This is a genomic window from Acinetobacter sp. ANC_7553 (assembly GCF_056779895.1).
Genome location: NZ_JBWYIV010000010.1, coordinates 1 through 115,343, shown reverse-complemented (window position 1 = coordinate 115,343; position 115,343 = coordinate 1). Strand labels below are relative to the sequence as shown.

Here is a 115,343-nt window from a genome sequence, read left to right as displayed (position 1 = left end):
GTCAGCTCAATCAGCTACTACGATACAAGCAATCTATGATCTTGCAGCAGACCTGATTAAGTACAAGAGTGTTATTAATTTCACTGGTCAAACATTTATGTCTGGCACTACCATTTCCGGCGAAGATCCAACTAAACCAGATGAGTATGTCGAACTGAATGTCGATGGTGGCAGCCTGTCCTTACAAGCTGGTTTCAAAATCAAAAATATTAAAAACTTAACTATTAACGTTAAGAAAGACAAAGATGGTAAAGGTGGAAATGTCTATATAGATTGTTTAATTGATGCCTGTGGTACAAGAAATGGGGCTGTAATTAACATCAATGCTGAGGGCTATGTTCACATTATTAACGGCGGAAATTTTGGCAATATTTCTTCTGGTGAGTGGGTTAAACTGTTAACCAATGTCAAAGCAGAAAATATTAAAGCAATTGGTAATGTCACACTTTCTCTTGGTTCTAAAGCTCAAAATATTTCCACTGACGGAAATATTAGTCTTACAGAAGGTGGCTATGCTGCAAACTTACATACCAATAAAGATGTAACACTACGCACGAATGTTGAAGTGTCTTCTATCACCACACACCAAGGGAATGTCAATCTTTCCGTTTCTAGTAAAGTCAACGGAAATGTCATGGCAGGTGGCAACGTAACAATGATCGGAACTAGTGTTGTTACGGGTGATATTACATCAGGCGGTAAAGTTAATATTTCTAGTAGTGACGTTAAGGGCAGTGTAAGAGCCAAAGAATTTATTGACCTTGATACCTTCTCCAAAATTGAACAATCGGCCTATGCTCACAATCAGTCGAAACAAGGGATTGGCGTGTACAAGGCTGGAGTCCGCTTAAGTACAAGTTGGATTGGTGGAAATGTGTATTCTAACGGTCCATTACGCTTATTAGATGGTCTTATTATTGAAGACGTAAAAGGTGATGTCTATCTTGCCAACTTTAGTACTTCAAACCAGAATGGTGTAGTTGAAGGATTTAAGAATGCAATTAGTGGAAAAATTTATGAAAAACTCACAAGCATCCCTCAGCTCAGTACTTTTCCAGATATTCCTAAATACGACGTTTCTGAAACCATAGCCAGTATTCAAGAAGCAATTCAAAATATGACGTTTGAAACCAGAGTCGATGTTCGTCAATATCGAAACGATGCAAACTATATTTTCGTACGTGAATATGGCGCTGCTCGCGTATATTTAAATCATCTTCGCAATGAGAGCTCTAAAATCACTTACATGTATGAGTATGACGCTACTAATAATATTCACAAACAGTTTGCTGTAGATGCTTCAGGAAATAAAACTCAAATCATGAAAATTGACCCTGATAACTCAAACTCAGGCTCACGAGGTTTCTATTTAGGGAAATACACCTTGAATAGCAAAGATTATGTCGGTGCTATTTGTGAAACTATTCATGAAGAACAGGTCATGACCAATAGTTTAGGGCTACGTACTGAGCATAAGAGCGGTTATTGTACGAGTCAAATTATTGGATATCTTCCACGGGTCAGCTTAGACTTCAATGGTCTTAATGGTAAAGATCGTTATATATTTGGCTGGCCTAAAGATTATGACTATACATTACCAGACACTTGGTATATTCGTTCAATGGATACATCTACATTCGATAACGCAAGTTTTGCTCCAGGTATTCTGTATTTCGAAGGTAAATTAATTATTTCTGGTAAAGCGAATCTTGCGGCGGATAGTACTGATTCTGTATTCACCAATACTTTCCTTGCTGAAGGTGATATTGATGCGATTGCGATGTCTCCTCGCATTTATTCGCCTCGTAATATTACGCGAAATCCAAATGCAACAGATGCCTTAATTTGTTCACGTAACTTAGGCACTACGTCTAATACTAAGTTTAGTGTTAGTCCACCTGCAACAACACCTGCAACTTTATCGAACAAATTCTTGACGCCAGTGAATTTGTGCCAAGATGCGAATACGATGTATAAAAATACCAATAGATTACCTAACGGTACGCTTGATACAGTGACTATTGATAATAAAGAAATAACAAAGTTAGAACTTGGTTTAGTTGCCTTGATGTCTAATCAAGTTGTGCGTATTGGTGCATGTGCACAAATTTATGGTGACGTATTAGCAAGAAGTAATGTTGAAGGTAGTGCAGCATGTGGTATCGGTGAAAAAAATGGAATCTTTGGTAATATCAGCTCTCAAGGTGTCCCACCGTATACTAGTGTTCAACAACACAATACAATGGGTGCTGGTACAAATATTTATATTCCCAAAAATGAATATAAAAATTTAAATAAAGTTGATGATGTGAATGCCAATGATTTCATCGCCATTAAAAATGCAGACCTACAATGGGCTAAATATCAATAATTGGAAGCGAAAAGCCCAAACATAAGTTTGGGCTTTTTTTTGTGTGAAATTTCTGACTAGACAAGCTATACAAAACACCGTATAACACCGTTTTTCCCATATTCAGGTGACCAAGTGAAACTCGTTTTAGCACCCATGGAAGGTTTAACTGATCCCATCATGCGTGATGTTCTCACACATGTCGGCAGCTTCGACTGGTGTGTAACTGAGTTTATCCGTGTCACTGATTCTGTCCTTCCAGATCACATCTATCATTCTTACTGTCCCGAATTATTGAACGATGGCAAAACAGCAGCAGGAACACCCGTTCATGTTCAATTTTTAGGGAATAATCCAACCATGTTGGCTGCAAATGCCGTTCGAGCGGTGGAGTTAGGTGCACCTGCAATTGATATGAATTTTGGCTGTCCAGCTAAAACAGTAAACAGGCATCGAGGTGGTTCTGTATTATTGGATGAACCTGAAACAGTGTATCAACTGGTTAAAGCTGTACGTGATGCAGTGCCTGCTGAAATACCAGTTTCAGCAAAAATGCGTTTAGGTTATATGGATCGTAATTTCACCCTAGAAAATGCACATGCGATAGAAGATGCTGGTGCCGCTTGGGTTACCGTTCATGCACGAACAAAAGCAGATGGCTACACCCCACCCGCCTTTTGGGATCAACTTCAACCCATTCGTCATGCGCTTAGCATTAATGTGATAGCCAATGGTGAAATCTGGAATAACCAAGATGCGCGCCAGTGTTTACTAGAGTCAGGTTGTGAAGATCTAATGATTGGTCGTGCAGCAGTGACAACACCCGATGTCACACAATGCATCCGACAAAATAAAGACGAAGCGATATTACAATGGAGCGATTTAATTACACTCCAAATTCGCTTCTTAAATGGTTCTTATAAAAAAGAAATGAATATGGTCGGACGTTATAAGCAATGGCTAGGTATGATGTCTAAACATTATCCTGAAGCAAAACTGTTATGGGATGAGGTGAAACGTCTGAAACAAGTAGATGAAATCATTGCTAAGCTCAATCATTTTCAAAACATTATGCAAACTGTCTAATTTCTAAATTCTAGAATGAATAACTCCGAACTTCACCTTGAAAATTCAGACAGTCTTGAACGCGAGTGCGTTGAACTTCAGACAGTTGCTCTGGACTAAACCATGCATATTCCGTATGTTCCTCAGAGAGTTGAATTTGGGCGTTATTTTCAATCATGCATCTAAAGATAAAGGTATGTGAGTTTACATGTGCGTGATAGTAGACCCCTGATAAATATTGGATGCTTACATCACAACCTATTTCTTCTTTACATTCTCTGAGCAAAGCTTGATGTATGGTTTCACCTTGATCTAAACCACCACCTGGCAACCCCCAACTGTAATTGGCATAGTTTGCTTTCAGTAATAAGACTTGTCCCTCTGGGTTGGTGATCACCGCATGAGAACTCAAACGATAAAAATCATAAAATCCCATGACACGTCTCCAGAATTTAACTCATTCATGAAAGATAACACTGTTTAAGCCCATCTAAATGCTCAAGATAAGCTAAACCACAAGCCTTAATTTTGATTTATCCTTCAAGATGATAGCCTTTCCCGTTGCTAAGTCTACAGGCATAGAAATATGTTGGTGTACCATCACCCATTGTTCATTGGTTTTTTGTAGACATAATGTTGTACGACACCAAGGCATTTGCAACTGACCTTTTAAGGCTTTATGTTCCACTTTAGAGTGACAATGTAATACAACCAAATGATCACTCGCATGCACTTTTATATCACGGCGAGTGATTTGCATTCCATCGAAGAAATAGGGACTAAATTTTTGCCATTCTTTTCGATAAGCTTCAGCTCCCTCAAGTTGGGTGCTGACATCAAACATACTTACATTTTGCGCACATTGTTCGATTAACGCATCAACATTATTACCTACTAATGCTGAATCCCATTCTTTTAATTGCGCTAATACTTCATGAGCAGCAACAACATTACCCTCAATCTGAATAGACATGATGTGACCTTATTGTTATTAGTGTGATGAAGTTAACACTTTTAAAGAAAAACTGTAATGTTATTTTGTGCCAAGCAAAGAAATTTTTATTCTAATTTGTATCTAAAATTCAATTTAAATTGATAAAAAACAACCATTATTTATTAAAACTTATCATTATGATCAAATTAAAACCAACGACGAGTTATTATCACATAAAAAAATTGGCCCCAGTTTCACTGAAGCCATTATAAGAGCTTATGCTTTCTTTACATATTCGGACTTAAGTTTCATTGCGCCAAAACCATCTACTTTACAATCAATATCATGACCATCCGTTGCATCTGGCAACAAACGAATACTTTTTGCTTTAGTACCGACTTTGATTACGGATGATGAACCTTTAATTTTTAAATCTTTGATAACCGTTACGGTATCGCCATCTGCAAGAAGATTGCCATTTGCATCTTTGATCTGAACCACTTCTTCGAGTGTCTCTCCTTCTTTCCATTCATGTGAACATTCTGGGCAGATCAAGAGGTCCCCATCTTCATAAGTATATTCAGAGGAACATTTTGGGCAATTTGGCAAAGACATAAAAAATCCAAAAAATAAAAAATTTTGCTCAATATACCACTTTCATCTAGCGAATAGAAAAAAACCTTAAATTTTATAAGGTTTAAATAAAAAAAACCTAAGTTCAATCACTTAGGTTCTTTTATTGGCTCTAGCCTTGTTTAGCTTTGAAACTCATCTTCTATATCTTCATCATCATATACATATGCCATACATCCCCATCCATCGTACTCACCGTCATAGTCATTGGCTATTTTGGTAAACCACTCTTCTAAATCCACAATATCTGAGTATTCTGGCTCCATATACACATAAATCGTGATAATCCATTCTGCGGATTCAGACTCTTCATCAATAAATAAACTGATCTTTTGTTCTTCCTGAAGCAAGAACAAGGCACATTTTTCAGCTTTGTCTTTAGAGCTAAAAGCAATTGAGTACTCAATCTCATGCGGCTCGCTTAAATCATCTCCATCCTGGAACATTTGCCACAGTACATCGCCATTATCATCATTTGGAAATTGTTCTAAATCACGGCTCATACGTTCATCCTTATTGTGGTTATTGCGTATACAATATCCTAGAGTAGCCTATATTTATTTCATTTTGGAGAAGAATTCATTAGAAATTGTTCTTAACTTTATATGATCGTAATTGTTAAATTTTAGTTAGGCACTCACAATACGTATTTTGCTTGAAGCGTTTCATTCAAAATGGAACTTCACTCACAATTTTAATTTCAATACCACTCAACGGTTGTTGAAACTCTAAATAACTCGCATGCAAAGCCATACGCCCTAAATCACTGAGTTTAGGGTTTGGATGATAGAGTTTATCACCTGTGATCGGATGACCTATGGCTTGCATATGTACGCGTAATTGATGTGAACGCCCCGTAATTGGCGTCAACAAGACACGACTAACATCTAAATGCGCATCATAAGCGACCAATTCAAACAGTGTTAAGGCTGATTTTCCAAGTTCAAAATGAACGATTTGTCTCGGTCTGTTTTCCCAGTCCGTAATTAAAGGCAAGTCTACTTGTCCCTGTTGTGCAATTTTACCTTGCACCAGTGCCACATAATTTTTTTTCACGGTGCGCGCTTGGAACATTTTGCTCACAGCCACTTCAGCATCGCGATGTTTTGCAAACATCAAAATTCCAGAGGTTGCCATATCTAAACGATGGGTAATTTTTGCATTTGGATATTGAGCTATCACTCTTAAATACGCACTGTCATGATGCTCAGGCAAGCGTCCTGGCACAGACAATAATCCTGCTGGTTTATCAATGACCACCAAATCATCATCTTCATAGACGATGTTAAGCGGACCTTGAGGTGGCATATATACAAAATTATCGTCTAAAGGCATGTGAACAGAGCATTTCTTTGGGATGCGGAAAAATAGCAACTGATCAACTCAGTGTCAATTTATAAGATGAGCGATTTGAGAATTGAGAATTGAGAATTGAGAATTGAGAATTGAGAATTGAGAATTGAGAATTGAGAATTGAGAATTGAGAATTGAGAATTATAATTTTTTTTAAGAGAATTTTGAGGGTGTCAGGGAAAACATGTTGTTTACTTCAACTATTATAACTTTGTAAGTTATAACCCTATTGCCTATAAACTTCTGGTTTATAGCGTCCTAAGCCGAATCAAGACCTTTTGGGTAAGTACTACACGCACGCCGTACGCAACTGGTAGCAATCTACTCTTTTCGATCCCGTCACACCCTTGAGATATATAATAGCGAGACTGCGTCGGGATTAATTTCCTAAGATTAACGAATTTTAGCATCGAATAAAAAAATATTTCATATCACCTTATAAATATAATATTTTTTCCCAAATAGGTTCATTGATACACTTTTTTTAGCGATTTTTAGCTAAATATTGCAATTAAAATTCAAGTTGACCTTCCATTTTAGAGACTGGCTTGAATCCAAGATGCAATGCTCCACCACAACATCATGGCAAACATGCCACACATAAGATTAGCTATTACTTTTTGTAGTTGAGATAATTCAGATTTATAAATTTTGAGGTTAATTGTATAAGCAATTGCACCGAGTGAACCACCCACAGCACCACCAATAATCAGTAGTAACAACGGCCAGCCTGCCATCATGTGGACTTTAAAAGGAAGTTTTGCGCGGGATTTTTCTTGTACTGTATTCACAGGGTGATCCTATAAGTTTATTTCAGTCTTCAATGAGCTTAAGTGCTATAAATCTAAAGCAAGCTTTAGACCAATGCTGAGCTAAAATAGCTGTAAAATTGATCGTGGTTTTTAAATATTTAAACAATCTCACTTAAAAATCAAAGATATAGTTTATTCAGAAGTCTGTAAATTCAATTCATCCACTGAATAATTTAGATATTTGCTTGAACAAACGTCAGAATGATAAACAATATTACAGCTAAACCCATTAAAGGCTGTTTAGGCGCAATACTGTTAATTAATCTGGCAATTCTCTGAGCACTCAGCATAAATAATAGAAAAATCAGTAGTGTTGGTAGCGAAATCACCCACATTATTATGTAATAGATGACAAATAAGCTTGTCAAAATAAGACTACCTACAAGCCCCATAATAATTGGATGATGCATCCCGCTCGGTTCCAAATGCAGTGTCTGTGCGAGCGTGTTGTATATCTGAACAAATATTGCTGTAAAATTTAATGAAAAAAGATAGTCCATTATTCCTGCAATAAAAGGCGTTACACTTAAAAAAGCAACTTGCTTTGCCATCGAAAGGATCATGTTTTTATGATCAATTGTCCAGGTCAAAGACAACCAAACAAATATACAAGCAACAAATGCAGCGGACAGAAGATGAAGCAAATAAATTTGTGAAGGCCATAATTTTTGGATAACGAGAAATATAATGATAAAAATTATAGATAAGTAACCATGAATCTTCTTCAACAAAAATAAGCCTGATTTTGCATTTGAATCTTTGAGCTTGTGATTCCAATTTGAAAAATTTTTTTCAGTATTTTGTAAAAAACCATCAATCTTTGGATTCTGTCTAATCAGATCACCCAAAAAGTAAAGCCCAATTAAAACTTGAAATAATGCCAATATATTTTTCATTCTTTATCCGAGATTTTTAATACTTCTTTTATAAATTTACTGAGCATCAGCTTGACGCTGCTTTTTCTTTTTGAACCAACGTACTGTCCAAACCACACCAATTAGTAAAACGATTACTACCAATACTGGTATAAAGAATGACAATACGGAAATCACCAATGCGCTGACCCACTCACCTGTAGAAACCACAGGATTTGCCACGCCACCCGTGGTTGCGGTCGATACACCCCGTGCTGCAACTGTCCCAAGTTGCACTGCTCCTGCTGTTCCACCACCGACGATGATTGCAGCAGCCCAACTTGCAAATTGCGACATTTCGCCAGAGCTGACCGCCATCGTGGTCAGTGTACCCGCCACCAATGCCGCAGGCGTCGCAATAGTATCCAGTAAGTTATCAATCCAAGGAATGTAATACGCCCCGATTTCAAAAATGGTGGCAACACCCAATGCAATACAAACCGATGGCATCGCAAGCCATTCAAAGCCTTTCATCGGTTCAAACCATCCCATGAGGGAGGCAATACTCATCACCAATAAGGGAACAAATACGCGGAAGCCACATGCAGCACTCAATCCTATACCAAGACATAAACCGAGTATTGTTTCCATAGCAAACCTTTTTATTTATATGTTTTTAATTTTCTTAAGGTAACAAAAAAGCCCTATGGTGTAATAGGGCTTTTGTTTAAAACAGTGGTGTCTGTTTTAGTGTGTTTGCTTGAGCGAATTATTTTTTAAATTGATTGCTTAAGCATTTGGTACACGGTGGTAAACGATCAGTACCAATTTCTAAGTAAGCACGATGCCCACATTGAACGCAAAAATAGAAACCTGTTCCCGGTTTAGAGCCAGCTGTAACCATTTTTGTTCTCCGTATATTTTTAGAAATGGTGAGATCACTATAACGGAGTGTGAATGACTTTTTATTGTCCATTTCGACAGATGATGGTGGCGATTGGGCGAAGTTATATTGAGCTTATTACTACTCATCCGCCACACTCGCCGATGCCTTAGGAATAGCATTTACAACAATGACCTCTAAATTATTAAGTTTTTTGTTTTGAACTAGGTCATTAAATTTCTTCCATCGTGATTTTGTTATTCCTTCATTATAGAGAACTAAATATATTCCTCTTTGAGACTTTTCAGCCTTTTGATAAATTGGAAGCTGCTTTTCGTATCCATGTGTTAATTGATTGTTTGACGTTAGTTTCACTTCAACTAAGACTTTTATAGATGCGCCCATACTTATTTTAAAATCAACTGGACCTCTACCTGCATCAGCTTCAGGAGATAAATCTAAATTATTTGCGTAACAATACGCACAAGCTATACCAAAAAACAGTAATTGTGCAGCTGACTCATGCTTTCTTTTATCCTTATCGTCATAAAGTAATTTACTTAAACCATTATTTTCAATTAATTCCTTAAAATGTAGGCAAATTTTTTCGACAATCTTGTATACATCATCTAAAGATGGCTCTTTATTTAAAGCTAATTCTAAAGGTTTATCTGCTAATACTTTTTGAGCAGTCCTATACCAAATTACTTCACCTGTTTTATCTTCATTAAAATTATAGTAATTAGGTTTAGATTTTGAATATGCATCTAGTAAATCTTTTAACAAATCAGGATGAGATATAAAAACATTTTTTACATGTGTTTTCTTTTCCTTTAGCGTGACTGTTTTATATGCATTTCCTAATAAATCGTTAAAAAATTCTCTTAGCTCCTCATTGTGAGATTTTATCCAATTCAGATCAGCAAATTCATGTGCAATAGGTAAATCTCTGAGGAACTCTTTAGGAACTAATATAATTGGTTCATTATTATAGGGATTCTCAGGCAACATGGCTGGCTTATAATGTTTAGAAAACTTCAATTCTTTTAATTCAATTCCAACCTCAATTGATACTCTTTGAGTATAAGCAATTAACTCTTCAATCAAGATATTTGTTGTCATATCACTGATCAGATCAGGCCCAACACCATCTTCAAAAGCTCCAATTAATTCAAAAATTGCTGGGTCATCATTTCCTGCATCAACTATTGCTTTTATATTCGCCAAAATCTGTGCTTTTTTCTTATCTCCAATGCCACTTCCTTGCGTACTTGTGGAATATCCTATACTAAAGCCTTTAATTTCATTGGTTTTAAAAAAATTTAGAGCATTTTTCCAAAAAAGATCTGATTTAGAAGTATTTTTGGCTTTTTTTAATATTCGAATGATATTTTCAAAAAATTTTTGAATTTTTAAATATGCCTTTTGAAATTCTGGAATTTTACAATCTCTTATTAAACTTGGATCAATAAAAAGTCTTGTATCAACTCCTAAAATTGGATCAAAAGCCCCCGTAGCTTCAAATTTCAATTTATCAACTTTAAAAGCATCTACTAAACTTATAATCATTCTTCTAGCTCAATAAGTAAATAATCCTACACTAATGTAGGATTATTTTTAAGCAATTTCAATTACATTACACTTAAAGTCTAAGCCACATTCCCTTCTAAGAAATCCTGTGCAAAGCGTTGTAATACCCCGCCCGCTTCATACACAGACACTTCTTCTTCGGTATCCAAACGACACGTTACAGGCACTTCTATGGTTTGATTTTTACCATCCGCCGTTGAGCGCTCAATAACTAAAGTCAAAGTCGAACGAGGTGCAATATTCCCAATCACGCTATACAGCTCTGTACCATCCAAACCTAAAGTTTTACGGTCAGTCCCTGCTTTAAACTCAAGCGGTAACACGCCCATACCGACTAAGTTGGTACGGTGAATACGCTCGAAACCTTCAGCTACAATGGCTTCAACACCTGCAAGGCGTACACCTTTCGCAGCCCAGTCACGGCTTGAACCTTGTCCGTAATCTTTCCCTGCAATAATAATTAAAGGCTGTTTACGGTTCATGTAGGTTTCAATGGCTTCCCACATACGCATCACTTCGCCTTCAGGCTCTACACGCGCTTTTGAACCTTGCTTAATCGTACCGTCCGAACGTACCACCATTTCGTTATACAATTTCGGATTGGCAAAGGTCGCACGTTGTGCCGTTAAATGGTCACCACGGTGCGTTGCGTATGAGTTAAAGTCTTCCTCAGGCACGCCCATTTTATGTAGATATTCACCTGCTGCCGAATCCATCATAATCGCATTCGATGGTGATAAATGGTCTGTGGTGATGTTATCGCCTAAAATCGCAAGCGGACGCATATTGGCTAAAGTACGTGGTGCTGCAAGTGCGCCTTCCCAATATGGCGGACGGCGGATATAAGTACTTTGCGGACGCCAATCATACAATGGGCTTGCAGCTTGAACTTTCTCACCCAAATCAAACATTGGGATATACACTTTCTTAAATTGCTCAGGTTTTACCGCAACTTTTACCAGTGCATCAATTTCTTCATCAGATGGCCAAATGTCTTTGAGGTAAATTGGGTTACCGTCTTTATCGTACCCTAGCGCATCAGTTTCGATGTCAAACCGAATCGTCCCTGCAATCGCATACGCCACAACTAAAGGTGGAGATGCCAAGAATGCTTGTTTTGCATACGGGTGGATACGACCATCGAAGTTACGGTTACCTGATAAAACAGCCGTTGCGTAGAGGTCACGGTCGATAATTTCTTGTTGGATTTTTGGATCTAACGCACCTGACATCCCGTTACATGTGGTACATGCATACGCCACGATACCAAAACCGAGTTTTTCTAAATCACCGAGTACACCTGCTTCTTCTAAATACAATGCTGCGGCTTTAGAACCCGGTGCAAAAGATGATTTCACCCACGGCTTACGCACTAAGCCGAGTTCATTCGCTTTACGAGCAAGCAAGCCAGCTGCAACCGTATTACGTGGGTTAGAGGTATTGGTACAAGAGGTAATCGCAGCGATGATGATTGCACCATCAGGCATTAAGCCTTCTGCTTCCTGAGCACGTGCTGCATCTAAATTACCCGCAATGCCTTTGGCTTTTAAATCACTTGTCGATACACGGGCATGTGGGTTTGATGGCCCTGCAATATTACGAGTCACTGTAGATAGGTCAAAACGAAGTACACGTGGGTACTCAGCTTTGGTCATATCACTTGCCCAAAGACCAATTTCTTTGGCGTAGGTTTCTACAAGCTTCACTTGCTCAGGCTCACGACCTGTCAGCGTTAAATAATCAATGGTGTTTTGGTCGATATAGAACATCGCCGCCGTTGCACCATATTCAGGGGTCATATTCGAGATCGTTGCACGGTCACCAATCGACATGGTGTCCGCACCTTCGCCAAAGAACTCTAAATAAGCACCGACGACTCGCTCTTTACGCAAGAACTCAGTTAAAGCCAATACGATATCAGTTGCGGTAATACCCGGCTTACGCTGACCAATCAGTTCTACGCCGATAATGTCAGGGAGACGCATCCAAGATGCACGGCCAAGCATCACGTTTTCAGCTTCTAAGCCACCGACACCAATTGAAATGACACCTAAAGCATCGGTATGTGGGGTATGTGAATCAGTACCCACACACGTATCAGGGAAAGCTACGCCACCACGGTTTTGAATCACAGGTGACATCTTTTCCAAATTGATTTGGTGCATGATGCCGTTACCCGCAGGGATTACATCTACATTTTCAAATGCTGTTTTTGTCCACTCAATAAAATGGAAACGGTCTTCATTACGGCGATCTTCAATCGCACGGTTTTTCTCAAATGCATCAGGATCAAAACCACCGTACTCGACTGCGAGTGAGTGATCGACAATCAGCTGAGTTGGTACCACTGGATTGACTTTAGATGGGTCTCCACCTTGATCGGCAATCGCATCACGCAAACCTGCAAGGTCCACCAATGCTGTTTGACCTAAAATATCGTGGCAAACCACACGTGCTGGATACCAAGGGAAATCGTGGTCTTGTTTATTAAAGATTAATTCTTTAAGAGACTGCTCTAAAATTGCAGGATCGCAACGGCGTACCAATTGCTCTGCAAGCACTTTAGAAGTATATGGGAGTTTTGCGTATGCGCCTGGCTGAATATCTTCAACGGCTTGACGCACATCATAATATTCGAGCTGGGTACCTTGCAGTGGTTTACGGTAGTTGTTATTCATCGCGTTCCTGCCTTGCCTTGAGCATCTTTTTTCTAAACTTTCTAAACATTTTGTTGTTGATGAGACTTCATCATTTGTGTTGGCATAGTACACTGCTGAAAGTCCATTTCCCAAATCTTATATATTTCATACACTTAGGTATAAAAAACAGGGTTTTTGAAATATTTTGTTTCAAATAACGCAGATAAATAAGCAGTTATGTGCTTTTTTTTGAAAAATAGTGGAAAATTGGGATAATTCTTTAGTATTAGATTCAGATTCGAGCATAGAAAATGAACAATTTATCTTTCTCCTCATTTACGCTTAATGGCGTGGATGCTCAAAAATTTTTACAAGGTCAAGTGACGTTGCATGTTGAACGCCTTGAGGAAAATATCACGCGCTACACAGCAATTTGTGATTTAAAAGGTCGAATTCACTTTGGTTTATGGTTAACAAAGCTGAATCCTGAAAGCTTTGTCATTGTCACCACTCAAGATCAAGCTGAAGAATTTTCCAAACACATTAAAAAATTCGGTGCTTTTTCCAAAATGAAACTTGAAGAAGCTAGTCAGGTCTATCCTACGCTTCAAGGTGACACCACAAAGTTCTCAGCAGAAGTAACAGATATTGCCGCTTGGCAAGTTCAGGCCATTCAACAGGGTCAAGCTTACATTGATCAAGCCATTGAACACGTGTTCCAACCCCAAGAACTTCGTTTACATCAACGTGAAGGCGTTCACTATGACAAGGGTTGTTACTTGGGTCAGGAAGTGATTGCACGTTTATGGTTTAAAGCTAAACCGAAAGCGTGGTTACATTTAATTCAGGGTACAGGTGCTGTACCTGCAGAAGCTGAACAACTCGATAAAAGTGTACAAGTCGTCAATAGTGCGCCATTCGAAAACGGTTATATCGCTTTGGTGGTAGCACGTCCTGAAGCATTAGCAGAGTTAGACGTGACTGTTTTAGATTTGCCTGAGTATTTAAATGGTGATGTGGCTAGACCACAGTAAAATAATCTAAAAAAACCTCCATTTAGGAGGTTTTTTTATTAACTAATAGGCTGAGGATTTGGAACATATTTCCGGTAAATGATCAGGTTTAATATGACCAATACCGCACAACACCAGTACATAAATTCAAAGCTCCATTGTGCAATAACCAATCCCATTACAACTGAACCAACTGCCAGACCAATATCAAAACAAATAAAGAATGTTGATATTGCATGCCCCATCCGATGTTTATCTACGGTTTGAATGGTGAGCGTTTGCAAACAAGGAAATACTGAACCATATCCAATTCCAATAAAAATTGCAGATAACCACAACATCCACTGATTATTGACTAGTGTTACGACCACAAGTCCAATCGCAAAAAATATAAAAGAAGGAACGATAACAGCACGCGGACCTTGACGATCATAAATTTTACCAACCCAAGGTCTTACAATTAACATCGAAACCGCAAACAATATAAAAAATACACTGGTATACGCCAGCAGCTGTTTGCTCTCACTGTAAACCGTAATAAAACTGGTAATACTCGAGTAAGCAAAAGCTGTAAGTAAAGCAACACCACTTACAGCAAAAACTTTAGGCTCAAGAAAATCGTCTAGCTTAAAACCTTTTTTATTCATTTTATTTTGCTGAGGTATCTGATTCGCTGGAATATTTAATAGCCAGCTAAAAATTAGACCTACACTGATGAGCACCGCGAGAGCACCGAATAAAATTTGGAAGCTATAAAATTGAATCATGGTAAGCGCAATTAACGGTCCAAATACCACACCTAGGTTAGTTGACATCACATAATAGCCCATGCCTTCACCTTTACGATGCTCAGGAATAAAGTCATTCGCGACTGGAACAGCCACAGTGGTCAGCACACTAAACCATATCCCATGTAAAAATCGTATAAGCAACAATGACCACATGTTATCAATGAATAAATAAGCAAATGCAAAGACCGCAAAAAACGTGCTCGATCCACGCATAGTGAGTCGCTTACCCATTTTTTGAATGATCATGCCTGAAAATGGTCGTACTGCTATTGATGAGGCGAGAAAAAGCGTTAACGCTAATCCTGCTTCTTCAACTGATCCCGCTAAATCCTTCACAATGTAAATCGGAAGGACAGCCAACATGGCAAAGTAGTAAATAAAAACAAATAAATTATTTAATACACACAAGATAAATGAACGATTCCAAAATCGTTCGGTGGTTACACTCATGAAAATCTACTCTTGTCGCATTAATGTTTAGGCGTGAGGACGTAATGGATCTAAACTCAGTTTGACCAATTGACGGATATAGTGCTCATCAGGCAAATGATTAAAAAAAATAATTTGGTAATGAATAGGACCATACAGTCGATCAAGTACCAAATCATAGTGATCATGTTCAATCAGCTCCCCCGCCTCAATCGCCTGTTGGATCAGTTGATGCAGTTGAACTCGTTTAGGTAATAAATATTGCTTGAAGAATGTTGCAGCCAATTCACGATGATTCGCCATAACCACCAACATCGCTCGTCCCACTGGATGATCTAAAGCCTTAGCCAAACGAAGCAATTGTTGATTAAGATTTTGTTCAAGGTCGAGCTCTGGCTCAAACTCAAAAATTGAGAGTGTGAGCTCTTTAAAGGTGTCCAGAACCAATTCAGATTTATGTGACCACCATCGATAAATAGTCGACTTTCCCACCCCAGCACGTGAAGCAATGTCTTCTACTGTCAGTTGGTGATATTCCACTTCATTCAAAGCCTGTTTGACTGAAGCTAAAATACATGATCGGCGTCGTGCACTTTTGTCTTCGCTTGCCATGAAATCCCCGAAATAAAACGATACGTTTCGTATCGTTTTATAATAAAGAGTTTTTATTGATAAAGATATGAAAATAAGACCAAGGCATTAGATAGAATAGATTTTAACTCTCAATCGATTGAGAGATGACTCATAAAAAAAACCTCCTATATCGCTAGGAGGTTTATTCTAAAAGCCATGAAATAGTTTATTCATATCCTTCACCACATAATCTTTAAAATGAAATGCTCTCGCGTGTTTAGCATCAAACTTTACGGTTAAATCACCTTTTTGGAATACATACACTCGATTCTCCTGACTCACCAAATACTGCTCCCCAAGTTTCAATAAGAGCGCATCTATCTTTTGTTCATCTGGGATTGAATCATCTTGAAAAACTTTATCGTAATTACGTTTAATGCCTTTTATAAACATCGTTGACCACCTCATTGCACAATGCGTATTTAAGCAAAAACATCGAAGAACTACTAGTGGATTAAAATTTTGGTTAAATCCATATATTCAAGGCTGAACAACATAAATCCAGTGTCGTTTATATGCTTATACTGCAATACACACACTTTATTCACAAAGCGAAGATAAATTTGAAGGATGTATACATATTCTATATTTACATTCACATAATTCGGACTATGATGAAATGGTATAAAACTCTATTTACATCAAATAAATAGGGTTGCTTTTTAAGATAGGTATAAAACAATTATGAAAAAAATATTATGTGGTGCTTTACTCGCTGTTGCCACCTCATTTAGCTTCGCTGCCGCACCAGTCGATCCTGCATTCAGCAAAGTACAGGAACTGATTCAAGCAAAGAATTACAATGCGGCCTACCAAGAACTTGAACGCTTATCAAAAGCAGGGAATCCTCAAGCGACTTATAACTTGGCATATCTCACTCAAGCTGGTCAAGGAACCAAACAAGACAACAAAAAAGCAGTACAACTCTATGAACAAGCTGGCACTGCAGGCTATCCTTTAGCCAATTATGTATTGGCGCAAAACTATGCCACTGGCGGCTTGGGTCTGACCAAAAATGAAAAAAAATCTCGTGAATACTTAGATAAAGCTGCAGCTCAAGGTTTTGAAGATGCGATTGTTGAATCTGCTGTTCTACTGTTCTCTGAAGGTAAAGAACAATCTGATAAGCTCGCTTTGCAAAAACTTGATCCTTTAATTAAGAAAGGAAGTTATCCAGCCATTCATGCTCGTGCTTTATACGATATTTCATTAGGCTTCAAAACCAAAACTGAAGCGCCTGTGAAAAAAGGTTTAGCGAGCATTCAAGATTTAGGTAAAAAAGGATACATCCCTGCGCTTATGGCCATTGGTAACATGTTCGTAAACGGAAATATCGTTCCGCAAAACCTACCTGAGGCAAAAAAAATATTTAGTGCTTTAGCAGATGAAAATATTCCTCAAGCCAAAGAAAATCTAGCGATCGTGAACAAACTGATTGCTGAGAATGCAAAAAAACCTGCAGCAAATACGAAAGCTAAATCTTAAGCATTAATTTAAATATTAAACCGATGCTCAAATACAAAAACCCTATCGCAAGATAGGGTTTTCTTATATGAAAAGGAGATTTATGATTAAATTCTAAGTTTTATTCAATTACCACCATAAAATAATTAATCCAGCAGTCACAATAAATCCAATGACTGTACTCATCAATAAAGGTGTAATTGCACGATCATTGAGTCCATATGCTTGTCCCAGCATTCCAAATAATGCAGGTGTAGGTAAAGCTGCAATCAATGTCCCTACATACACGATATCCATCGGTGCTTGAGCAATAAATCGTAGAGTCAAATACATGAGTATTGGAAAAATAAAGTTGGATGATAGAACAATATAAAGACTCTGCTGGTTGACATATTTTAAGGTTAAACCTACGACGCTCCCGCCAATCACAAATAACGCCAAAGGAGATGCCGTCTGACCAATCATTAAGAAAACTTGATCTATATAATGCGGCAGTTTAACCTGAAAAACCGCGCACAAAATTCCGATTACCACACCAATAAACAATGGATTTTTACATAAGTTTATAAAGTTATTTTTTAATGTATTGAGTACTGCTTGCTGATTTTGAGCTTGCAACCCCGCAATAAATAAAGCTGCTGGAACAAGAAAAACACTTTCGATAATTACAATTAAAGAAGTAAAAGCAAGCGCAATATGACCAATCAATAGACTTAAAATGGCCGTACCAAGTAGTCCAGTATTAGACATTGACGCTCCAATCGAGAGGATGGCAGCATCACTTAAATTGTTTTTAAAATGCTTTACCAAAATCCCTAAAGCGATTGCAAATACAAAGGCGGTCACCACAATATAACTGTAAAAAAGTTCAGGTTGCCATATTGCACCAAGATCTTTTGATGAAAGCGCTTGTAAAAATAGAGCAGGTAAAGCGACTCGAATGACGAATGTACCAACAATAGAGACTTGTTCCTTGCTAAGTAAATTCAGTTTAACCGAGGCATATCCCGAAAAAAGCAGTAAAAAAATCGGAATAATGACCGATAAAACCATGACTTAGCATCCCTAGCTATTGTATGAGTTAGTCAAATTATCATACAACAGCCGTAATTACCCAAGATGACTTTTTAAGTATACCTTTATGCCTATTTTATCTATCAGCATATGGCTTAAATAATGATTTCACATCATGCGGTTGGCATCGTAAATATTGCGGACTAATTTCAACCTCTGCTTTTAATTGAGCAGCAGCATGCCATGGCCATCTTGGATTAAATAGTATTGCCCTTGCGAGCCCGATTGCATCAGCTTTGCCTTGTTGTAAGACATCTTCCGCCTGTTGAGGTTCAGTGATCAGCCCAACAGCAATCACTGGAATGTCTACGTGTTTCTTGATTGCTTCCGCAAATGGAACTTGGTAATTAGGACCAATCTGAATATTTTGATCGACATGTAATCCACCAGATGATGCATGGATATAAACTGCACCAAGTTTTTCTAATGCCTTTGATAACCCAATTGAGTCATCAATATTCCATCCCTTTTCTTGCTCCATCCAGTCTGTTGCAGACAAACGAACACCGATTGGATAGTTGTCTGGAACAGCATTTTTGATCGCCTGAAAAACCTCTAAAGTTAGACGAATGCGATTCTCAAAACTTCCACCATATTCATCTGTTCTTCGATTAGATAAAGGGGACATAAATTGATGTAATAGATAACCATGAGCCGCGTGGACTTCGATGAGATCAAAACCTGCATCTACAGATCTGACTGCTGCAGTTGCAAAGTCATCGATAATTTTTTTGATTTCCTCGATACTTAATTCATGAGGAGCCTGATCATCTGGATTAAATGGTAAATCACTTGCAGATACCGTTTGCCAGCCATGTTCATGATTCGATGAGAATTGACCACGTCCCAACCATGGTTTATCAGTTGAAGCTTTACGTCCCGCGTGCGCTAACTGAATGGCGATTGGCGTTGGAGCAATCGATTTTACCTTATCAATCAATGCTTTTAATTGTGCACGTTGTAAATCATTCCATAACCCTAAATCTGCAAAACTGATACGACCTACAGCTTGTACCGCAGTTGCTTCAATAATATATAATCCAGCTCCCGACAATGCATAACTCGCCCATTGTTGTTCATGCCAAAAACTATGCTCCCCTGCTTCATTCGCAGAATACTGACACATGGGAGCAATAATAATTCTATTTTTGAGTGATAAATTTCCGAATTGAATTGGCTCAAATAATTTTGCCACACTGAATCTCCCTGATTTTAAATTGATTTATTTGTAGCAGTGTACAACGCATTTACGTGATAAATCATCTAAGTTCATTTCATCATTGAATGCTTTAAAAAACATTTTAAAACTTAACCATGAAGGCACTAGATGGATTGTGTATCATATTCTGTTCAAGCGTAATATCTTGTAGTTCACTCGATGCTGCTTGCAATATCCTCATTTAACCCAATATTTTTCTACTCGCCCATTTAACAGAGTTTCCATGCCTGAATTACCTGAAGTTGAAACCACGAAAACCAGCTTGCTCCCTTTGCTGAATCAAAAAGTACTTTCTGTTCAAGTCAATAATTCAAGTCTGAGATGGCCTATACCAAATGATGTAAATCAATTGGTCGGTCAACGACTGATAGGGCTAACACGTCGATCCAAATATATTTTGGCACAATTTGAAAATGTGACCATGTTATGGCACTTGGGAATGTCTGGAAGCTTTCGTTTGAGTGATTCACGTGATGCGTTGAGAAAGCATGATCATTTCATCATTCAATTCGATGATATCCAATTACGCTACCACGATCCTCGTCGTTTTGGTTGCATTTTATGGCTGGATGATCATGCTCAATCCAAACTTTTAGATACGCTTGGACCTGAACCTTTAAGTGAATCTTTCAATGCTGACTATCTAGAGCAGAAATTTAAAAATAAGAGTGTTGCAGTCAAAGTTGCAATTATGGATAACCACATTGTTGTGGGTGTTGGAAATATTTACGCAACTGAAAGTCTGTTTAATTTGGGCATTCATCCTGCACAACCCGCCTCTAGTCTTACACGGCCACAAATTGAAAAATTTGTCATTGAAATAAAACGAATCCTTAAACAAGCAATTGATTTAGGCGGATCTACTTTACGTGATTACACCAATGCCATGGGCGAAAATGGCTACTTTCAACAAACGCTATTGGCTTATGGGCGCGCTGGTGAAATGTGCATCAACTGTGAAACAACTTTAGAAAATATTAAACTCGGGCAACGTGCTTCTGTTTTTTGCCCTGAGTGTCAACCGCTTAAGCGACCTCAAGCCTCAAAGAATCCTGTATCAAAGGTAAAATCCAAATGAAATCAGCAATTGTTCGGCATATTTTAGTCAAAGATAAAGACCTGTGTATCCAACTTAAACAAAAGCTTAAAGACGGTGCTGATTTTGCTAAAATTGCTAAACAACATTCAACTTGCCCCTCAGGAAAAAAAGGAGGGGAATTAGGTGAGGTGAAGAAAGGACAATTGGTTGGTCCTATCGATAAGGCAGTTTTTAGTTTGGCTGAACGTGAATTACATGGACCAATTAAGAGTCAATTCGGCTGGCATTTACTCGAAATTAAATTTCGTATGGATCTTTAAACTTCCTGGATTTCCCTCTCCTTTTAGGAGATGAGAATCATCGCTTCGCAAGAAAGAGCTAAGAATCAATCCCTCCCAGCTTCCCTTTGACAAAGGGGGATTTCGGGCGATTTAAAAAAATGATGAGATATAAAAAACGGCGCATTTAGCGCCGTTTTCATTGTAAAAGCATTAACCTTTACGTTTTAATTCGTCACGAATTTCACGAAGTAATTCGATATCTTCTGGAGTAGCTTCAGGTGCTGGAGCTTCCTCCTCTTGCTTACGACGCATTTTATTCATCAATTTCACTAACCAGAATACCACCCATGCAAGCAGGATGAAGTTAATGAGAATCGTCAAGAAATTACCGTAAGCCAAAACATTTAAACCTGCTTCTTGAGCAGCAGCAAGCGTTGTAAGGTTATTTGGATTATCGCCCAATACAACAAACCAGTTTGAATAATCTACATCACCGCCTAAGATCCAACTGATAATTGGCATGATGACATCTTTAACCATTGAATCGATGATTTTACCAAACGCCCCACCTATGATCACACCGACCGCCAGATCCATTACATTGCCTTTTACGGCAAATTCTTTAAACTCTTTAATAATGCTCATTTTTTCTCCAAAATTTTTCTATGCATTAATGTGACATAATATACATTATTCTTAATGATATTTCCGTCTATACTCGTTGGTTTTCCACCAAAATCATAAGTATCTCTGTTTAAATAAACAAGATCTTGTCCAAATCAACTACAACAATTCAACAACTTTTATTTCATATCTTAAATGATGTAGTCAAAATATAAAAAAACCGCTCTTTTGAGCGGTTTTTTTATTTAAATCAATTAAGATTTATTACGTTTACGTTCGTTTTCAGTCAACCAACGCTTACGAATACGAATTGATTTAGGTGTAACTTCAACAAGCTCATCATCTTGAATAAATTCAAGTGCTTGTTCTAACGTATATTCAATCGCAGGAACAAGTGTTAATGCATCATCAGTACCTGATGCACGAACGTTTGTTAATTGTTTCGCTTTAGTTGGGTTTACAACCATATCGTCAGAACGAGAGTTAATACCAATAATCATACCTTCGTAAACTTCTAACTGAGGTTTAGCAAATAGACGACCACGGTCTTGTAAACTGAACAATGCATAGCCCAAGCATGTACCTTGAACCATAGAAATCAACACACCGTTTTGACGTTTTGCAACAGAACCTTGTTTCATTGGTCCATAGTGCGAGAAACTTGAGGTCATGATACCAGTACCTGAAGTCATGGTCATGAATTCTGAACGGAAACCAATCAAGCCACGTGAAGGTACAGTTGCTTCAATACGAATACGACCTTTACCGTCGACTTCCATATTGGTCATTTCACCTTTACGGTTACCCATTTGTTCCATTACAGCACCTTGATGCTGTTCTTCTACGTCAAATGTTACGTTTTCGTATGGCTCTTGCATTTCGCCGTCAATCTCTTTCAAGATTACTTGCGGACGAGATACACCCATCTCGAAGCCTTCACGACGCATGTTTTCGATCAATACCGAAAGGTGAAGTTCACCACGGCCCGACACTTTAAAACGGTCAGGACTGTCAGTATCTTCTACACGAAGTGCTACGTTGTGAATTAATTCGCGGTCAAGACGTTCACGGATGTTACGTGAGGTCACAAACTTACCTTCTTTACCGGCGAATGGTGAGTTGTTAACTTGGAATGTCATCGATACTGTAGGCTCATCTACAGAAAGCGGTGGCAATGCTTCAACATGTTTAGGATCACAAATCGTGTCAGAGATATGAAGTTCGTCCATACCTGTTACACATACGATGTCACCTGCAGAAGCAGATTCAACGTCGATACGCTCTAAACCATGGTAACCCATAATTTTTAAGATACGACCGTTACGTGTTTTACCATCTTTATCGATTACCGTTACAGGTGTGTTCAATTTTACTGAACCACGTTGGATACGACCAACACCGATAACACCAACGAAGCTGTTATAGTCAAGTGAAGACACTTGCATTTGGAATGGACCATCAACATCCACTGCTGGCGGCTCAACGATGTCTACGATTGTTTGGAACAACGGAGTCATGTCTTCTGCCAATTCTTCTGGTGAAGGACCTGCTACACCACGAAGACCAGAAGCATAAACCACAGGGAAGTCTAACTGTTCGTCAGTACCACCAAGGTTATCGAATAAATCGAATACTTGATCGATTACCCAGTCAGGACGCGCATTAGGCTTGTCAACTTTGTTGATAATTACGATTGGTTTCAAACCACGTGCGAACGCTTTTTGCGTTACGAAACGAGTTTGTGGCATTGGACCTTCTTGTGAGTCTACCAAAAGAAGTACACAATCAACCATCGACATTACACGTTCAACTTCACCACCGAAGTCGGCGTGTCCCGGGGTATCCACGATGTTGATACGGTATTCAGTATCAGTACGTTTATCTAACCATTTGATTGCAGTATTTTTTGCAAGAATGGTAATACCACGTTCACTTTCAATAGCGCCTGAATCCATGACACGCTCGATCTCACCCGCGCGTTCACCCAAAGCACCTGATTGTTGTAAAAGTTTGTCGACAAGAGTCGTTTTACCATGGTCGACGTGTGCGATGATGGCAATATTACGGAGAGTTTTAATATCTGACATGTAAATTCGATACGCTTTAAATTTGAGGGCAAATTATACAGAAAAATCCTAAACTTTTATAGTGACTGTTTCTTTACAATTTCATTTTTTTTGACGAATGGTTATGTTTCGGTTTTGTAAACCCATGTAACTCGATTAGAATGTCGGCACTTTCGCTTAATCTAGATGGTATAGACCATGTCTGCTCCCGACCAATCTCAAGAACCGAAACTCGATCTTGTTTATGGTTTAGACGATAAACCAAAACCGTTCATCGCTTTCCTCGCTGCCATTCAGCATTTACTTGCCATTATTGTTCCGATTGTTACTCCTGGTCTATTGATCTGTTTGGCTTTAGGTGTTTCTAAAGAAGATACAAACATGATCCTCTCCATGTCATTGGTGATTTCAGGTATTGCCACATTCTTACAAAGTAAAAAGGTTGGTCCTTTCGGTGCAGGCTTACTGATTGTTCAAGGTACAAGTTTTAACTTTATCGGTCCTATTATTGGGATTGGCTCAGCAATGGTTGCTGCGGGAACTCCAGTTGAAACTGTTATGGGTTCAATTTTTGGTGTCGTGATTGCAGGCTCATTCATTGAAATGGGCGTTTCACGCATATTACCATGGGTGAAAAAACTCATTACTCCACTTGTGACTGGTATTGTTGTACTTCTCATTGGCTTAACCTTGATTAAAGAAGGTTTAATCTCAATGGGTGGTGGTTACCAAGCGATGGGGAATAATACTTTTGCCAATACAGACAATCTCATTATGTCTTGTACTGTTTTGGCATTAATCATTCTCTTAAACCGCTTAAATGTTACATGGGTCAAGAGTAGTGCGATATTAATTGCGCTGATCGTAGGTTATGCGTTAGCAGGCTTCATGGGCCATTTAGATTTTTCTGGCTTAGAAAATGCACCTTTGGTTCAAATCCCTACACCAATGCACTTTGGCTTAGACTTCTCTTGGAGTTTATTTATACCAATGGCATTTATTTATCTGGTTACTTCATTAGAAGCGATTGGTGATATCACCGCGACCTCTAAGTTGTCTAATCAGCCTGTTGATGGTCCGAAGTGGATGGAGCGCATTAAAGGTGGTGTACTTGTCAACGGTGCAAATTCCTTACTCGCAGGCTTATTTAATACTTTCCCGAGTTCTGTTTTTGCTCAAAACAACGGAGTAATCCAATTAACTGGTGTCGCTAGTCGCCATGTGGGTATATGGATCGCCGCGCTATTAGTTATTTTGGGTTTACTACCAGCAGTGGCTGCCATCATCCAAGCTGTTCCTCAAGCTGTACTGGGGGGCGCTGTCATGGTGATGTTTGGGGCTGTTGCAGCATCAGGGATTAATATCCTTTCTGGTATTCAGCTTGACCGCCGTGCATTGCTTATTATTGCAATTTCACTTGCTCTTGGATTAGGTGTTGCTCAAGTTCCACAGATTCTTGAACATATGCCTGAACTCATTCGTAATATATTTAGCTCTGGTGTAGCAACTGGCGGCATTGCAGCCTTGATCTTGAACTTCGTTCTACCTGAAGCAAAGAAATAATTTAGATTGAATCAAAGACTGCCCAGCATTGTCTGGGCTCTTTTATTCTGTGGAGAAATATATGGTTCCTCAAAGTGAAGTTGTTATTCGTCAACATAACTTTCTGAAAGGTCGAATATTATTAGTCAATGCGCCAACTGATGACTTAAGCACTCAGCTCGATAAAAATATTCAGGCTTCAGTATGGACATGGAATTATAACGACTTTCTATTTTTCCAAAATCAAAATATTCCTGTTCATTTTGGGACGGATATCCCTGAAGCAGAATATGATCAAGTCATTGTTTTTGTGCCTAAAGCCAAAGAGCTTTTGAATTACTTACTACACAGTGTGGTATTAAAACTCGGTCTTGGTGGATCAATTTTTCTTGTGGGTGAAAAGAAAGGTGGCGTTGAACGAGCAGCAAAACAACTCGTTCCATTTGGAAAATGTGTCAAACTAGATAGCGCTCGTCATTGTCAAATGTGGCAATTAATTATCGATCAGACTCCTACGCCTCGAGCTTTAGAAAATTGGGCTCAACAATATACAATTCAAACACCGAATGGCGAATTACAGATTTATGCTTTACCTGGTGTATTTAGTCAAAATAAACTTGATATTGGTACAGCTGTATTTCTCCCCTACCTCAATCGAGTGAGTTCAGGTAAAATCGCTGACTTCGGTTGTGGTGCTGGCATTATCAGTGCATATTTAGCCAAATTGAATCCCAAAAATCGTATTTTTGCGCTTGATGTGGATGCTTTTGCGCTCGCCTCCACCCGCCTAACATTTGAAAAAAATAATTTGTCACCAGAACAGCTCGAAATCAAAGCTGTGACTGGCATTGAAGATGCGCCACTATTTTTACATGCCATCGTCAGTAACCCTCCTTTCCATCAGGGTATATACACTGATTACAATGCGAGTGAGAATCTTTGTAAGACATCACGTCGCCATCTAAAATCTGGTGGTGAACTTTGGATCGTGGCAAATCGTTTTTTAAACTACCCAACTCTCATTGAGCAAAATTTTGGTCAATGTGAAACTTTGACTGATCAACAAGGCTTTAAAGTACTGTTTGCAAGTACTCAAAAGAAATCATAAGGAACTTTCGATGAGCGAAACCGGTCAACTTAAGCGAAAGCTTGGAGCACGCCATCTTAATATGATCGCCATTGGTGGTTCTATCGGTACAGGACTATTCCTAGCTTCGGGTGCAACAATTGCCAATGCTGGCCCTGGTGGTGCATTACTTGCCTATTGTTTAATTGGCGTAATGATTTACTTCCTCATGACCAGCTTAGGCGAACTCGCAACACACAATCCAACATCAGGTGCTTTCTTCACTTATGGCACCAAATATGTCGAAGGTGGATTTGGATTCGCGCTAGGCTGGAATTATTGGTACAACTGGGCGATAACCGTCGCATTTGAACTCGTTGCAGTTCAATTCATCATGAAATTTTGGTTTCCTGATATCCCAGGTTTCTATTGGAGTGCCATTTTTCTTGCTATCGTTTTTGGTATTAATGCCTTAACAGTCAAAGGTTTTGGTGAGTCTGAGTTCTTTTTCTCACTCATTAAAGTTCTTGCCATAATTGCATTTATCATCATTGGTATTTTCATGATTGCCAAAATCATGATGACACCCAATGTTGCAACTTTCGCAAATTGGTCAAAGGGAGAAGCGCCATTTGTAGGTGGTTTGTCGGCATTAATTGGTGTTGCGATGATCGCAGGATTCTCATTTCAAGGTACTGAAATGGTTGGTGTTGCCGCTGGCGAGTCGAAAGATCCGAAGAAAACCATTCCTATTGCGATTAAACAGATCTTCTGGCGTATTCTCTTATTCTATATCGTATGTATTTTTATTATCGGCACATTGATTGCGTATGATGATCCTCGTTTAATGCAAGCCGCATCAGATGAAAATATTGCATTATCACCTTTTACTTTACTGTATGAACAAGCAGGCTTCGCTTTCGCTGCAAGTGTCATGAATGCGGTCATTCTTACCGCTATCCTTTCTGCTGGAAATTCAGGAATGTACTCTTCCACGCGAATGCTGTTTGATATGGCAAAAAATGGAAGTGCACCTAAAGTGTTCTCTAAACTTGATGGTCGCGGTGTTCCAATGAATGCACTTTATGCTACGACAGCAATTGCAGCACTATGCTTCTTGACGACATTTATTGGTGAAGAGGAAGTATTTAATTGGCTTCTAAATATGTCTGGTATGTGTGGCTTTATCGTATGGCTTGGTATCGCAATCTCTCATTACCGATTTAGAAAAGGCTATTTGGCTCAAGGGTATAAGTTAGAAGATCTAGCATATCGTGCAAAGTTCTTCCCTTTTGCACCATGGTTCGCTTTTGTTTTGTGTGCAATCGTGGTGTTAGGTCAAAATTATCAAGCCGTACTAGATGGTGAATGGATTGCCGTTATCTCTACTTATATTGGGATCTTCTTATTCTTAGCAATATGGCTAGTGTATAAGTTTAAGTACAAAACCAAGTTGATTCGATATCAAGATATGGATGTGAAACCGATTCAAGTCGAACAAGACTAATAAAAAAACAGCTCAAATTGAGCTGTTTTTTTATTATTAGATTCTGATCTTATTGTATTTTTAAGGTTAAATTCACTCGACGATTCAATGCTCGACTCTCTTCTGTCGTGTTATCAGCGATTGGCTGATTTGGGCCATAACCTTGAGTCGAAATTTGTTTAGGATCAACATTATATTGCATCACCAATTCATTACGGACAGCATTTGCTCGCTCAAGAGATACTTTTTGATTCGCTGATACTGACCCTCGATTATCTGTATGTCCATCCACTTGAAGTATAAAACTTTTATTCTGCGCCAAAACTTTTGAAGCTACTGTTAAATAAGGTTGATACCGAACATCAATTTGACGGGAATTGTGATTAAAGTAGAGCGGTAAACCTTGTTTTAATTCATTTAATATTTTTTGATCCAAGTCTTGTACACCAGTAGTTGATTGCATCTTTGTCGTTGTACAAGCCGTCAAAGTTAAAGCAATGCATAAGCTTGCTATTAAACTATATTTCATCTTTATTCTCATTGTGTTGTTGATTATATTTTGTGAAATATATCACATTTATAAAAAATGGGTAAAAAAAACAGCTCCGAAGAGCTGTCTTTTATAATCTATTAAAGATTATTGAGCTGCTGCTTCAGGTTGAGCAACTACTGTACGGCTACCAGAAATCGTAGCGAATACACGACGGTTCATCGCACGACCTTCTTTAGTTGCGTTGTCAGCAATTGGTTGATCCCAAGCGAAACCTTGAGTCGCTAAACGAGAAGCGTCAATGTTGTATTCACTTACAAGAGCAGATTTCACAGAGTTAGCACGAGCTAAAGATAAACGTTCGTTCAACGCACGCGGACCAGTATTATCAGTGTGACCTTCAATACGAGCAGTTGCATTTGGATATTCGTTTAATTTTTCAGCTACTTTAGCAATTTCAGGCTTGTACTGATCTTTGATGTTAGACTTGTTCGTATCGAAGAATACGCGAAGTTCCATGTTAAGATCTTCAGTCAACTCTTGTGGAGCTGGTTGAACTGGAGCTGGAGCTGGTTGAACTGGAGCAACTTCTACTACTTCAGCAGCTGGCTTCAAGTGACCGCCTAAAACTACGTTAAGACCAGCAAGTGCTGTGTAGTTCCAGAAATCTTCGTCGATGTTATAAGTTGCACGAGCTTCTGTACGAACAGATAGAGCATCGTTCAAGCGCCAGAAAGCACCCACACCCGCATTACCTAAAGTACCTTCATCATCTTTAAGATTTACACCATCGTATTCATATTTGTAGTGACCAGCACCTAAAAGAACGTACGGCTTAATTTTGCTGTCATAGTTCTTAGTGATTAAATCAGAAGTAACATAGAAGTTACCATTGATTTGAGTTTGCTTGTACTCGCCAACATCAGTACCAGTAATTGTGCCTTCGATATCACCTTTTACTTGGTTATATTCAGCTTCAAAACCTAACCATGGAGTAAGCTCAATACCTAACGCAGCACCAACGAATAAATCGTCTTGTAATTCGATATTGCTGTCAGATAAATGATCAGCAGCACCGTTATTATGTTGAGTGTCTTGGAATGTGTAACCCACTAATAGTGGAGTAACAGTTACACCAGCATTAGCAGCAGCGAATGGAGCAGCAACAAGCATAGCAAGTGCGATACGACTCAATTTCATGGATATCCTCCAGAGATAACAATTGTTTTTCAAGCTCAGCCTAAAATAATTATGGCTTCCTGAGATAGGCTTTTTTATACCCCAGTATTTTTTTTAAGCTACTCATGTTGAATCATACAAACACTTAAAGTGAATTCCAAGTGTTTGATTACTTTAATCAAGTAAATTATTGACAAAATTACTTACAATTTCCGTTGTAATTCGGTAATTTTTTACTCAATTTATCAGCATGAATAACTTATCTTTTCATTTTTGGTATATTAACAGCATTCAAAGGTGATAGTAATCATTTTTTAGCACTTCAGCTTATAATATAACTTCACCAAGATTATCTATAAATTCAAATAATTAACAAATACTAGAAGCTTTAAAATGTATTCCTATTGTAAATCTCTTGCTTTTACCCTTTTAGAACTCATTTTCACGATCGTCATTATTAGTATTCTTGTGATGATAGCACTCCCTCATTATCATGAATTTCGTGAAAATCAAGAAAGGGCGCAAATTCTTAGCACGGTACGGCAGGCCATCAGCCAAGCTAAAGCCAATGCTGTAAGTTACCGAAGCCCTGTGATTATCTGTGCTTCTCAAGATTTAAAATCGTGTACGAACAGTCAATGGCATAAAGGGTTTATCATCTTTCTAGATCAGAATCACAATCAAGAATTCGATCCTCACGAAAAGCTTATTCAAGCAACTTCGACAGATTACCAATATGGTGATTTCAGTTGGAAAGGTGGAGTTACCAGCAAGAATACGATCACCTTCCAACCAGACTCTGGTTTACCACGTGGATCAATGGGACATTTCAAATACTGTGCACATTCAAATAAATCAAATCTAATCGTTAGACTTTCAATGATGGGACAGACTCGTCTTGAAGAAACTAAGACATGTGAATGACAACTTATCAGTCACATTTTACACACTATAGCCAATATTAATTGGCTTGATATTACATATACTCAAGCTGTAAAACAAAGCTAAGTAAATTGGAGAGAATAATGACTGATATCGTCATCCTTAATGGTGCACGTACAGCAATGGGCGGCTTTCAGGGAAGTTTATCAAGTGTGACTGCACCAGAACTGGGTGCAGTGACCATTAAAGAGGCTATCTCACGCTCAGGCTTGCAACCAGCAGACATTGAAGAAGTCATTATGGGTTGCGTTTTGCCTGCAGGTTTAAAACAAGGCCCTGCTCGCCAAGCCATGCGCAAAGCTGGACTACCTGACTCGACAGGTGCAGTGACAATCAATAAATTATGTGGGTCAGGCATGAAAGCTGTGATGCAAGCAGCTGATATGATTAAAGCTGGTTCAGCAAATTTTGTGGTTGCAGGCGGTATGGAGTCTATGACCAACGCTCCTTACATCTTACCTAAAGCACGTGGTGGTTACCGCATGGGTCATGGTGAAATCAAAGATCATATGTTCTTCGATGGTTTAGAAGATGCTGAAACTGGTCGTTTGATGGGCTCATTTGCTCAAGATATGGCCAACACTAAAGGCTATACGCGTGAGCAAATGGATGACTTTGCAATACGTTCATTAAGACGCGCTCAAACTGCGATTACTGAAGGTTACTTCAATGATGAAATCGTCCCTGTTACTGTGTCAGCTCGTAAAGGAGATGTCATTGTAGATAAAGATGAGCAACCTTTTAACGCAAACATCGATAAAATCCCAACTCTACGTCCTGCTTTTGCTAAAGATGGTACGATCACTGCTGCCAATGCCAGTTCGATTTCTGATGGTGCTTCAGCCTTGGTTATCAGCTCATCTGAGCAAGCACATGCAAAGGGTTTAAATCCTTTAGCAAAAATTGTGGCATATGCCTCTAATTCACAACATCCCTCTGAGTTTACGATTGCACCAGTCGGTGCAATCCAAAAGGTTCTCGATAAAACAGGTTGGAATGTTGAAGAAGTCGACCTTTGGGAAATCAACGAAGCTTTTGCAATGGTCACGATGTGTCCTATTGACGAGTTCAAACTTGACCCTGAAAAAGTAAATATCAACGGCGGAGCATGTGCTTTAGGACATCCAGTAGGATCTACAGGTTCACGGATTATTTTAACGCTAATCCATGCACTTAAACGCACAGGTGGTAAACGTGGTATTGCTGCGCTTTGTATCGGTGGTGGTGAAGCAACTGCAGTGGCGATTGAGTTAATCTAAAGCGTCTAAAGCCCCTATTTTTCAAAGAGGGGCTTGAGGGAGATTTAAATCATCAATCCTCCCCTAAACCCTCCTTGACTAAAGGAGGGTAAATAAAAAAGCCTCTACTTAGCTAGAGGCTTTTTTATAATCTCAATTCAAAGCATAACTTTGAATTATTAGACTTAAAGAATTTCTTTACGTAGTTGCTCTGGAGATTTCATTGACAATAAGCCTGGTGCAACGTCAAATGCAGTTTTCGCGCCATATTGACCCATTTGATTCATGCGGTAGCATGCACGTGCATAAGCCACAAGTACACTTGCAGTAAACTCAGGATTGCTATCTAATTTCAACGAAAACTCCATTACTTGAGTCTGCTCTGCACTACTATTACCACTGCGAATGACAAATCCACCATGGGGCATACGATTATGCTCGTTACGAAGCGTTTCTTCATCAATGAAGTTCACAGTCGTGTTGTACTCTGCAAAATAGTCTGGCATGGTCACAATCGCCTGCTTTACGGCTTCAGCGTCAGCACCATTTTCAAGCACAACATAACATTCACGAGTATGCTTTTCTTTAGTGGTTAATACAGGACGTGAACCACTACGAACTTTATCAATCGCATCTTGTGATGGAATAGTATATTGCACACCTGCTTTAACACCCGCCACACGGCGAATCGCATCTGAGTGACCTTGACTCAAACCCTTACCCCAGAAAGTATAGGTTTCACCATCTGGTAATAATGCCTCACCAAATAAACGATTAATTGAGAACATGCCTGGATCCCATCCAATCGAAATCATTGCCGTTTTTTTGTTAGCAAGTGCAGGCTCATTCACTGCTTCAAAAAACTCAGGAATACGTGCATGCGTATCAAAACTATCTACTGTGTTGAATTTACTTGCCAATTCTGGTGTTTGTTTTGGAAGATCATCTTTAGATCCACCACATAAGATCAACACATCAATTTTGTCTTGGAGGTCATTTAAGTCATCCATATGAAAAACTTTCGTGTCACTAAAGCAAGGAGACACTGATTCAGGTGCACGGCGTGTAAAAATTCCCACAAGCTCTAAATCTGGGTTCTTTTGAATTGACGTTTCAACGCCACGACCGAGGTTGCCATAACCGACAATACCAATACGAATCAAATTTTGCATAACAACTGCTTCACTATTTAAATGATGGCAAGATCACTAGACTGAATACTAAACATATACCGCAAAACAGTCTGATTGAATGGAGAAAAACCCGCACCAAAAATGATCAAATGAATACTAACATACTACAATAAACTGCACTTTTTTGGAGCAAATTTATCATTTAAATCAGTGTTAATCGATCAATTGAATCATATAAAAAACCGCTACACTAAAGGCTTTGTCGCTATATATTTCTGAATGAATTAAAAATTCTGCTCTAAATAGGCTTATGATTAAAATTTGACCTTCTATGTGTCATTTTGAATAGCGCTTAGGCTGAACTATGAATACCTAAATCTTGTTTCCATCAAATAAAAAAAGCTGAACCTAAGTTCAGCTTTTTTATCACTTAATAAAATTAAGCACCCGTTTGATAATTTGGTTTTGGTACAGCAGTCGACGCTTGGTAAGGTTGAGTAAAGTCGTTTAAACCTGCCGCTGCTTCTGCAATGTCTTTACCTTCTTTAATCACGAAAGTATCGAAACCAGCACGCTTCATGTAGTTCAACACGTCTTTGAATATATCACCTGTTGCACGAAGTTCGCCTTGGAAGCCTTGGCGACGTAACAATGCGGCAAATGAATACCCACGACCATCGTTAAAACCTGCAAACTCAATAAAAATTGCATCTAACTGATCAAGCGGGAACTCATTGGTTTCAGGAGAGGCATCAACCGTTAAGTAGAGCGCTTTTTTGCCTGAAACATTTTCAATTTGATCCAACTGTTCAACGCTTAGAACTACATCACCTTGTGGTAAAACGCCATCTTCACCGATCAATTGATAGGTGTTGTCTGCAATCGTGCCATCTTTAGAGAGCACTTGTAGTGCGGTATTAAGCATATGCACGCTCCTTAAATGGTTGGATACCGACACGGCGATAAGTATCAATGAACTCTTCACCTTCTTGACGTAAATCAAGATAAGTGTTCAAAATTTCTTCCACCACATCTGGTACTTTTTCAGCAGCAAATGATGGTCCTAAGATGTCACCGATTGAGGCATCATGGTCTGCATTACCACCCAATGTAATTTGGTAAAATTCTGCGCCTTTCTTATCGACACCTAAAATACCAATATTACCCACATGGTGATGACCACAGGCATTCATACAACCTGAGATATTCAAGTCCAATTTACCTAAGTTGTAAATCGTATCTAAATCATCAAAGCGGCGTGAAATTGCTTCAGAAATTGGAATCGATTTCGCATTTGCCAAAGAACAGAAATCACCACCTGGACAGCAGATAATATCGGTTAAGAAACCAATGTGCGCTCGAGCCAGGTTATTCTTTTCAAGAATCGTCCAAAGCTCAAATAAATCTTTTTGCGGTACATCAACAAGGGCAATATTTTGCTCATGCGTGGTACGCAATTCACCAAAAGTGTACTTATCTGCAAGATCAGCAATCAAGTTCATTTCTTCAGTGGTCACGTCACCTGGTGCAACGCCTGCACGTTTCAATGAAATTGTTACGATGCGGTAACCTTTCACTTTGTGTGCATTGGTATTGATGTTAAACCATTGTTTGAATTTCGGATGTGCAGCAAACAGTTCTGAGAAATCTTCATCTGCATAATCTTGGTACGCAAATGGTGTAAAGTTCTGGTCCATTTTCGCCAGAGTATCTGCATCAACTTTTAAAGTTTTAATTGTATGTGCAAATTCAGCTTCAACTTTTTCAGCAAAAACTTCAGGTGTTAAAGCTTTTACCAAGATTTTGATACGAGCTTTATATTTGTTATCACGACGACCATGTAAGTTATACACACGAAGTACTGCTTCTAAGTAAGCAATAAGGTCTTCACGTGGTAACCACTCTTTGATCACAGCACCAATGATCGGTGTACGACCTAAACCACCGCCAACCATGATTTTATAACCCATTTCACCCGCTTCATTGCGAACGATATACACTCCGATATCATGAAATGCTGTTGCAGCACGGTCGATTTCAGCAAGTGCAGAAACTGCGATCTTGAACTTACGTGGCAAGAATGCAAATTCTGGATGGAAAGTTGACCACTGACGAATCAACTCACATGTCGGTCTTGGATCTTCAATTTCACCAGCAACAACACCTGCATATTGGTCTGTCGTTGTATTACGAATACAGTTACCAGATGTTTGAATCGCATGCATTTGGACTGATGCCAACTCTTGCAACATGTCTGGCACATTTTCTAATGCTGGCCAGTTAAATTGAAAGTTTTGACGAGTAGAAACGTGTGCATAACCACGGTCATACGCTTTAGCGAGTTCAGCAATTTTACGAAGCTGTTTAGAGTTCATCAAACCATAAGGTACAGCGACGCGAAGCATCGGCGCATAACGCTGAACATATAATCCATTTTGTAAACGTAATGGACGATACTCATCTTCAGTAAGCTTTCCAGCTAAATAACGTTCCGTTTGATCACGGAATTGTGCAACACGTTCATTGATCAGTTGCTGATCGAAATCAGTATATAAATACATGGCGTACAGCTAGTAGTTTAATTTTAACGAAGCACAGCATAGCTTTTATTCATCTATCAATAAAATGCGTTTTTTACATATTTAATAGCGGTTTTATTGATATGTAATCACTCGAATCACTGATATATAGACAAGCTCTGGATTCCAGCACTTATTCCACATAAAGATTTTATTTAGCTATTCTTAGCACATAAATTCATATAGATAGTAAATTTGTTCTTTATTAAAAATTATCCGATCGTGATGTATGTATTTTCCCAGTAACCTTCTTTAAATTGACCCTCAATCAATTGCACATAACGACCATGCACATGATCAATGGCAATACAGTCATCCACATCTAGCACGCGGTCCGTATGTTGTTTATGCCAATCTTTTCCAAAGAATGATTTTCCACGCTCTTTAGCCGATGCAGTATTTAAAGCTGGTACTAATACATAACGATGTAACTCTCCGAACTCATTAACGTGGTACCCACCTAAATTAATCAACCAGAGTTTCATTTCGTTTTCATTAGGAGCTGCATCTGTAAAATGGATTTGGAATTGCTGCTCATTATATTCCACTCCATTTACCTTCGCCCAAGCATCAATATGTAAGCCTTTCTGCTCACCAAACCAAGCATTTTTGAGTTGAGGATAGACTTCTTCCAGTGATTCCCCAACAGCCAAGACCACATCATGCACTTCAGTATTGGCATGTGCATGACGACCACCGAGCATTACAAGAAATAGGCTTGGCATGGTTGATTTCCTTTGGCTTTGACAAGACCATTAATCATACCTGAATTTGGATTTGCCACTACTGAAAAGAATGGATTGGCTGTGTTACTGATTTTTATACAGGGTTTAAAGATTAACCTGACTAATTCAACGATATTGGATACGTGGTGGCGACATGGATGCCCCCCGTTGAGCAGTATTACAAGAATGTAATATCTGCTCAACAGAAAGCCTTCGGTTACTTTGGGCTTTTCCAAAGTAACGTAAAAGTAAGTCCACGAAATACGTCTTCAAACCTGAATCTCAAATAGATTCACCCTCCAAAATGCCTTACTTTTTTCGGTAAAAGTAACAAAACCATTTTGTATTTCTGATGATACTTCCCTGTATCACAGAAATACAGGCTACATCCATGTCGCCGATCCAAAAATCAAATTTTAGGAAAATGTTTTAGCTTTTCTAGAGCGCATAAAAAAAATCGCATCCAATGGCTTAAATGCGATTTTCTAAATAGCACCTCTCCCCTTACGAAGCAGTGCTTCTCATTCCAAAGGGAGAGACTTAAAGGGTGAATTACATTTCTACCATTTCCACGCCATCAATGCGTGCAACTGTCATTAAGTCTTTATCACCACGACCTGAAACCGTCGCAATAATAATTTGATCTTTAGACATCGTTGGAGCCAACTTAGTCACATATGCCATCGCATGCGAACTTTCAAGTGCAGGAATAATACCTTCAATCTTAGTTAAGTCACGGAAGCCTTGTAATGCTTCATTGTCATTAATTGGAACATACTCAACACGCTTCATATCTTTTAAGAAGCTATGCTCTGGGCCTACGCCAGGATAGTCCAAACCTGCTGAAATTGAGTGTGTTTCAATAATCTGACCTTGTGCATCCGACATCAGATAAGTACGGTTACCATGCAGCACACCAACATGACCAGCATTTAATGGAGCAGAGTGTTTACCAGTTTCAATACCGTAACCAGCTGCTTCAACACCGTACATTTTCACATCTTGATCATTCAGGAATGGATAGAACAAGCCCATCGCATTTGAACCACCACCGACACACGCCACGAGGGCATCAGGTAAGCGACCGGCTTGTTCCTGAATTTGACGACGTGCTTCACGACCAATGATCGATTGGAAATCACGTACCAATTGAGGATATGGATGTGGACCTGCAACTGTACCAATCACGTAATAAGTAGAATCGACATTTGTTACCCAATCACGCATGGCTTCGTTCATGGCATCTTTTAATGTTTTAGAGCCACTTTCGACAGGAACAACAGTCGCGCCCAATAAACGCATGCGATATACATTCATCGCTTGGCGTTTCACATCATCTGCACCCATGTATACGACACATTCAAGCCCTAATCGCGCTGCGATGGTCGCTGTTGCCACACCATGTTGACCTGCACCAGTCTCAGCAATGATACGTTTTTTGCCTGATAACTTCGCCAGCAAAGCCTGACCAATCGTGTTATTTACTTTATGGGAGCCAGTATGGTTCAAGTCTTCTCGTTTTAAATAGATTTGTGCACCACCCAACTCCTTTGACCATCGCTCAGCATAATAAAGCGGACTTGGACGACCTACATAAAAAGCGAGGTCACGGTCGAATTCTGCCAAAAACTGTTCGTCATTTTTCATTCGGAAATACAGTTGCTCTAGATCTTCTAGTGCAGCCATTAGAGTTTCTGACACAAAACGTCCGCCATGGATACCGAAATGCCCTTTTGCATCAGGGTATTGGGTATAGTCAATCACTTGATCTTGTTGATTAACGGTTTGCTGATCCACGATGGACTCCTTGCATAAAGCGTTCTACGAGTTGTTGGTCTTTTATACCTTTTGCGGACTCTACACCGCCGCTCACATCCACAGCATATGCTTGTGTTGTAAGAATTGCTTGCTCGATATTGTCAGGGTTTAGTCCTCCTGCCAAGATCAATGGAATATTTAATTTTGGAAATGTTGTCCAATCAAAGCTGTGGCCTGTTCCGCCCTTTAAATCTGGATGCCATGCATCCAACAACACAGCACTCGCACCAAACTTTTGATATTTATTGATTTCCTCAACGATATCTAGTTCTGGTTTTACTTGAATTGCTTTATACCAGCGGCGACCCACTGCTTGAGCAATTTGTTTACACTGTTCTGGACTTTCATCGCCATGAAACTGCAAAATATCTAAAGGGACTTTTTTAAGTATGTTTTGGATCTCTTCGGCTGAACTATTAACAAATAATCCAACTGATTGAATATAAGCAGGAATCGCTTGAACCAACAGTGCTGCTTGCTCAACATCTACGTGTCTTGGACTTGGTGGAAAAAACACAAGTCCTATTGCATCCGCACCAGCTTGCACAACAGCTTGGACATCTTCTAATCGGGTAATCCCACATATTTTTGCACGAGTTCGCATCTATTCTAGCTCTAATCGACCCTCATCATAGCCGATCTATCATTTTTGGGCGCTTCATTGTAAAGCAATTTTTTCATCTTGCGTAAAGTTCACTCAAGAATATTCGGTGTGAAGATTGTTTAAATGAGAAGCGCTCTTTATACTGCGCTCAAATTGCAACAAGTCAAAGCAATCGCTTTAGGGAAGTTGGTGAAAATCCAACACTGCCCCCGCAACGGTAAAAAATGAAAAGCATTTCTCAATAGATTTCTGATTTTTAGAGATTTACACCACTGCATGTCATATGTGGGAAGGTGGAAATGTAAGTAATCCAGTTACTACATTTGAGTCCGGATACCTGCTTGTTGTGTTCTTCCACTCAATCATTCACGGGGAAGTGAATGTATGGAGCATGTTATGTCTATTCAATGTCAACCAACAGCTTTGGTTGGTGCAATCGCTATTGCGATGGGTTTTTCAACGTCTGTAACAGCAACGACTGAAGCTCAAACTTCTGCAAAATCTTCTTTAAGCACGATTGTGGTTACAGCTTCTCGTAGTGAACAAAATATTGAAAATGTGCCTGCGCGGATTTCAATTATTGAGCCTAAAGTTCTAGATCAATCCCCTATTGTATCTTTACCTCACTTATTAATTAATGATGCATCAATCAATATGGTTCAGACTGGCGGATATGGACAGCAAGCTTCTATTTTTTTACGTGGAACTGAGTCTGACCATACTTTAGTCATGCGTGATGGTGTTCGTTTAAATACACCCTCTCAGGGTTCAGCATCAATTCAATTTATTGACACAACAGACCTGAAGCAAATTGAAGTTCTTAAAGGACCGGCATCTGTACTTTATGGTACTGATGCTATTGGTGGTGTCATACAACTTGTATCTAAAACACCGGTAAAAACAGGTGCATTTGTTACAGGCGAAATTGGTGAAAACAAAACTTATAAATCAATTGTAGGTGCCGACTTTGCTGAAAATGGTTTGTATACACAAATTCGCGGTCAACGTTTAGAATCTGATGGCACTGAAGTATTAAGCAACAGTAATCAAAAATATGCATATGATCAAAAAGGATACAGCGCAAAATTTGGTGTCGACAAAGAAGCTTTTTCTGCATCTTTAGATTACAGCCAAAATGAAGGAAATGGTGCTTACAACTTAAACGGCAATTTAGTTTCACAAGATTTTCAAAATGAAATTGTGAACTTAAAGGGTAAGGTTAAAATCACATCAGATCTTGAATTAAATGCCCGTTTATCACAGTTTAAAGATGATTTAGACCAAATGGACAAGCCTGACTTTGTTCACAATACCTCTAAAGAAACTGAAGTTTATGGAAAATGGCAATTCACACCTTCTCAAAATATTCTAATGGGGGTAACTCATAAAAATATTGAAGCAGATATTTTATCTAAAAGTGATTGGGATCCTATGTATGATGTTGAATATAGTCGTAAAAACAACAGCACAGGCTATTTTGCTCAACATCAATACCAAGCAAATAATATCGATGCGCAATTTGGCATTCGCTTAGAAGATGATGAACGTTTCGGCTCACATACCGTTGGTCAAGGGGCTGTAAGATATCACTTTAGCCCATCTACAAGTATCTATACCAATATTGGTAGCTCATTTAGAGCACCAAGTATGAATGATTTATATGCAAAAAATTGGGGTAGCAACCCAAACCTAAAACCTGAAGAAGGCTTTTCATATGAAGTTGGTTTAGATCAGAAAGTTACAGAAAACTCTTTAATTTCTTTATCTGTATATCGTAATGAAGTAGACAATCTGATTACTTCAAAAAATAGCACCCTCATAAATGTAAATAAGTCTAAATTTACAGGTGGTGAAGTTTCTTATAAATGGAATACAGATGATTTATTCTTAAATGCTTCTTACGCTTATGTGCAAGCAAAAAACTTAGAAACAGATGAAGATTTGCAAAAGCGCCCTCGTCAAAAAGCAACACTATCAGCAGGCTTACAAAATGAGGTTTACGGAATTAGCACTTCTATAGTTGGTAGCTCTAAGTCTAAAAGTTACAGCACTCAATACAATAATCCTGGTTATGCAACCATCGATGTAAATGCTTACTGGAATATAAACCCCAATATTAAACTATTCACTAATATTGAAAATATTGGTGATGTTCAATATGAAACTGAATACTCTAGTGGGAATGGTATTTATTACATCAATGGTGGTCGCCAAGCTTCCGTTGGTGTTACGTTCAAGTACTAATTTCATCAACCTATAGCTAAATACTTTTTGAGGATAATGTCACAGCTGTGGCATTATCCTTTTTAAATTGCGATATCTAAATATTAAGGAAATAACATGGGACACCGTTTAAGTAAAATTTACACACGCACAGGTGACTGCGGAACGACTGGACTAGGAGATGGTTCACGTGTACCTAAAGATGATTTACGTATCGATGCGTTAGGTGATGTCGATGAACTCAATGCGACCATTGGTGTATTACGTTCGCACATTGTTTTAAGCAGCATTGAAAACAAAACTCAATGGGATAAATCACTCAGTCTGATACAACACTGGTTATTCGATTTAGGCGGTGAAGTATGTATCCCGGGCTTTAACTTGGTTCAACCAGTATCAATTGAGTTCTTAGAAAAAGATATTGATCGTATGAACGAAGAATTACCCATGCTAAAAGACTTTATTTTGCCAGCTGGTACATTAGTCTGTAGCTATGCACATCAAGCACGTGCTGTCTGCCGTAGAGCTGAACGCAGCGTGATGTCTGTCCATCAACGTGATCAAAATATCCAAGCTACATCATTGCAACTTTTGAACCGCTTATCTGATTGGTTATTCGTCGCATCTCGTACCCTACAACGTGCTGAAGGTGGTTCAGAAGTGCTTTGGCAAAAGAATATCAATGAGACGATTGAGCCCTGACCTTAAAAGTGTAAAAAGTTCTTCATGTTGATTGCCCCATCCACTTAAAATGCTTTTTTGATCAAAATTTTGATTTAAAATCGTCATATTTCATTCATGATTTAGCACTAAAATCACCCTGAAATTTCAGGGTGTTTTATGAAAATAATTGGTCATCGTGGTGCGCGTGGGGAAGCACCTGAAAACACCCTCGGTGGCTTTCAATATATTCAAGATATTGGTATAAGCGCTGTAGAATTTGACGTCCGTCAACTCAAAGATAATGCGCTGATCGTGATGCATGATGATGACTTTATTCGTACTACGGGCCAAGCTAAACATTTATACGAATGTAATGAGCAAGATTTAGCGCAGTATAATCATGCCGTAACGTGGTCTGAATGGAATAAAGTCGAAACTACACCGCTACTCGACCAAACCCTCAAAATTATTCATAATTTTAATCATATTGAAGTTGAGGTCAAAGCTGTTGAATCGATGAAGGCCGCAGAAAAAATTGTCGATGCCTTAGATCAACAATTAATTGGCTTTGAAGATTCAGCCATTATCACCAGTTTCGATCCTAAAATTCATCAAGCCCTTCAAAAGCAAAAATCAAGGTTTAAGCGTGGATTACTGGTTGAAACCGATATAAAGCATGCAGCCATTGATCAAGCTTTGAAATTTGAATGTTGTCAAATTGGTTGGATGAACGAACTTGCTACAAATGAGATCATTGCATCCACACTTTCCGCAAATTTAAATATTAGTATTTGGACAGTCAATCATATAGATCGTGCGAAACAGCTTAAGGATTTAGGAGTCCAAGGCTTAATTACTGATTATCCCAAGTTAATGATGTCTCACCTATAATATATTTAAATTCATAGCTTTAAGTGATTATTTTTCTCTAATTTATTTTTTGAAATTCGTCCAAAGTCGAATTTATACAATTATGTATTCTGTTACGGTTTAAACAATACAACTGTACAATAATGCTAGTGAACACATGTTCGCCCATGTTAGTATTAACGAGTCTAACCTCACAAATTTGTGAGTGGATTTAGTTTTAACCTATTAAAGGTTCTAGGAGTGCTGTTGGAGATGAATGCTCCCCTACCCAAAGCCCCAATCAACTGGATTGCAGTATTTGCATTGGTGTTTTTACCTATTGTCGCCGTTATTGCGATTCCACTTTATTCTTATCATCATGATTTCTCGCTTGCTGCGTGGATCAGTATGTTTGCGCTGTTGGGTCTGAGTAGTCTTGGCATTACCGCAGGTTATCACCGCTTATGGGCACATCGTGCTTATGAAGCGACTGTACCACTCAAAATCATTTTAATGATTATGGGAACCTTTGCTGTACAAAACAGCATTTTGTATTGGGCCTCAGGTCACCGTACCCATCATCGTCATGTTGATGATGTAGAAAAAGATCCCTACTCAATTAACAATGGCTTCTGGTACGCGCACATCGGTTGGATGCTACGCAACTATCCAGCAGCTGAAGCAAATTACAAAAACGCCCCTGATTTATTGGCTGACAAAATTGTCATGTTCCAGGATAAATATTACATCCCTCTCGTGATTGTCGTTCATGCCGCTATTCTTCTTCCTATTGGATGGGCAGTTGGTGATGTCTGGGGAGTGTTATTGTTGGGTGGTTTAATGCGCTTAATTTTAAGCCATCATGTGACTTTCTTTATCAACTCGCTATGCCATATGTGGGGCAAACGTCCTTACACAGATGAAAATACTGCACGTGACAACTTCGTTCTTGCTATTGCGACTTGGGGTGAGGGTTATCATAACTACCATCATATCTTCCAATACGACTATCGCAATGGCGTAAAATGGTGGCAATACGACCCAACTAAATGGTTGATCTGGACGTGTTCAAAACTAGGGTTAGCAAAAAACTTACGACGTATTCCAAGCTTTAATATTAAAAAAGCTGAGCTTGCAATGAAGTTTAAATATGCGCAACAAGATCTCGCTGTCTACGGCCATAACGTGAATGATGATATCGTGACAGTTAAAACAAAAATTGCTCAAGAATATGAAGCATTTACGCAAACTCTAAATGATTGGGCGAAGCTTAAAGAGCAAGAAATTAATGCCAAAAAAGCAGCTGTTGCTGAAAAAATTCACCTAATGGATAGTAAACTGAAAGTTGAATTCCAATTGGTTGAACAACGTTTATCTCATCATAGAGAGACATTGAACTTATTGGTTCGTAATTTAAAGAAATCACCAGTATCTGAATAACTCATTCAAGAGACTCTTCAGTTACTCCAAAGCTCCGTTGATCGGGGCTTTTTTTATTTTTTCGATACCATTTCCAATGTAGCAGTCACAGTTTTATGTATCGAATTTTGCTATAGTCAAAGTTGTTCATCACATTTTGAAAAATTATATGCAGTTCAATTCTCGCTATAACACACTACCCGCTCGACTGTATCATCATCAACAACCTCTTCCTCTAAAAGGGGCTAAACCTGGTCATTTTAATGAAGCACTTGCAGATGAGTTACTGTGGACTCAAGAAGATAAGATGAACTGGGTAGAAATCTGTAGCGGGCAAAAAACTTTTGCTGAGTTTGAACCTTTGGCGATGGTATACGCGGGTCACCAATTTGGACAATGGGCTGGACAGCTTGGTGACGGTCGCGGTTTACTCATTGCTCAAATCCTAGACCAAAATAACAACACGGTCGATTTACACCTTAAAGGTGCTGGCTCTACCCCCTATTCTCGGAGAGGCGATGGTCGTGCAGTGTTACGTTCCGTTATTCGTGAATATTTGGCTGGACACGCCCTCAATGCCCTAGGTGTTCAATCCAGTAATGCGATTGGTTTTGTATCATCAGATCAAGGTGTACAACGAGAAAAACTTGAACGTGGCGCGATGATGTTGCGTACGTGCGAGACACATATTCGCTTGGGTCACTTTGAATGGATTAATCAATTTCAGCCAGATCTACTGCAAGAATTTACGCAAAAGTGCATTGAATGGCACTACCCTGAATGTTTGGAGACAGAACAACCTGTTCTTTCTTTTGCAACTCAAGTCATTCAACGTACTGCGATCATGATCGCCAAGTGGCAACTGATTGGTTTTGCGCACGGGGTCATGAATACTGACAACCTGAATATTACCGGCTCAACTTTAGATTTCGGACCTTATGGTTTTATGGAGCGTTTCCGTCCTAATTGGATCAACAATCATTCTGATTACCAAGGACGCTATACGTATCAGAACCAACCGAGTATCGGGCACTGGAATTTATGGACTTGGTTAAATAGTCTCATTTATCTTTGTCCAGAAAATTATGATCGAGAGCAATGGAAACAAGACTTGTCTTACTGTTTAGAACACTATGAACCAACGTTCCTGGAACACTATAAACTTGGTTTAAGTCAAAAAATGGGATTACCAAGTTTTCATAAAGATAGCTTTGATTGTGGTATGGCTTTTCTACATATTTTACAAACAGAACAACTTGATTACACCCAAAGTTTTATTCGTTTACAGAATAAAGCGTATGAACAAATCAAAGATGATTGCCTTGATCGTATCGCATTTGAGCGGTTTCTTCACCAATATCTCTCAATACGAGAAAATCAAGACACTGACGATCTCGATCAAGCGATGTTAACAGCCAATCCACACTACGTTCTACGAAACCATATGGCACAGAAAGCAATTGAACTTGCTGAACGTGATGATTTCTCTGAAGTTGATCGCTTGTTCAAACTTCTTCAAACACCATACACCAAACAAGAACGTCTTGAACAACCAGAAGACTTAGGCCCTTTAGCTAGTGATGTCCCTGAAATTCAAGTCAGTTGTTCATCATAAGTTATTCACAAACCTCTCTCATTCTGTGGATAATTTAATCATTATCCACAATAACCATTCGTTTTGACTATGCATTTACATCAATTGGCAGCATCACAAGCTTTAAAACTTCCTGAAGTCACTGTCAGTCAACCGTTTGGTGAGGGATGTGATGTTTATAAAATTATGGATAAAGTCTTTTTGCTCGCATTTCATTTACAAGGCAAAGCTGCGATTAATTTAAAAGTCGAACCAGATCATGGACATATGTTAAAAGATATTTATCCTTATATTCGATCTGGATGGCACATGAATAAACGACACTGGGTTTCAATCTATGATGAATCTGAATTGGATGAAGAGCTTATCAAAGATTTGATCTCCAATTCCTATAATCTTGTGGTATCGAAGCTTAAAAAAGCCGAACAAAAGCATATCGCTTTACTCAGAGTCATTTGAATAAAGTTAAAAATTGCTTTTCTATAACAATAATTACGCTAAATTAATAAATAGTAGTAATACGAAAAACTTATTCTATATTTGGGTTATATCATTACAACTCTATGAGTACGATATTTATTATGGATATATAACAACTTTTTGGATTATCAACTCAGATGATCTTAGAGCTAAAACAAGAAATTATTAATAGTGACATTATCGATTGTGGGCCGCGTTTGGACTTAGTTAAACAATGTATTTACATCTCATTTGAGCATGGGCTTGGAGTAAGTGGTTTATTATCTTCAAATCTACCAACACAAGCTATGATTCTACTTAGATGACAATTTGAAGCTGTAGTCAGAGCATATTGGTTATTATTTCTTGCAAGTAATCATCAAATATCAAAATTGCAATTTAGTTACACATTTGAAGAGCAATTTGAATCCGACACATGTCCAATGATTTCTGAAATGCTTGATAAGCTTGGTGCTGCAAACTTACCTGCTCAGCCAATAATTTTGGTGGCTATTCACCCTTTGTGATTTCAAAAAATATCATTTGAAGCAACTTAACTCCATAGTACATACTGTAAAACAGTCATTTACTAGAGATGTTATGGGATATGAAGATGAGATGCTGATCACCTTGATGCGCCAATCAAATAACTTAATAACCGTAGCTGCACAGATAATCTTAAAGCACACAGTTCCTGATAAACAAAAATATATTAGTGTTTTGATCGAAAAATATAGATATTGTTTTTATATGGTTGATGATGTTGATCCTATAGTAAAAGCTAGAGTCGAAGCTTACTTTAAATAAAAATGCGATAGCCACCTCTAATAAGCTCATATCCTAACAAAGTTACATGAAAGTTGCATATGAAATGGCCAATTGTAGAGACCCTAACCAAAACCAACGCACCAAAAAAAAGCGAACTTCTAGATTCGCTTTTTTTTTATCACAAAGAATCAATCTTCAGGATATTCGAAACGATATCCCACCCCATAAACAGCTTGAACCCATTCATGGCGATTACCTGTTTCCGCGGCATCCGAGATTTTACGGCGCAAGTTTTTGATATGGCTATCAATCACACGATCTGCCACTTCAAAACTGTCTGGGTTGATATGATCCAATAATTGCGCACGAGAGTACACCTGACCTACGTGTTCTAAAAATAATTCAAGAAGTCGAAATTCTGTAGGTGTCAAATTTAAAGATTTGTTTTGATACCAAATTCGTTGTTGACCTTTGTCCATACGGAATAAATTATTTTCTTCAGGTTCTGCTTTACGATCTAAACGTCGCAACACTGCTTGAACACGAGCAACTAACTCTTTAGGGCTAAATGGTTTACACACATAATCATCCGCCCCCATATTCAAACCAAGTACACGATCAATCTCTTCCGTTCGTGCTGTCACCATGATAATAGGCAAATCAGACTGCTCACGGACTTTACGGGTGATCGTGAGACCATCCATACGAGGTACCATCAAATCTAAAACCATTAGACTTGGTTTACGTTGTAAAAAGCTATCATAAGCCTCTTGACCATCGTGAAACATACTGACTTCAAAGCCAGCTGCTTCAAGATAATCTCGCACCAATTGAGCAAGTTCTACTTCATCTTCAACCAGCATCACATGTTTCATATGTCACCCTTCTTCAATTTAAAACGATTTCTTTGGAAATGTGAGGATGCAGCGCAATCCACCCAATGGTGAGTGGTCAAACTTCAAGGAGCCCTTCATGCCTTGTGCAATTTTGCACGATAATGCTAGACCTAATCCAGTTCCGCCAGTACTACGTGTTCTAGAATCATCCGCTCGATAGAAACGCTCACCTAAATGAGCCAATTGCTCATCAGTAAGACCTAATGGGCTATCGTCAACAATCACCGACCAAGTCTTATCGTTTTCGATCGTATGCACATGAATTCTTCCACCGGCTTCCGTATAGCGAATGGTATTGCCGAGTAAGTTGACCATAATTTGTTTAAAACGATCTACATCTAATTGTAATTTCGTTCCATGTCCCTCTGCGCTAATCGTGAGATCGGCTTGTTCAAATTTAGGTTTGAAATTTTCTATCTCATTTAACACGACACTCCAAGGGTCAATTTCATTGAAATCGAAATTGAGTTGTTGAGCTTCAGCTTGTGCTAACGCAGCCAAATCTTGTGTTAATTTTTTCAGACTCGAAACTTGTGCCAACATTGAAGCAAAATGTTCAGGCGTTGGTTTACGTATTCCATCTTGCATTGCTTCAATTTGTGCTTGCAAAACAGCCAGCGGCGTTTTTAACTCATGCGAAGTGTCTGCAACCCACTGCTTTCTAGAATTTTCATGCTGATCTAGAATCACAGCTAACTGATTAATTTCAGTCGAAAGATCGCCAAGCTCATCGTTACGATTTACTTTCACCTGATGCTGAAAATTCCCTTTGGTTAATTCTCGTGTTGCATTTAATAAGCGTTGAATTGGCTTTCTAAAATAAGTTGCTAATAATAAGGCAGCAACCAAACTCGAAATAAATGTCAGAATATATATTAAAAATAAATAACGCTTTTGATTGCTAAAGAAATTAATACTTAAAGCATCATCTTGATCTAAAACAGGTCTTAGCCCGAGATACCCCACAATATTGCCATCAACTGTGATCGGTCGATACGACACCATATTCTCTGACGGCTCACCCAAGATAAACTGTTGTTTTGCATCGTATAAGGAAAGTCTAGAGCTTAGACCTAAGTGATCAGACATAGATATAAATAGTTTTTTTCCCTGCTGGTATTCAGAGGTTCTCAAACTTGAAAGCTTATTTTCATGTGATTTATCAGAACTGTTCGTGGTTCTTGTCTGATTCTGATTTGAACTCAATGGAAAACGCAATCCTTCAAATGGCTGAAATGCAGAAGGTAAATTTTCTTCTAAGACTTTCAACTCTTCAGGACTAATGGTTTGCGTTCTTTGCGACTCAATTTCGCTAATTAATGTATGCTCTTTGAAATAACGCTGTTGCAATGCAATATCATATTGGCGACGTAACCACCAACGTGATAGTCGATCATAATCATCGGGTGCAGCTTCACCTTCAATTTGTAAAATCTGAGCTTGAACGGCATTACCCCAATCCTGATAAACAGAGAATACGCCCGCTAAATTATCGATCAGATGATCAAGCTTTTGCATTTCTACATCAGCTACATATTTGGTGAAGTTTTTTTGCATCGTCCAATGCAGCACACTTAAGCTAACCGTCGTAATGAGCAATGTCGTTAACAGTACTGTAAAAAATAAGCGTAGTGCGATTGGTACGCGACGTATATTCAAATTGAACTCACATTATTTCTTCGTTTTTCAGTATTGTATCTAACACTGATTCAAAAAACTCTCCATTGTTTCTTCATCTTTATTATTTAATCTTTACCTATACCGAATCCAAACAACTTTGGGGATAAACATAATGAAAGCGATGAACAAAATTGTATTGGTGACCACTGGTTTAATCAGTATGGGCGCACTTACTGCATGTCAAACAACAACTCAAGCACCTCAAGAAGTTAAAAAGGGTCACTATGATAAAAAACATCATCATAAAGAACGTTTAACACCTGAACAACGCGAGCAATTCAAACAAGCGCGTGCTGACCGTAAAGCGATGATGCAGCAAATTCGTCAAGCATGCGACGGCAAAGCTGTCGGTCAAACTGTTCAAATCAAAACTGATAAACAAAATATTGATGGTACTTGTCATATCCGTTTCGTAGCGGATCGTGCTGATATGAAAAAAATGCATGAGCAAGCACGTGCCCAATTTAAAGCTGAAAAGCCAACTTCGGTCCAAGCTAACCGTTCACAAAAAGGTGAACCTCTCACAGATGCCAAACGTGCTGAGCTTGTTCAAAAATTTGATCAACGTTTGATGCAACAGCAAGTTAGTCAAAATGCAAAACTTCAAGCATGCAATGGGCAAACTGATGGTAAAAAAGTTCAAATCAAAGTGGGTGAACAGACTATCAACGGTGTATGTAAAGTTTATTTCAAACCAAATCAACCACTCGTTAAACCAGACTTAAAAAAATCCGCATAATTCAATTCAACTCACTACTAAGTGATTGAATATAAAAAAGGCGCATGTTGCGCCTTTTTTTATGTTATAACTTATTACGTTTTTGACTATTCTGTTCACATATAATTCACGAAAAAACTTTATACTCTAAATACTTAGCCAAAATTAATATTTTTTCTTTGACTTTACAGTCACACAGAATATGGCTATAAAACTTGTACCAAGCAATAACTTATTGCACGATGTAATAGAACAAAATAGGTGTCGTGGATGACACGACATTTTTTATTAGGATTATAAATCTGGTTTAACCAGTATTGAGGAACCCGATATGCCACAATACAAAGCGCCCTTACGTGATATGCAATTCGTTTTGCATGAATTATTAAATGCTGAAGAACACTTTTCAAAACTCCCTGCATTCCAAGAAAACGTAAGCCGTGAGTTGGTTGATCAATATTTAGAAGCTGCTGCAGATTTCTGTGAAAACGAATTATCTCCACTCAACCAAGTAGGCGACCGTGAAGGTTGTACTTGGAATGATGGTGTAGTCACTACTCCAACAGGCTTCAAAGAAGCATATAAAAAATACGTAGAATTGGGATTCCCATCTTTAGCTGCTGAAGAACAATATGGTGGTCAAGGCTTACCAAACTCTTTAGGCATTATCATTTCTGAAATGATCGGTTCTTCGAACTGGGCATGGGGTATGTACCCAGGTCTATCTCATGGTGCAGTTCGTACAATTGAACACCATGGTACGGAAGAGCAAAAAAATACTTACTTACCAAAACTGATTTCAGGTGAGTGGACAGGTACCATGTGTTTAACAGAATCTCATGCGGGTTCTGACCTTGGTATTATCCGCACAAAAGCTGAACCTAATGCAGATGGTAGCTTTGCGATTTCAGGTGAGAAAATCTTTATTTCCGCTGGTGAGCATGACATGGCGGACAACATTGTTCACATCGTTCTTGCGCGTTTACCAGGTGCTCCGAAGGGAACGAAAGGGATCTCATTATTCATCGTACCTAAGTTTAACTTAACTGCTGATGGTGAAGTTGGCGAGCGCAACGCTGTTCGTTGTGGTTCGATTGAACATAAAATGGGTATCCATGGTAACGCAACATGTGTGATCAATTTTGATCGTGCAACAGGTTACTTGATTGGCCCTGAAAACCGTGGTCTGAATGCAATGTTCACCTTCATGAACACTGCACGTATTGGTACAGCTGTACAAGGTTTGTCTGCTGCTGAATCATCTTTCCAAGGTGCTTTGGCATATGCGAAAGATCGTTTAGCAATGCGTTCACTTTCTGGTCCTAAAGCACCTGAAAAAGAAGCAGATCCTATTATTGTGCATCCAGCAGTTCGTAACTTAATCTTAACGCAAAAAGCATTTGCTGAAGGTGGTCGAGCTCTAGTGTATTACCTCGCTCACTATGCTGATATCGTTGAGAAAGGCGCGACTGAAGAAGAACGTAAATTTGCAGATAATATTCTGTCATTATTAACGCCAATTGCTAAAGCATTCTTAACTGAAGTTGGTTATGAAGCTGCAAACAAAGGCGTACAAGTATTTGGTGGTCACGGCTTCATTTCAGAGCATGGTATGGAGCAAATTGTTCGTGATACACGTATTGCTTGCTTATATGAAGGTACCACTGAAATTCAGGCACTTGACTTGTTAGGTCGTAAAGTACTGCAAACTCAAGGTGCGATGTTGAAAGATTTCACCAAAATCATTCACAAATTTGCTGAAGCAAACAAAGATAATGCAGACTTGAAAGAGTTTGTTGAACCTTTGGCTGCACTCAATAAAGAATGGGGTGATTTAACTATGCAGATCGGTATGCGCGCGATGCAAAACCCTGATGAAGTCGGTGCTGCTGCAGTAGATTACCTATACTTCTCTGGTTATGTAACGCTAGCATTCTTATGGGCTCGCATGGCTCAGGTTGCTCAACAACGACTTGCAGCAGGTTCAACTGAAGTTGACTTCTACAATGCGAAAATCACGACAGCTCGCTTCTACTTCAAGAAGATCCTTCCACGCGTTCGCTCACATGTTGACGTAATTGCAGGTGGATTAGAGCCATTAATGACTTTAGATGCTGAACATTTTGCATTCTAATGATCCACATTAAATATGTGTAAAAAGAAAAAGGACAGTCATAGATTTGGCCGTCCTTTTTCTTTATAAATAATTCGAGATATTAACCTTTAGTCGTCTAACAAGTCCTAATATGCTTCGATAGACTGCTAAGAACTAAAGATATTTAAACAAAAAAAGGTGAACGAAAATGCCAATCTATAATGCGCCTCTTACAGATATGAAGTTCATTTTGAATGATGTATTTCAAGCTGAACAATTTTGGCAATCAAATGAGAATTTAGCTCATGTTGATGCTGCGACAGCTGAAGCTATTTTAGAAGAGATGGCTAAATTCGCTCAAAACGTAACCCTTCCCCTAAATCGCACAGGTGATGAAGAAGGCGCAACTTATAATAATGGATCTGTTACCACACCAGCGGGCTTTAAAGAAGCGTTCCAACAGTATGCAGAAGGTGGTTGGATTGGCTTAGGTGCTGACGAAGAATGGGGCGGCCAAGGCATGCCAAAAATGCTGACTGTGCTTGCAGATGAGATGCTTTTTGCAACCAACCCATCATTTATGCTTTACCCACTTCTTTCTGTGGGTGCGGGTATGGCATTAAATAGCTATGCTTCTCAAGAACAAAAAGAAACCTATCTTCCTAAAATCTATTCAGGTGACTGGTCAGGTACGATGTGTCTCACAGAGCCTCACGCAGGTACTGATTTAGGCATTATTAAAACTAAGGCTGAACGTAATGAAGATGGTACTTACAACATCACGGGTACGAAAATCTTTATTACCGGTGGTGACCATGATTTAGCTGAAAATATTATTCACCTTGTATTAGCAAAAACGCCAGATGCTCCTGCTGGTTCACGCGGTATTTCTCTGTTCATTGTACCTAAATTCTTAGTGAATGAAGATGGTACCTTGGGTGATCGTAACCCTGTAGGCCCTGGTTCTATTGAACACAAAATGGGGATCAAAGCCTCTGCAACATGTGTGATGAACTTTGACGGTGCAAAAGGCTATTTAGTCGGTAAAGAAAACGAAGGTCTTGCTGCAATGTTCGTGATGATGAACTATGAACGTTTGTCCATGGGTATCCAAGGTTTAGGCGCTTCAGAATTTGCTTATCAAAATGCTGCTCAATACGCCACTGATCGTTTACAAGGTCGTAGTGCAACAGGTGTGAAATCTCCGAATAAACCTGCTGACAGTATTCTTGTGCACGGTGATGTACGTCGAATGCTCTTAAATGCTCGTGCGAACAATGAAGCTTCACGTGCATTTGCAGTATATGTAGGTCAACAACTGGATATTACAAAGTTCTCGACGGATCCAGAAGCAGTTGCAAAAGCAAATAATCGCGTTGCTTTGCTCACACCAATCGCAAAAGCATATTTAACAGACACTGCTTTCAATGCGACTCTAGATGCCCAAATGGTCTTTGGTGGTCACGGCTATATTCGTGAATGGGGTATGGAACAATGTATCCGTGATCTTCGTATCTCACAAATTTATGAAGGAACTAACGGCGTTCAATCACAAGATTTAATTGGTCGTAAAACGATTAAATGTAATGGACAATTCATCGCAGAATATATCGAAGAAATTCGTGACTTTGCAAATGCATTAGATGCGGACTTAAATTACATCAAAGATGCCACTCTTGATGCTGCAACTGAACTTGAATCGATTACTCAAGTTGTTCTTGAACGTGCTGCGGAAAATCCTGATTATGCCAATGCTGCTGCGGTGGATTATTTACATGCGGTAGGCTTACTCAGCTTTACCTATATGTTTGCTAAAATTGCTAAAGCTGCGAGTGAAAAATCAGGTGAGTTCTATGAGAACAAATTATCTTTGGTGAACTACTACATCCAACGCGTTTTACCTGAATTAAATACACGTTTAGCTCGCATCAAAGCTAGCTCTGAAATCGTGATGGGATTTAGCGAAGATTACTTCACAAATCAATCATAAGTTTTATCTTAAAAAAGCCTGATTCTTCAGGCTTTTTTTTATCTGAAATTTGCTTATTTTCAAAGCAACTCATAATAGTCTTCTCTGCTTAGGCGTAAGATGAGCATGAATTTTGCATCACTCCAATGAAACCATCAGGTTTTTTCAGAGGAGGAGATGTCATGAGTAAAAAAGATATTAGCGTAGAAAAAATCGAATCCTTATTAGATCGTTTTGGAAATCTAGCAGTTGAGAGCTTCCACTATATTGCGCTTTTTATTATTGGCTGCATGGTTATTTGGTCTGCAGGACATACTGTGATTGATATTCTTACGGTAAAAGAATATGCAACGATTGATGACATTCTGTTGTTATTTATCTATTTAGAGCTAGGTGCGATGGTAGGTATTTATTTTAAGACCAATCATATGCCCGTCAGATTTCTGATCTATATCGCCATCACTGCCCTGACACGTCTGTTAATTTCTGATATTCAACATGACCATAAAGCTGATATTGATTTAGTCATTATTACAGGATCAATTTTAATCCTAGCATTCGCTATATTGGTCGTGCGTTTTGCTTCTTGGAATTTTCCATCAGTGATCCGAGATAAACACCAAGATAAACCTTTACCACTTGGAAAAACACCACGCCCTGAAGATGATGAGTTGGCTTAGATAAAGATGGCTTAGACAAATTGGATCAAGCATCTAACGATCATTTGGCATCTGGATATATCGACCATTTTGGTATATCCAATGCATTCCAACTTGTGGTGCAGGAAGACCATAACGACGCCAATCTGAAATCAGCATATACTGACTCATTTCAATAGTACCACCCTGCCCATTTACGAAGCTTGACTGCTTGCTAGAATATGTCGTCGTGGTCGGTAAAGACTGTTGATAGATCACTGTAATCCCATTCTGCTGCGGATACGCTGGATAAGGAGGATATGGTCGCTGTAATTGAAGTCTATTCTGAGTAAAACGTGGTTGTTGCAATGGGACTGGCTTACTTAGACGATCTGCATTACCAGTATATATTGGAGTCTGTGTTGGTTTTACAGGTCGAACCTTAGAACCTTGGTAATTAGCCCAACTATCTGCAAAAGTATGACTCGTTATTAAAAGAATCACTGAACCCAATAGAGTCTTAACCAATAATGTATTGTTCATCTCTATTACCTCATTCCAAATTTAAGATTACTTTTGTTTTCAACATTCATTCTAAAGCTTAAATATAGATCAATCATGTAGAAATCTTGAACATTATTTAAAATTTTAAATTTAATACTTTAGACCTTTTATTTATCTGCATGAGTCTGTTTGTAAATCTGCTAGACTAACCATTTTTAACTTTGCGAGATTATCCACCGTGCCTGAAATGAGTTTTGATCGCCTGCACCAATTTTTTTGTAAAGTTCCGAGTGTCCAAGAAAACTATATCGATTCTTATGGCACTGATGGTGAACATGCATGGTGGTTTAAATTTCAAATCAATATCGACCATGCCTTAGCTTGGCAAACGGTTCAAGAACTTGGTCATGTATTGAATTACATTTCTAAAAATGAACGCCTACCCACTCAGTTTTTACCTGTGTCTCCTCCACCCTATATGAATGGTGAGGCGAAACAATTCTTATCTTGGGTGATTCAGTGTAATCATCCTGATTTTACGCCAGATGTGGTTTGTGATTGGTTAGAAGCACGTTTACCTCAACCTGTTGAGGATGAGTCTAAGTGGAAAATTAAAACCGATATTAAAGAGCTCGATCAGATTGATGATAAGGAACTCGATAAATTAGTTCCACCGAATCCATAAATGAAAAAATCCCTCTTTCGAGGGATTTTTTTAGAAGGTTGAGAGACCACTCCATTCCATGAATCGATAAATGGCATATTTCATTTTTGAATCTTCTGCATATTCTGAGTAATCAACACTCATTTGCTTACCCTCTAAATTCATCCAAGCAGTATCAAAATACTGTACTGCATCTTTAAAAACTTGCTGATTTGAAGAGCCAATAACACGTAAATCAGTTTCTAAATTATAATTTTTCAAATTACGAGCAGTAAAATTAGCCGACCCCAAAATCAGTTCAACCTGATTTGAACTACGCTTAGTAATCATTTTTGAATGGCACTGCTCACCTTGTGTATTACACCAGCGTACGTCTATTCCAGCTTTATAGAGCTCTGTCGCGACAGGACGATTTGGAATACCATTTTTAGTACGTCCAAATGCATCTTTGTTCGGGTCTAGTAATACACGAACTTTAACACCGCGTTGGTGAGCTTTAATTAAGGCTTCAATAATTTCTCGCTCTGATAAATAGAACATTGCCAAATCTATTTTTGCATCAGCACCTTGAGCAGATTCAATCAGTTTCAGCACTTCATCATATATTGCTTTTTCTGTCAGTACTTGCACTTGTGGCAACTGTTTATCTTCTGCTACATCTCCCACAATAACCATTGGAATATTTGCTTTAGAAAATAAAGCCACTGATTGTTCAGTTTTTAAAATATCGACAGCTGTATGCCCTTCGACCACAAGTGCTACATTAGAATGGCTTGAGCTTCCATCATGCGGATTCATCGAAGTCACTAGTGTTTTCCATCCCTCGGATGTATCCACTATGATGGTTTTACGATGGTTCGCTTTAAAATTATAAAGATTTAAATAACTTCGAATGGTAATTTTTTCTTCGCCGAAAGGATTACTTAACCAACCTTTCTCAGCATTATTTCCTAAATTCTGACAACAAAAATACCAAATGCCCGACCACAGTGGATTCGATGCGCGTAATGGTGATAAATCTGTTTCTATGACATCAATTCCTGCTTGTCTGAGTTGTCGATAGTGCTCTGGGATTATTCCACCATAAACTGAATTTATAGGATCAGTGATTAATTTAATTTCAATATTCGGTGTTAGACGCTTTTTTTGAATGAGTGCTTGGGTCAGTTCTTGTGTTAATGAGCGATGTTGATTTTGAGACTGACCAGTTTCAGGATTGAACAGAAACATATCTAACACAATTGTAGTTTGCGCTTGCTCAATAAGATTGAGAATTTCATCAAAAATCTGATGCTGCTGTCGCTGACCCACCGTATCTATATAAGTTTGGTCTGCTAGGAATTTCACATTTGCATGCCGTAATTTACCGGAATAATTAAGCCCTTCTGGCAATGGTTTATAAATATGATAAAGCGCTGAGGCTAAATAGCCGATGGTCAGCATACCTAGAATCAGACCAACATAACGTCGGTTTGACCAATTTAATTTTTGGTGAATTCGTTTAAATAGACGCATAACAAAAAACCTAGTCCGATACTTTCAGACTAGGTTTTAATTTACGTTTTTTCAAGCATTAAACTGTTTTTAACACGTTGAATTAAATTAGAACCCGTATTCAACGCCGACGGTAAAATTACGTCCAATTTGTGGAATATTCGACAAAAATGAATTGTGCGAATAAACCTGATCATCCAACAAGTTATTTGCTTTTAAATAAACCCGATAATCGTTGCGATTGTTTAACTGCCCAGCATAAGACACACCAACATTGACCATGTTATAACCTTGGGTTTCTTTTTCAAAGTCAGCAAATTTATCTTGCTTGAATACATGATAATACTCAGCTAAACCAGACCAACCATCAGCAAAATTGGTTTCCACCTTTGTACCAAGTCGTCCAGCAGGAACACGTGGAGCATTTTCCCCCTCTATCTTGCCTCTTACATAATCACCAAACACACTCACCTTGTAAGTATCATTAATTTGATAGCCTAGCTGAGCCTCAGTTCCATAAAAACGTGCCTTATCCTGCGTATATTTAAGTCCACGTAAATTGCCTTGTTGAGCTACAGTTGCACCATAAATATAGTCATCAAACCAATTGTGATAAACATGAACATGATAATCGAGCTGATCACCTTCATAATGGAGACCTAACTCTAGATTATTTGATGTTTCCTTATCAATATCTGGATTACCTAGCTCATATGTGTTTGTTGCAAAATGAAGACCATCTGCATATAACTCTTGAGCTAGCGGTAAACGTTGTTGATGAGACCCCACTAGAGACAACTTATAATTTGGCGCGAACTCCCAATTAGCTGCAGCTGATCCTGAAACAGCAGTCCCTGAGTAGTTCTTTTGATTGGAATCGACATCAATTTTTTGATGGTCTACACGAGCGCCCAATTCGACATGCACAGGACCAAGCTGTTTATGTTCTAGTGCAAATAAACTGTACTTATTGGTTTTTGTATCCGCCATCAGAACATCATGACTATGACCATGATGTTCATGATCGTGATCACTATGATCATGGTCACCATGATCAACTTCATCATGGTCATGTCCCTCAGGCGCATTAAGTTTTATTTTTTGCTGAGATGCTTGTACACCTACAACACCCTCCCAACCTAACAACGGTATATGAACCAACTCTAAACGACCATCATAACCCTTACTTTTAAAGTTACTAATAACTTCATTTTCTTCTAGTTCATCATGCTCGTAATCTGTAAAACTTAAATGAGCTCGCAGCTTTTCAAATCCTTTTAATGGATCATTTAATTCAGTTCGCAAATCATAGCGTTCAGATTTTAAGTCAACCCATGGACCTGCAGCATTTTCGTGTTCATGGTCGTGCGCTGAATTAGGTGGTGGACAATGGAAATGATCTCCATGCAATTCACATCCATGATATTCATGACTATGACCTGGTAATCCATATTTATCTTGTCGATTACTATATGACAGCCCCACAAAACCTCGATCATGGATCCATGAGCCGCCGACATTAACTGTTTGACCTTCTGAGAAGGTATTTTCTACACGTTTAGCACTTTCACGATGAGGCTCTGTCTCACCCTCATGATGATGTTCAGTGAAGTAACCTTTGAAAGGGATATAATCATTGGCTTTATGCTTCGTGCCTTCAACACGAAGTGCAAAATTTTCACCTATAGCTGCTGTTACACCTGCACTCGCAAGTTTTTCATCACTCCCAGAGTTGTAGCGGACGCCCACTTGCCCCTCTAGACCATTAGCTGGCATTTGTGTCGGTATTTTTTGATCAGTCACGTTGACTAAACCACCCACAGTTCCAGCTGCGTACAGTAATGTTGAAGGTCCTCGGATAACTTCCACTTGCTTCGCCAAAATAGGATCAACCGTTACGGCATGGTCAGGAGAAAGTGTTGATACATCAGCAGTTTCAGAAGCATGCTGTAAAACTTTTACACGCGGTCCATCTTGGCCACGAATCACAGGACGACTTGCACCTGTTCCATACTGATTAGAATAAACACCCAACTCATCGGCTAACGCATCACCTATGGTTGTTGGTCTTTCAGATAATTTTTTTTGATCAATCACATGATCTGCTACAGCGAAGTCAGCAGCTGTTTGAACCAATGGATGTGCGGTAGAAGAAATTGTATCTAATTGAACATTTTTTTGTTTTTGATCAGCATGTGCTGCGGATGCTATCACTGCCAAGACGGAGGCAGTAATGATATTTTTATGAAAGTTCATACGACAAGCTCAAAATTCGAGAATTTACAATTGTTGTTATAATATAACATTTCAACCAAACTTCAATCATATTTCATTCATTTACTCCAAATTAATTACCTTCATATAATTAAACCAATGGGTTACATATCAATGTTAATCTATAAAATTCAGATAGCATTTTTTTGATATATTTCAGCAATGCCCTTTACAATTTCACATGCTGTACTCGCACCAATTTTGCATAAAGCATCGAAAGGAACACTTCCTATTTCTGCTCTAGCAATTGGTTGCATGGTCCCTGACTTATTTCGTCTTTTTACAGACGAACATATCCAAATCTCACATCAATGGAGCGCATTGCTATACCCCAATTTATTGGTGGGAATGGCATTCTGTCTATTGTGGTATGCACTATTACGACCTACTTTTTTTAGATGGATTGGTATTTACAATCCCTTAAAACTCTCGAACTTTAGATCTGTCTTTCAATTCTTGGTGCTGATCAATATTTCATTAATCTTGGGTATCAGCAGTCATATCCTTTGGGATGGTTTAACTCATGTTGATTACAGAACCTTTGCTTTTCATGATCTATTAGCTAAGCAAATCAATCTTTTCGGACAACACTACTCCCTCCATCGAATTTTACAGGTCGGTACCTCTATTATCGTTTTACCCTTTATTTTATGGTTTGCAAAACAGTATTTTTGTACTTACCGTCAACCATTCAGAGTAACTCGTTCTATCACTATTTTTGCTGTGGTATCCGTGCTAATTTCAATATTAGTTGGATTATTTGGATTTATTCATTTCAACTCTAATTACAATACAGCCATTTTAAATGACCTATATGGTTACATTGGCTTCTCAATTAATTATTTCTTTAGAGGCTTTCTATTGACGTTTGCGATTTGTGCGCTTGTTTTTCAAATCCTAGATCAATTGGAATTATTCGAAGGATCGTCTTAATTTTAAATTTGCATTAAATAATTGGGCTTTCATAATCTTCTCCTTGTGACTGTAGTCTCAAAGAGGCATAATTCACCCTTTGTATAAAGGCGTTACGCTGTTTACGTATACGCTTTCATTAACCCATATAGTTGGATTTTTAACGCTATGATGCGAACTCATTACTGCGGTTCATTAACCGAAGCTCAAATTGATCAAACCGTTACACTTTGCGGATGGGTACACCGTCGCCGTGACCACGGTGGTGTAATTTTCCTTGATATGCGTGACCGTGATGGTCTAGTTCAAGTGGTTATTGATCCTGATACACCAGAAGCTTTCGAAACAGCTGATAAAGCTCGTTCTGAATTTGTATTAAAAATAACTGGTCGCGTTCGCCGTCGTTATGCTGGTACTGAAAATGCCAACATGGTGAGTGGTCAAATCGAAGTATTAGGTAAAGAAATTGAAGTTCTAGCAGCGTCTGAAACTCCACCATTCCCATTAAATGATGATAATACTAATATTTCAGAAGAAATTCGTTTGAAATATCGTTTCTTGGACATTCGTCGTCCAGAAATGTTAGAGCGTTTACGTTTCCGTTCTAAATTAACAAACCTTATTCGTAACTATTTCGAAGAAAACGGATTCTTAGACGTTGAAACACCTATTTTGACACGTGCGACTCCTGAGGGTGCGCGTGACTATTTAGTACCAAGCCGTGTATCAAATGGTAGTTTCTACGCTCTTCCTCAATCACCACAGTTATTTAAACAATTGTTAATGGTGGGTGGTATTGATCGTTATTACCAAATTGCTAAATGTTTCCGTGACGAAGACTTACGTGCTGACCGTCAGCCTGAATTCACACAAATCGACGTTGAAACATCGTTCATGAGTGACGATGACATTATGGATTTAATGGAACGTTTAACAGTTAAGATGTTTAAAGAACTTCTTAATGTTCAATTTGATAAGTTCCCACGTATGACCTATGCAGATGCAATGCGCGACTATGCGTCTGACAAGCCTGACTTACGTATTCCACTTAAACTCGTTGACGTTGCAGATTTAATGCAAGATGTAGAGTTCAAAGTATTCGCAGGTCCTGCTAAAGATCCTAAAGGTCGTATTGTTGCGCTTCGCGTACCGGGTGCAGGCTCTCTTCCACGTAGCCAAATCGACGAGTACACTAAGTTTGTAGGTATCTACGGTGCAAAAGGTTTAGCTTATATTAAAGTCAATGAACTGGAAAAAGGTATCGAAGGCTTACAATCTCCTATCGTGAAATTCATCGAGCCAATCGTGCTTGATCTATTAAAACGTGTGGGTGCTGAAAATGGCGATATCGTATTCTTCGGTGCAGATAAAGCGAAAGTTGTAAACGATGCAATGGGTGCTTTACGTATCAAAGTCGGTCATGACATGAAGATGGCAACTTGCGAGTGGGCACCACTTTGGGTTGTTGATTTCCCAATGTTTGAAGAAACTGATGATGGCAAATGGACGTCTGTTCACCACCCATTCACGCTGCCTAAATCTAGCGTAGAAGAAGTGAAGAACAACCCAGGTGCAGCATTATCTGTAGCTTACGATATGGTGCTTAACGGTACTGAAATCGGTGGTGGTTCACTTCGTATTCACAACCTAGAAATGCAAAAAGCAATTTTTGAAGCTTTAGGTATTGGTGAAGAAGAAGCAGAAGAGAAATTCAGCTTCTTATTGAACGCTTTACGTTATGGTGCACCTCCACACGGTGGTTTGGCATTCGGTTTAGACCGTCTTGTGATGTTAATGACAGGTGGTTCTTCTATTCGTGATGTGATTGCATTCCCGAAAACGAAAACTGCGGAATGTCCTTTAACACAAGCACCTGCACCAGTTGAATCAACTCAACTTCGTGATCTTGGTATTCGCTTACGTGAAAAACCAAAAGCTGAATCACAAGAATAACGTTTTGTTGATCTAAATAAAAACCCTGCAAATGCAGGGTTTTTATTTCATTGAGATAAATACTTAAAAATGGCATAATCGCAGAAAATATTTAAGAGTTCATTCATATGGCTATGCGTCCTGATGTTCGTCGTCATACAATCATTATTATTGTATTTTGCATCGTGCAATGGGCATTTATGCGTTATATCTTGAATGAACAACTATTTAACCTCACTACTTATCAGCGTATCGTGTTCTTTAGTACGAGTAGTTTTATTGCCGCGTTTGGTTCAATCGCTGCATTGATTTATATGGTGATTAAAGGAAATGCGGATAATAAATAATAGAACACTGTAAATACCCTATTATATTTATTTATGTTTTCTAAGTCCTAGCCAATTTTTGTATAGGTAAAAAAATTTAGGGGTTTTCAACATCCACCTTACTTTCCAATGCAACTCATTTGAATTATTTTTAATATAATTCAAATCTTTAAACTTAATTGAGTTGATAAAGCAACAATATTTTTTAAAATTCATTTTTATATAATTATTAAATAATCCTAATATTAAATGAATATACACTTGTTTAAAGTGACACTTATCACGATTGTCTCTAAATAAATCCACCCCATAAAATAAACTCTCTAAGTGTTTTTCATTAACACTACAATTACTTATACTAGATGGTCTATACCTATAAAAAATTAATGTTTTATTTAATTCATAAATTTTTATATTTTCATTATATAAAAACGGCACAGCAAGCATATCTTCAAAATAATAACCTTTAGGAAATCTAATGTTTTTTAATAAGTCTTTTTTATAAACCCTCAACCATGCATACCACTTGTTTTTTTTAAAAATTCTCTTTAAGTACTCTTCATTTACATTATTAATTAACTCTATTTGATCAGCTAATACAAGTGGTTTTTGAGTTAAAAATTTGTTTTCCTCGATCGCATTAAAATGTATAAGATCAACATTCTTGTTATGATCAATCACATTAATAATTTCTTCTATATAATCATTTAGTACATAATCATCAGAATCAATAAAAGATACATAATCACCTTCAGCTAAATCAACACCATTATTACGTGCCATACTTAGCCCTTGATTATCCTGATCAATAATCCTAATATTTTTTTTAAAGGATTGTTTATTTAAAAAATTCTTTAAAATATCAATAGATCTATCTTTTGAACCATCATTAATAAAAATACATTCCACCTCCTTAGTTAATTGACTATAAAGTGATGATATACAGTCTTCAATATAGTCTTCTACACCATAAACAGGAATAATGACAGATAACTTGATTTTTTCTTCAACTTTGTACACTACAATCACCAAGGCTTAAATATTCATCAACAGCCGTTTGAACTTTAAATTTTCGAGATAAAGTAGGATTATAGATTTTATCGCATGATGAAATTTCAGACATCTTACTAGCTAACTTATCAATATTACCAACTGGAACTAAAAAATTTTTATCTAAAATTTCACTAGGACCAGATGGACAATCCGTACTTAAAACCGGCGTATTTAAAGCTAATGCTTCTAAAATTGCAATACTAAATCCCTCAAAGTCTGAGGACACGACCATCGCTTGTGCACGTTGAATAAACGGATACGGATTATTTTGAAAGCCGATAAAGTGAACTTTGTCCGATACCCCTAGTTCTTGACATAAACGCTGATTGTCAGCCATCAGCTCGCCTGTACCCACCAAGACCAAAGGCAGATCCAGCTGTGCTTGTGCATACGCACGAATCAACACATCATGACGTTTTTGCTGCTTAAATTTACCAACATTGACCAAATAAGGCTGAGGTAGATCAGGAATAAATTCTGATGCAGCGTGACGAACAGCATCGACATCAATTGGATTGTAGATTGTCTGAACCCTGCTATCAGCACCAAAAATATCTTTAAAATCAGCTTCTACCCCTTTGCTAACCGCTACACAAGGCTTGGCTAAATACACTTTGGCCAACTGCTTTTTAAAGGCCTTAGTCAGACGTTGTCCATACTCCAAACTAGTGGTGTTATGAATCACCAAATGTACATTAGGCAACTGACTACGACTTAAAATAAAATCGACTGGATATAAGTTGGACAGTACCAAATTTGGCTCACCAATCTGTTGACGCACAAAGCGATCAAAGGCTTTGGCAGCGATACTTTGGCGCATAAATTTAGGTATGGCACGAAATTTTTGATAATTAAAGAAGTGTGTCTTCACTCCCTCAGGAATAGGTAAATCTATAATATTTTTGAAATAAACAATATGTGCTTCATGTCCTGCATTATTTATGCCTTTAGCTAAAGTTAATGCGAAACGTTCAGCACCATTACCTTGTAAAGTAAAAATAGCAAGTACAACCTTTTTTTTCTTCATAATTCGATATTCAATATTGTTAAAAATGTGCCTTATCAAGACGAATAAATCGCTTTTGCGCTTTAAACATGACTTGCATATAGCGACATCCCATAGCCAACTGACCGATGATCCGTCTCTTTCTAAATACTCTTTTTTCCATAGCAGAAGAATAAATTGGCTTGTGATGTTCTGAACGTCCGATCACTGATTCAAACTGCTCAGCAGGTACAAGACCATAAGCTACCATTTGATCTTCTTGAATAATTGCGGCTGGCTCAGCTTGTAAACTCTTCAATCCATAATGGCTAAAAATAAAACCATCAGCAATTGCAGGTGAGGTTTCTGCTAAACGCTGTAATAACTTCTTTGCGCCGGATGGATAGAGTAAATATCCTGCTGCACCTGTTCGGTCTTGATATAGATTATATAGCGCAGTTTGTCCAGCGATTAATTGATATTCTGGCTTTTTAGAAATAATTTTTTTACGACTACGTACTTCAAAATTAATTAAATCTATATCTTTAAAATTATAATTTTGTATTTCTTCAAGTAACTGAGGAATATGACATGATAAGACTGCATCATCCTCTAATATCAATGCCGGTTCATTAGTTTTAATAACAGTTTCCCAAGCTTTCTGATGACTCAAAAAACATGCTACCTCAACCTTACGCAAAGGTCTTTGCCAACCAAACCCTAATGATTGATATTGAGAGTCATCAATATCATCAACTGATACTGCAGCTAAACGCTGAAAAGATAAACCCAATTCATTAAACTGTTGAGTCTGAAAAGCCAAACGCTCTTTTGAACGCTCAAGATTTATAATCAAGATCTGCATGGATTACCACCAACGTGTTTTTTCACGCGTATGTCTTTTTTTAAAACGCACATAGACAGTATCATTAACGTCTTGATTAATCCGCTCAAAAATTTCAATAACCAATTGACCTAATGGATGATCAGTACATATCTGGTCTAAACGCCAACGCATATTTCTCAATGTATCATCTGTACCCACTGCAAAAGCAGATGTACCATCAAATAGAGCATAACGTTGTGACTGTAAATGATTTAGACACTCTAGATTTTCTTCCATCTGATGATCACATAAATAGCGTTCCGTTTCCTGAAGCTTTAAAGTATTAATAAGAACCACAGCATTCATCAAAATTGCTTTCAGAAGAGAATCTTCATCATGATCAATGAAAGTATCACATGCTGAAATTAACCATCGTATATTTAAAGATTTCAGTAAAAAATCTCGCTCTTTAAGCCATAAAGATTTAAATTTTAGAAAGTTATCTGTCGTATCAACATCTCGGCGCATCAATACAATTAGACTAGCATGATAATGATTCAACGCAGGTTGACCTACGAACTCATCTTTAAGCTGCTCTATATGCTGCTTCAAATCTTTAGCTGATCCATGGGTATAGCGTGTTTCATCACCTTCAATCAAGTTTTCTTTCAACGCATTAATATCTATACCGTCAAATTGCGCATAGACCTCATCTGCACCAAAACGACGTTGATGCCGACTAAAGGAGAACCATTGTTCGAATTTACTTTTTTTTCTAACAGGCATTATAAACCACCATTAAAAGGCAACTATTATTGCCAAGCGTCCTTAATCCATTGACTTGGCAACACATAGCGGTACCATTTACCACCGCCACCATTCACAGCATCAGGTGGATTAATCTCACCATGGAAAATAATAATTTTGGCACCTTCAGGTTTTACTGGTGGCTTAAAAAATGCCATTGGGATTTTTTGTAAACAGTGATATTTATAACTCTTACACCAGCTATCTGGCCAATAAGTTTGCTTCGCATGTTTATCTACATACCATGACAAATAGGCTTGCTCATTACGGAATTTTTTTCGAATTTCATCAAAGTTTTCACGAAAATATGGTAATAATCCAGGGAAAGCGCCCAATTTAAAACGATATACTGAGCTATTACCTGTGATTCGCCATGGTCGTTTCCAGTCGTGAATAATTAAAAAATCACCTGGATAAGTGAAAAACTCATCCATGTTATCAACGATAACAACATCCAAATCTAAAAATAGCGCGTTACCCTTTAAGCCATATAAGTCAGGCTCAAAAGTTGAAAGCTTGTTCCAACCACGCTCAGGCGCACCTTCAGGTAATGCTAACGGTGGAATAGGAAAGCATTTAACATTTGGATCAATTCCTTCTGTACGGTCAGTGAGACAAACCATCTGGAAATCAACAGTCGTGTGTCGTTTCACCATATTGTAAAGACGATTCACATACTCAGAACCATATTTGGTTCCCCACTTCATACACAAAACAATGTTCTGTTCTTGTGCAATCTCTTCTTCTAATAAGACATTGTTTTCATGTATTGACATGCCGTTTTATTCCACCGAATCAATAGCTGCATCATACCACAGAGTTAAAATATTCTTGAACGATAAGAATTCAAACTCGTTCAAATTGAAATCAAATCTTCATTAAATTGTCACGTCTTAGAAACCCTATTTTGTCAAATTAAATTTAATCTGGCTTGAACTAAAATAATGAAAATTACTATTGTCGGCACTGGGTACGTCGGTCTCTCAAATGCGATGATTTTAGCGCAACATCATGAAGTCACCGCCTTAGACATTGATCAAAACAAAGTAAATTTATTGAACAAGAAAATCTCACCTATACAAGACAGAGAAATCTCTGATTTTCTAAGTAATAAACCATTAAACTTTAAAGCAACAACTAATGCTGTGGATGCGTATTTTCAGGCAGACTATATTCTTATTGCGACGCCAACTGATTATGACCCTACAACCAATTATTTTGACACTTCAAGTGTTGAATCTGTGATCACTGAGATTTTAAGTATCAATCCATTAGCGACGATCATTATCAAATCGACAGTTCCTGTAGGTTACACCCAACAACTAAAAAGTAAATTTGAAACACAGAATATTATATTTTCACCTGAGTTTCTCAGAGAAGGAAAAGCATTGCTGGATAACTTATATCCTTCAAGAATTATAATGGGTGAAAATTCTGAACGAGCTCATCAATTTGCAAACATGCTCATAGAGGGTGCTTATAAAAAAGATTGTCCAGTCTTGTTCACTGACTCCACCGAGGCAGAAGCAATCAAACTTTTTGCAAACACCTATTTAGCTATGCGCGTTGCATTCTTCAATGAACTAGATACTTACGCTCAACTATACCAATTGGACACTCGCCAAATGATCGAGGGCGTATGTTTAGATCCTCGAATTGGTAAATTTTATAACAATCCATCATTCGGTTACGGCGGATATTGTCTTCCTAAAGATACTAAACAATTACTCGCTAACTACGACCAAGTTCCAAGCAATTTAATTCAAGCCATTGTAGATGCCAATATTACTCGCAAAGATTTTATTGCACAGTCTATTTTGGAGAGATACCCTAGCGTTGTTGGGATATATCGTTTGGTCATGAAAAGTGGTTCAGACAATTTTCGATCGTCAGCAATACAAGGTGTTATGCGTCGTCTCAAAGCACAAGGAATCAAGATCATTATTTACGAACCCACACTTTCAGAGAAAAAATTTCAAAACTCAAAAATCATCAAAACACTGGAAGAATTTAAAAAAAGAGCAGATTTAATTATTAGTAATCGTCATTGCGATAAACTAAATGATGTTGCAGATAAAGTGTATACCAGAGATATTTTTGGTAAAGATGATTAAAAAAGGACTCAATTGAGTCCTTTTTCAAAGCATTAATTACTTCACATATGTTAACCAGTGAGCATATTTAGGGTCTTTACCTTGTACGGCATCGAAGTATGCTTTTTGGATTTGTGTTGTGATTGGACCACGAACACCTTCACCGATTTGACGATCATCATATTCACGGATTGGCGTTACTTCTGCCGCTGTACCTGTAAAAAATGCCTCATCAGCGATATAGAATTCATCACGTGTGATACGGCGCTCTACAACGTCATATCCAAGGTCTTTCGCAATCGTAATAATGGTTTGACGAGTAATACCATCAAGAGCACCACCAGCGATATCAGGGGTATGAATCACGCCATCACGCACTAAGAATACGTTTTCACCTGAACCTTGACACACATAACCTTGTGGATCAAGTAACATTGCTTCGTCATAACCTGAGTGCGCAACTTCTTGGTGTGCCAAAATAGACAGCGTATAGTTTCCTGATGCTTTCGCCTTACACATCGTCACGTTAGGGTGATGGTGTGTAAAAGAAGAAGTTTTTACACGAATACCCTTCGCCATTGCTTCTTCACCAAGGTAAGCACCCCAGCTCCACGCAGCAACCACTGCATGAATTGTATTATCCGTCGCTGCAATACCTAGCTTTTCCGAACCAATAAAGATAATTGGACGTAAATAGCAAGAAGCCAATTTATTTTCACGCACCACATCAATTTGAGCTTGTTCTAACGCCGCCTGATCAAACGGAACTTTCATCTGATAAATCTTGGCAGAGTTTAAAAGACGTTTAGTGTGTTCTTTTAAACGGAAAATTGCCGTTCCATTCGGAGTTTCGTAGGCACGGACACCCTCAAACACACCCATACTGTAGTGTAAAGTGTGTGTTAAGACGTGAGTTTTTGCTTCACGCCAATCAACTAATTGTCCATCTTGCCAAATAAAACCATCACGATCAGCCAAATTCATGACCTAAACTCCAAATTTTTATACACAGTCATTTCTATCCAACTACTGATGCAGTTGGATCTATTAATCTTTGCCATAGCTTGCAAACGACCTTACGGGTATCGAGCCAATTCGCAGCACTCACTTGCATGGATTGATTTGCAAGGGCTAAACGATGACTCTCGGCACGTTCACGGAGATAAGCTTGAATCAATGCTGTCGCATCGGCGCTGGATAAGCAGCCAGTTTTTGCGGCATCCTCAAGGATTCGTACATTGTCGGAGTAATGGGCGAGATCAGGATTCGTCCCACTCCATGCTAATACTGCATACTGTGCCATAAATTCGATATCAACGATACCACCTGCATCCTGTTTTAAATGAAAAATTCCATCTTTTTTTTGCTCATTTGATGAGCCTAAATGGTCTTTCATTTTTTGACGCATTTTTAGCACTTCTGCTCTCACCGTTTCTTCATTTCGAGGCAAAGTTAAAATACGACAGCGTAATTCCTCAAACTTTTCTCTTAAGCTTTGCTCACCCGCTATACTACGCGCACGAACAATTGCTTGATGCTCCCAAAGCCATGCATTTTTAAGTTGGTATTGCTCAAAAGCCTTAAGGCTTGTAACGAGAAGCCCTGCTTCTCCTGAAGGACGCAATCGTGTATCAATCTCATACACTCGACCATCTAAAGTTTGGGTTGTCATCAGCGACATGAGCTTTTGCCCAACACGCATCGCAAATTCAAAACCACTAATTGGTTTCAAGCCATCTGTATCTGCCTGCTCATCCATATAGTGGATAAAGACTAAATCAAGGTCTGAACCATACCCAAGTTCAATACCGCCTAATTTCCCATACCCAATGACACTGAATGCCATATGGTTTTTTGAACAACGTTGACCATCTGCATCTACTGGGTAACCATGTTTTTTTGCTGTAATTTGATATGCTAAATTCAAAGTTGCTTGAACTGAAACCTCAGCAATATCGGTGAGCGCATCAGACACACGCATCAGTGGACTTTCAGCCAATACATCACTTGCTGCTACAGTCAAAACATTCGATTTTTTAAATAAGCGCAATACGCGCATTTGATCTTCCACTTGATCAATTTCAATACGCAGCAGCTGCTGTCTGAGTGAATCCTCCAAATCTTGGCGTTTAGGTAACTCAAAATCCATCGATAAAAACTCATCGAGCAAAACTGGATAATGAGTTAACTCTTCACAAATCCATGGGCTTACAGTCGCCATTTTAACGAGTCGCTGTAATGCTCCTTTACTTTCAATTAACATCACCAGATAAACTGTTCGCCGCATCACAGATTCAACCAGTGGCATGAGTCTTACCAAAGCGACTTGTGGATTATCCGATTCGAGAACAGCTTGAATCAGATGAGGCCAAAACTCTTTTAAACGATTAACTGCTTTAGCGGGTAATTTTTTGATGGCATGTCCATACCAAAACTCACGAACCAAATTTTTAGCAGACTCATCTAAAACTTCATTCAATTGCTGCTCTATTTGGCTAAAGCTTTCAACCAATGGATCTACTTCTTTTTCTTTAATTAAATGCTCAAACTGATAAGTTACTATAGCGCGCTTATCATTGAGAACATTTAAGAACGCATCCCAACTCTCAAAACCAAGTGTCTCTACGATGCGTTTTCTTTGGTCAGGTTCTGTAGGCAGTGATTGAGTTTGTTGGTCATTCAACGCTTGAATGGCATGTTCTACACGACGCAAGAATAAATAAGCATTTTCAAGCTCATCCACCACTTCAGGTTCAAGTAATCCAACAACCCCCAAATGATGTAGACTCACTAAACATTGACGGTCTTGTAGTTCAAGTTTTGAACCACCATAAATCAACTGGAAAACTTGAACAATAAACTCGACTTCACGAATACCACCTGCACCAAGTTTAATATCATCTTCAATATTTCTACGTTGAACTTCACGCTCAATCATCGCTTTCATTTCACGCATCGCTGCAAAAGCAGTGTAGTCCACGTAACGGCGGAATACAAAAGGTCGAGTCATTTCCAGAAGCTCATCCCCTTCCTTTCCTCCTGTAACAATACGCGCCTTTATCCATGCATAACGCTCCCACTCACGCCCATGTTGACTGAGATACTTTTCAAGTGCCGCATGACTGATTGCAAGTGCTGAACCATCGCCCCATGGGCGTAATCGCATATCCACTCGGAACACAAATCCATCTGCGGTGATATGTTCCAACAAATAAATAATTTTTTGCCCCCAAAGGATGCAAAATTGCTGAACATCAATACATTTACGACCATTTGTTTCACCTTGCTCATCGAAGGCAAATATAAGATCAATATCACTGGATAAATTAAGTTCCTGAGCCCCCAATTTACCCATTGCAATCACGATAAGGTCTTGAAGCTTACCGTTATAGCCGATCGGCTCTCCATGTTTGGCTTGCAATGGACGATAAGCGAAGCTTTTGGCTGCATCAATACTGGCATCGGCAAAGTCTGAAAGCTCACGAGTCAATGTAATAACTGAAATGAGGCGGTTCGCATCCTGCCAAATCCACCGAAACATTAAACGTGCTCGCAAAATTCGAATTTTTTGCATCCATTCTTTTTCATCCTGAATGTCAGCAAGTTCTTTTTGTACAATGTGATAGATTTGTTCAGTACTTAAAAATTTATTAAATTGATCAGATGAATAATCTTGTTCTAATAATGTTTGATGTAAATTATAAACTTGTTCCGCGTATTGACTGGCTCTAAGAGTTTTTTGCAACTGATCAGCATTCATTTGAAAAAAAGCCTGAATAAATCTAAAACTCTTTTATATCAGTCCTTACGCAATTTGTGGACTATTTAGTTCACTTTTTCCAAAGATGTTTGATTACTCGTATTGGGGGTGGTAGGTAACGCTGCATGAGTGTCTGCTTCAGGTAATATGACTTTAAAAGTCGTACCTTGACCTTGTTGAGAACTGACACCAATTTCACCATGATTCAAATCAACAAATCTTTTACATAACACCAAACCTAAACCAGCACCTTTTTCACCAGATGTACCACGAATAGATACCTTCAAATCCGGTTGAAAAAGCTTCTCAATTTGCTGTGATGTCATACCTAAACCTGTATCGCGAATGGCAATTTCGACACCTTGATCGCATTTTGATGCTTCGATATAAACTTTTCCAGTTCCATCCACATGAGTAAACTTCAAAGCATTGGATACCAAGTTTTGAATCACTGATGTGATCATATTAATGTCGGCAAAGACTTTTAACTCTTGCGGCACACTTTCAATTAATTGAATATTTTTTTTCACAGCCAACGTGTTTAAAACGTCAAAAACGATTTTTGTCACCTGTTTAAGCTCAAACTGAATAGGGTGATAGACAAATCTCCCGCCTTCAGCCATTGCCCAATTTAATAGGCTTTCCAATAAGTTATAAGTCGATTGAGCGGTATCATGTAAATACTCAGCGATATTCTGTACACTGTCCTCATCCAAACTTTCACGCTCATTGGCCAATACATCAGAAAAACCTAATAAGCCATGAAATGGTGCACGTAAATCGTGTGCAATGATTTGAAAGAATTTTGTTTTACTGAAATTAAGCGCCGATTGTTGTTCATATAATTCTTTGAGTTCCGCATAATCCGAATGAAGCTCTAATATACGAATTAAGCTCATGGAAAAATCATAAACCAGTTCTAAATTATGATCATCAAAAGGTTGGTGCTGATTATCAAATAAAATCACTTGACCAATTGAAAAATCATCATTCACTTTTAAATCAATGGCTATAATTCGCTCGTGATCAACTCCGAGTTGATGAATATGTGCTGAAAAAGATGAATAATTAGGATGATCACGACTGATCGAAGTTTGACCCGCGAAATATGGTAATAATTTTGCTTTTTTATTGGCATTAAAAGCTTTAAATCCATTTGGAGAAGAATGCCACACATATGGTTCATCATGAAAAGCTAAGATTGCTGACTCCGCATTTAAAATGCCACGCGCAAATCTTAAAAAACTCTCAAGTTGATTTTTTGGCGTTGATACACCGAGTAAAAGAGACATTTTGCAGGCACTGAGCTGATCAGCTTGATCGACATCTATAAATTCTATTTTCATGTCTACATCCTGCCATGGAGTAAAGGGGAATAATGATCGATTACATTTTATTTTTTCATTTCGCAGTAAAGAAATGAAACCTTATTTCATCAAGACTAATACATTCTCAAATATTAAGAAAGTGCATTTTTGAGGACTGAATATCTAGCTAAAGCATGAGTCATACTTTATAAAACGTAAGCGTCTAGTGAAGATCGATTGAATAAACCATAACTATTTATTATTAAAATAAAATTTACTCAATCCTTATCTTATATTATTCATCAAATCTTCATTTGAAATTTTAAAATTCCTTAATTTATTTAAAACAAATAAAAAGGCCCTCAAGTCTGAATATGCTTGAAGGCCTTTAAGTATTTGGTCCCGAGGGTCGGACTCGAACCGACACGTCATCTCTGACAGCGGATTTTGAGTCCGCCGCGTCTACCAATTTCACCACCTCGGGAAAGGTTGTGTTCGGTATAATATCGTTTTTCTTTTCTTTGTCAATGCAAAACCTGACTCAAGCGCCTATTTTTAAATCAATAGCATGCATTATGCTTTTTTAACCACCAAACTCAACTCGAACTGGGCAAAAAAAGCATATACTAATGCCAAAATTTTTGCTGATTCCATTTTTATATTCTTATGCAACTTTCTGATTTTAGCTTTGAACTCCCAGACGAACTTATTGCCCGTTACCCTCTTGAAGAACGAAGTGCTTCTCGCCTGCTTCATCTTAAGGCGGATGGTCAATATGACGATCACCAATTTACCGATATTTTAGACCTGTTTAATGAAGGTGATTTATTAGTTCTCAATGATACTAAGGTAATGAAAGCTCGCTTGAAAGGTAAGCGTGCTTCGGGTGGTGCGATTGAGGTTCTGGTTGAAAGAATGCTTGATCAATTTATTGCTCATTGCCATATCAAAGCAAGTAACTCACCAAAACCAGGTGCTGAACTTTTTGTCGGATCAGATGAGGTTAAAGTTACGGTTCAAGGGCGTCATGAAAATCTCTATGTGGTGGAATTTTCCAAACCAATCTTAGATGTATTGGATCAGTATGGTGCATTGCCTATTCCACCTTACTTCAACCGAGAAGCAGAAGATATTGATACTGTTCGTTATCAAACCGTATTTAATGATCCTACAAAAATTGCTAGCGTTGCTGCTCCAACGGCGTCTCTACATTTTGATGAACAACTATTAAAAAAACTTGAAGATAAAGGTGTAAACAAGACATTTGTCACCTTACATGTGGGTGCAGGTACCTTCTTACCAGTACGCACCACTGATATCGAAAATCACATCATGCACAGTGAATGGTGCCAAGTCAGCGATGAAGCTATGGCGTTGATTAAGGCGACTAAAGATCGAGGCAATAAAGTGATTGCCGTCGGAACGACTGCAACACGGGCAACTGAAAGTGCGGCTCAAGCCAATGATGGCCAACTGAAGGGCTGGACTGGTGATACTCAGATTTTTATTTATCCTGGTTATGAATTTAAAGTAGTAGATCGCTTAATTACTAACTTCCACCTTCCAGAATCAACATTATTAATGCTTGTCTCAGCCCTGTCCAATCGTGATTATATTTTGAATGCGTATCAACATGCTGTAAAAGAACGCTATCGTTTCTTTAGTTATGGTGACGCAATGTTGATTGACCAAGCAAAAGATTAGGATCTGATCTATGCCGATTGATTCTGTTCAGCAACTGCTTCACCTTCGCACCCGAAAGAACAAGCAAATTATGGCCAGTGTTGATCGGCTTTGGGCTCTTGGACGTTCTGCTCAACATTCTGATGACATCCTGCAAGGATTACATCCATGGGGTTCGAATACCCAACTCTTTTTTCACAATGGCATACCTAAATTTTTAGTTACGCTTGCCATCATATTCAGTGTTTTTTCGCTCTTTCCTATTTTTGACACATTAAAATGGATGGCATATAGCGCATCGGCGATACTTATCCTGATTGCATATATAATTTATGAACCGAATAAACCTATTCATGAAGTGATTTCATTTCTTGAAGAGCGAATGATTGGTTTTAAATTCGGTATAGAAGCTTATTCAACGCCATCACACCTTGGAACAAATAGACATAACACCTTGATCATAAGTCAGCTAAGGCAAAAATTTCCTTTGTTTAACCAAGGTAACCATGCCAATGATATTTTAAAGTTTGCCTCCACCACGTGGAAAAACGCGCAAAATCAAGATTTTCCTGTTATGCTTTTTCATTACCGATTTATTGATGAAATCAATCTGCCTGAACAAAACAAAACACCACAAAAATTAAAAAAAATTGAACGTCATCGTTGGGGCGTATTTGTATTTGATATATCACCACTAGGATTAGCGACAACCAGTAGAAAGAAAAGGTTCACAGCACCATATACAGAGCACTGGGAGAGCAGCGATTTAGAGCTACGTAAAAAAGTTCAGATTTACGGTACAGACCGCTTACAACTCGCAAAGATCATGACACCATCAACCACACTCAAACTAATTGAATTTTATCGACTTCACCAGGGCGACTTAATTTTCCACCCTCATGACCAAATCATGTGCTATTTGGGAGAGCGCGATTTATTTGAAGTCACGCACAAGCTTGAAATCAAAGACATTAAAAATATATCCGCTTTGCGCGGTTACTTAAGAACATTAACCATGCCAAATTATCAACAACTCAAACAGAGCATGCTAAACTTAGTTGCATAATAACGATCATATTAGGTAATGCGTGTGGGCTTATTCATTTTTCTTTCCATCTTTATTTTGATTATTGTTTGGGGAATATGGGTTCGAAATAATATCGTTCGATATTTGAATGCTTCTCAGCGTGCTTGGTCAGATGTCGCAAATTTTGAACGTCAGAAAATTAAAACATTAGAGCATCTTGAGCAAAATTTATCTCAATACACTGAGTTTGAAAAATCAACATTAGAAAATATCACAGCCTTACGCCAACAAATCCTAAATCTCAATACACAATCAACTGATGTAGCTCAGCTTCAGCATATTGAAGCGCTAAGTCAGTCGTTAATGAAAAGTTTAAATGTGGTTGTTGAGAATTATCCAGATCTCAAAGCTGATCAGCTTTACAACCAAATGATGTATGACATTCAAGAGCAAAATGAAAATGTTAGTGCTGCAATTTCAATATTCAATCGAAATGTCGAAGAGTTTAATAACTTGATTCAAGTTTTTCCGAATAACTTAATCAACAGTATCAGCCTCGCAAAGAAACCTATTCGCCCATTTACCGATCATCAAGCGCAACAAAATTTTGATTATCGCCCTAATTTCAAATAAGGATTCCACCTTAAAAAGTGGCAATATCTTAGAGAATCACGTTGTTTATCCATTACGATTTATTCATATTAGGATACGCTAAAAACTGTATAGCTGGGCGAAAAATAAACAGATACCTTCATTGTTTAGCAAGATCATGAATCTCTTGTAATTTTTCATAAACAAAAATCCAAGTCGTTAAGAATAATGTAATTTTTCTAGCATAAACTGCGCGAATCTAGGAAAATAGAGCGCTTTATCGCTATCAATCAGCGAACTGTTTTTTCGCCTCGATTTGGACAATTTATGAAGTTTGAAAAATTAGGTCAGTCTGGTCGTGCTCGACGCGGACGCTTAACCTTGGAACACGGTGTCGTTGAAACACCGATGTTTATGCCTGTCGGAACTTACGGTACCGTCAAAGGCATGCTCCCACGTGATATTGAAGAAATTAAATCACAGGTCATTTTAGGGAATACCTTTCATTTATATCTACGCCCTGGTCTAGATGTCATTCGTGAGCACGGTGGTCTACATGGTTTTATGAAATGGAATAAACCAATTTTGACCGACTCTGGTGGCTTCCAAGTATTTAGCTTAGGCGCAATGCGTAGTATCAAAGAAGACGGCGTAACATTCCGCTCTCCAATTGATGGCTCTAAAGTCTTCCTTTCTCCTGAAATTTCGATGGATATTCAACATACATTGAATTCAGATATCGTGATGATTTTTGATGAATGTACACCCTATCCAGCGACTCACGAAGAAGCTCAGAAATCGCTACAACTTTCATTGCGTTGGGCAAAGCGTTGTAAGACTCAACATCATGATGTGTTAAAAAACCGCAATGCTCTGTTTGGTATTATTCAAGGCGGCATGTATGAAGACCTCCGCCAAGAATCACTAAATGGATTAAAAGAAATCGGTTTTGATGGTTATGCGATTGGCGGTCTTTCTGTAGGCGAGCCAAAAGAAGAGATGATCAAAGTCCTTGATTATCTTCCAGAGCAAATGCCTGCGGATAAACCACGTTATTTAATGGGTGTTGGCAAACCAGAAGACATCGTTGAAGCTGTTCGTCGTGGTGTAGACATGTTTGACTGTGTAATGCCAACTCGTAACGCACGTAATGGACATTATTTTGTTACGGACGGTTTAGTGCGTATACGAAATGCGAAATACCGCCATGATCAAAGCCCACTTGATCCGCATTGCGATTGTTACACCTGTACCAACTTTACCCGTTCGTATCTATACCATTTAGAAAAATGTGGTGAGATGCTTGCATCAATGCTTGGCACAATTCATAACCTTCGTTATTACTTGCGTTTAGCAGAAATGATGCGTGATGCATTAGATAACGGAACATTTGATGATTTTGTTCACGATTTTTATGCACGCCGTGGGCTTGAAGTACCCCCTTGTCCGCAAGATTAATACATCAGTATTTGCGCTGAGCAAAAAGACAATGTAAATTGCTGAACAAGCCGATTTTTTATCATCTTTTTTGATATTTTTAGTTTAGGAAAATGAAATGAGCCTTTTTATTTCGACTGCACACGCAGCTGGTGAAGCTGCACAACAACCAAGCTTAGTTGCTAACTTATTGATGATTGCAGTATTCATTGCAATTTTCTACTTCTTAATTTGGCGTCCTCAAGCAAAACGTGCGAAAGAACATCGCACTTTGGTTGAGAGCTTAGGCGTTGGCAGCGAAATCGTTTTTGCAGGCGGTTTAATGGGCCGTATTACTAAACTCGAAGGTGATTTCGCTGTGGTTGAATTAAACCGTGGCAACGAAGTTAAAATTCAGCGTGCAAGCGTGATTTCAGTATTACCTGAAGGCACACTAAATAACCTTTAATTATAAAATAGTCGTGCAGCTGCACGACTTTTTTCATTTTAAGAAGAAAGCGAATGCGTTACCCAGCATGGAAATATTTACTCATTCTAGTTGTACTAGTCGTGAGTACATTATATGCCCTGCCAAGTTTGTATCCTGATGAACCAGCTGTCCAAATTTCTGGTGCAAAAGCTGGTTCTGTCATTGATGACACAGTGATTCAAAAAGCAGAGCAACTATTAAAAAGCAACAATATCCAGTCCCACAATAACAGCTTTACTCAAAATGCTGCCCTTCTACGTTTAGACAGTTCTGAAGCCCAATTAAAAGCAAAAGATATCCTACGTGAAGGTCTGGGTGAAAACTATGTTGTTGCATTAAACCTCGCACCAACAACACCTGAATGGTTACAGAAAATCGGTGCACGACCAATGAAACTTGGTCTTGATTTGCGTGGTGGTGTCCACTTCCTCCTTGAGGTGGATATGGACAAAGCGATTGCGCAGCGTATGGAAACTTCGGCTGCTGATTTGCGACGCGAATTCCGTGAGAACAAGATCAAATTCAATAGTCTTTCATTGAATAACAATGCGATCACTGTTCAATTTGCTAACAATGAAGATCGTGCAGCAGCGATGGATCAACTTCGTCGTAACGGCAATAAATATACTCAACAAGCACTTGCAACTGAAAATGGTGCCAGTCTTCGTTTAACCTATACAGACACCACGAAGCAAGAAATTCAGTCATATGCGTTAGATCAAAACTTAACAACACTTCGCAATCGTATTAATGAACTTGGTGTTGCAGAAGCATTGGTTCAAACCCAAGGTAGCAACCGTATTGTGGTTGAATTACCAGGTGTCCAAGACACCGCTGAAGCAAAACGTATCTTAGGTCGTACAGCAAACTTAGAATTCCGTTTGGTATCTGATCTAAATGATCAATATATTGATCCTTATTCAGGGAAATATAATGGTCAACCCTTACCTCCAGGGACAGAAGTATTCGCCTATGAGTCTTTAGACAGTGGTCGTGAACTTTTACTTAACCGTAATCGTATTCTGACGGGTGAGCGTGTACAAAATGCTTCTTCAGGCTTTGGACAAGATAGTGGTACAGCAGAAGTTAACATTACCCTTGATAATGCAGGTGGTAAGTTAATGTCAGATGCGACTCGTAGCGCTGTTGGTAAGCGTATGGCGGTACTGTTCATTGAGAATAAACAACGTATCAGTTACGTTGAAGATCCTGAAACAGGTGCACAAACTGAAGTACGCACACCATATACTGAATCTGTCGTCATTAATGCAGCAAATATTCAAGCAGTACTGGGTTCACAGTTCCGTATTACTGGTTTAGATTCACCTCAAGAAGCAGCTGAGCTAGCTTTAATGCTTCGTGCAGGTGCGCTCGCTGCGCCAATGTACTTTGTTGAAGAGCGTGTTATCGGTCCAAGCTTAGGTCAAGAAAACATCGATAAGGGTGTACTATCCACTCAAATTGGATTTATCCTAGTCGCAATTTGGATGGTGGTATTCTTCCGCTTATTCGGTGTCATTGCGAACTTCGCTCTAGTATTCAACTTAGCCATGATCTTGACGGTTATGTCTTGGATCGGTGCTTCATTAACGCTGCCAGGTATTGCAGGTATCGTTATTACCATCGGTATGGCGGTGGATGCAAACGTTCTAATTTGCGAGCGAATACGCGAGGAAATCAAATGGGGAGCATCGCCTAAACAGGCGATTGTTGCAGGTTATGATCGAGCTTATAACACCATCTTTGACTCGAACTTAACCACATTCCTTGTTGCATTTATCCTCTTTGCCATTGGTACTGGTCCGATCAAAGGATTTGCCGTGACACTCATGATTGGTATTGTTTGCTCGATGTTTACTGCGATTACAGTAACCCGTGCAATTGTACAGATCATTTACGGTAAAAAACGTAACTTGAAAAAGTTGAGCATTTAGGAGATCTATCATGACTGAAAATACTCAACTCGAATCAAAACAATACGGCCGTCCAGACAACGAACGCGTAATTCCTTTCATGAAGATTGCAAAGCCAGCAGCTTGGCTTTCAATCATCCTGACTATTGCAAGTATCTTCTTTATCGCGACTAAAGGTCTGAATTTAGGATTAGACTTTACTGGCGGTGTTGCAGCTGAATTGAATTATGCCAATCCTGTAAAACCCTCTGAAGTGACGCAAGCATTAAGTGATGCGGGTTTTAATGATGCTGTTGTTCAAACCTTAGGTTCTGAACGAGATTTAATGGTTCGTATGCCCGTACAAGAAGATATTGAAGCGGAAGATCTAACCAAAGCAATTACCACCGCAGTTCAATTAGACAATAATACCGTGACTGTACCTAAGGTAGATGTTGTTGGTGGTCAAGTCGGAAACGAACTTTACATTAAATCAGCAGGTGCTGTGGCTTTGGCTCTGATTATCATGCTGATTTATGTGACGATTCGCTTCGAATTCAAGTTGGCAATGGGTGCAGTTCTATCGCTATTTCACGATATTATCGTGACTCTTGGTATTTTTGCATTGATGCAGTGGCCATTTGACCTAACCGTTCTAGCTGCTCTTCTAGCGATTATTGGTTTCTCATTAAACGATAATATTGTTGTCTCGGATCGTATTCGTGAGAACTTCCGTAAAATTCGTGGGGCAGAACCTCTTGAGATCATCAATATTGCATTGACTGAAACCTTACGTCGTACCATCCACACTTCGATGACGCTATTGCTTGTGGTCGTTGCTATGATGATCATGGGCGGCGATGGTTTGAAATGGTTCTCGATTGCAATGTTTGTCGGTGTTTTTGTCGGAACATATTCTTCGATTTATATCGGTACTGCATTTGCATTGTGGCGTGGTCTGAACCGCCAAGACTTTATTGTTCAAGTAAAACCTGAATTTGAAGAGGAAGAAGAAATTCCTCAATAAACATTCAATACAAAAAGCCCATCAAATGATGGGCTTTTTTAATGTTGAGTGATTTGAATTTGAGGAATTGCAAAACCACGGCAAGAGTATTCACTTCGCCATGCGACTGTCAGCATACAATCCATGATTTCAAAATTCTGATAAGCAAATACCCCTAAGACTGGATGCTCACAAACCCCACCCATGTGTGTGGTATGGGCATTGGTATTCAACTCATTTAAGCTCATGCGGATTCCCATCCCATGTGCCTTCAAAATTGCTTCCTTAATGGTCCAGACCTTAAACCAATAGCGAGAATCAAACTCCAATTCTGCCCATATCGCATATTCCAGTGGATGAAATGCATGTTTGGCTAAGGCTTCGAATCGAATTGATCGATTCAGCTCCTCAATATCCACACCCAAATCTCGAATATGATGTGATGTAACTAAAGCATAATAATTTTGACTATGACTATGGTTAAACTCAAAGTTTGAGATTTTTTTCAAAAAAGGTTTTCCATCTTTCGTTTGGTCAATATCCTCATTTTTTATTGTTTTATTTAATTTACTTCCTAGTAAGCAGTTACGATATTGGTGAATCATGTTTTTTCTAAGACTGATTTCTTCAGTACGTGTTAGATTTTCAGGAACTTGAAAAAAAGAAGAAATTTTAGAAATATCAATTTGAATATGACGGGTCATAATAACGTTCTCAGTGATTCCATTTATCTTAATTTATTCGCATGATAAAAAAAGCCCAAACTTCACATTTGGGCTTTCTGGACTAAATTTACAATTGATTAACCGCGTTTGAACTTCTTCTCGGCTTTCTTAAACTTCTGTACATAACGACGTTTACGTGCCGCAGTACGCTCGTCAATTTGAGATTTACGACCTTCAAATGGGTTTTCTGAAGTTTTAAATTCAATTTTTACAGGTGTACCCTCTAGTTTATACACTTTACGGAACACGTTTTCTAAGTAACGACGATAGTCAGCTGGGGTTTTGTCAACTTTATTACCGTGAATCACAATCGTAGGCGGGTTTTGACCGCCAATATGCGCATAACGCATTTTAATTGCACGACCTTGAACTTTAGGTGGATGATGCGCATCTGTTGCATCTTTTAAGATCTCAGTGATTTTCGCTGGAGATACTTTCAAACGTGATGATTCATATGCACGATGGATTGAAGGATAAAGCTCACCCACACCTGTACCATGCAAAGCAGAAATTAAATGGATTTTCGCCCATGGAATAAAGTCAAAACGACGCTCGACATCCAACTTACATTGTTTGCGATCATATTCTGACATATTGTCCCATTTATTGATCGCAATCACCATCGCACGACCAGCTTCAATCGCATATCCAATCAAATGCAAGTCTTGCTCAACAATACCTTCACGCGCATCAACAACAACAACAACAACGTTGGCATCTTTCATTGCTTGTAAAGTCTTTACGATTGAGAATTTCTCAATCATTTCATCCACTTTGCCTTTACGACGAACACCAGCAGTGTCAATGAGCGTATATTTTCGACCATCACGCTCAAATGGGATGTAAATTGAGTCACGTGTAGTACCAGGCTGGTCAAAAGCAACGACACGTTCTTCACCTAACAGGCGATTAACTAATGTTGACTTACCTACGTTCGGACGACCGATAATCGCTAGACGGAGCCCAGTATCTTCATCACGCTGTTCACTTAGGTCATCTTCTGGTACATCTTCAAGTACTTCTTCGAGCATTTGTTGAACACCACGCCCATGGCTTGCAGCCACTTGCATCGGTTCACCCATACCCAACTTAAAGAACTCAACCAATGCTGCCTCTGCATGAACACCATCAACTTTGTTGGCAACTAAAAATACTTTTTTACCGAGTGTACGTAACTCACGCGCAATCTGTTCATCAGAAGCTAGAAGACCTGCACGCGCATCGACAACAAAGATAATCATATCTGCTTCATGAATCGCAGTTTTAGACTGCTCTGCCATGTAAGAGTCGATCCCACCTTCGTTTTCACCGATACCGCCAGTATCTACAACGATAAATGATTTATTTTGGTAAACTGCATCACCATATTTACGGTCACGAGTAAGACCGGCAAAGTCTGCAACAAGCGCGTCACGACTTTTGGTAATCTGGTTAAACAGCGTTGATTTTCCGACGTTCGGACGACCAATGAGCGCAATAACGGGTTTCATAGATTAACCTTTAACAAGATCAGCCAACTCAATTGGCCTGAGCATCAGAAACTGTGGAAGAAGTTAGACGAATCATCTACTTAAAAATAAAAATGTCGGGGTCTGAAAATTCAACACCCCGAACTTAAAATATGTATTCAGCGACTAGTTTACCATAAGCAGAGAAAAAATTAACGATTCTGCCAAATTGTAAGTGCGCCTGTACGTGTCACTGAGTAAAGCTGATTGTTCACTACACGCAACGAACGTACTTCACCACGCGTTTTTTCGCGACCAACAAGTTGACCATTTTTAGGATCTACAAGGTGGAGTACCCCCTCATAATCACCTACCACTAAATACTGACCCAACATTACGGGGTTGCTTAATTGACGGTTAAGCAATTGATCATTAGTCCATAACGGCTGACCCGTCACCAGATCAAACGATACAATTTTACCATCTGTTTGCGTGACGAAGACTTGGCGACCTGCAACTTCAGCACGGTTAATACTGCTTGCATCTTCACTCCAAATCACACGTTGCGAAACTAGATCTAGTACAGTGACTTGGCCTTGATAGCTAGTGGTTACAACCAATTGTCCTGCAACGATTGGATCTGCATCCACATCAACTAAACGCTGTATATCAGAACGACCATCGCTGACTGCCACACGTCTTTGCATACGCAAAGTTCCAGTGAGACTATCAATTGCGTACACGTATGCATTTGACGAGGCCACTAACACTGTTCGTGGGTCTAAGCGCACAGGTGAAGCTTGACCGCGTAAGCTCAATTGTTCGTTTGGCATACGATAGGTCCACACTTGTTGACCTGTTTTTTCATCCAGACCAAACACCGTACCGTCATTTGCAACAACGATCACTCGACCAGTCTGAATAAGCGCCGCACTCAAAATTGCACCACTTAATTGCGCAGTCCAACGGATATCACCCGTTTTTTGATCGAGAGCAAACAGTTGACCTTTCTTGTTGCCGACGATCACTAACCCATTGGCCGCTTCAACACCTGAACTTAAACCAAGCTTGGTAACTTGTTTTTCCCAGACACGCTGCTTACCTTGATATGCAGAAACCTGTCCCTTAGGATCTAAAAAGTATAAAACACCTTGATCATTCGCCATTCTCAAACGCAATGGATCAGCAGTATCCGTCGCTGAAACATTATGTGAAAAAATAGGTGCTAAGCTCACCGATTGCTGAATTTTAGGCAACGGATTAGGTTTCACCTTTTCTTCTTTCACCGTATTGCTTGTACACGCCATTAGTGCACACGACAATGTCGCTAGAACAAAAGAAATTTTATACTTTCTATCCATTAAGACTCATCCGTTTGTATATCTAAAATTGGGCGCTCAATTTCAGGATCATCTACTAATATGCCAACACTTTCGAGTTTAATTTGTAAGATTTGGCGTTCTTGTTTAGTTGCAATTAAGTTATCCCATGCGCTCTGATAAGCTTTTTTCGCATTTTCAATATCATTCTTAGCAATATAAATATCGCCACGTGCTTCATCTACAGTTGTTTTGAAAGCGGGCAAATTTAACCCAGACAGTGTTTTTAAAGCCTCATCATATTTTTTTTGTGCCAGTTGAGCATCTGCTAAACGAAGCTTAATGATGTGTTGTAAACCTTCATCTTTGATTTGAGCATTTTCAATTTTTTTCAATTCACGTTCAGCTTTAGCATAATTCTCTTGCTCATAAGCCAATTTTGCCATTACAAATTGCGTTTGAACCGCATGAATCGAATCAGGATTTTCTTTTACAATTTTTTCAGCAGTTCCATCCAAAGCAGTCGCTACTTTAGGATCAGTTGTTGCAGCTTTCGCTTCATCAACTAAGAGCTGTACTTTAGCAGTCTGTATTTGATCTTCTGCTACGTTTTTCTTCTTCCAATATTCCCATCCGAAAAAGGCGATCAGGGCAAGAAGAATCAGCGTAATCAACGCCGATCCATATTTCTTAAAAAACGACTTTGCTGTATGCAGTTGTTCTTCGTCAGTCATTGCGCTCATATGATCGCCCTTTCCTTATGTTCTTAAATTTATTTTGAAGATAGTTTATCAATGATGAACGGCACAATGTCATTGACCGCTACTTGTGTCTGCTCTGCTGTAGCCAACTCTTTGACTGAAAGTTGTTGCGCCTCAGCTTCACGCTCACCAAAGATTAAGGCATAAATTGCACCGGACTGATCCGCTTTTTTCATTTGACTTTTCATCGAGCCTTGAGAGCCAACTTTCAGACGCACTGAACTGCTTGCAGCTTCAAGTTGATCTCGAATTTGCTCAGCCAAAACTAAAGCTTTACCTTGCGTCGCAGGATCTGCAAGTAAAAATACTTCACAATCACGTACTGGTGTATTGTCTTCTACTTGTTCTAAAAGAAGCAATAAACGCTCAATACCCATTGCAAAACCAACCGCAGGAACCGATTGATCTGGTTTACCTTTTAACTGGCCCACTAAACCATCATAACGACCACCAGCACAAACCGTACCCTGTGAACCGAGATGTGTCGTCGTCCATTCAAATACAGTTTTATTATAGTAATCCAAGCCACGAACCAACTTTTGGTTAATGACAAATGAAATACCTGCATCAGTTAGATATTGCTGTAATTGTTGGAAATGTGCCAGCGTCTCCTCACCCATAAAGTCATGAAGTTTAGGCGCATTTTCTAAAATGCTTTGAGTTTTTGCATCTTTAGAGTCCAAAATACGCAGTGGATTCGTCGTTAAACGACGTTGCGAATCTTCATCTAAATCTGACTTATGTGATTCTAAAAACTCAACTAAGGCTGCACGATAAGCTGCACGCTCATCTGACTCACCTAAAGTATTAAGCTCTAATTGAACTTTGTCCGCAACACCCATCCGTTTCCACAGACGCGCAGTCATCAAAATCAGTTCAGCATCTTGATCAGGAGTTGCAACACCAAACGTTTCCACACCAAATTGATGAAATTGACGGTAACGACCTTTTTGCGGTTTTTCATAACGGAACATCGGTCCAATATACCAAACACGCGGTGTCGCACCACGAAGCAAATTATGTTCGAGCATAGCACGTACACAACCCGCAGTACCTTCAGGACGTAAAGTCAAAGACTCAGGAGGATTACCTTTATCTAAGAACGTATACATCTCTTTTTCAACGATATCCGTTGCATCACCAATAGAACGCTTGAACAAGTTTGTCTGTTCAACCATCGGCAAACGAATTTGTTGATAGCCATAGGCATCCATCAAACCAGACAGATGCTGTTCAAGACGTCTCCAAGCTGGGGTTTGCGTTGGGAGAATGTCATTAAAACCTTTGATTGCGACGATTGAACTCATGATCTACTCAGAAAAACCTGTGCGAATAATCTCTTTTGATTTAGCTTTTTCAAGCTCGTTAACACGTTGACGAACCATATTTTCGATTTCGTCAACCAATTGATTTGTGTCAATTAAATGACTCTTTTCACCATTACGATACACCAGTGAACGTGGACTTGCACCCACTACGCCAATATCAGCTTCTTTAGCTTCACCAGGACCGTTGACTTTACACCCGATGACAGAAACATCCATTGGAGTGCGTACATCTTCCAAACGCTCTTCAAGCATTTGCATCACTTTGATGACATTAAATTCTTGACGTGAACAACTTGGGCAAGCAATAAAGTTAATACCATTTGAACGTAAGCCCAAAGATTTAAGAATATCAAAACCAATTTTGATTTCTTCCTCAGGTTCCGCTGCTAATGAAATTCGCATGGTGTCGCCAATGCCTTCCATTAACAATCCGCCCAGTGCAATTGCCGACTTCACCGAACCAGTACGGTAAATTCCAGCTTCAGTCACTCCTAAATGTAACGGGTTGTCAATTTGTTGTGACAACAAGCGATAAGCATCCATCGTCAAAAAGACATTCGATGCTTTCACTGACACTTTAAACTCTTGGAAATCCAAACGATCTAAAATATCAATATGACGCATTGCTGACTCAAGCAAAGCTTGACCTGTTGGCTCACCATATTTCTTTTGAATATCTTTTTCGAGAGAGCCTGCATTGACACCAATTCGCATTGAAATATCGTTGTGACGAGCAGCAGCAACCACTTCGCGAATTTTTGCTTCTGAACCGATATTCCCTGGGTTGATACGCAGACAATCTGCACCCAAATCTGCAACAGCCAAAGCAATTTTATAGTCAAAATGGATATCGGCAACGAGTGGAACTTGCACTTGTTTACGGATTTCTCCAAAAGCAGCAGCGGCTTCCATACTCGGTACAGACACACGCATAATATCTGCGCCAGCATCCACACAACGTTGAATTTGTGCAACTGTTGCAGCTACATCACAAGTTTCAGTATTGGTCATGCTTTGAATACTGATTGGCGCATCGCCCCCCACATACACAGAACCTACGCGAATTTTACGTGTTGGTTTGCGTCGAATCGGATTCTCGATCATCGTTTTACCTTTAACCCATTAACGTGATAAACGGAATTCAGCTTTTCCGTTTACGGTATATGGTGACAATGAAATATTTTCATTATTTAAACTTAATGAAACGGCTTGAGCATCATCTAATCGAATTTGGAATGGAGACTGTCCATTCAAACTAATCGCAGTTGATTGGCGTCCAGTTGCTAAAACTTTACCCGTACTGTCCACAATGTGTACTGATGTAGGGCGGCTAAAACTGAGATTCATCGTATCGCCTGATACTGCTTCAGTTGTGCCTGTACCATTGTTTAAGGTCAGAATTTGGACATTGTTGGATTGATTCGTATCAGTATTTGACGAATCGCCTTTAGCCGCCCATTTTTGGATTGCGGAGATTAATAGCCAAGCCACGCCCAAAATAATTAACGCAATCACGATGCGTTTAATCCACTTGCGGTTACGTACACTTTTCGAGCCAGGAAGTTTCCCCATAATTTTAATTGGAGAATTGTTCAAAGCATGATTTGGCAGTAAACCTGTATCATTTTGATAGATTTCATCAAAACGTTGAATCAAAGCAGAGGCATCAACTTTGAGATACTTCGCATACGAACGATAGTATCCCTTAATGAAAGTCGCTTCTGGCAAAGATTTGTATTCGTCTTGCTCTAACGCTTCAAGCGTTTTTACTGGCATTTTCAAATCACCAGCAACTTTGACCAGATCACGTTGTTGAGAAATACGGATTTGACGCAAATACTCGCCAGGGCGTTGAATATTTCCTAAAGCATTAGGTGCTACGTTTGAACCAGTAGGTTGCTGTGAATTAGGATTTACTTCCATACGGCCTCAGTATTGAACTGTAATTGCAAATAACGTTGAAATTCTTGACTATTTGGAAATAAAGTACGCAACTGATTCACCAGCACATACATTCCCGTTCTATCACCATTGGCACGTGCGATACGTAAACCAATCCAGAGTGCTCGCGCACCTTGATTTTGCTGGCCAACTTTGAGTACAAATTGCTCATATAGCTGACGCGCGGCAATATTATTCTTTTGCAGATAAAATATCTCTGCTAACTCTATCATTGAAACAGTCGAGTCACGATTGACTTGCAGTGCTTGTTTGAACGTTTTTTCAGCATTCGGTATATCCCCTAGAATGAGATAAATCCGTCCAAGGTTTTCTAATGCACGATGACGTTGGTCATATCCAAGCGTTGCGCCTGCAATTGAAAGCTGTTTAACAGCATCATTATATCGTTTCACTTGATACAAATACGTACCATAGTTGTTACGTGCTTGCGCATTTTTAGGATCAATTGATATCGCACGAGAAAAATAATGATCTGCACGTTGCATGTTGATGTCACTTCCTTCTTGCTGAAGCAACACCCCCATCATCATATTTGCAGTTGAATCGCGCGAATTAACCTCTAATGCCTGATCAAGCACACGTTTGGCAGCATCTAAATTCCCATTCCGAATATATTCAGCCGCCATTTGGGTACGAACTTTCACTGATTTCTCAGGATCCTTTTTGCTCGTATCGCCACTGGTAGTTTGGCATCCAAAGAAAAGCAATCCAGATAAAGCGACTGTCATCGTCATGACTATTTTTTTATACATCGGCTTGCTCAAATGATGCCTCCCTCTTTTTAATCATTCACATCTAAATGATACAACTAGCCTTGTGAACGCATAATTTCATTACGTTCTAGCACTTTTTTCTTCCATTGTTCTGCACGACGAGTACGATCAGCCACTTGACCAACCAATTGACCACAAGCTGCGTCAATATCATCCCCACGTGTCTGACGAATCGTACACACAAAACCAGCATCAGACAAAGTTTTTTGGAAAGAAATGATGCGATTTCGGCTCGAACGCCCGTATGGTGCATGTGGGAATGGATTAAATGGAATCAAGTTAATTTTACTTGGTAAATTTTTTAACAACTTAATCATCTGCTGTGCATGTTCAGGATGATCGTTGACCCCGTCTAACATGACATATTCAATTGTGACATGCTTACGTGCACTTTCATTACCATCTTTAGTGACGTAACGCTGACACGCTGCAATGAGTTGTTCTAACGGATATTTTTTATTAATCGGCACTAATTCGTTACGTAACTCATCATTGGTTGCATGCAATGAAATTGCAAGCGCAACATCAATGTCTTGAGCCAATTGATCTATCTTCGGTACAACCCCTGACGTTGACAATGTGACACGGCGTTTAGACATTCCATAGGCGAAATCATCAAGCATGATACGCATTGAGTTAAGCACAGCATCATAGTTCAACAATGGTTCGCCCATACCCATCATTACCACGTTGGTCACAGAGCGCTCACGCTCAGCAACTGGCACATCTTCCATATAGGAATAGTTCGCCATCCACAACTGACCAACAATTTCAGCCTGTGTTAAATCGCGCTGGAAACCTTGTTTTCCTGTTGAACAGAACGAACAGTCCAAAGCACAACCGACTTGTGATGAAATACATAAGGTTTTACGCGAACCTGTTTTATCCTCAGCAGGAATCAGTACTGTTTCAACCAAAGAACCCGCACCATCACCTACACGGAACACCCACTTACGTGTTCCATCTTTAGAATAGTTTTTATGCACGACTTCTGGTGCTTTAATTTCACAAATCTTTTCAAGTTTTTCACGTAATTTCCCTGAAATATTAGTCATTTCAGCAAAATCAGTAACGAAGAACTGATGAATCCATTTCATCACCTGACCCGCACGGAACTTTTTCTCCCCCATATCCTCAAAGAATTTTTCCATTTGCGGACGTGACAGGCCAAGTAAATTCACTTTCTGTACAGTATCAGCCTGCTGTACTTGAACAGTAGTGGGCTGTTGTTCATCTAAATTGACGGATGAAGCGACAACTTCAGAATTCATGAGTATTACCTAAACCATAATGTGGGATAAAAGAACATGCTCAATTTTCAAGCAATAAAATCTTTCAGAAATAAAAAAACCAGATAAGCAGTATAGCACTTATCTGGTTTGAATACTGCGAATTAACGAGTACGTGGAGCGATCTCAGTTTGAGCGAAGAAGTAGTTAACTTCACGATCAGCAGATGCTACAGAGTCAGAACCGTGAGCAGCATTTTCGTCGATGCTTACAGCGAAGTCAGCGCGGATTGTACCTGGAGCAGCTTCTTTAGGGTTAGTAGCGCCAAGGATGTCACGGTGAGCAAGAACTGCGTTTTCACCTTCAAGAACTGATACAACAACTGGACCAGAAGTCATGAACGCAACGAGGTCAGCAAAGAAACCACGTTCTTTGTGCTCAGCATAGAAGCCTTCAGCTTCAGCTTGAGTTAAATGTTTCATTTTAGTCGCAACGATTTTAAGACCAGCTTTTTCGAAACGAGCAAAAATGTCACCGATGTGGTTTTTAGCAACTGCATCTGGTTTAACGATAGATAAAGTACGTTCAATAGCCATGATTGGCTCCTTTAGTCAAATTGACATGAAAATTTTGGCGCATTATACCGAATAATGCGCGATTATCTGCTTTTCGCGTGTAAAAAAATGGTTTTTTTCGATCGATGAATTATCGAGCTTCGTCAATCCAAGCCATTTGAATTGCTTCTAACAATCCTTCTGTTGATTTGTTTGGATCATCTTCGAACTCTGGAAGCGCACAAACCCATGCATGAAGATCAGTAAAACGGATCCATTGTGGATCTACATCTGGATGGGCTTCATACAGTTCAATTGCGATATCAAGGGTGTCTGTCCAACGTAAACCCATACTTATTCCTAAATCATCTTTGGTGAATTCATGGCTTAATTTTAGCAAAAAGCAAATCAAGACGTACAATTATATTGCTTTTGTACGCCTTATCATGCAATCAACTTACCCTCACAATATGATATTCAATGCTGGAGCAGCTAAGATAATACCACTCGCAACCGTCGCCCCAATTAAGGCTCCAACTAAAACATCAGTTGGGTAATGCAATCCCAATACCATGCGCGACAACGCAACCAAAATGGTAAATGGCATCATCATCACCAGCAAGACAGGCTCTACATAACCCAATACGATTGTTGCCATTACTGCATGCAATGTATGACCAGAAGGAAAACTAAAATGATCTAGTGGTCTTTCGCCAATATGAATAACTTGGTGAACTTGGTATGGTCGTGGACGTACTGTTTTTGTTTTTAAAATTTTATAAATCAGCGTACCTAACGAAGCAGCTACAACAATATATAAAATTTGAATAGTGTATTGCGGTCCTTGCAGTAGCCACACCAACGCCACCATCATGTACCAAAAAACGCCATCTCCGAGCCGACTAATAATTTTAAATATGAGCGCAATACTTTGTGTATGCGATAGATTATTGAAATAGAGACATCCTCTTAGATCAAGATCGAGTATTTTTATTTTGGTATTTTTAAAATTCATTTCACTCTACTCCTATCGTTCAGGCCGTGAGCGTTTTCTGCTGCACGACACGATAAAATGCATGTTCGAGTTGTTGAACTGGATGTTGCCATCCGACTTGTTGTACTTTTTTCATTGCTTGCATCCCCATTGCATGCAAGCGTTTGTTCTGGGGCAGATTAACAATATATTGAACCAAGGTTGCAGGCTCACCCAAAGGTGCTAACCATGCTGTTTCCGCATCTAAATACTGCTTAGCACAAGCATAATCATAAGCAACCACAGGCAACGCACTCGCCATCGCTTCAAGCACGACATTGCCAAAAGTCTCTACTTGACTGGCAAAAACAAATACATCTGCGCTTGCAAATGATTCAGCAAGATTTGTACCACTTAAGCTTCCAGTAAAGATGATATCGGTATGTTTGCTTTGACGAACCAAACGCGAATAATCGGGCCCATCCCCCACGATGACCAACTTAAATCTGCGCGTTGTTTGTGTTTTAAGTTTTAAATAGGCATCAATTAACACCTGAATTTCTTTTTCAGGTGAAACACGACCAACATAAAGCAGGACAGTTGTATTCTCACAAGCATCCCATTGTCGTCTGAGTTGCACACTTCGAAAAGTAGGTGAAAACTTTTCAACATCCACCCCAGTCTTAATCACTTCAACTTGACATGTAACACCAAAGTTACGTATCGCATCAGCCGAGTCCTGACTTGGTACACAGGTCAATTGCGTATTGTTATGAAACCATTTGAGATAGTGCTGAATCGGCTTGACCATAAATGCAAGATCATAAAAACGACTAAAGTCATGAAAAGCAGAATGAAAACCACTACTCACAGGAATCTTTTTGTTTTTTGAGAGCTGAAGTACCGCTAAACCTAATGGTCCTTCCGTCACGATATGCACCAAATCTGGTTGATATTCATCAAAAGCTTTAGCCACTTTGCCATACTGTGGCCAGCCAAATTGCATATGGGCATATTTCGGAATGGTTTGACCATTCACCAAACACTCACGGTTCGGAGAAAATTCCGAACATATTTGTTTTTGTGAAGGTCGTACCAATAGAATTTTGTGACCAAGCTTCTGTAGACCTTTGCAAATCTGTAGTAAAGACAATGAAACACCATTCAGTTCTGGCGGCCATGTCTCCGTAACGACAGCTATTTTTAATCTAGATCGCCCCAATTGCTCAAGCACCGATACATCCCGATCGGAGTTTTGATTTTTAAATTTTAGCCTCTGGTGATCATATTGCGTTGTCGATCTAGGCAATACAGTGTCCATGATTCCCATCATCACACCTCTTTTGTATTTTTTTCATACTTTTACTTTAGAGATGGATCATTTCATTATGATGATGATTTCATTAAATACTTGTCATAATTAGAATAGATGACTGATTCACCGACCACCCTCAAACACGCGACAAGAATCTACGAATTCAAGATAACTTAGTGAAATAAAGTACGATGCACAGCAAAAAATAACGCTTGCTCAAAATCAATAACAGGTTTCAACCATCCTGTTGCAGCAACTGCAAGATGCGCTTTCTCACCCATTATTTTTAAATCGGGTTGATTCAATGTTGCTGTCATTGCTCGTTCGAACATATCTAGATCACCGAGAGGGATCAGCCATCCCGTTTCATTGTGCACAACATGCAGTTTGGCACATGCATAATCATAAGCCACCACCGGCAAGCCACTTGCCAATGCTTCAAGCGCGACATTTCCAAAGGTTTCAACTTGACTTGGAAAGATAAACACATCTGCACTGGCATATGCACAAGCCAAGTCTTCGCCAGTCAAACTTCCCATAAAAATAATATCGGGATGATGACCCGCAAGGGCTTCAAGCCTTACTCGATCTGGCCCATCTCCGACAATGACCAATTTAGTATAATGCTCAACCTCACCTTTCTTTTTCAAAAAAGTCCGAATAATCTGGTCTACTTCTTTTTCAGGTGACAACCGACCAACGGAAATCAGCACTCGTGTATGCTCATTTGCAGTCCATTGCTCTCTGAGCAACTCCGACCTTTTATTCGGATTAAATAATTGGGTATCAACACCTCTCCCCACCACCCTTAACTCGCCGCTTACTCCCATTTGTTTTAAAGCATGCTGTGTATCTAAACTTGGCACACAAGTCACGTCTGTCTTATTGTGAAACCATGTTAAATATTTTGAGATAGGTTTAACGAGAAAAGGAAACTCAAAGTATCGACTAAACTCTTGAAAGGCAGAGTGAAAACCACTTGAAACAGGAATATTCTGAGACTTAGCTACCATTAGACTCGCAAATCCCAATGGTCCCTCTGTCACAATATGCACAACATCTGGCTGAAATACTTCAACCGCTTTTGAGATTTTAGAAAACTGTGGCCAACCGAACTGTAAGGTGGGATATTTCGGAATCGCCTGAGCATGCACCCAACACTCCATATCAGGTTTAAACCGTTTACATTTCACTTTGGGTTGAGGACGTATCAACAAAATTTGATGACCTCGCTTCTGCAAACCCAGACATAAATTCATCAGTGAGTTTGCAACACCATTAATCTCTGGTGACCATGTCTCAGTCACAATGGCAATTTTTAATTGAGGATGTCGTTTAGGCTGATCAACATCAGGAAGAAGAATAAAATCCTCAAATGACGTATTTTTTTTAATGTCCAATAATTCAAATAATTTTTTTTGTTGTGTTACTTGTAAATTTAGGAGTGCCATCATCACACCTTTTATTCATGCTATGCCTAAAATTTATAAGAACATAATGTCAATATGATGATGGTTTCATGACAGCCTTGTCATAAGGCTCATTCAGATTTTCACATTTTTAAGGCTCTTTCTCTTGAACACGATCTACATCGCTGCCTAGCTCATTCGCTTGCTCTTGACCAGAGTTAACTGGTGGTTCTTCAATCCGTTTTTCCAAGTTTTCTCCTTGAAGTGCTACAGAGGATTCTGATGATGTCCGTTCTGCTAATTGTTTAGTTTCTTGTTCAGCATTAACTGCAACTGGTTTCTAAATGCCTTCAACAATTACATAAACCTGTCCATTAGAAAAATCGATGTGCTGTTTATCACCATGTAATAGTGGAAATCCAACGATTTGCTCATAATGCTCTGCACGGTTAAATTTTTGTTGAACAGAATCATAAATCCAGTAAATAAAACGACGATCTTGAAGCGTTTTATCCTCTGACAGATCAGAGAGCACTACATCATAGTAACCATCAAAATTCACATCCATATAACCAATACTATTGGGAAACGCTTGAAAGCCTTCAAGTATTTGCATGCTTTTTTGATTGGCTTTGTCAAACACCTCGATACGTGTCATAAATCGTTTGAAAGGATGGTTAGCTTTAGATATGCCATAGAAATTAAAACTCACATCAGGCATATTTTTTACTTTAAAAGCAGGCTCGAATTTCTTTATTCGAATCACACCCGCATGATTGACCAATGTAGATTTAAATACATTCGTTTTATAGTTAAGCTGTCCTTTCAACTCTTGAATTGCATTTGAATCATCACTCGGTTGTTCTGCTTTAAAAAGAACTTGATCGCCTTTTTGCTCCCCTTTTAATTGGATAGTGACGTTGTCTTTGAAGGAAGTAAGCGTTGCATTTGGATGAAGCACATCCATATAAAGACTCAAAAAATATTCGTTGTCTGTTGACCTCAATAACCGCTGCATTGATATGCGAACATTATCTAAGACAAGCTCAGCATCACTATTTGGCGTTTTTTGCTCAATATCAGTTGTTTGTTGCGCCCATCCACAGATTGGCAAGATCGCCAATAAGTAACATACAAACGTTAATTTCATTCCCAACCTCAATCCTTGAGTTATTAAGTGTTCTTGTTAGATACTGATTATTGTGTTTAGCTAAGCCTCTGTCGACTGCAACTTAATCTACCTGTCATTGAGTTACTTTTTAATGACTATTTTTATCATGCCTGTCGTCTTTTTTTTCAATGCATTACAAAAAGACAAGTCTCAAAATTCAAAGTTCCTAAAATATCGGTGACTTATTATCAATATCCTGAGGTTATGAAAATTATTAAAATTAGTTTTGGATTTAATCAGTAAATGGCCTAAATAGGGTTTAGCAATATACAAATAATTTCACCAAATAAGATATGAACCTTCACTTTATATTTAGCTTTTGGGAGATATAAAAAAGGATAGAATTTAAAAATAAGAAATAGACAACTAAAATTAAGAATTAATCCAAACTAATTATTCGGCTTTGCAAAGCCCAAGTTTCTAAGTTCACACTTACACCCTTTAATGGTATTTGTCTTAGCTGACAAATCATTTTTAACTGTTCAATCCTCTCAACTTTATGATCTATGATTGGTTTGATTTTGTCTTGCTTTCTACGTTGATCAATATAAGCATTTTTTCCAACATACACTTCCACAATGGATTCTGCAGGCAATTGCAATGTATAAATTGGTCGTGTTTCCAGTTGAACTCTTCTCCAAATCTGATTATCGATTATCGCTTCAGTAAGCTTAGAAGAATGATATCCAAACTCAACAGAACTTAAATTTTTTACAATTCGGATTTCTTCCTCGTAAGCCCATTCTTGCATCTTGTATAGCAAAGCATGCTTCAATAAATCCTCCTTAGTACGCCAATTCAAGTTTTCAGAATCTCCCACAATCATTAGGTCATCAATATTGGCTTTTAAAACTCCTTTTGGAACAGTCTTTAAATATCTAAGCTCTCCTTTGGTTGAAGGTATAATAAATTTATTATCATCATCAAAACCTGCTTTTTTTGTATCTACACCAATAACTATTCCTCTATGACTATCACCATAATGTGCCCACATTAATGGATTAAGGGCAGATCTTGTTAAGCTCAAGACCGCATATTTTCTTGAGAAATTAATTCTAAATGCATTAATAGCAACTGACACTGGAACATCTAAATTATAAAAACCAAATCCTGTACATTCAAATGGGTCATTCAAATCTTCTAGATTTGAAAACCCCAAGCTATTTGTCTCTAATATTTTTTAAACCCGCCTCAAAACCCACATACTTATATAAAATCATTATTCTTATCCCACAAAAAAACCCCGCTTTCGCAGGGTTTTTTATAGCATAAAAATCAGCTAGATAAGAAAATTAGTTCTTTTCTTTGTCTACGATTTTGTTTGCTTGAATCCAAGGCATCATCGCACGCAATTTAGCACCAGTGACTTCGATACCGTGAGCAGCGTTTTGACGACGACGAGCAGTCATAGATGGGTAGTTCAACGCACCTTCTTGGATGAACATCTTCGCATATTCACCAGATTGAATACGTTTAAGCGCATTACGCATCGCTTCACGAGACTGTTCATTGATTACTTCAACGCCAGTTACATATTCACCGTACTCAGCATTGTTAGATACAGAGTAGTTCATGTCCGCGATACCGCCTTCGAACATTAAGTCAACGATCAATTTAAGTTCGTGTAGACATTCGAAGTAAGCCATTTCTGGCGCATAACCAGCTTCAACAAGAGTTTCGAAGCCCATTTTAACCAATTCAACAGCACCACCACAAAGAACTGCTTGCTCACCGAAAAGGTCAGTTTCAGTTTCTTCACGGAAAGAAGTTTCGATAATACCTGTACGACCGCCACCAACACCTGAAGCGTAAGAAAGCGCAAGATTACGTGCATTACCAGAAGCATCTTGGTGAATCGCGATAAGATCAGGAACACCTGAACCACGTTGATATTCAGAACGTACAGTGTGACCAGGTGCTTTTGGAGCAACCATGATTACGTCTAAGTCAGCACGTGGAACAACTTGGTTATAAAGAACAGAGAAACCATGAGCAAATGCAAGAGTAGCACCTTGCTTGATGTTTGGCTCAATTACATCACGGTAAAGTTGAGCTTGGAATTCATCTGGAGTCAAGATCATTACTACGTCAGCTTGAGCTACAGCAGCAGGAACTTCAGCAACTTTAAGACCAGAATTTTCAGCTTTTTTCCAAGAAGCAGAACCAGCACGTAAACCAACAGTTACGTCAACGCCAGAATCTTTAAGGTTAAGCGCGTGAGCGTGACCTTGTGAACCGTAACCAATGATTGCTACTTTCTTAGATTGGATGATAGATAAGTCGCAGTCTTTATCATAAAAAATTTGCATTGCTGTCTCCGCTAAAATGCTTTGGCTTCCGTTTGATTAGCGAATGTTAATGTGGTTCGCCAACCCCCTCCTCTCGGAGGAGGGAAGAATTTGTTAATAAAAAATTAGATTGTTAAAACTTTTTCGCCACGTGCGATACCAGACACACCTGAACGCACAACTTCAAGAATGGTATTTTCTGCCAACGCATCAATAAAACCATCAATTTTCTCAGTTGTACCCGCGATTTGAATCGTGTAAGTCGTTGGTGTTACATCCACGATTTGTCCGCGGAAGATATCTGCTGTGCGTTTAATTTCAGCACGCGCAGACCCCAATGCTTTTACTTTGATTAACATCAATTCACGTTCAATGTGTGAACCTTCAGAAAGGTCAACCACCTTAACCACTTCAACAAGTTTGTTGAGTTGTTTTGTGATTTGCTCAATCTTGTGATCATCACCATAAGTCGTCAATGTCAAACGAGACATTGTTGGGTCTTCTGTTGGCGCAACGTTCAAAGTTTCAATGTTATAGCCACGTTGTGAGAACAAACCCACTAAACGTGAAAGCGCGCCAGATTCGTTCTCAATGAGAACAGAGATGATATGTCTCATGCTGTGCGCTCCCCTTTAGATAACCACATATCTGTCATAGATTGACCCGCGATTAACATCGGATAAACATGCTCAGTACGGTCAACCATCACGTTGATGAATACACATTTATCATTAATCGCCATTGCTTCTGCAAGCTTCGATTCAAGCTCATCGGCATGATCAATTTGAATACCTACATGTCCGTAAGCTTCCATCAACTTCGCAAAGTCAGGCAATGACTCAACATATGAACTTGAGTGACGACCTTCATAATTCATATCTTGCCATTGTTTCACCATACCTAAAGCACGGTTGTTTAAGCACAAGATTTTAACATTTAGGCCATATTGCTTACATGTTGAAAGCTCTTGGATACACATCTGAATGGATGCTTCACCTGTAATACAAACAACTTGTTGGTCAGGGAATGCAAGCTTAGCCGCCATCGCATATGGAAGACCAACACCCATCGTGCCTAAGCCACCTGAGTTAATCCATTGACGTGGACGTGTGTATTTGTAATACAACGCACCAAACATCTGATGTTGACCAACGTCAGAAGTGATGATTGCTTGGCTGTTCGTTACTTTATCTAAAGCTTGAACAACTTGTTGAGGTTTCATCGTACCGTCAGTTGGTTTTTCATATTTCAAACCATGAACCTGACGCCACTCATTGATTTGTTTCCACCAATCCGCAATAGCTTCAGGGTTCGGCTTAGAAATATTCAGCTGTTTTAATTGCGCTAACATTTCTTGAAGAACTGGCTCTACCGCACCCACGATTGGGATATGCGCCATGATTGTTTTTGAAATCGTCGCAGGATCGATATCAATGTGAATCACTTTCGCATTTGGACAGAATTTTGCAGGATTATTGGTTACACGGTCATCGAAACGCGCACCAACACATAGAATCACATCAGCGTGACCCATGGTCATGTTCGCTTCATATGTCCCATGCATACCCAACATACCAATAAATTGAGGATCATTACCAGGGAATGCACCTAGCCCCATCAATGTATTGGTTACTGGATAACCCAATAGATGTGCTAATTCAGTCAATAAATGTGATGCATTGCCTTGAACAACACCACCGCCCGTATAAATAATAGGACGTTTAGCATTGATCAATTCATCAATAGCTTTGCGGATCTGACCAGTATGACCACGATGTGGCGGCTGGTAAGAGCGCATTTTTACTTTTTCAGGATATTCGTATGCAAATTTTTCAGCAGGGTTTGTTGCATCTTTTGGAATATCAACAACCACAGGACCTGGACGACCTGATGATGCGATATAGAAAGCTTTTTTAATAACCGCTGGAATTTCACTCGCATGACGCACTTGGAAACTGTGTTTCACGATTGGACGAGAAATACCAACCATATCCGTTTCTTGGAATGCATCTTCACCAATCAAATGGCTTGCAACCTGACCAGACAAAATCACCATTGGGATTGAGTCCATGTAAGCTGTCGCGATTGGTGTCACAGTGTTAGTCGCACCTGGACCCGAGGTCACCAGTACAACACCTGTCTTACCTGTTACGCGCGAGTATGCATCTGCCATATGACCAGCAGCTTGCTCATGACGCACGAGGTAATGATTAATTTTGTCTTGTTTGAATAGCGCGTCGTAAATGTGTAAAACTGCGCCGCCTGGATATCCAAAAACATGTTCAACGCCTTCGTCCGCCAATGCGCGAACAAGCATTTCACCACCAGATAAAAGTTCCAACGTATTCACCCTAATCTTATTTCCACGACGGTTATGGGAGACATAAGTCGTGTTTCATTCATTCGTTTGTATGCACTGTTATAGCACACATATTTCATCGTTTTTGCTGCAATAATAAAATTTTTCGATCACAACCGTTTGAGTTGCGACTGCATATTCAACATGTTGGGATAAACATATTTCTGCTATTTCATTGTCTCGGCTTAGAGACAACGTTATTGCAAGCCATGATATTTATTCGAAGGGTGATCGAACAAAACATATAAAACTAGAGCAGCATTTTTAGTTTTTTCACGACCAAAGTCAAGGTTTGCCGAAACCTTTTTATTGTTTATTTACCAACCGATTATTTTTCAAACGATAACTTTTGGTTGGATGATTTATAAAAAAAATTTCAAACACTTATTTTTAATATTTATATAAAACAATTTATACGCAAAATGATTTTTTTGATTAAAATAAAACCAATTAATCGTCATCAGTATCCAGCAAAATGCTGCGATATAAACGTGTAAAAGAACTCACTCCCCTCATATTTCTTTATAGGTGAAGTCATGAATTCACTAGCATCATCTTTAAAACTTTCTTGTTTAGCATCAACGGTTGTTTTTCGTTTCTATTTATTCATCTATGGTGCAGGCAAAAGAATATTACAAATGGGTCGATCAAAATGGTTCAACCCACTACACCACTACCCCGCCACCAAAATCAGCAAAAAAGAAAGGTAAAGTTGAAACATATGGTTGGAAAGCACCAACAACATCAGTCAATACCAATACAAATCCGAGCGAAGCTCCTCAAACCTCACAGACTCAAACGATACCAACGCAACAGCAAACAAACGGTGCTTCAAATACTGAGTCACAAAACACAAATGCTGCTCCATTAAGCGAAACTCAAGTTTCAAATGAGTGAAATTGTCTTTTTGATCTTAATTTAAGTTTTGCATCCATTTTCAGTCTGTAAAATTCACTTTTAGGTGCTTTTTGCGCTATGCTGTGCGCTAAATTTTTTAACCGTTCTCTTGTATTACGTATATGACTACTCACATTGACTCTGAATACCAAGCCAGTGCGATTGAGCCCCAAGTTCAACAGGACTGGGAATCTCGCAAAGCCTTTAAAGTTGCCGACACTGTAGAAGGTCCACGTCGATATATCCTCTCGATGTTCCCTTACCCAAGTGGCAAACTGCATATGGGTCATGTACGTAACTACACGATTGGTGACGTGATCAGCCGCTTCCACCGTCTCAAAGGTGAAACTGTATTACAACCTATGGGTTGGGATGCGTTTGGTTTACCTGCTGAAAATGCTGCGATTGCACACCAAGTTGCACCGGCAAAATGGACCTTCGAAAATATCGATTACATGCGTAATCAGCTTAAAAAATTAGGTCTTGCGGTGGATTGGGATCGTGAATTTGCAACGTGTACACCAGAATATTATCGCTGGGAACAATGGTTATTTGTTCAACTTTATAAAAAAGGCTTAATCTACCGTAAGCTTTCAACGGTAAATTGGGACCCTGTAGACCAAACTGTACTTGCAAATGAACAAGTAGAAAATGGTCGTGGTTGGCGTTCAGGTGCATTGGTAGAAAAACGTGATATTCCAATGTACTACTTCCGCATTACCGACTATGCGCAAGAATTACTTGATGACTTAGACACACTCAAAGACGGTTGGCCACAACAAGTCCTTACGATGCAACGTAACTGGATTGGTCGCTCACAAGGGATGGAAATCACCTTCCCTTCAGCGAACCCAGACGTTTATGCAGATGGTTTAACAGTATTTACCACACGTGCCGATACCTTAATGGGTGTGACTTATGTTGCAGTTGCAGCAGAACATCCAATGGCATTAAAAGCTGCGGAAAATAACCCTGAACTTGCTGCATTTATCGAAGAATGCCGTATGGGTTCAGTGGCAGAAGCTGACCTTGCAACTGCTGAGAAAAAAGGCATGGCAACAGGTCTTTCTGTGAAGCACCCTGTAACAGGCGAAGAAGTTCCTGTTTGGATCGCAAACTATGTTTTGATGTCATACGGTTCAGGTGCGGTGATGGCGGTTCCATCACACGATGAACGTGACTTCGAATTTGCCAATAAGTATGGCTTAACTATTAAGCAAGTCATTGATGCCAAAGGCGCTGATGATGCTGAATTCTCTGCGACAGAATGGCAAGAATGGTACGGCTCAAAAGAAGGTAAATTGGTCAATTCAGGCGAATTTGACGGTTTAGACTTCCAAGGTGCATTTGATGCATTCTTAGCAAAATTAGAACCACAAGGTCTTGCGAATGTAAAAGTTCAATTCCGTCTACGTGACTGGGGTGTATCTCGTCAACGCTATTGGGGTTGTCCAATTCCAATGATTAACTGTCCATCATGTGGTCAAGTGCCAGTGCCTGAAGATCAACTTCCAGTGGTTCTTCCAACTGACGTGGTTCCAGATGGTTCAGGTAACCCACTGAACAAAATGCCTGAGTTCTATGAAACATCTTGCCCAAGCTGTGGTGGCGATGCTCGTCGTGAAACAGATACGCTAGATACTTTCGTAGAATCTTCTTGGTACTACGCACGTTATGCATCTCCAGACTTTACTGGCGGCATGGTGGATCCTGCTGCAGGTCAAACATGGTTACCTGTAAACCAATACATCGGTGGTGTTGAACACGCGATTCTACATTTACTTTATGCACGCTTCTTCCACAAATTGATGCGTGATGAAGGTGTAGTGCAAGGCAACGAACCATTCACCAACTTGTTAACACAAGGTATGGTACTTGCTGATACCTATTACCGCGAATCTGAATCAGGTAAGAAAACATGGTTCAACCCTGCTGACATCGAACTTGAGCGTGATGAAAAAGGTCGTATCACATCTGCAAAATACAAAGGTGATGGTCAAGACGTTATCGTTGGCGGTCAAGAAAAAATGTCGAAATCGAAAAATAACGGTATCGACCCACAATCTATTATTGACCAATACGGCGCAGATACGGCACGTGTATTTATGATGTTTGCTGCGCCACCAGATCAATCTTTAGAATGGTCTGATGCAGGTGTAGAAGGTGCTAACCGTTTCTTAAAACGTGTATGGCGCTTGGCAACTGGTTTCCTTGAACAAGGTAATACTGCATCAGCGATTGATAAAGCTGCGCTTTCAACTGCGGCTCAAGACTTACGTCGTAAGACTCACGAAACCATCCAAAAAGTGGGTGATGACATCGAACGTCGTCATGCATTTAACACTGCAATTGCAGCGATGATGGAACTTCTGAATGCAAACAATAAGTTTGAAGCGAAAGATGACAACGATGTTGCTGTTGCACGTGAATCTATTACAACGCTTTTAACTTTACTTGCTCCATTTGCACCGCATTTAAGTGAAACATTATTGGCGCAGTTTGGTATCGAGTTAAATGCAACATTATTCCCTCAAGTGGATGAATCTGCATTAACACGTAATACACAAACCATTGTGGTTCAAGTGAACGGTAAGCTTCGTGGCAAACTTGAAGTGTCTGTAGATGCATCGAAAGATGACATTCTGGCGCAAGCAAAAGCATTGCCTGAAGTACAACAATTCTTAACAGGTCCAACCAAGAAAGAAATCGTTGTTCCGAATAAATTAGTGAATTTGGTGGTTTAAGAACCTTAAAGCCTCCCTGAGTAAGATATAAAGCACAGCTTTAGATCAAAGCGCAAGAAAGGGAGGTTTGGAGGGATTTAATTTCCATTGCGAAGCATTGCTTCTCACCTCTTTTAAAAAGAGGGGAATATAAGGATTTCACAATTCCCAAACAAAGCCCGTTGCCAGTCAACGGGCTTTGCACATACAATCAGAATATTCAAAATTTATCCTGAGTCTCAGGAAATACACAGAGGATCTACAATGCATTTGAGCAAACGTTTAGCTATTGCTGTTCTAACTTTAGGCTTAAGCGCAACTATGGTCGGCTGTGGATTTCATCTAAAAGGGACCAATCCAACTTCAACGCCACTGGCTTATACAAAGCTTGAATTAGCACTCCCTGCCAATACTTCTGATTTAGAGCGTAAACTCAGTGTTTATCTCACTGCTGCAGGTGTGCAACTAAGTAACTCTAACGATGCATATGTATTGCGTATCATTGACTATAAGCCAATTCGCCATGAGCTCAACGGCAAACTCATTGAAGTTCTACTCAGACTTTCTGTGACTTTCCAAATCGAAGATCGTCAAGGTAACTTGGTGACAAAACCTCGAACTTTAACTGCGACACGTACATATCAATATAATGTTGCAACCGTGAACACAGATGATCAACAAAATAAATATCTCAGTGAAATCTTAATTGACGATGTCGCTCAACAGATCTCTCGTCAAATTGCTGCAAACCGTCTGCCAAAAGCAGAAGCAAATGTACTGTTACCTGTGCAACAAACTTTTGAACCTACTGCCTCTGAAAATCCGTAACTCAGAATGAAGTTAGATTATCTACAAGCATTAAAACGTGTAAACGAAGCACGTGGTGCATGGGTATTACATGGTCAAGAACCTTTACTTGAGCAAAATCTTTTAGATGCTTTCCGTCAAAGTTGGATCATCAATCACGTGGAAAGAGAACGCTATGACATCCAAAGCGTTGCTGATTGGAAAAATGTATTTAATGCACTCAACAGCCTTTCTCTTTTTTCACAAAATCTCGCAGTAGAGGTCCATGGCAACATTAAGCCAGATGCCAATGCGTTAAAGTTACTCAAGCATTATATCCAGCATAATGAACACAACTTGTTGTTGATCATTATGCCTAAGCAAGATAGCAGTAGCTTAAAGTCGGCGTTTTTTCAAACGATTGAAGCCAATGGCGTCTTGGTTCCTCTTACAGCAACTTATGCGCAAGATCGTCAGCGTATACTCAGCATAGAAGCTGATAAAATTGGGATTCAACTGAGCCAAGATGCATGGCAATGGCTCGAAGTCCACCACGAACATAATTTATTGGCTGCTAAAAACAGCTTAATGCGTCTGGCAGACACGTTCCCCGATGTACAGCATCTTGAAATGCAACATTTGCTCGAATGCTTACAAGATCAATCACGCTATACCACTTTTGACTTAAGCGATGCATTAATTTCAGGCAACCTAAGTCAAGCGATCAAAATATACCAATATTTAGTCGAAGCTGGCGAACCACACAGTTTAGTATTATGGACGGTAAGCAAAGAAATGCGCTTACTGATGCAACTTTTTGAGCAACCACAAAATGCATTACAACTCGGCATCTGGAAAACCAAAGTCAGTCTTTATCAACAAGCCTTGAGACGTCTTAATCCCAAGCAATTTCTCACATGGCCACAATTGCTATTAAGAATCGATGCTGCCATCAAAGGCAAAAATAATGAAAATCCCGAACACCTCATGCAACAAGCCATTGCTGAATTATGTGGAAAAACCTTGTTTGCTTAGTTAACGAGCAAGGTCTATTTATAACTATAAAAATGATTATTGATTTTATTTAAGAAAAATACACTTTTTATCCTTATTTCATCATTATAATTCTCTTAATTTCCGTCATTTTTCAATATCGCCATGCAAAAAATAAAACCAACGAAATTGATTATCATCGCGATCATTACGATTGCAGCTATCGCTTTAGCTTGGTATTTCTTTAAACCTAAAGATGAGCAACCTCAGTTGATTACCGCTGAAGTGACACGTGGTGATATTGAAAACTCTGTCCTTGCAACAGGTGTATTAGAAGCGACCAAAATGGTTAGCGTTGGTGCACAGGTTTCAGGTCAGGTGAAAAAAATGTATGTACAACTGGGTGATCAAGTCAAACAAGGTCAACTGATTGCTCAAATCGATTCCGTTCGTCAGGAAAATGATCTAAAAACAGCTGAAGCCAGCATTAAAAATCAGTTGGCTCAATTGGCAGTCAAACAAGCAAATCTGACTAAAGTTGAGGCGGAATATAATCGCCAAAAAGCCATGTATGCCCAAGATGCAACTTCTCGTGCCGAATATGAGTCCGCATTAGCAAGTTATAAAACTGCTCAAGCCGATATCGTCGCGATGAATGCTCAAATCGAGCAATCTCGTTTATCACTGGCTACGACTAAAGAAGATTTAGGCTATACCCGTATCGTTGCTCCGATGGATGGCACAATTGTGGCAATTGTGACTGAAGAAGGTCAAACAGTGAACGCGAATCAAAGCGCGCCAACCATCGTGAAATTAGCAAAACTTGACACCATGACGGTTAAGGCTGAAATTTCTGAAGCAGATGTTATGCGTGTTGAGGAAGGTCAAACTGTTTATTTCACTACTTTAGGTAATAGCGAGAAAAAGCATTACGCAACACTGCGTCAAGTTGAACCTGCACCTAACTCAATCAATACAGAAACCAACAACTCAAATTCATCTTCATCAAGTACAGCTGTGTATTACAACGCTCTATTCGATGTTCCTAATGAAGATGGAAAATTGCGTATTGATATGACTGCACAAGTTTATATCGTGTTAGATGAAGTAAAGAATGCACTGACTATTCCATCTTCTGCTGTTCAAAGCTCTAATCGTCCTGCTCGCCAGCGTGGTGCAAATGCGGGTTCAAATGCCCAAGAACGTAATGAACAAGCTCGTGGTGAAGGGCGTGCCGAACGTTCATCAGCTGATCGTCCTAAGCGTTTAGAATTAACCGCTGAGGAAAAGGCATTAGTCGATCAAGGTAAAGCTTCCATGGCTATGGTACGCGTACTTCAAGCAGATGGCACAGCCAAACCGACCCCTGTTCTTATCGGTCTAAATAACCGTGCAACAGCGCAAGTTTTACGCGGTTTAAAATTAGGCGATAAGGTGGTGATCGCTGATGGCTCTGACTCATCAAATGACTCAGCTAAACGTGGCGCACGTGGTGGCGCTGGTCCAATGAGAATGTAATTATGAGTCAGACCAGAACACCTCTACTCGAGGTCAAAAACCTGACCCGTGAATTCCCTGCTGGTGAATATACTGTGCAAATTCTAAAAGGGGTAAATCTTGAGATTTATCCTGGAGAATTGGTTGCCATTGTAGGTCAATCAGGCTCAGGAAAATCAACACTGATGAACATCTTAGGATGTTTAGATAAACCGACCAATGGTAGCTACAAGGTTAAGGGCCGCGAAACACGTGAGCTAGAACCTGATGAACTTGCTCAATTACGCCGTGAATATTTCGGATTCATCTTCCAGCGCTACCATTTACTTGGTGACTTAAATGCAGCTGGTAACGTCGAAGTCCCTGCGATCTATGCCGGTGCTGATGCTTCTGAACGCCATGATCGTGCAGTTCAGCTTTTGTCCGATTTAGGTCTAGGTGAAAAAACCCAAAACCGCCCGAGCCAACTTTCGGGCGGTCAGCAACAGCGTGTTTCGATTGCTCGCGCGTTGATGAATGGCGGTGATGTTATTCTCGCCGATGAGCCTACAGGTGCATTAGATAAAAAAAGCGGTATTGAAGTGATGCGTATTTTACGCGAACTGAATGCCAAAGGTCATACCATCATTCTCGTTACTCATGATCACAATGTTGCCAAAAATGCGACTCGTATTATTGAGATTTCAGACGGTAATATTATTTCAGATGAACCCAATGTTCCTGAGATTGATGATGGCTTTGAACGTGAAGAATTGATTCGTGCTGAGCAAAAGAAAACATCGTCTTGGCGTTCAGCTTTAGACCGTTTAGGTGAAGCTTTCCGCATGGCACATCTGGCCATGAATGCTCATCGAATGCGTACTTTTTTGACCATGCTCGGAATCATTATCGGGATCGCATCTGTCGTTTCGGTTGTCGCACTTGGTAATGGATCACAAAAACAAATTTTAGAAAATATTAGTAGTTTGGGCACCAATACCATTACGGTCTACCAAGGACGTGGTTTTGGTGATAACTCCCGATCTTCTCAGGCCAAGACCTTAATCCCTGCTGATGCTGATGCGTTAGCGGAACAGCCTTACGTAGATGGTGTAAGTCCTTCAGTCAATAGTTCTGTCACGGGAAGATATAAAGATGTAGAGGCATCCACGACAGTCAATGGCGTGAGTGAAGACTTTTTCTATGTGCGTGGTTTAACGTTTAAATCAGGTCAACCATTTGACAAACATAGTGTTACTGAACAAGCCCAAGATGTTGTGATTGATACCAATACCCAAAAGACATTCTTTAGCGATGGTACGGATCCTATTGGTCAAGTAATTCTATTGGGCAGTGTACCTAGTCGTATTATTGGTATCGTAGATGCTCAACAAGGTGCAATGGGTAATTCAGATAGTCTTAATGTCTATCTCCCTTACTCAACCGTCATGAGTCGAATGCTTGGACAGTCGAATGTGAGAAGCATCATCGTTCGTGTAAAAGATGAATATTCAAGTACAGCTGCTGAAAATGCAATCTTGAATTTACTCGTTCAACGCCACGGGGCGCAAGACGTGTTCACTCAAAATGCGGACAGTATTCGTGAAACCATCCAGCAAACTACCGCTACAATGACTTTACTTATTTCTGCGATTGCTGTGATTTCTTTAGTCGTTGGTGGTATCGGTGTCATGAACATTATGTTGGTGTCTGTCACTGAACGAACGCAAGAAATTGGTGTGCGAATGGCCGTGGGTGCTCGACAAAGCGATATTTTGCAACAATTCCTGATTGAAGCCGTATTAGTGTGTATTTTAGGCGGTATCCTTGGGGTGTTATTATCACTGGGAATTGGTCAGCTGATTACACACTTTGCTGGTGGCACGTTCCAAATGGCGTATTCAACCACATCAATAATAGCTGCATTCGTTTGTTCAAGTTTAATCGGGATCGTATTCGGTTTTATCCCAGCACGAAATGCTGCTCGTTTAAATCCTGTCGATGCACTGTCAAGAGAATAATAAGGTATAACTATGCGTAATCAACTTCATAAACTGTTCATGACCTTAGCATTAACAGGCTCTTTAGTCGGCTGTGCGGCTGTAGTGAAAACGCCTTATCAAGCTCCTGCAGCCGATATTCCACAGGGCTTTCAAAACAGCCAACAACACAGCCAAAATATCCACCAACAGGCTTTTCATGATCAATGGTGGACATTATTTGGTGATGCACAGCTCAACCAATTGGTTGAACAAGTGATTGCCCGTAATACTGATTTAGCTGTTGCTGGGATTAATTTGCAACAAGCACGCATTCAAGCCAAGCAATCTGAAAGTCAGCAAGGTGTGCGTATTGGCAATGCAGGTGCATCGGTCGGTCATCGTTTTAGTTTAGATGGTGATGGTGATTCTTCAAATGGTATTTCACTGAACTATCCTGGCTTAAGCTATGAGCTGGATTTATTCGGTAAATTGGCCAATCAAACTGAAGCATCTCGATGGGAAGCGCTTGCGACTGAGCAAGATTTACAAGCCACTGCACAAAGCCTGATTGCGACAACTGCACAATTGTATTGGCAATTGGGATATCTTAATGAACGCCTATCTGTGGCTCAACAAAATTTGGCGAGTACGCAGAAAACTTATGAATTAGTGCAAACACAGTATCGAGCTGGGGCGGTATCAGGTCTTGATTTAACGTCAGCTGAACAAGCTGTTCAAAGTCAAAAAGCTACGTTAAGCCAGATCGAACAGCAAAAAGTTGAAACTCGAACTGCTCTTGCGGTATTGCTCAATCAACCTGTGCAACAGTTGAATATCTCGGAGCCACAGCGCTTACCACTTTCTGCCCTACCGCAAATTCAATCGGGCTTACCAGCTGAGCTTTTATCGCGCCGTCCTGATTTGCAAGCAGCCGAGTTACGTTTACGCAAAGCACTTGCCAATAAAGATGCCAATAAAGCAAGTTATTACCCTTCGATTAATTTAACGGGTAGTATAACTACTGGAGGCTCAAGCACTTCGCTGAGTAATGTGCTGTCAAATCCTGCTGCGATATTGGGTGCGGGTCTTACGCTACCTTTCCTGCAATGGAATGACATGAAACGTGATTTGCGTGTCAATGAACTTGAGTATGAAAAGTCTATTATTCAATACCGTCAGACCTTATACAAAGCTTTTGCCGATGTTGAAAATGCGTTATCTGCACGCAATGAAATAGACAAACAAGTCGCTTTACAAGAACGTAATGTTCAACTCGCTGAGAAAACGGAACAACTCACGCAAGTACGTTATAAAAATGGTGCAATTGCGCTGAAGAATTTGATTGATGCACAACGTACCACACGTGAAGCACGTTTAAGTTTGGTTCAAGCCAAACAAACTCAGTACAATGCTTATGTGACGTTATTGCAAGCTTTAGGTGGTAGTCCGATTCAGCAATTGCCTTGAATAAAAAAAGCCCGTAGGGGCTTTTTTATTATAGAAAATTCCAAAACTTCAAATAATTATCAAACCCACGACCTCGTGTTTGCATAATAAATTCAATAAACGAAGTAAAACACAATAACCCTATATAAGCGCATAGAATACATATTAAATAGTGAGTGAGTCCAAATTTAGTTGAATTTAAGCTAACACCTTCAACCTTACGAGTATCATGTTCATCTTTAAAAGAATAATTTCTATTAAACACATGAATAAATAGATTACCTAATAATGAAATAAGATAATAAAAGAAAAAGAAAGATCGAGCATAATTAATAATTTTGTTTCGTTTTAAACTTCCAGCCTCATCAACCAAATATTCATATTTCGAATTAATATTATTTTCTTTGAAAACATAATCATTATCAAAGAGTGTATACCAAGATTTTTTAATTATACCAAACACTTTTGAATAATAATTTTTTTTCTTAATATTTTTATATTCTTCACCTTCCATATAATTCACTACAAATTGCCAACAAGATGAAAACTTCAATAGATCTTTTTCATCACTGACTTTTCTAACTAAATAAAAAGGTTGCTCAATATCTTCCTTAGACTTAAATTTAATTTCATGATATTCGATATCTGACTTTATATTTATTTTTTCTACAGTCACATCTAAATCATCCCAATCAACAACAAACTCTTTATCATCAATTTTAGGGAAATATACTTTTTTTAAATTTCGATTAAATCTAATAGGAAATTGACGAAATGAAATAAAGTTTTTATATCCAGAAAACCAACTAAATAAAAAACATCCAGCAATAACAAATATTGTTAAAAATAATATGATAAAAAAATCATCACTTATTGTTTTTGTAAAAAGATCAGGTAATAAATAAGTTAGTGGCGTTAATAAAAAAAATAGGCAAATTAAACCTAACCCAACAACCCCACCTCTTGCAAAAAAACTTTTATCATAAAATTCAATATAATTTTCGTTTAGCTCTCGAATATAGCCATAATCAGTTGGTTCTACAATCGGTAAATCTTTTATAGGATAATATCCACCTTGATAATTTTCTTTTTTTTTCGGGTATTTAGTGGTTACACCATAAAGCCTGTGATTAATCATATTATTCCTATGCTGCAATTGCTTTTAATGATATATCAAACTGAGATTTCAATTGATCTAAAGTTTTATACCTGTGATTTTTTAAAGTTCCAAATGAACTCCTTTCCACCCAATCTTGAAGAGCATTGTCCTTATATTTAGCTATCATAATTGATAACCCAATCATTACAGCTGCGATAATTAATCCATAAACCCCGAAAACAGTTAATCCTCTCAATAATGCATATCCTAGCCCCACACCTAAAAAACCATTTACCATTTGCATACTTAATAATGTGTAATTACCTTCTGCAAAAGAATCCGGAGCATCTAATAAATCCATGATGCCGACAGCAATAGATGCACTTCCTCCTAACAATCTAGCACTTAGATTAAGTGAAGTTTTCATAAATCCAGCTTGTTTTGTAAGAGCATCACCAAACTGTGCAAACGAAGCAATTGCTGCCATCGCACCTGCATAAGCTCTGTAACTATTATTCCGGGCATCATGCGCCATCACTTCATCACCATAGGCATCATCCCATAACTTTACAAAAACCCAAGTTTGGAATGCACCAATAATTAAAGAACTACCAGCTAAAAACATCTTAGTTACATTGGGGGCAGATCTATTTAGAGTTTCTTGAACTGACGTTTTTACTCTATCACGCCATTGCAAATCAAAGTCACTTGAGACTGCATTTTTAAGATCTATATTATCTACTGTCACCGCTTTTAAAGCTTGTTCAAAACTTGTAACGTTCTTAAAAACTCCTTTTACAATTACAAGGTTTCTTTTCACCACATGTTTTTTCAAATTTGTTTTTGTTGCTAAATCCAAAATATGTTGATCAATCATGAATTTTAAATTTCTTGGATCTGTTTTAATACTCTGCGCTAAAGCAGGATTTTCTCTGGCTGCTGCTAGAATCATCTCTTTTCTTAACACTGAAGCCAATTTACTTGTTCTGATGTTATTTGTAATAAATGGTTCGAATTTCACTCTGTACAATCCAGCATAACTGATTGCGGCTAAACCTGTATTTAATCCATTTAATATACCTTGAGCTAACAGTATATATAAGGAACCAAAAACGACTGCAAAACCACTACCTAATTTATCAACATGACCCTCAACAGTATTTTGAAATGCACCTGCGAAACTTCCCCAAAGCCCATCCCAGGGTATATCTCTAAACTTATTTTCAACATCTGGTTTTAGTTTTTTAAGGCTTTGTTGCAGAAAGCTATTCTTAAGGGCTTCTTCAGCCATATAATTTTCAAATGAAGAAGCCTACACACAAAATCTACCGCACAACCAATTGGCCCGCATATAACCGAGCACTCATTAATCGCGGAAATATTGCCATTTGGTTTGATCCTACTACGCAATGGTATGCTCTATCAAAAGGCAAACAAGGACGAAATAAAACCTACTCCGACGCAGCCATCCAATGCTGCTTAATGATTAAATCCTTATTTCGTCTGTCTTTACGTATGGTCACTGGCTTTGTGCAAAGTCTGATTAAACTTTGCGGATTAAATTGGACCGCACCAGATTACAGTACGCTTTGTAGAAGACAAAAGCATATTGATATTGCAATCAGCTACCAAAAAAGTAGCGATGGGCTGCATCTACTCATGGACTATACAGGCTTGAAGTTTCTAGGTGAGGGTGAATGGAAACGCAAGAAACATGGACCTAGATATCGTCGCCAATGGCGTAAGCTACATATTGCTATAGATGCTGAAACTCTTCAAATACGTGCTATTCAGCTCACAACCAGTAATATCAGTGATTCACAGGTACTCGGTGACTTACTTGATCAGATTCCACAAGATGAGCAGATTGACTCTGTTTATACCGATGGAGCTTATGACACCAAGCAATGCCGTCAGGCCATTGCAGATCGGCAAGCGCATGCGGTGATTCCACCTAGAAAAAATGCGAAACCATGGAAAGATACAAAGAGCAGCTCGCTAGAGCGAAATGAATTACTTCGAACAGTTAAACGTTTAGGTAGGACACTATGGAAAAAATGGTCAGGCTATCATCGGCGAAGTTTGGTTGAGACTAAGATGCACTGCATCAAATTATTAGGAGATAAACTCAGTGCAAGGAGCTTTGATAGCCAAGTCAATGAGGTTCATCCACGTGTAGCAGTCCTCAACAGATTTACGGAATTAGGTCGACCACTTACCCAAGTTACGCCTTAAATTTGGCTCAATTAGGGGCGCTTTGCCTTTCAAATCTTTGTGCAACAAAGCCCTCTTTATTAAATACATCAACAAATCCCTACATTTTTAGATATTCTTTATTTTACACTCCCACCTGCAGACCCACCCACTATAACCCTTTAACTTTTATAATCTAAAAAAATATTTTTTAAAATAACTTAATTATTTTTTCAGAAATTATGGTTAATTTCTAATTATAAAATATATAAATATAAACACCCCTAAAAAAAATAAAAATACAAAAGCCGTAAAATTAATTCTCAACCAAACAATATTATTTTTGGTAAAACTCACGAGATCCTCCATGTATACATTAGGGAAATACTTAAATGGTTTTATGTTTTTTTTTCTTGATGGAAAAATATCATCCGCTTTTTTAATCATTTTGAATGAATGCAAAAAAAATAATATAAAAAAACGGCTTTGTTGCACAAAGCTATTCTTAAGGGCTTCTTCAGCCATATAATTTTCAAATGAAGAAGCCTGCACACAAAATCTACCGCACAACCA

General features: G+C 38.9%; 104 protein-coding genes, 1 tRNA gene and 1 riboswitch (1 of these 106 running past the window's edge). Of the genes, 43 read left to right on the top strand and 62 right to left on the bottom strand.

The window, feature by feature from the left end:
- Positions 1–2,371 carry the 3' portion of a hypothetical protein gene (locus AC1M9I_RS09565; protein ID WP_481593568.1) on the top strand. Its footprint begins 377 nt before the window's first position, so the window shows 2,371 of its 2,748 coding nt (coding positions 378–2,748); its start codon lies off the left edge, out of view; its stop codon occupies positions 2,369–2,371.
- A 114-nt stretch (positions 2,372–2,485) separates the two neighbouring features.
- On the top strand, positions 2,486–3,436 hold the full coding sequence (locus AC1M9I_RS09560; protein ID WP_035269844.1) for a tRNA dihydrouridine synthase: 951 nt from the start codon (positions 2,486–2,488) through the stop codon (positions 3,434–3,436).
- Between the two features lie 10 nt (positions 3,437–3,446).
- Here the strand turns inward: AC1M9I_RS09560 and AC1M9I_RS09555 are convergent, their stop codons facing one another.
- From AC1M9I_RS09555 to acnD, 11 genes are all read right to left on the bottom strand, one after another.
- A complete protein-coding gene (locus tag AC1M9I_RS09555) occupies positions 3,447–3,851 on the bottom strand; it encodes an NUDIX hydrolase (protein ID WP_035269847.1) in 405 nt (134 codons plus the stop codon).
- Positions 3,852–3,923: 72 nt separating this feature from the next.
- Entirely contained in the window at positions 3,924–4,388 is a 465-nt protein-coding gene (locus AC1M9I_RS09550; RefSeq protein ID WP_035269850.1) for a YybH family protein, read from the bottom strand.
- Positions 4,389–4,625: 237 nt separating this feature from the next.
- The gene (locus AC1M9I_RS09545) at positions 4,626–4,964 is read right to left on the bottom strand and encodes a zinc ribbon domain-containing protein YjdM (protein WP_035269853.1); all 339 of its coding nucleotides are present in this window, start codon (positions 4,962–4,964) and stop codon (positions 4,626–4,628) included.
- A gap of 140 nt (positions 4,965–5,104) precedes the next feature.
- Complete coding sequence (locus AC1M9I_RS09540) at positions 5,105–5,485, bottom strand: ribonuclease E inhibitor RraB (protein ID WP_035269856.1); 381 nt, start codon at positions 5,483–5,485, stop codon at positions 5,105–5,107.
- Between the two features lie 166 nt (positions 5,486–5,651).
- Entirely contained in the window at positions 5,652–6,317 is a 666-nt protein-coding gene (locus AC1M9I_RS09535; protein WP_180028302.1) for an RluA family pseudouridine synthase, read from the bottom strand.
- 554 nt (positions 6,318–6,871) lie between these two features.
- The gene (locus AC1M9I_RS09530) at positions 6,872–7,075 is read right to left on the bottom strand and encodes a hypothetical protein (protein WP_180028325.1); all 204 of its coding nucleotides are present in this window, start codon (positions 7,073–7,075) and stop codon (positions 6,872–6,874) included.
- A gap of 245 nt (positions 7,076–7,320) precedes the next feature.
- Complete coding sequence (locus AC1M9I_RS09525) at positions 7,321–8,043, bottom strand: hypothetical protein (protein ID WP_481593566.1); 723 nt, start codon at positions 8,041–8,043, stop codon at positions 7,321–7,323.
- Positions 8,044–8,079: 36 nt separating this feature from the next.
- Positions 8,080–8,652 (bottom strand): DUF4126 domain-containing protein, encoded by a 573-nt coding sequence (locus AC1M9I_RS09520; protein ID WP_481593565.1) that lies wholly within the window; start codon positions 8,650–8,652, stop codon positions 8,080–8,082.
- Positions 8,653–8,770: 118 nt separating this feature from the next.
- Positions 8,771–8,977: a zinc ribbon-containing protein gene (locus AC1M9I_RS09515; protein ID WP_481610976.1), complete on the bottom strand. Its 207-nt coding sequence runs from the start codon at positions 8,975–8,977 to the stop codon at positions 8,771–8,773.
- A gap of 48 nt (positions 8,978–9,025) precedes the next feature.
- Complete coding sequence (locus AC1M9I_RS09510) at positions 9,026–10,453, bottom strand: hypothetical protein (RefSeq protein ID WP_481610975.1); 1,428 nt, start codon at positions 10,451–10,453, stop codon at positions 9,026–9,028.
- Positions 10,454–10,533: 80 nt separating this feature from the next.
- Positions 10,534–13,152, bottom strand: coding sequence for a Fe/S-dependent 2-methylisocitrate dehydratase AcnD (gene acnD, locus AC1M9I_RS09505; protein WP_481610974.1), 2,619 nt, complete (start codon positions 13,150–13,152; stop codon positions 10,534–10,536).
- A gap of 272 nt (positions 13,153–13,424) precedes the next feature.
- Here acnD and ygfZ point away from each other — a divergent pair, with 272 nt between their 5' ends.
- Positions 13,425–14,147: a CAF17-like 4Fe-4S cluster assembly/insertion protein YgfZ gene (ygfZ, locus tag AC1M9I_RS09500; RefSeq protein WP_481593560.1), complete on the top strand. Its 723-nt coding sequence runs from the start codon at positions 13,425–13,427 to the stop codon at positions 14,145–14,147.
- A 38-nt stretch (positions 14,148–14,185) separates the two neighbouring features.
- Here the strand turns inward: ygfZ and AC1M9I_RS09495 are convergent, their stop codons facing one another.
- The 3 genes from AC1M9I_RS09495 to AC1M9I_RS09485 all read right to left on the bottom strand — a co-directional run bounded on the left by AC1M9I_RS09495 (position 14,186) and on the right by AC1M9I_RS09485 (position 16,372).
- Positions 14,186–15,367, bottom strand: coding sequence for an MFS transporter (locus tag AC1M9I_RS09495; RefSeq protein ID WP_481593559.1), 1,182 nt, complete (start codon positions 15,365–15,367; stop codon positions 14,186–14,188).
- A gap of 27 nt (positions 15,368–15,394) precedes the next feature.
- A complete protein-coding gene (locus AC1M9I_RS09490) occupies positions 15,395–15,958 on the bottom strand; it encodes a TetR/AcrR family transcriptional regulator (protein ID WP_481594976.1) in 564 nt (187 codons plus the stop codon).
- Between the two features lie 168 nt (positions 15,959–16,126).
- The gene (locus AC1M9I_RS09485; RefSeq protein ID WP_092767507.1) at positions 16,127–16,372 is read right to left on the bottom strand and encodes a hypothetical protein; all 246 of its coding nucleotides are present in this window, start codon (positions 16,370–16,372) and stop codon (positions 16,127–16,129) included.
- Positions 16,373–16,663: 291 nt separating this feature from the next.
- Here AC1M9I_RS09485 and AC1M9I_RS09480 point away from each other — a divergent pair, with 291 nt between their 5' ends.
- On the top strand, positions 16,664–17,464 hold the full coding sequence (locus tag AC1M9I_RS09480; protein ID WP_092767509.1) for a tetratricopeptide repeat protein: 801 nt from the start codon (positions 16,664–16,666) through the stop codon (positions 17,462–17,464).
- Positions 17,465–17,572: 108 nt separating this feature from the next.
- On the opposite strand, the gene AC1M9I_RS09475 is transcribed toward AC1M9I_RS09480, so the two are convergent.
- A complete protein-coding gene (locus tag AC1M9I_RS09475; RefSeq protein WP_481593557.1) occupies positions 17,573–18,496 on the bottom strand; it encodes an AEC family transporter in 924 nt (307 codons plus the stop codon).
- Between the two features lie 97 nt (positions 18,497–18,593).
- Positions 18,594–19,712, bottom strand: coding sequence for an NADH:flavin oxidoreductase/NADH oxidase (locus AC1M9I_RS09470; RefSeq protein ID WP_481589231.1), 1,119 nt, complete (start codon positions 19,710–19,712; stop codon positions 18,594–18,596).
- A 247-nt stretch (positions 19,713–19,959) separates the two neighbouring features.
- Here AC1M9I_RS09470 and mutM point away from each other — a divergent pair, with 247 nt between their 5' ends.
- Both mutM and AC1M9I_RS09460 read left to right on the top strand, forming a co-directional pair.
- On the top strand, positions 19,960–20,814 hold the full coding sequence (gene mutM / locus AC1M9I_RS09465) for a bifunctional DNA-formamidopyrimidine glycosylase/DNA-(apurinic or apyrimidinic site) lyase (RefSeq protein WP_481590539.1): 855 nt from the start codon (positions 19,960–19,962) through the stop codon (positions 20,812–20,814).
- Positions 20,811–21,095: a peptidylprolyl isomerase gene (locus AC1M9I_RS09460; RefSeq protein ID WP_035270696.1), complete on the top strand. Its 285-nt coding sequence runs from the start codon at positions 20,811–20,813 to the stop codon at positions 21,093–21,095. The genes mutM and AC1M9I_RS09460 overlap by 4 nt, the downstream gene beginning before the upstream one ends.
- Before the next feature lie 171 nt (positions 21,096–21,266).
- Here AC1M9I_RS09460 and mscL read toward each other — a convergent pair whose 3' ends face one another.
- Together mscL and typA are read right to left on the bottom strand one after the other, a co-directional pair.
- Positions 21,267–21,701 (bottom strand): large conductance mechanosensitive channel protein MscL, encoded by a 435-nt coding sequence (gene mscL, locus AC1M9I_RS09455; RefSeq protein WP_035270698.1) that lies wholly within the window; start codon positions 21,699–21,701, stop codon positions 21,267–21,269.
- A 233-nt stretch (positions 21,702–21,934) separates the two neighbouring features.
- Complete coding sequence (gene typA / locus AC1M9I_RS09450; RefSeq protein ID WP_035270590.1) at positions 21,935–23,767, bottom strand: translational GTPase TypA; 1,833 nt, start codon at positions 23,765–23,767, stop codon at positions 21,935–21,937.
- 177 nt (positions 23,768–23,944) lie between these two features.
- On the opposite strand from typA, the gene AC1M9I_RS09445 reads away from it, so the two are divergent.
- The 3 genes from AC1M9I_RS09445 to AC1M9I_RS09435 all read left to right on the top strand — a co-directional run bounded on the left by AC1M9I_RS09445 (position 23,945) and on the right by AC1M9I_RS09435 (position 27,861).
- On the top strand, positions 23,945–25,309 hold the full coding sequence (locus AC1M9I_RS09445) for a uracil-xanthine permease family protein (RefSeq protein ID WP_035270592.1): 1,365 nt from the start codon (positions 23,945–23,947) through the stop codon (positions 25,307–25,309).
- 61 nt (positions 25,310–25,370) lie between these two features.
- On the top strand, positions 25,371–26,396 hold the full coding sequence (locus AC1M9I_RS09440; RefSeq protein ID WP_035270594.1) for a class I SAM-dependent methyltransferase: 1,026 nt from the start codon (positions 25,371–25,373) through the stop codon (positions 26,394–26,396).
- A 10-nt stretch (positions 26,397–26,406) separates the two neighbouring features.
- On the top strand, positions 26,407–27,861 hold the full coding sequence (locus AC1M9I_RS09435; RefSeq protein WP_481610973.1) for an amino acid permease: 1,455 nt from the start codon (positions 26,407–26,409) through the stop codon (positions 27,859–27,861).
- A gap of 49 nt (positions 27,862–27,910) precedes the next feature.
- Here AC1M9I_RS09435 and AC1M9I_RS09430 read toward each other — a convergent pair whose 3' ends face one another.
- Together AC1M9I_RS09430 and omp38 are read right to left on the bottom strand one after the other, a co-directional pair.
- Positions 27,911–28,369: an OmpA family protein gene (locus tag AC1M9I_RS09430; protein ID WP_481610972.1), complete on the bottom strand. Its 459-nt coding sequence runs from the start codon at positions 28,367–28,369 to the stop codon at positions 27,911–27,913.
- A gap of 108 nt (positions 28,370–28,477) precedes the next feature.
- A complete protein-coding gene (gene omp38, locus AC1M9I_RS09425; RefSeq protein ID WP_092767527.1) occupies positions 28,478–29,530 on the bottom strand; it encodes an outer membrane protein Omp38 in 1,053 nt (350 codons plus the stop codon).
- 372 nt (positions 29,531–29,902) lie between these two features.
- On the opposite strand from omp38, the gene AC1M9I_RS09420 reads away from it, so the two are divergent.
- Positions 29,903–30,433 carry a GspH/FimT family pseudopilin gene (locus AC1M9I_RS09420; RefSeq protein WP_481594981.1) on the top strand — a complete coding sequence of 177 codons (531 nt, stop codon included), beginning with the start codon at positions 29,903–29,905 and terminating at the stop codon, positions 30,431–30,433.
- 101 nt (positions 30,434–30,534) lie between these two features.
- Positions 30,535–31,710, top strand: a complete 1,176-nt coding sequence (locus tag AC1M9I_RS09415) for a thiolase family protein (protein WP_481610971.1) — start codon at positions 30,535–30,537, stop codon at positions 31,708–31,710.
- A gap of 164 nt (positions 31,711–31,874) precedes the next feature.
- Here AC1M9I_RS09415 and AC1M9I_RS09410 read toward each other — a convergent pair whose 3' ends face one another.
- From AC1M9I_RS09410 to AC1M9I_RS09385, 6 genes are all read right to left on the bottom strand, one after another.
- Positions 31,875–32,861: a diaminopimelate dehydrogenase gene (locus AC1M9I_RS09410; RefSeq protein ID WP_092767536.1), complete on the bottom strand. Its 987-nt coding sequence runs from the start codon at positions 32,859–32,861 to the stop codon at positions 31,875–31,877.
- A gap of 400 nt (positions 32,862–33,261) precedes the next feature.
- Positions 33,262–33,747: a DUF934 domain-containing protein gene (locus AC1M9I_RS09405; RefSeq protein WP_179998966.1), complete on the bottom strand. Its 486-nt coding sequence runs from the start codon at positions 33,745–33,747 to the stop codon at positions 33,262–33,264.
- Entirely contained in the window at positions 33,740–35,383 is a 1,644-nt protein-coding gene (locus AC1M9I_RS09400; RefSeq protein WP_179998965.1) for a nitrite/sulfite reductase, read from the bottom strand. Before AC1M9I_RS09400 ends, AC1M9I_RS09405 begins: the two co-directional genes overlap by 8 nt.
- Positions 35,384–35,613: 230 nt before the next feature.
- A complete protein-coding gene (locus tag AC1M9I_RS09395) occupies positions 35,614–36,126 on the bottom strand; it encodes a DUF1543 domain-containing protein (RefSeq protein ID WP_481593548.1) in 513 nt (170 codons plus the stop codon).
- 552 nt (positions 36,127–36,678) lie between these two features.
- Positions 36,679–37,923, bottom strand: coding sequence for a tryptophan synthase subunit beta (trpB, locus tag AC1M9I_RS09390; protein WP_035265544.1), 1,245 nt, complete (start codon positions 37,921–37,923; stop codon positions 36,679–36,681).
- Positions 37,904–38,548 (bottom strand): phosphoribosylanthranilate isomerase, encoded by a 645-nt coding sequence (locus AC1M9I_RS09385; protein WP_092767547.1) that lies wholly within the window; start codon positions 38,546–38,548, stop codon positions 37,904–37,906. Before AC1M9I_RS09385 ends, trpB begins: the two co-directional genes overlap by 20 nt.
- 143 nt (positions 38,549–38,691) lie before the next feature.
- Positions 38,692–38,907: riboswitch (cobalamin riboswitch) on the top strand.
- A 37-nt stretch (positions 38,908–38,944) separates the two neighbouring features.
- Here AC1M9I_RS09385 and AC1M9I_RS09380 point away from each other — a divergent pair.
- The 8 genes from AC1M9I_RS09380 to AC1M9I_RS09345 all read left to right on the top strand — a co-directional run bounded on the left by AC1M9I_RS09380 (position 38,945) and on the right by AC1M9I_RS09345 (position 46,562).
- Entirely contained in the window at positions 38,945–40,792 is a 1,848-nt protein-coding gene (locus AC1M9I_RS09380; RefSeq protein WP_481610970.1) for a TonB-dependent receptor plug domain-containing protein, read from the top strand.
- A gap of 96 nt (positions 40,793–40,888) precedes the next feature.
- Positions 40,889–41,473: a cob(I)yrinic acid a,c-diamide adenosyltransferase gene (locus AC1M9I_RS09375; protein WP_481593546.1), complete on the top strand. Its 585-nt coding sequence runs from the start codon at positions 40,889–40,891 to the stop codon at positions 41,471–41,473.
- 138 nt (positions 41,474–41,611) lie between these two features.
- Positions 41,612–42,325, top strand: coding sequence for a glycerophosphodiester phosphodiesterase (locus tag AC1M9I_RS09370; protein WP_481593545.1), 714 nt, complete (start codon positions 41,612–41,614; stop codon positions 42,323–42,325).
- Positions 42,326–42,556: 231 nt separating this feature from the next.
- Positions 42,557–43,723, top strand: a complete 1,167-nt coding sequence (locus AC1M9I_RS09365) for an acyl-CoA desaturase (protein WP_481593544.1) — start codon at positions 42,557–42,559, stop codon at positions 43,721–43,723.
- Positions 43,724–43,871: 148 nt separating this feature from the next.
- On the top strand, positions 43,872–45,317 hold the full coding sequence (locus tag AC1M9I_RS09360) for a protein adenylyltransferase SelO (RefSeq protein ID WP_481593543.1): 1,446 nt from the start codon (positions 43,872–43,874) through the stop codon (positions 45,315–45,317).
- Positions 45,318–45,386: 69 nt separating this feature from the next.
- Complete coding sequence (locus AC1M9I_RS09355; RefSeq protein ID WP_481589239.1) at positions 45,387–45,755, top strand: MmcQ/YjbR family DNA-binding protein; 369 nt, start codon at positions 45,387–45,389, stop codon at positions 45,753–45,755.
- 383 nt (positions 45,756–46,138) lie between these two features.
- Entirely contained in the window at positions 46,139–46,282 is a 144-nt protein-coding gene (locus tag AC1M9I_RS09350) for a hypothetical protein (RefSeq protein WP_481593575.1), read from the top strand.
- A gap of 16 nt (positions 46,283–46,298) precedes the next feature.
- Positions 46,299–46,562: a hypothetical protein gene (locus AC1M9I_RS09345; protein WP_481594985.1), complete on the top strand. Its 264-nt coding sequence runs from the start codon at positions 46,299–46,301 to the stop codon at positions 46,560–46,562.
- A 149-nt stretch (positions 46,563–46,711) separates the two neighbouring features.
- On the opposite strand, the gene AC1M9I_RS09340 is transcribed toward AC1M9I_RS09345, so the two are convergent.
- Together AC1M9I_RS09340 and baeS are read right to left on the bottom strand one after the other, a co-directional pair.
- Entirely contained in the window at positions 46,712–47,398 is a 687-nt protein-coding gene (locus AC1M9I_RS09340; RefSeq protein ID WP_092767563.1) for a response regulator, read from the bottom strand.
- An 18-nt stretch (positions 47,399–47,416) separates the two neighbouring features.
- Positions 47,417–49,078 (bottom strand): sensor histidine kinase efflux regulator BaeS, encoded by a 1,662-nt coding sequence (gene baeS / locus AC1M9I_RS09335; protein ID WP_035265564.1) that lies wholly within the window; start codon positions 49,076–49,078, stop codon positions 47,417–47,419.
- Between the two features lie 133 nt (positions 49,079–49,211).
- Between baeS and AC1M9I_RS09330 the strand changes: the two genes are divergently transcribed.
- The 4 genes from AC1M9I_RS09330 to AC1M9I_RS09315 all read left to right on the top strand — a co-directional run bounded on the left by AC1M9I_RS09330 (position 49,212) and on the right by AC1M9I_RS09315 (position 54,561).
- The gene (locus tag AC1M9I_RS09330; RefSeq protein ID WP_481594986.1) at positions 49,212–49,838 is read left to right on the top strand and encodes a hypothetical protein; all 627 of its coding nucleotides are present in this window, start codon (positions 49,212–49,214) and stop codon (positions 49,836–49,838) included.
- Positions 49,839–50,148: 310 nt separating this feature from the next.
- The gene (locus tag AC1M9I_RS09325; protein WP_481610969.1) at positions 50,149–51,951 is read left to right on the top strand and encodes an acyl-CoA dehydrogenase C-terminal domain-containing protein; all 1,803 of its coding nucleotides are present in this window, start codon (positions 50,149–50,151) and stop codon (positions 51,949–51,951) included.
- Positions 51,952–52,120: 169 nt separating this feature from the next.
- Positions 52,121–53,902 (top strand): acyl-CoA dehydrogenase C-terminal domain-containing protein, encoded by a 1,782-nt coding sequence (locus AC1M9I_RS09320; protein ID WP_481610968.1) that lies wholly within the window; start codon positions 52,121–52,123, stop codon positions 53,900–53,902.
- Positions 53,903–54,063: 161 nt separating this feature from the next.
- Positions 54,064–54,561, top strand: a complete 498-nt coding sequence (locus AC1M9I_RS09315; protein WP_481610967.1) for a phosphate-starvation-inducible protein PsiE — start codon at positions 54,064–54,066, stop codon at positions 54,559–54,561.
- Positions 54,562–54,594: 33 nt separating this feature from the next.
- On the opposite strand, the gene AC1M9I_RS09310 is transcribed toward AC1M9I_RS09315, so the two are convergent.
- Positions 54,595–55,062, bottom strand: coding sequence for an RcnB family protein (locus tag AC1M9I_RS09310; protein ID WP_481610966.1), 468 nt, complete (start codon positions 55,060–55,062; stop codon positions 54,595–54,597).
- 199 nt (positions 55,063–55,261) lie between these two features.
- On the opposite strand from AC1M9I_RS09310, the gene AC1M9I_RS09305 reads away from it, so the two are divergent.
- Complete coding sequence (locus AC1M9I_RS09305; protein WP_092767573.1) at positions 55,262–55,708, top strand: hypothetical protein; 447 nt, start codon at positions 55,262–55,264, stop codon at positions 55,706–55,708.
- A gap of 30 nt (positions 55,709–55,738) precedes the next feature.
- Here the strand turns inward: AC1M9I_RS09305 and AC1M9I_RS09300 are convergent, their stop codons facing one another.
- The gene (locus tag AC1M9I_RS09300; RefSeq protein WP_481610965.1) at positions 55,739–57,202 is read right to left on the bottom strand and encodes a phospholipase D family protein; all 1,464 of its coding nucleotides are present in this window, start codon (positions 57,200–57,202) and stop codon (positions 55,739–55,741) included.
- An 87-nt stretch (positions 57,203–57,289) separates the two neighbouring features.
- Positions 57,290–59,437, bottom strand: coding sequence for a zinc piracy TonB-dependent receptor ZnuD (gene znuD / locus AC1M9I_RS09295; RefSeq protein WP_481610964.1), 2,148 nt, complete (start codon positions 59,435–59,437; stop codon positions 57,290–57,292).
- A 180-nt stretch (positions 59,438–59,617) separates the two neighbouring features.
- On the opposite strand from znuD, the gene AC1M9I_RS09290 reads away from it, so the two are divergent.
- The 3 genes from AC1M9I_RS09290 (at position 59,618) to AC1M9I_RS09280 (ending at position 62,646) form a co-directional block, all read left to right on the top strand.
- Positions 59,618–60,388: a DUF4184 family protein gene (locus AC1M9I_RS09290; RefSeq protein ID WP_180028274.1), complete on the top strand. Its 771-nt coding sequence runs from the start codon at positions 59,618–59,620 to the stop codon at positions 60,386–60,388.
- A 147-nt stretch (positions 60,389–60,535) separates the two neighbouring features.
- On the top strand, positions 60,536–62,320 hold the full coding sequence (gene aspS, locus AC1M9I_RS09285) for an aspartate--tRNA ligase (RefSeq protein WP_035265578.1): 1,785 nt from the start codon (positions 60,536–60,538) through the stop codon (positions 62,318–62,320).
- Between the two features lie 107 nt (positions 62,321–62,427).
- Positions 62,428–62,646 carry a hypothetical protein gene (locus tag AC1M9I_RS09280; protein WP_481593534.1) on the top strand — a complete coding sequence of 73 codons (219 nt, stop codon included), beginning with the start codon at positions 62,428–62,430 and terminating at the stop codon, positions 62,644–62,646.
- A gap of 27 nt (positions 62,647–62,673) precedes the next feature.
- Here AC1M9I_RS09280 and AC1M9I_RS09275 read toward each other — a convergent pair whose 3' ends face one another.
- The 5 genes from AC1M9I_RS09275 to AC1M9I_RS09255 are packed head-to-tail and all read right to left on the bottom strand — an operon-like array spanning position 62,674 to position 67,072.
- Complete coding sequence (locus AC1M9I_RS09275; protein ID WP_481593533.1) at positions 62,674–63,645, bottom strand: glycosyltransferase family 2 protein; 972 nt, start codon at positions 63,643–63,645, stop codon at positions 62,674–62,676.
- A complete protein-coding gene (locus AC1M9I_RS09270) occupies positions 63,632–64,705 on the bottom strand; it encodes a glycosyltransferase (RefSeq protein WP_481593532.1) in 1,074 nt (357 codons plus the stop codon). Before AC1M9I_RS09270 ends, AC1M9I_RS09275 begins: the two co-directional genes overlap by 14 nt.
- A 19-nt stretch (positions 64,706–64,724) precedes the next feature.
- Positions 64,725–65,528, bottom strand: a complete 804-nt coding sequence (locus AC1M9I_RS09265) for a glycosyltransferase family 25 protein (RefSeq protein WP_481593531.1) — start codon at positions 65,526–65,528, stop codon at positions 64,725–64,727.
- Positions 65,529–65,531: 3 nt separating this feature from the next.
- Complete coding sequence (locus AC1M9I_RS09260) at positions 65,532–66,275, bottom strand: hypothetical protein (protein WP_481593530.1); 744 nt, start codon at positions 66,273–66,275, stop codon at positions 65,532–65,534.
- 26 nt (positions 66,276–66,301) lie between these two features.
- Positions 66,302–67,072: a glycosyltransferase gene (locus tag AC1M9I_RS09255; protein WP_179998943.1), complete on the bottom strand. Its 771-nt coding sequence runs from the start codon at positions 67,070–67,072 to the stop codon at positions 66,302–66,304.
- A gap of 168 nt (positions 67,073–67,240) precedes the next feature.
- On the opposite strand from AC1M9I_RS09255, the gene AC1M9I_RS09250 reads away from it, so the two are divergent.
- Positions 67,241–68,410: a nucleotide sugar dehydrogenase gene (locus AC1M9I_RS09250; RefSeq protein ID WP_481610963.1), complete on the top strand. Its 1,170-nt coding sequence runs from the start codon at positions 67,241–67,243 to the stop codon at positions 68,408–68,410.
- Between the two features lie 36 nt (positions 68,411–68,446).
- On the opposite strand, the gene AC1M9I_RS09245 is transcribed toward AC1M9I_RS09250, so the two are convergent.
- From AC1M9I_RS09245 to AC1M9I_RS09230, 4 genes are all read right to left on the bottom strand, one after another.
- On the bottom strand, positions 68,447–69,373 hold the full coding sequence (locus AC1M9I_RS09245; protein ID WP_035265589.1) for a branched-chain amino acid transaminase: 927 nt from the start codon (positions 69,371–69,373) through the stop codon (positions 68,447–68,449).
- 34 nt (positions 69,374–69,407) lie between these two features.
- Positions 69,408–72,149, bottom strand: coding sequence for a bifunctional [glutamate--ammonia ligase]-adenylyl-L-tyrosine phosphorylase/[glutamate--ammonia-ligase] adenylyltransferase (gene glnE / locus AC1M9I_RS09240; protein ID WP_481610962.1), 2,742 nt, complete (start codon positions 72,147–72,149; stop codon positions 69,408–69,410).
- 65 nt (positions 72,150–72,214) lie between these two features.
- On the bottom strand, positions 72,215–73,495 hold the full coding sequence (locus AC1M9I_RS09235) for a sensor histidine kinase (RefSeq protein WP_481593526.1): 1,281 nt from the start codon (positions 73,493–73,495) through the stop codon (positions 72,215–72,217).
- A gap of 358 nt (positions 73,496–73,853) precedes the next feature.
- A tRNA-Leu gene (locus tag AC1M9I_RS09230) sits at positions 73,854–73,940 on the bottom strand.
- 182 nt (positions 73,941–74,122) lie between these two features.
- Here AC1M9I_RS09230 and queA point away from each other — a divergent pair.
- The 7 genes from queA (at position 74,123) to secF (ending at position 81,582) form a co-directional block, all read left to right on the top strand.
- Complete coding sequence (gene queA, locus AC1M9I_RS09225) at positions 74,123–75,160, top strand: tRNA preQ1(34) S-adenosylmethionine ribosyltransferase-isomerase QueA (protein WP_481593525.1); 1,038 nt, start codon at positions 74,123–74,125, stop codon at positions 75,158–75,160.
- A 10-nt stretch (positions 75,161–75,170) separates the two neighbouring features.
- Positions 75,171–76,205 (top strand): hypothetical protein, encoded by a 1,035-nt coding sequence (locus AC1M9I_RS09220; protein ID WP_481593524.1) that lies wholly within the window; start codon positions 75,171–75,173, stop codon positions 76,203–76,205.
- A 24-nt stretch (positions 76,206–76,229) separates the two neighbouring features.
- Positions 76,230–76,799, top strand: a complete 570-nt coding sequence (locus AC1M9I_RS09215) for a LemA family protein (protein WP_481610961.1) — start codon at positions 76,230–76,232, stop codon at positions 76,797–76,799.
- A gap of 285 nt (positions 76,800–77,084) precedes the next feature.
- On the top strand, positions 77,085–78,215 hold the full coding sequence (gene tgt, locus AC1M9I_RS09210; protein WP_035265598.1) for a tRNA guanosine(34) transglycosylase Tgt: 1,131 nt from the start codon (positions 77,085–77,087) through the stop codon (positions 78,213–78,215).
- A 97-nt stretch (positions 78,216–78,312) separates the two neighbouring features.
- Entirely contained in the window at positions 78,313–78,642 is a 330-nt protein-coding gene (gene yajC, locus AC1M9I_RS09205; protein WP_035265599.1) for a preprotein translocase subunit YajC, read from the top strand.
- 53 nt (positions 78,643–78,695) lie between these two features.
- Positions 78,696–80,597 carry a protein translocase subunit SecD gene (secD, locus tag AC1M9I_RS09200; RefSeq protein WP_035265600.1) on the top strand — a complete coding sequence of 634 codons (1,902 nt, stop codon included), beginning with the start codon at positions 78,696–78,698 and terminating at the stop codon, positions 80,595–80,597.
- A 7-nt stretch (positions 80,598–80,604) separates the two neighbouring features.
- Positions 80,605–81,582 (top strand): protein translocase subunit SecF, encoded by a 978-nt coding sequence (gene secF / locus AC1M9I_RS09195; protein ID WP_179999020.1) that lies wholly within the window; start codon positions 80,605–80,607, stop codon positions 81,580–81,582.
- A 38-nt stretch (positions 81,583–81,620) separates the two neighbouring features.
- Here secF and AC1M9I_RS09190 read toward each other — a convergent pair whose 3' ends face one another.
- From AC1M9I_RS09190 to AC1M9I_RS09100, 19 genes are all read right to left on the bottom strand, one after another.
- Entirely contained in the window at positions 81,621–82,265 is a 645-nt protein-coding gene (locus AC1M9I_RS09190) for a 4'-phosphopantetheinyl transferase family protein (protein ID WP_481593521.1), read from the bottom strand.
- Between the two features lie 98 nt (positions 82,266–82,363).
- Complete coding sequence (gene der / locus AC1M9I_RS09185) at positions 82,364–83,776, bottom strand: ribosome biogenesis GTPase Der (RefSeq protein WP_035265604.1); 1,413 nt, start codon at positions 83,774–83,776, stop codon at positions 82,364–82,366.
- Positions 83,777–83,946: 170 nt separating this feature from the next.
- Positions 83,947–85,095, bottom strand: a complete 1,149-nt coding sequence (bamB, locus tag AC1M9I_RS09180) for an outer membrane protein assembly factor BamB (RefSeq protein ID WP_481589256.1) — start codon at positions 85,093–85,095, stop codon at positions 83,947–83,949.
- A complete protein-coding gene (locus AC1M9I_RS09175) occupies positions 85,095–85,796 on the bottom strand; it encodes a YfgM family protein (RefSeq protein ID WP_481609056.1) in 702 nt (233 codons plus the stop codon). The genes bamB and AC1M9I_RS09175 overlap by 1 nt, the downstream gene beginning before the upstream one ends.
- A gap of 29 nt (positions 85,797–85,825) precedes the next feature.
- On the bottom strand, positions 85,826–87,121 hold the full coding sequence (gene hisS, locus AC1M9I_RS09170; RefSeq protein ID WP_481609055.1) for a histidine--tRNA ligase: 1,296 nt from the start codon (positions 87,119–87,121) through the stop codon (positions 85,826–85,828).
- A 3-nt stretch (positions 87,122–87,124) separates the two neighbouring features.
- Entirely contained in the window at positions 87,125–88,246 is a 1,122-nt protein-coding gene (ispG, locus tag AC1M9I_RS09165; RefSeq protein WP_092767631.1) for a flavodoxin-dependent (E)-4-hydroxy-3-methylbut-2-enyl-diphosphate synthase, read from the bottom strand.
- 18 nt (positions 88,247–88,264) lie between these two features.
- On the bottom strand, positions 88,265–89,065 hold the full coding sequence (locus AC1M9I_RS09160) for a helix-turn-helix domain-containing protein (RefSeq protein WP_035265612.1): 801 nt from the start codon (positions 89,063–89,065) through the stop codon (positions 88,265–88,267).
- Positions 89,056–89,856, bottom strand: a complete 801-nt coding sequence (gene pilW / locus AC1M9I_RS09155; protein WP_179998933.1) for a type IV pilus biogenesis/stability protein PilW — start codon at positions 89,854–89,856, stop codon at positions 89,056–89,058. Before pilW ends, AC1M9I_RS09160 begins: the two co-directional genes overlap by 10 nt.
- Before the next feature lie 56 nt (positions 89,857–89,912).
- Positions 89,913–91,148 carry a dual-specificity RNA methyltransferase RlmN gene (gene rlmN / locus AC1M9I_RS09150; protein WP_481590567.1) on the bottom strand — a complete coding sequence of 412 codons (1,236 nt, stop codon included), beginning with the start codon at positions 91,146–91,148 and terminating at the stop codon, positions 89,913–89,915.
- A 122-nt stretch (positions 91,149–91,270) separates the two neighbouring features.
- Positions 91,271–91,702: a nucleoside-diphosphate kinase gene (ndk, locus tag AC1M9I_RS09145; RefSeq protein ID WP_035265623.1), complete on the bottom strand. Its 432-nt coding sequence runs from the start codon at positions 91,700–91,702 to the stop codon at positions 91,271–91,273.
- A gap of 109 nt (positions 91,703–91,811) precedes the next feature.
- Positions 91,812–92,012, bottom strand: coding sequence for a Fe-S cluster assembly protein IscX (gene iscX / locus AC1M9I_RS09140; protein WP_035265625.1), 201 nt, complete (start codon positions 92,010–92,012; stop codon positions 91,812–91,814).
- 111 nt (positions 92,013–92,123) lie between these two features.
- Positions 92,124–92,675: a phosphatase PAP2 family protein gene (locus AC1M9I_RS09135; protein WP_035265627.1), complete on the bottom strand. Its 552-nt coding sequence runs from the start codon at positions 92,673–92,675 to the stop codon at positions 92,124–92,126.
- Positions 92,676–92,694: 19 nt separating this feature from the next.
- The gene (locus tag AC1M9I_RS09130; protein ID WP_481610960.1) at positions 92,695–93,966 is read right to left on the bottom strand and encodes a glycosyltransferase family 4 protein; all 1,272 of its coding nucleotides are present in this window, start codon (positions 93,964–93,966) and stop codon (positions 92,695–92,697) included.
- Positions 93,967–94,121: 155 nt separating this feature from the next.
- Complete coding sequence (locus tag AC1M9I_RS09125; protein WP_481610959.1) at positions 94,122–95,399, bottom strand: glycosyltransferase family 4 protein; 1,278 nt, start codon at positions 95,397–95,399, stop codon at positions 94,122–94,124.
- 298 nt (positions 95,400–95,697) lie between these two features.
- Positions 95,698–96,507: an XAC2610-related protein gene (locus tag AC1M9I_RS09120; RefSeq protein ID WP_481610958.1), complete on the bottom strand. Its 810-nt coding sequence runs from the start codon at positions 96,505–96,507 to the stop codon at positions 95,698–95,700.
- Positions 96,508–96,907: 400 nt separating this feature from the next.
- Positions 96,908–97,687 (bottom strand): DUF2971 domain-containing protein, encoded by a 780-nt coding sequence (locus tag AC1M9I_RS09115; RefSeq protein ID WP_481610957.1) that lies wholly within the window; start codon positions 97,685–97,687, stop codon positions 96,908–96,910.
- A 133-nt stretch (positions 97,688–97,820) separates the two neighbouring features.
- The gene (ilvC, locus tag AC1M9I_RS09110; RefSeq protein ID WP_035265630.1) at positions 97,821–98,837 is read right to left on the bottom strand and encodes a ketol-acid reductoisomerase; all 1,017 of its coding nucleotides are present in this window, start codon (positions 98,835–98,837) and stop codon (positions 97,821–97,823) included.
- A gap of 104 nt (positions 98,838–98,941) precedes the next feature.
- Positions 98,942–99,433: an acetolactate synthase small subunit gene (gene ilvN, locus AC1M9I_RS09105; RefSeq protein WP_035265631.1), complete on the bottom strand. Its 492-nt coding sequence runs from the start codon at positions 99,431–99,433 to the stop codon at positions 98,942–98,944.
- Positions 99,430–101,157 (bottom strand): acetolactate synthase 3 large subunit, encoded by a 1,728-nt coding sequence (locus AC1M9I_RS09100; protein ID WP_035265632.1) that lies wholly within the window; start codon positions 101,155–101,157, stop codon positions 99,430–99,432. Before AC1M9I_RS09100 ends, ilvN begins: the two co-directional genes overlap by 4 nt.
- 603 nt (positions 101,158–101,760) lie before the next feature.
- On the opposite strand from AC1M9I_RS09100, the gene AC1M9I_RS09095 reads away from it, so the two are divergent.
- From AC1M9I_RS09095 to AC1M9I_RS09065, 7 genes are all read left to right on the top strand, one after another.
- Entirely contained in the window at positions 101,761–102,072 is a 312-nt protein-coding gene (locus tag AC1M9I_RS09095) for a DUF4124 domain-containing protein (protein WP_481610956.1), read from the top strand.
- Between the two features lie 122 nt (positions 102,073–102,194).
- Positions 102,195–104,816, top strand: coding sequence for a leucine--tRNA ligase (gene leuS, locus AC1M9I_RS09090; RefSeq protein WP_481610955.1), 2,622 nt, complete (start codon positions 102,195–102,197; stop codon positions 104,814–104,816).
- A gap of 243 nt (positions 104,817–105,059) precedes the next feature.
- A complete protein-coding gene (locus AC1M9I_RS09085; RefSeq protein ID WP_035270158.1) occupies positions 105,060–105,623 on the top strand; it encodes an LPS-assembly lipoprotein LptE in 564 nt (187 codons plus the stop codon).
- Between the two features lie 6 nt (positions 105,624–105,629).
- Positions 105,630–106,616 carry a DNA polymerase III subunit delta gene (gene holA / locus AC1M9I_RS09080; RefSeq protein WP_035270157.1) on the top strand — a complete coding sequence of 329 codons (987 nt, stop codon included), beginning with the start codon at positions 105,630–105,632 and terminating at the stop codon, positions 106,614–106,616.
- Positions 106,617–106,739: 123 nt separating this feature from the next.
- On the top strand, positions 106,740–108,092 hold the full coding sequence (locus tag AC1M9I_RS09075; protein WP_481589269.1) for a MacA family efflux pump subunit: 1,353 nt from the start codon (positions 106,740–106,742) through the stop codon (positions 108,090–108,092).
- Between the two features lie 2 nt (positions 108,093–108,094).
- The gene (locus tag AC1M9I_RS09070; protein WP_481610954.1) at positions 108,095–110,071 is read left to right on the top strand and encodes a MacB family efflux pump subunit; all 1,977 of its coding nucleotides are present in this window, start codon (positions 108,095–108,097) and stop codon (positions 110,069–110,071) included.
- Between the two features lie 12 nt (positions 110,072–110,083).
- On the top strand, positions 110,084–111,499 hold the full coding sequence (locus tag AC1M9I_RS09065) for an efflux transporter outer membrane subunit (protein ID WP_481610953.1): 1,416 nt from the start codon (positions 110,084–110,086) through the stop codon (positions 111,497–111,499).
- A gap of 28 nt (positions 111,500–111,527) precedes the next feature.
- On the opposite strand, the gene AC1M9I_RS09060 is transcribed toward AC1M9I_RS09065, so the two are convergent.
- Together AC1M9I_RS09060 and AC1M9I_RS09055 are read right to left on the bottom strand one after the other, a co-directional pair.
- A complete protein-coding gene (locus AC1M9I_RS09060) occupies positions 111,528–112,616 on the bottom strand; it encodes a hypothetical protein (protein ID WP_481610952.1) in 1,089 nt (362 codons plus the stop codon).
- Positions 112,617–112,623: 7 nt separating this feature from the next.
- Positions 112,624–113,868: a hypothetical protein gene (locus AC1M9I_RS09055; RefSeq protein WP_481610951.1), complete on the bottom strand. Its 1,245-nt coding sequence runs from the start codon at positions 113,866–113,868 to the stop codon at positions 112,624–112,626.
- An 11-nt stretch (positions 113,869–113,879) separates the two neighbouring features.
- Here AC1M9I_RS09055 and AC1M9I_RS09050 point away from each other — a divergent pair, with 11 nt between their 5' ends.
- The gene (locus AC1M9I_RS09050; RefSeq protein WP_481610950.1) at positions 113,880–114,812 is read left to right on the top strand and encodes an IS5 family transposase; all 933 of its coding nucleotides are present in this window, start codon (positions 113,880–113,882) and stop codon (positions 114,810–114,812) included.
- 204 nt (positions 114,813–115,016) lie between these two features.
- Here the strand turns inward: AC1M9I_RS09050 and AC1M9I_RS09045 are convergent.
- On the bottom strand, positions 115,017–115,343 hold a 327-nt coding region (locus AC1M9I_RS09045), incomplete at its 5' end, for a hypothetical protein (RefSeq protein WP_481610949.1).

Coding starts and splice junctions, on each gene's coding strand:
- AC1M9I_RS09555 (WP_035269847.1), bottom strand. CDS start 3,851: ATGGGATTTTATGATTTTTATCGTTTGAGTTCTCATGCGGTGATCACC.
- AC1M9I_RS09550 (WP_035269850.1), bottom strand. CDS start 4,388: ATGTCTATTCAGATTGAGGGTAATGTTGTTGCTGCTCATGAAGTATTA.
- AC1M9I_RS09545 (WP_035269853.1), bottom strand. CDS start 4,964: ATGTCTTTGCCAAATTGCCCAAAATGTTCCTCTGAATATACTTATGAA.
- AC1M9I_RS09540 (WP_035269856.1), bottom strand. CDS start 5,485: ATGAGCCGTGATTTAGAACAATTTCCAAATGATGATAATGGCGATGTA.
- AC1M9I_RS09535 (WP_180028302.1), bottom strand. CDS start 6,317: ATGCCTTTAGACGATAATTTTGTATATATGCCACCTCAAGGTCCGCTT.
- AC1M9I_RS09530 (WP_180028325.1), bottom strand. CDS start 7,075: ATGATGGCAGGCTGGCCGTTGTTACTACTGATTATTGGTGGTGCTGTG.
- AC1M9I_RS09525 (WP_481593566.1), bottom strand. CDS start 8,043: ATGAAAAATATATTGGCATTATTTCAAGTTTTAATTGGGCTTTACTTT.
- AC1M9I_RS09520 (WP_481593565.1), bottom strand. CDS start 8,652: ATGGAAACAATACTCGGTTTATGTCTTGGTATAGGATTGAGTGCTGCA.
- AC1M9I_RS09515 (WP_481610976.1), bottom strand. CDS start 8,977: ATGGACAATAAAAAGTCATTCACACTCCGTTATAGTGATCTCACCATT.
- AC1M9I_RS09510 (WP_481610975.1), bottom strand. CDS start 10,453: ATGATTATAAGTTTAGTAGATGCTTTTAAAGTTGATAAATTGAAATTT.
- acnD (WP_481610974.1), bottom strand. CDS start 13,152: ATGAATAACAACTACCGTAAACCACTGCAAGGTACCCAGCTCGAATAT.
- ygfZ (WP_481593560.1), top strand. CDS start 13,425: ATGAACAATTTATCTTTCTCCTCATTTACGCTTAATGGCGTGGATGCT.
- AC1M9I_RS09495 (WP_481593559.1), bottom strand. CDS start 15,367: ATGAGTGTAACCACCGAACGATTTTGGAATCGTTCATTTATCTTGTGT.
- AC1M9I_RS09490 (WP_481594976.1), bottom strand. CDS start 15,958: ATGGCAAGCGAAGACAAAAGTGCACGACGCCGATCATGTATTTTAGCT.
- AC1M9I_RS09485 (WP_092767507.1), bottom strand. CDS start 16,372: ATGTTTATAAAAGGCATTAAACGTAATTACGATAAAGTTTTTCAAGAT.
- AC1M9I_RS09480 (WP_092767509.1), top strand. CDS start 16,664: ATGAAAAAAATATTATGTGGTGCTTTACTCGCTGTTGCCACCTCATTT.
- AC1M9I_RS09475 (WP_481593557.1), bottom strand. CDS start 18,496: ATGGTTTTATCGGTCATTATTCCGATTTTTTTACTGCTTTTTTCGGGA.
- mutM (WP_481590539.1), top strand. CDS start 19,960: ATGCCTGAATTACCTGAAGTTGAAACCACGAAAACCAGCTTGCTCCCT.
- AC1M9I_RS09460 (WP_035270696.1), top strand. CDS start 20,811: ATGAAATCAGCAATTGTTCGGCATATTTTAGTCAAAGATAAAGACCTG.
- mscL (WP_035270698.1), bottom strand. CDS start 21,701: ATGAGCATTATTAAAGAGTTTAAAGAATTTGCCGTAAAAGGCAATGTA.
- typA (WP_035270590.1), bottom strand. CDS start 23,767: ATGTCAGATATTAAAACTCTCCGTAATATTGCCATCATCGCACACGTC.
- AC1M9I_RS09445 (WP_035270592.1), top strand. CDS start 23,945: ATGTCTGCTCCCGACCAATCTCAAGAACCGAAACTCGATCTTGTTTAT.
- AC1M9I_RS09440 (WP_035270594.1), top strand. CDS start 25,371: ATGGTTCCTCAAAGTGAAGTTGTTATTCGTCAACATAACTTTCTGAAA.
- AC1M9I_RS09435 (WP_481610973.1), top strand. CDS start 26,407: ATGAGCGAAACCGGTCAACTTAAGCGAAAGCTTGGAGCACGCCATCTT.
- AC1M9I_RS09430 (WP_481610972.1), bottom strand. CDS start 28,369: ATGAAATATAGTTTAATAGCAAGCTTATGCATTGCTTTAACTTTGACG.
- omp38 (WP_092767527.1), bottom strand. CDS start 29,530: ATGAAATTGAGTCGTATCGCACTTGCTATGCTTGTTGCTGCTCCATTC.
- AC1M9I_RS09420 (WP_481594981.1), top strand. CDS start 29,903: ATGTATTCCTATTGTAAATCTCTTGCTTTTACCCTTTTAGAACTCATT.
- AC1M9I_RS09415 (WP_481610971.1), top strand. CDS start 30,535: ATGACTGATATCGTCATCCTTAATGGTGCACGTACAGCAATGGGCGGC.
- AC1M9I_RS09410 (WP_092767536.1), bottom strand. CDS start 32,861: ATGCAAAATTTGATTCGTATTGGTATTGTCGGTTATGGCAACCTCGGT.
- AC1M9I_RS09405 (WP_179998966.1), bottom strand. CDS start 33,747: ATGCTTAATACCGCACTACAAGTGCTCTCTAAAGATGGCACGATTGCA.
- AC1M9I_RS09400 (WP_179998965.1), bottom strand. CDS start 35,383: ATGTATTTATATACTGATTTCGATCAGCAACTGATCAATGAACGTGTT.
- AC1M9I_RS09395 (WP_481593548.1), bottom strand. CDS start 36,126: ATGCCAAGCCTATTTCTTGTAATGCTCGGTGGTCGTCATGCACATGCC.
- AC1M9I_RS09385 (WP_092767547.1), bottom strand. CDS start 38,548: ATGCGAACTCGTGCAAAAATATGTGGGATTACCCGATTAGAAGATGTC.
- AC1M9I_RS09380 (WP_481610970.1), top strand. CDS start 38,945: ATGTCTATTCAATGTCAACCAACAGCTTTGGTTGGTGCAATCGCTATT.
- AC1M9I_RS09375 (WP_481593546.1), top strand. CDS start 40,889: ATGGGACACCGTTTAAGTAAAATTTACACACGCACAGGTGACTGCGGA.
- AC1M9I_RS09370 (WP_481593545.1), top strand. CDS start 41,612: ATGAAAATAATTGGTCATCGTGGTGCGCGTGGGGAAGCACCTGAAAAC.
- AC1M9I_RS09365 (WP_481593544.1), top strand. CDS start 42,557: ATGAATGCTCCCCTACCCAAAGCCCCAATCAACTGGATTGCAGTATTT.
- AC1M9I_RS09360 (WP_481593543.1), top strand. CDS start 43,872: ATGCAGTTCAATTCTCGCTATAACACACTACCCGCTCGACTGTATCAT.
- AC1M9I_RS09355 (WP_481589239.1), top strand. CDS start 45,387: ATGCATTTACATCAATTGGCAGCATCACAAGCTTTAAAACTTCCTGAA.
- AC1M9I_RS09340 (WP_092767563.1), bottom strand. CDS start 47,398: ATGAAACATGTGATGCTGGTTGAAGATGAAGTAGAACTTGCTCAATTG.
- AC1M9I_RS09330 (WP_481594986.1), top strand. CDS start 49,212: ATGAAAGCGATGAACAAAATTGTATTGGTGACCACTGGTTTAATCAGT.
- AC1M9I_RS09325 (WP_481610969.1), top strand. CDS start 50,149: ATGCCACAATACAAAGCGCCCTTACGTGATATGCAATTCGTTTTGCAT.
- AC1M9I_RS09320 (WP_481610968.1), top strand. CDS start 52,121: ATGCCAATCTATAATGCGCCTCTTACAGATATGAAGTTCATTTTGAAT.
- AC1M9I_RS09315 (WP_481610967.1), top strand. CDS start 54,064: ATGAGTAAAAAAGATATTAGCGTAGAAAAAATCGAATCCTTATTAGAT.
- AC1M9I_RS09310 (WP_481610966.1), bottom strand. CDS start 55,062: ATGAACAATACATTATTGGTTAAGACTCTATTGGGTTCAGTGATTCTT.
- AC1M9I_RS09300 (WP_481610965.1), bottom strand. CDS start 57,202: ATGCGTCTATTTAAACGAATTCACCAAAAATTAAATTGGTCAAACCGA.
- znuD (WP_481610964.1), bottom strand. CDS start 59,437: ATGAACTTTCATAAAAATATCATTACTGCCTCCGTCTTGGCAGTGATA.
- AC1M9I_RS09290 (WP_180028274.1), top strand. CDS start 59,618: ATGCCCTTTACAATTTCACATGCTGTACTCGCACCAATTTTGCATAAA.
- aspS (WP_035265578.1), top strand. CDS start 60,536: ATGATGCGAACTCATTACTGCGGTTCATTAACCGAAGCTCAAATTGAT.
- AC1M9I_RS09280 (WP_481593534.1), top strand. CDS start 62,428: ATGGCTATGCGTCCTGATGTTCGTCGTCATACAATCATTATTATTGTA.
- AC1M9I_RS09270 (WP_481593532.1), bottom strand. CDS start 64,705: ATGAAGAAAAAAAAGGTTGTACTTGCTATTTTTACTTTACAAGGTAAT.
- AC1M9I_RS09265 (WP_481593531.1), bottom strand. CDS start 65,528: ATGCAGATCTTGATTATAAATCTTGAGCGTTCAAAAGAGCGTTTGGCT.
- AC1M9I_RS09260 (WP_481593530.1), bottom strand. CDS start 66,275: ATGCCTGTTAGAAAAAAAAGTAAATTCGAACAATGGTTCTCCTTTAGT.
- AC1M9I_RS09255 (WP_179998943.1), bottom strand. CDS start 67,072: ATGTCAATACATGAAAACAATGTCTTATTAGAAGAAGAGATTGCACAA.
- AC1M9I_RS09250 (WP_481610963.1), top strand. CDS start 67,241: ATGAAAATTACTATTGTCGGCACTGGGTACGTCGGTCTCTCAAATGCG.
- AC1M9I_RS09245 (WP_035265589.1), bottom strand. CDS start 69,373: ATGAATTTGGCTGATCGTGATGGTTTTATTTGGCAAGATGGACAATTA.
- glnE (WP_481610962.1), bottom strand. CDS start 72,149: ATGAATGCTGATCAGTTGCAAAAAACTCTTAGAGCCAGTCAATACGCG.
- AC1M9I_RS09235 (WP_481593526.1), bottom strand. CDS start 73,495: ATGAAAATAGAATTTATAGATGTCGATCAAGCTGATCAGCTCAGTGCC.
- queA (WP_481593525.1), top strand. CDS start 74,123: ATGCAACTTTCTGATTTTAGCTTTGAACTCCCAGACGAACTTATTGCC.
- AC1M9I_RS09220 (WP_481593524.1), top strand. CDS start 75,171: ATGCCGATTGATTCTGTTCAGCAACTGCTTCACCTTCGCACCCGAAAG.
- tgt (WP_035265598.1), top strand. CDS start 77,085: ATGAAGTTTGAAAAATTAGGTCAGTCTGGTCGTGCTCGACGCGGACGC.
- yajC (WP_035265599.1), top strand. CDS start 78,313: ATGAGCCTTTTTATTTCGACTGCACACGCAGCTGGTGAAGCTGCACAA.
- secD (WP_035265600.1), top strand. CDS start 78,696: ATGCGTTACCCAGCATGGAAATATTTACTCATTCTAGTTGTACTAGTC.
- AC1M9I_RS09190 (WP_481593521.1), bottom strand. CDS start 82,265: ATGACCCGTCATATTCAAATTGATATTTCTAAAATTTCTTCTTTTTTT.
- der (WP_035265604.1), bottom strand. CDS start 83,776: ATGAAACCCGTTATTGCGCTCATTGGTCGTCCGAACGTCGGAAAATCA.
- bamB (WP_481589256.1), bottom strand. CDS start 85,095: ATGGATAGAAAGTATAAAATTTCTTTTGTTCTAGCGACATTGTCGTGT.
- AC1M9I_RS09175 (WP_481609056.1), bottom strand. CDS start 85,796: ATGAGCGCAATGACTGACGAAGAACAACTGCATACAGCAAAGTCGTTT.
- hisS (WP_481609055.1), bottom strand. CDS start 87,121: ATGAGTTCAATCGTCGCAATCAAAGGTTTTAATGACATTCTCCCAACG.
- ispG (WP_092767631.1), bottom strand. CDS start 88,246: ATGATCGAGAATCCGATTCGACGCAAACCAACACGTAAAATTCGCGTA.
- AC1M9I_RS09160 (WP_035265612.1), bottom strand. CDS start 89,065: ATGGAAGTAAATCCTAATTCACAGCAACCTACTGGTTCAAACGTAGCA.
- pilW (WP_179998933.1), bottom strand. CDS start 89,856: ATGTATAAAAAAATAGTCATGACGATGACAGTCGCTTTATCTGGATTG.
- rlmN (WP_481590567.1), bottom strand. CDS start 91,148: ATGAATTCTGAAGTTGTCGCTTCATCCGTCAATTTAGATGAACAACAG.
- ndk (WP_035265623.1), bottom strand. CDS start 91,702: ATGGCTATTGAACGTACTTTATCTATCGTTAAACCAGATGCAGTTGCT.
- iscX (WP_035265625.1), bottom strand. CDS start 92,012: ATGGGTTTACGTTGGACAGACACCCTTGATATCGCAATTGAACTGTAT.
- AC1M9I_RS09135 (WP_035265627.1), bottom strand. CDS start 92,675: ATGAATTTTAAAAATACCAAAATAAAAATACTCGATCTTGATCTAAGA.
- AC1M9I_RS09130 (WP_481610960.1), bottom strand. CDS start 93,966: ATGATGGGAATCATGGACACTGTATTGCCTAGATCGACAACGCAATAT.
- AC1M9I_RS09125 (WP_481610959.1), bottom strand. CDS start 95,399: ATGGCACTCCTAAATTTACAAGTAACACAACAAAAAAAATTATTTGAA.
- AC1M9I_RS09120 (WP_481610958.1), bottom strand. CDS start 96,507: ATGAAATTAACGTTTGTATGTTACTTATTGGCGATCTTGCCAATCTGT.
- ilvC (WP_035265630.1), bottom strand. CDS start 98,837: ATGCAAATTTTTTATGATAAAGACTGCGACTTATCTATCATCCAATCT.
- ilvN (WP_035265631.1), bottom strand. CDS start 99,433: ATGAGACATATCATCTCTGTTCTCATTGAGAACGAATCTGGCGCGCTT.
- leuS (WP_481610955.1), top strand. CDS start 102,195: ATGACTACTCACATTGACTCTGAATACCAAGCCAGTGCGATTGAGCCC.
- AC1M9I_RS09085 (WP_035270158.1), top strand. CDS start 105,060: ATGCATTTGAGCAAACGTTTAGCTATTGCTGTTCTAACTTTAGGCTTA.
- holA (WP_035270157.1), top strand. CDS start 105,630: ATGAAGTTAGATTATCTACAAGCATTAAAACGTGTAAACGAAGCACGT.
- AC1M9I_RS09075 (WP_481589269.1), top strand. CDS start 106,740: ATGCAAAAAATAAAACCAACGAAATTGATTATCATCGCGATCATTACG.
- AC1M9I_RS09070 (WP_481610954.1), top strand. CDS start 108,095: ATGAGTCAGACCAGAACACCTCTACTCGAGGTCAAAAACCTGACCCGT.
- AC1M9I_RS09065 (WP_481610953.1), top strand. CDS start 110,084: ATGCGTAATCAACTTCATAAACTGTTCATGACCTTAGCATTAACAGGC.
- AC1M9I_RS09060 (WP_481610952.1), bottom strand. CDS start 112,616: ATGATTAATCACAGGCTTTATGGTGTAACCACTAAATACCCGAAAAAA.
- AC1M9I_RS09055 (WP_481610951.1), bottom strand. CDS start 113,868: ATGGCTGAAGAAGCCCTTAAGAATAGCTTTCTGCAACAAAGCCTTAAA.
- AC1M9I_RS09050 (WP_481610950.1), top strand. CDS start 113,880: ATGAAGAAGCCTACACACAAAATCTACCGCACAACCAATTGGCCCGCA.